The 113,490-nt window shown below is 71.0% G+C and carries 102 protein-coding genes, 1 tRNA gene and 3 pseudogenes (2 of these 106 only partly in view); 41 read left to right on the top strand and 65 right to left on the bottom strand.

What is annotated here, in order from left to right:
- Positions 1-1,248 carry the 5' portion of an aspartate aminotransferase family protein gene (locus tag OG206_RS17675; protein WP_327117153.1) on the bottom strand. It extends 126 nt beyond the left edge of the window, so only the first 1,248 of its 1,374 coding nucleotides appear in the window; the start codon lies at positions 1,246-1,248; its stop codon lies beyond the left edge, outside the window.
- A 177-nt stretch (positions 1,249-1,425) separates the two neighbouring features.
- Between OG206_RS17675 and OG206_RS17670 the strand changes: the two genes are divergently transcribed.
- From OG206_RS17670 to OG206_RS17660, 3 genes are all read left to right on the top strand, one after another.
- Complete coding sequence (locus OG206_RS17670) at positions 1,426-2,037, top strand: DJ-1/PfpI family protein (RefSeq protein ID WP_327117151.1); 612 nt, start codon at positions 1,426-1,428, stop codon at positions 2,035-2,037.
- Complete coding sequence (locus tag OG206_RS17665) at positions 2,034-2,519, top strand: MarR family winged helix-turn-helix transcriptional regulator (protein ID WP_327117149.1); 486 nt, start codon at positions 2,034-2,036, stop codon at positions 2,517-2,519. The genes OG206_RS17670 and OG206_RS17665 overlap by 4 nt, the downstream gene beginning before the upstream one ends.
- 76 nt (positions 2,520-2,595) lie before the next feature.
- A complete protein-coding gene (locus OG206_RS17660) occupies positions 2,596-4,410 on the top strand; it encodes a serine/threonine-protein kinase (protein ID WP_327117147.1) in 1,815 nt (604 codons plus the stop codon).
- A gap of 33 nt (positions 4,411-4,443) precedes the next feature.
- Here the strand turns inward: OG206_RS17660 and OG206_RS17655 are convergent, their stop codons facing one another.
- Positions 4,444-5,904 carry a helix-turn-helix domain-containing protein gene (locus OG206_RS17655; protein WP_327122307.1) on the bottom strand — a complete coding sequence of 487 codons (1,461 nt, stop codon included), beginning with the start codon at positions 5,902-5,904 and terminating at the stop codon, positions 4,444-4,446.
- Positions 5,905-6,288: 384 nt separating this feature from the next.
- Between OG206_RS17655 and dnaN the strand changes: the two genes are divergently transcribed.
- On the top strand, positions 6,289-7,407 hold the full coding sequence (gene dnaN / locus OG206_RS17650; protein WP_327117145.1) for a DNA polymerase III subunit beta: 1,119 nt from the start codon (positions 6,289-6,291) through the stop codon (positions 7,405-7,407).
- A gap of 104 nt (positions 7,408-7,511) precedes the next feature.
- Here dnaN and OG206_RS17645 read toward each other — a convergent pair whose 3' ends face one another.
- The 3 genes from OG206_RS17645 to OG206_RS17635 form a co-directional block, all read right to left on the bottom strand.
- Positions 7,512-8,018, bottom strand: a complete 507-nt coding sequence (locus OG206_RS17645; RefSeq protein ID WP_327117143.1) for a hypothetical protein — start codon at positions 8,016-8,018, stop codon at positions 7,512-7,514.
- A 97-nt stretch (positions 8,019-8,115) separates the two neighbouring features.
- Positions 8,116-9,000, bottom strand: coding sequence for a glycoside hydrolase family 19 protein (locus OG206_RS17640; protein WP_327117141.1), 885 nt, complete (start codon positions 8,998-9,000; stop codon positions 8,116-8,118).
- A gap of 313 nt (positions 9,001-9,313) precedes the next feature.
- Positions 9,314-10,597 carry an adenylosuccinate synthase gene (locus OG206_RS17635; protein ID WP_327117139.1) on the bottom strand — a complete coding sequence of 428 codons (1,284 nt, stop codon included), beginning with the start codon at positions 10,595-10,597 and terminating at the stop codon, positions 9,314-9,316.
- Between the two features lie 186 nt (positions 10,598-10,783).
- Between OG206_RS17635 and OG206_RS17630 the strand changes: the two genes are divergently transcribed.
- Positions 10,784-11,617, top strand: a complete 834-nt coding sequence (locus OG206_RS17630) for a diacylglycerol kinase (protein WP_327117137.1) — start codon at positions 10,784-10,786, stop codon at positions 11,615-11,617.
- 112 nt (positions 11,618-11,729) lie between these two features.
- On the opposite strand, the gene OG206_RS17625 is transcribed toward OG206_RS17630, so the two are convergent.
- The 16 genes from OG206_RS17625 to OG206_RS17550 all read right to left on the bottom strand — a co-directional run bounded on the left by OG206_RS17625 (position 11,730) and on the right by OG206_RS17550 (position 28,011).
- Positions 11,730-12,935: a cytochrome P450 gene (locus tag OG206_RS17625; protein ID WP_327117135.1), complete on the bottom strand. Its 1,206-nt coding sequence runs from the start codon at positions 12,933-12,935 to the stop codon at positions 11,730-11,732.
- A 9-nt stretch (positions 12,936-12,944) separates the two neighbouring features.
- Complete coding sequence (locus OG206_RS17620; protein ID WP_327117133.1) at positions 12,945-13,613, bottom strand: response regulator transcription factor; 669 nt, start codon at positions 13,611-13,613, stop codon at positions 12,945-12,947.
- Positions 13,610-14,929 carry a histidine kinase gene (locus OG206_RS17615; RefSeq protein ID WP_327117131.1) on the bottom strand — a complete coding sequence of 440 codons (1,320 nt, stop codon included), beginning with the start codon at positions 14,927-14,929 and terminating at the stop codon, positions 13,610-13,612. Before OG206_RS17615 ends, OG206_RS17620 begins: the two co-directional genes overlap by 4 nt.
- A 74-nt stretch (positions 14,930-15,003) precedes the next feature.
- Positions 15,004-15,879, bottom strand: coding sequence for an alpha/beta hydrolase family protein (locus OG206_RS17610; RefSeq protein ID WP_327117129.1), 876 nt, complete (start codon positions 15,877-15,879; stop codon positions 15,004-15,006).
- A gap of 115 nt (positions 15,880-15,994) precedes the next feature.
- Positions 15,995-17,182 carry a kynureninase gene (gene kynU / locus OG206_RS17605; RefSeq protein ID WP_327117127.1) on the bottom strand — a complete coding sequence of 396 codons (1,188 nt, stop codon included), beginning with the start codon at positions 17,180-17,182 and terminating at the stop codon, positions 15,995-15,997.
- A complete protein-coding gene (locus OG206_RS17600) occupies positions 17,175-18,023 on the bottom strand; it encodes a tryptophan 2,3-dioxygenase family protein (protein WP_327117125.1) in 849 nt (282 codons plus the stop codon). Before OG206_RS17600 ends, kynU begins: the two co-directional genes overlap by 8 nt.
- A 155-nt stretch (positions 18,024-18,178) precedes the next feature.
- On the bottom strand, positions 18,179-18,592 hold the full coding sequence (locus OG206_RS17595; protein WP_327117123.1) for a DUF3151 domain-containing protein: 414 nt from the start codon (positions 18,590-18,592) through the stop codon (positions 18,179-18,181).
- 3 nt (positions 18,593-18,595) lie between these two features.
- Positions 18,596-20,086, bottom strand: a complete 1,491-nt coding sequence (locus OG206_RS17590) for an MFS transporter (RefSeq protein WP_327117121.1) — start codon at positions 20,084-20,086, stop codon at positions 18,596-18,598.
- Positions 20,087-20,238: 152 nt separating this feature from the next.
- Complete coding sequence (locus tag OG206_RS17585) at positions 20,239-21,453, bottom strand: MalY/PatB family protein (protein ID WP_327117119.1); 1,215 nt, start codon at positions 21,451-21,453, stop codon at positions 20,239-20,241.
- Positions 21,454-21,510: 57 nt separating this feature from the next.
- Positions 21,511-22,542: a class II fructose-bisphosphate aldolase gene (fbaA, locus tag OG206_RS17580; RefSeq protein WP_327117117.1), complete on the bottom strand. Its 1,032-nt coding sequence runs from the start codon at positions 22,540-22,542 to the stop codon at positions 21,511-21,513.
- Between the two features lie 166 nt (positions 22,543-22,708).
- Positions 22,709-23,248: an orotate phosphoribosyltransferase gene (gene pyrE / locus OG206_RS17575; protein WP_327117115.1), complete on the bottom strand. Its 540-nt coding sequence runs from the start codon at positions 23,246-23,248 to the stop codon at positions 22,709-22,711.
- Between the two features lie 30 nt (positions 23,249-23,278).
- Positions 23,279-24,073 carry an aldose epimerase family protein gene (locus OG206_RS17570; protein ID WP_327117113.1) on the bottom strand — a complete coding sequence of 265 codons (795 nt, stop codon included), beginning with the start codon at positions 24,071-24,073 and terminating at the stop codon, positions 23,279-23,281.
- 98 nt (positions 24,074-24,171) lie between these two features.
- A complete protein-coding gene (locus tag OG206_RS17565; RefSeq protein ID WP_327117111.1) occupies positions 24,172-25,065 on the bottom strand; it encodes an SRPBCC family protein in 894 nt (297 codons plus the stop codon).
- Positions 25,066-25,150: 85 nt separating this feature from the next.
- Entirely contained in the window at positions 25,151-26,749 is a 1,599-nt protein-coding gene (locus OG206_RS17560; RefSeq protein WP_327117109.1) for a polyamine aminopropyltransferase, read from the bottom strand.
- Between the two features lie 128 nt (positions 26,750-26,877).
- Entirely contained in the window at positions 26,878-27,399 is a 522-nt protein-coding gene (locus OG206_RS17555) for a DUF2617 family protein (protein WP_327117107.1), read from the bottom strand.
- Between the two features lie 303 nt (positions 27,400-27,702).
- Complete coding sequence (locus OG206_RS17550; RefSeq protein WP_327117105.1) at positions 27,703-28,011, bottom strand: hypothetical protein; 309 nt, start codon at positions 28,009-28,011, stop codon at positions 27,703-27,705.
- 126 nt (positions 28,012-28,137) lie between these two features.
- Here OG206_RS17550 and OG206_RS17545 point away from each other — a divergent pair, with 126 nt between their 5' ends.
- Positions 28,138-29,316: a pyridoxal phosphate-dependent aminotransferase gene (locus OG206_RS17545; protein WP_327117103.1), complete on the top strand. Its 1,179-nt coding sequence runs from the start codon at positions 28,138-28,140 to the stop codon at positions 29,314-29,316.
- 73 nt (positions 29,317-29,389) lie between these two features.
- On the opposite strand, the gene OG206_RS17540 is transcribed toward OG206_RS17545, so the two are convergent.
- The 3 genes from OG206_RS17540 to clpB form a co-directional block, all read right to left on the bottom strand.
- On the bottom strand, positions 29,390-29,941 hold the full coding sequence (locus OG206_RS17540) for a YbjN domain-containing protein (RefSeq protein ID WP_327117101.1): 552 nt from the start codon (positions 29,939-29,941) through the stop codon (positions 29,390-29,392).
- A 70-nt stretch (positions 29,942-30,011) separates the two neighbouring features.
- Positions 30,012-31,196 carry an MFS transporter gene (locus OG206_RS17535; protein ID WP_327117099.1) on the bottom strand — a complete coding sequence of 395 codons (1,185 nt, stop codon included), beginning with the start codon at positions 31,194-31,196 and terminating at the stop codon, positions 30,012-30,014.
- A gap of 422 nt (positions 31,197-31,618) precedes the next feature.
- Positions 31,619-34,219 carry an ATP-dependent chaperone ClpB gene (gene clpB / locus OG206_RS17530; RefSeq protein WP_327117097.1) on the bottom strand — a complete coding sequence of 867 codons (2,601 nt, stop codon included), beginning with the start codon at positions 34,217-34,219 and terminating at the stop codon, positions 31,619-31,621.
- Between the two features lie 132 nt (positions 34,220-34,351).
- Here clpB and OG206_RS17525 point away from each other — a divergent pair, with 132 nt between their 5' ends.
- Positions 34,352-34,753, top strand: coding sequence for a pyridoxamine 5'-phosphate oxidase family protein (locus tag OG206_RS17525; RefSeq protein ID WP_327117095.1), 402 nt, complete (start codon positions 34,352-34,354; stop codon positions 34,751-34,753).
- A gap of 132 nt (positions 34,754-34,885) precedes the next feature.
- Here OG206_RS17525 and OG206_RS17520 read toward each other — a convergent pair whose 3' ends face one another.
- Both OG206_RS17520 and OG206_RS17515 read right to left on the bottom strand, forming a co-directional pair.
- Positions 34,886-35,206 (bottom strand): (2Fe-2S)-binding protein, encoded by a 321-nt coding sequence (locus tag OG206_RS17520; protein WP_327117093.1) that lies wholly within the window; start codon positions 35,204-35,206, stop codon positions 34,886-34,888.
- Positions 35,203-35,508, bottom strand: a complete 306-nt coding sequence (locus tag OG206_RS17515; protein WP_327117091.1) for a 5'-nucleotidase — start codon at positions 35,506-35,508, stop codon at positions 35,203-35,205. The genes OG206_RS17520 and OG206_RS17515 overlap by 4 nt, the downstream gene beginning before the upstream one ends.
- A gap of 140 nt (positions 35,509-35,648) precedes the next feature.
- On the opposite strand from OG206_RS17515, the gene OG206_RS17510 reads away from it, so the two are divergent.
- Positions 35,649-36,632 carry a helix-turn-helix transcriptional regulator gene (locus tag OG206_RS17510; protein ID WP_327117089.1) on the top strand — a complete coding sequence of 328 codons (984 nt, stop codon included), beginning with the start codon at positions 35,649-35,651 and terminating at the stop codon, positions 36,630-36,632.
- 129 nt (positions 36,633-36,761) lie between these two features.
- Here the strand turns inward: OG206_RS17510 and OG206_RS17505 are convergent, their stop codons facing one another.
- The 4 genes from OG206_RS17505 to dnaK all read right to left on the bottom strand — a co-directional run bounded on the left by OG206_RS17505 (position 36,762) and on the right by dnaK (position 41,009).
- Positions 36,762-37,208, bottom strand: a complete 447-nt coding sequence (locus OG206_RS17505) for a heat shock protein transcriptional repressor HspR (RefSeq protein ID WP_327117087.1) — start codon at positions 37,206-37,208, stop codon at positions 36,762-36,764.
- Between the two features lies 1 nt (position 37,209).
- Positions 37,210-38,400 carry a molecular chaperone DnaJ gene (gene dnaJ, locus OG206_RS17500; RefSeq protein ID WP_327117085.1) on the bottom strand — a complete coding sequence of 397 codons (1,191 nt, stop codon included), beginning with the start codon at positions 38,398-38,400 and terminating at the stop codon, positions 37,210-37,212.
- Between the two features lie 93 nt (positions 38,401-38,493).
- Positions 38,494-39,144 (bottom strand): nucleotide exchange factor GrpE, encoded by a 651-nt coding sequence (gene grpE / locus OG206_RS17495; protein WP_327117083.1) that lies wholly within the window; start codon positions 39,142-39,144, stop codon positions 38,494-38,496.
- Entirely contained in the window at positions 39,141-41,009 is a 1,869-nt protein-coding gene (gene dnaK / locus OG206_RS17490) for a molecular chaperone DnaK (protein ID WP_327117081.1), read from the bottom strand. The genes grpE and dnaK overlap by 4 nt, the downstream gene beginning before the upstream one ends.
- A 317-nt stretch (positions 41,010-41,326) precedes the next feature.
- Here dnaK and OG206_RS17485 point away from each other — a divergent pair, with 317 nt between their 5' ends.
- From OG206_RS17485 to OG206_RS17475, 3 genes are all read left to right on the top strand, one after another.
- The gene (locus tag OG206_RS17485) at positions 41,327-41,998 is read left to right on the top strand and encodes a sugar transferase (protein ID WP_327117079.1); all 672 of its coding nucleotides are present in this window, start codon (positions 41,327-41,329) and stop codon (positions 41,996-41,998) included.
- 92 nt (positions 41,999-42,090) lie between these two features.
- Positions 42,091-44,358, top strand: coding sequence for a (Fe-S)-binding protein (locus OG206_RS17480; RefSeq protein ID WP_327117077.1), 2,268 nt, complete (start codon positions 42,091-42,093; stop codon positions 44,356-44,358).
- 220 nt (positions 44,359-44,578) lie between these two features.
- Complete coding sequence (locus OG206_RS17475; protein ID WP_327117075.1) at positions 44,579-45,517, top strand: Yip1 family protein; 939 nt, start codon at positions 44,579-44,581, stop codon at positions 45,515-45,517.
- Between the two features lie 98 nt (positions 45,518-45,615).
- Here the strand turns inward: OG206_RS17475 and OG206_RS17470 are convergent, their stop codons facing one another.
- Together OG206_RS17470 and dcd are read right to left on the bottom strand one after the other, a co-directional pair.
- On the bottom strand, positions 45,616-46,116 hold the full coding sequence (locus OG206_RS17470; protein WP_327117073.1) for a phosphoribosyltransferase: 501 nt from the start codon (positions 46,114-46,116) through the stop codon (positions 45,616-45,618).
- A 6-nt stretch (positions 46,117-46,122) separates the two neighbouring features.
- Positions 46,123-46,698, bottom strand: a complete 576-nt coding sequence (gene dcd / locus OG206_RS17465) for a dCTP deaminase (RefSeq protein ID WP_327117071.1) — start codon at positions 46,696-46,698, stop codon at positions 46,123-46,125.
- Between the two features lie 486 nt (positions 46,699-47,184).
- On the opposite strand from dcd, the gene OG206_RS17460 reads away from it, so the two are divergent.
- A tRNA-Gly gene (locus OG206_RS17460) sits at positions 47,185-47,255 on the top strand.
- Positions 47,256-47,869: 614 nt separating this feature from the next.
- On the opposite strand, the gene OG206_RS17455 is transcribed toward OG206_RS17460, so the two are convergent.
- From OG206_RS17455 to OG206_RS17435, 5 genes are all read right to left on the bottom strand, one after another.
- Complete coding sequence (locus OG206_RS17455; protein ID WP_442805855.1) at positions 47,870-48,724, bottom strand: helix-turn-helix domain-containing protein; 855 nt, start codon at positions 48,722-48,724, stop codon at positions 47,870-47,872.
- 253 nt (positions 48,725-48,977) lie between these two features.
- Positions 48,978-49,373, bottom strand: a complete 396-nt coding sequence (locus OG206_RS17450) for a thiol-disulfide oxidoreductase DCC family protein (protein WP_327117067.1) — start codon at positions 49,371-49,373, stop codon at positions 48,978-48,980.
- A gap of 308 nt (positions 49,374-49,681) precedes the next feature.
- Positions 49,682-50,905, bottom strand: a complete 1,224-nt coding sequence (locus OG206_RS17445; protein ID WP_327117065.1) for an HTTM domain-containing protein — start codon at positions 50,903-50,905, stop codon at positions 49,682-49,684.
- The gene (locus OG206_RS17440; protein ID WP_327117063.1) at positions 50,895-51,677 is read right to left on the bottom strand and encodes a DUF5819 family protein; all 783 of its coding nucleotides are present in this window, start codon (positions 51,675-51,677) and stop codon (positions 50,895-50,897) included. Before OG206_RS17440 ends, OG206_RS17445 begins: the two co-directional genes overlap by 11 nt.
- A 118-nt stretch (positions 51,678-51,795) precedes the next feature.
- On the bottom strand, positions 51,796-53,169 hold the full coding sequence (locus tag OG206_RS17435; RefSeq protein ID WP_327117061.1) for an ice-binding family protein: 1,374 nt from the start codon (positions 53,167-53,169) through the stop codon (positions 51,796-51,798).
- Positions 53,170-53,807: 638 nt separating this feature from the next.
- On the opposite strand from OG206_RS17435, the gene OG206_RS17430 reads away from it, so the two are divergent.
- Positions 53,808-54,962, top strand: coding sequence for a PP2C family protein-serine/threonine phosphatase (locus tag OG206_RS17430; protein WP_442805854.1), 1,155 nt, complete (start codon positions 53,808-53,810; stop codon positions 54,960-54,962).
- A 105-nt stretch (positions 54,963-55,067) separates the two neighbouring features.
- Here OG206_RS17430 and OG206_RS17425 read toward each other — a convergent pair whose 3' ends face one another.
- Positions 55,068-55,415, bottom strand: a complete 348-nt coding sequence (locus OG206_RS17425) for a MerR family transcriptional regulator (RefSeq protein WP_327117057.1) — start codon at positions 55,413-55,415, stop codon at positions 55,068-55,070.
- Between the two features lie 1,006 nt (positions 55,416-56,421).
- On the opposite strand from OG206_RS17425, the gene OG206_RS17420 reads away from it, so the two are divergent.
- On the top strand, positions 56,422-56,637 hold the full coding sequence (locus OG206_RS17420) for a DUF6243 family protein (protein WP_327117055.1): 216 nt from the start codon (positions 56,422-56,424) through the stop codon (positions 56,635-56,637).
- 123 nt (positions 56,638-56,760) lie between these two features.
- On the opposite strand, the gene OG206_RS17415 is transcribed toward OG206_RS17420, so the two are convergent.
- The 7 genes from OG206_RS17415 to OG206_RS17385 form a co-directional block, all read right to left on the bottom strand.
- Entirely contained in the window at positions 56,761-57,387 is a 627-nt protein-coding gene (locus OG206_RS17415; protein ID WP_327117053.1) for a hypothetical protein, read from the bottom strand.
- 122 nt (positions 57,388-57,509) lie between these two features.
- Entirely contained in the window at positions 57,510-59,918 is a 2,409-nt protein-coding gene (locus OG206_RS17410) for a PA14 domain-containing protein (protein ID WP_327117051.1), read from the bottom strand.
- Positions 59,919-60,113: 195 nt separating this feature from the next.
- Positions 60,114-60,878, bottom strand: coding sequence for a polysaccharide deacetylase family protein (locus OG206_RS17405; RefSeq protein ID WP_327117049.1), 765 nt, complete (start codon positions 60,876-60,878; stop codon positions 60,114-60,116).
- 281 nt (positions 60,879-61,159) lie between these two features.
- Positions 61,160-61,546, bottom strand: coding sequence for a hypothetical protein (locus OG206_RS17400; RefSeq protein ID WP_327117047.1), 387 nt, complete (start codon positions 61,544-61,546; stop codon positions 61,160-61,162).
- A 343-nt stretch (positions 61,547-61,889) separates the two neighbouring features.
- Positions 61,890-62,489, bottom strand: a complete 600-nt coding sequence (locus tag OG206_RS17395; protein ID WP_327117045.1) for a hypothetical protein — start codon at positions 62,487-62,489, stop codon at positions 61,890-61,892.
- A 567-nt stretch (positions 62,490-63,056) separates the two neighbouring features.
- A complete protein-coding gene (locus OG206_RS17390) occupies positions 63,057-63,863 on the bottom strand; it encodes a hypothetical protein (RefSeq protein WP_327117043.1) in 807 nt (268 codons plus the stop codon).
- Positions 63,864-64,034: 171 nt separating this feature from the next.
- Positions 64,035-65,612, bottom strand: a complete 1,578-nt coding sequence (locus tag OG206_RS17385; RefSeq protein WP_327117041.1) for a cryptochrome/photolyase family protein — start codon at positions 65,610-65,612, stop codon at positions 64,035-64,037.
- Positions 65,613-65,939: 327 nt separating this feature from the next.
- Between OG206_RS17385 and OG206_RS17380 the strand changes: the two genes are divergently transcribed.
- The 5 genes and pseudogenes from OG206_RS17380 (at position 65,940) to OG206_RS17365 (ending at position 71,968) form a co-directional block, all read left to right on the top strand.
- The gene (locus tag OG206_RS17380) at positions 65,940-66,275 is read left to right on the top strand and encodes a trypco2 family protein (RefSeq protein ID WP_327117039.1); all 336 of its coding nucleotides are present in this window, start codon (positions 65,940-65,942) and stop codon (positions 66,273-66,275) included.
- A complete protein-coding gene (locus OG206_RS17375) occupies positions 66,265-69,219 on the top strand; it encodes a trypsin-like peptidase domain-containing protein (RefSeq protein ID WP_327117037.1) in 2,955 nt (984 codons plus the stop codon). Before OG206_RS17380 ends, OG206_RS17375 begins: the two co-directional genes overlap by 11 nt.
- A 323-nt stretch (positions 69,220-69,542) precedes the next feature.
- Positions 69,543-70,142, top strand: a pseudogene (locus OG206_RS32620) (ATP-binding cassette domain-containing protein); the annotation flags it as partial.
- 135 nt (positions 70,143-70,277) lie between these two features.
- Positions 70,278-71,019, top strand: a pseudogene (locus OG206_RS32615) (ATP-binding cassette domain-containing protein); the annotation flags it as partial.
- 265 nt (positions 71,020-71,284) lie between these two features.
- Positions 71,285-71,968 (top strand): class E sortase, encoded by a 684-nt coding sequence (locus OG206_RS17365; RefSeq protein WP_327117033.1) that lies wholly within the window; start codon positions 71,285-71,287, stop codon positions 71,966-71,968.
- Here the strand turns inward: OG206_RS17365 and OG206_RS17360 are convergent.
- On the bottom strand, positions 71,963-74,392 hold the full coding sequence (locus OG206_RS17360; protein ID WP_327117031.1) for a glycoside hydrolase family 65 protein: 2,430 nt from the start codon (positions 74,390-74,392) through the stop codon (positions 71,963-71,965). The genes OG206_RS17365 and OG206_RS17360 overlap by 6 nt on opposite strands.
- Positions 74,392-74,535, bottom strand: a complete 144-nt coding sequence (locus OG206_RS17355; protein ID WP_327117029.1) for a hypothetical protein — start codon at positions 74,533-74,535, stop codon at positions 74,392-74,394. The genes OG206_RS17360 and OG206_RS17355 overlap by 1 nt, the downstream gene beginning before the upstream one ends.
- 129 nt (positions 74,536-74,664) lie before the next feature.
- On the opposite strand from OG206_RS17355, the gene OG206_RS17350 reads away from it, so the two are divergent.
- Entirely contained in the window at positions 74,665-74,889 is a 225-nt protein-coding gene (locus OG206_RS17350; RefSeq protein WP_327117027.1) for a hypothetical protein, read from the top strand.
- Between the two features lie 194 nt (positions 74,890-75,083).
- Here the strand turns inward: OG206_RS17350 and OG206_RS17345 are convergent, their stop codons facing one another.
- Positions 75,084-75,911 (bottom strand): transglycosylase family protein, encoded by an 828-nt coding sequence (locus OG206_RS17345; RefSeq protein WP_327117025.1) that lies wholly within the window; start codon positions 75,909-75,911, stop codon positions 75,084-75,086.
- A 125-nt stretch (positions 75,912-76,036) separates the two neighbouring features.
- Here OG206_RS17345 and OG206_RS17340 point away from each other — a divergent pair, with 125 nt between their 5' ends.
- Positions 76,037-76,402, top strand: coding sequence for a PH domain-containing protein (locus OG206_RS17340; RefSeq protein ID WP_327117023.1), 366 nt, complete (start codon positions 76,037-76,039; stop codon positions 76,400-76,402).
- Positions 76,403-76,416: 14 nt separating this feature from the next.
- Here the strand turns inward: OG206_RS17340 and OG206_RS17335 are convergent, their stop codons facing one another.
- Positions 76,417-77,157 carry a peptidoglycan recognition protein family protein gene (locus tag OG206_RS17335; RefSeq protein WP_327117021.1) on the bottom strand — a complete coding sequence of 247 codons (741 nt, stop codon included), beginning with the start codon at positions 77,155-77,157 and terminating at the stop codon, positions 76,417-76,419.
- A 92-nt stretch (positions 77,158-77,249) separates the two neighbouring features.
- Positions 77,250-77,894, bottom strand: a complete 645-nt coding sequence (locus OG206_RS17330; RefSeq protein ID WP_327117019.1) for a ScbR family autoregulator-binding transcription factor — start codon at positions 77,892-77,894, stop codon at positions 77,250-77,252.
- 105 nt (positions 77,895-77,999) lie between these two features.
- On the opposite strand from OG206_RS17330, the gene OG206_RS17325 reads away from it, so the two are divergent.
- On the top strand, positions 78,000-78,914 hold the full coding sequence (locus OG206_RS17325; RefSeq protein ID WP_327117017.1) for a ScbA/BarX family gamma-butyrolactone biosynthesis protein: 915 nt from the start codon (positions 78,000-78,002) through the stop codon (positions 78,912-78,914).
- A gap of 18 nt (positions 78,915-78,932) precedes the next feature.
- On the opposite strand, the gene OG206_RS17320 is transcribed toward OG206_RS17325, so the two are convergent.
- Positions 78,933-79,697 carry an SDR family NAD(P)-dependent oxidoreductase gene (locus tag OG206_RS17320; protein ID WP_327117015.1) on the bottom strand — a complete coding sequence of 255 codons (765 nt, stop codon included), beginning with the start codon at positions 79,695-79,697 and terminating at the stop codon, positions 78,933-78,935.
- A gap of 280 nt (positions 79,698-79,977) precedes the next feature.
- Between OG206_RS17320 and OG206_RS17315 the strand changes: the two genes are divergently transcribed.
- Positions 79,978-80,886, top strand: coding sequence for a quinone oxidoreductase family protein (locus OG206_RS17315; protein WP_327117013.1), 909 nt, complete (start codon positions 79,978-79,980; stop codon positions 80,884-80,886).
- Between the two features lie 312 nt (positions 80,887-81,198).
- Here OG206_RS17315 and OG206_RS17310 read toward each other — a convergent pair whose 3' ends face one another.
- From OG206_RS17310 to OG206_RS17295, 4 genes are all read right to left on the bottom strand, one after another.
- A complete protein-coding gene (locus OG206_RS17310) occupies positions 81,199-81,507 on the bottom strand; it encodes an SCO5918 family protein (protein ID WP_327117011.1) in 309 nt (102 codons plus the stop codon).
- 59 nt (positions 81,508-81,566) lie between these two features.
- A complete protein-coding gene (locus OG206_RS17305; RefSeq protein ID WP_327117009.1) occupies positions 81,567-83,138 on the bottom strand; it encodes a DEAD/DEAH box helicase in 1,572 nt (523 codons plus the stop codon).
- Between the two features lie 300 nt (positions 83,139-83,438).
- Entirely contained in the window at positions 83,439-83,642 is a 204-nt protein-coding gene (locus tag OG206_RS17300) for a cold-shock protein (protein WP_327117007.1), read from the bottom strand.
- 305 nt (positions 83,643-83,947) lie between these two features.
- The gene (locus OG206_RS17295) at positions 83,948-84,292 is read right to left on the bottom strand and encodes a MerR family transcriptional regulator (protein ID WP_327117005.1); all 345 of its coding nucleotides are present in this window, start codon (positions 84,290-84,292) and stop codon (positions 83,948-83,950) included.
- A gap of 463 nt (positions 84,293-84,755) precedes the next feature.
- Here OG206_RS17295 and OG206_RS17290 point away from each other — a divergent pair, with 463 nt between their 5' ends.
- Positions 84,756-84,971, top strand: a complete 216-nt coding sequence (locus OG206_RS17290) for a hypothetical protein (RefSeq protein WP_327117003.1) — start codon at positions 84,756-84,758, stop codon at positions 84,969-84,971.
- A 56-nt stretch (positions 84,972-85,027) separates the two neighbouring features.
- Here OG206_RS17290 and OG206_RS17285 read toward each other — a convergent pair whose 3' ends face one another.
- The 3 genes from OG206_RS17285 to OG206_RS17275 all read right to left on the bottom strand — a co-directional run bounded on the left by OG206_RS17285 (position 85,028) and on the right by OG206_RS17275 (position 88,069).
- Positions 85,028-85,486, bottom strand: coding sequence for a YunG family protein (locus tag OG206_RS17285; protein WP_327117001.1), 459 nt, complete (start codon positions 85,484-85,486; stop codon positions 85,028-85,030).
- A 68-nt stretch (positions 85,487-85,554) separates the two neighbouring features.
- Complete coding sequence (locus OG206_RS17280) at positions 85,555-87,270, bottom strand: SpoIIE family protein phosphatase (protein WP_327116999.1); 1,716 nt, start codon at positions 87,268-87,270, stop codon at positions 85,555-85,557.
- Between the two features lie 55 nt (positions 87,271-87,325).
- Positions 87,326-88,069, bottom strand: coding sequence for an alpha/beta hydrolase (locus OG206_RS17275; protein ID WP_327116997.1), 744 nt, complete (start codon positions 88,067-88,069; stop codon positions 87,326-87,328).
- Positions 88,070-88,229: 160 nt separating this feature from the next.
- Between OG206_RS17275 and OG206_RS17270 the strand changes: the two genes are divergently transcribed.
- From OG206_RS17270 to OG206_RS17245, 6 genes are all read left to right on the top strand, one after another.
- Complete coding sequence (locus tag OG206_RS17270) at positions 88,230-88,715, top strand: peroxiredoxin (protein WP_327116995.1); 486 nt, start codon at positions 88,230-88,232, stop codon at positions 88,713-88,715.
- Between the two features lie 105 nt (positions 88,716-88,820).
- Complete coding sequence (locus OG206_RS17265; RefSeq protein ID WP_327116993.1) at positions 88,821-89,342, top strand: hypothetical protein; 522 nt, start codon at positions 88,821-88,823, stop codon at positions 89,340-89,342.
- An 83-nt stretch (positions 89,343-89,425) separates the two neighbouring features.
- The gene (locus OG206_RS17260) at positions 89,426-90,865 is read left to right on the top strand and encodes a flotillin family protein (protein WP_327116991.1); all 1,440 of its coding nucleotides are present in this window, start codon (positions 89,426-89,428) and stop codon (positions 90,863-90,865) included.
- Between the two features lie 356 nt (positions 90,866-91,221).
- Positions 91,222-91,692 carry a cation:proton antiporter regulatory subunit gene (locus tag OG206_RS17255; protein WP_327116989.1) on the top strand — a complete coding sequence of 157 codons (471 nt, stop codon included), beginning with the start codon at positions 91,222-91,224 and terminating at the stop codon, positions 91,690-91,692.
- A 2-nt stretch (positions 91,693-91,694) separates the two neighbouring features.
- Positions 91,695-92,942 (top strand): cation:proton antiporter, encoded by a 1,248-nt coding sequence (locus tag OG206_RS17250; RefSeq protein ID WP_327116987.1) that lies wholly within the window; start codon positions 91,695-91,697, stop codon positions 92,940-92,942.
- A 223-nt stretch (positions 92,943-93,165) separates the two neighbouring features.
- Positions 93,166-93,621 carry a tellurite resistance TerB family protein gene (locus OG206_RS17245; RefSeq protein WP_327116985.1) on the top strand — a complete coding sequence of 152 codons (456 nt, stop codon included), beginning with the start codon at positions 93,166-93,168 and terminating at the stop codon, positions 93,619-93,621.
- A 95-nt stretch (positions 93,622-93,716) separates the two neighbouring features.
- Here OG206_RS17245 and OG206_RS17240 read toward each other — a convergent pair whose 3' ends face one another.
- Entirely contained in the window at positions 93,717-94,790 is a 1,074-nt protein-coding gene (locus OG206_RS17240) for a PucR family transcriptional regulator (protein WP_327116983.1), read from the bottom strand.
- A gap of 306 nt (positions 94,791-95,096) precedes the next feature.
- On the opposite strand from OG206_RS17240, the gene OG206_RS17235 reads away from it, so the two are divergent.
- Both OG206_RS17235 and OG206_RS17230 read left to right on the top strand, forming a co-directional pair.
- On the top strand, positions 95,097-95,735 hold the full coding sequence (locus OG206_RS17235) for a hypothetical protein (protein WP_327116981.1): 639 nt from the start codon (positions 95,097-95,099) through the stop codon (positions 95,733-95,735).
- A 73-nt stretch (positions 95,736-95,808) separates the two neighbouring features.
- Positions 95,809-97,797: an NAD-binding protein gene (locus OG206_RS17230; RefSeq protein ID WP_327116979.1), complete on the top strand. Its 1,989-nt coding sequence runs from the start codon at positions 95,809-95,811 to the stop codon at positions 97,795-97,797.
- Between the two features lie 94 nt (positions 97,798-97,891).
- Here the strand turns inward: OG206_RS17230 and trpS are convergent, their stop codons facing one another.
- A complete protein-coding gene (trpS, locus tag OG206_RS17225) occupies positions 97,892-98,950 on the bottom strand; it encodes a tryptophan--tRNA ligase (RefSeq protein WP_327116977.1) in 1,059 nt (352 codons plus the stop codon).
- A 322-nt stretch (positions 98,951-99,272) separates the two neighbouring features.
- Here trpS and OG206_RS17220 point away from each other — a divergent pair, with 322 nt between their 5' ends.
- The 3 genes from OG206_RS17220 to OG206_RS17210 all read left to right on the top strand — a co-directional run bounded on the left by OG206_RS17220 (position 99,273) and on the right by OG206_RS17210 (position 101,552).
- Complete coding sequence (locus OG206_RS17220; protein ID WP_327116975.1) at positions 99,273-100,373, top strand: LLM class flavin-dependent oxidoreductase; 1,101 nt, start codon at positions 99,273-99,275, stop codon at positions 100,371-100,373.
- A gap of 5 nt (positions 100,374-100,378) precedes the next feature.
- A complete protein-coding gene (locus OG206_RS17215; protein WP_327116973.1) occupies positions 100,379-101,038 on the top strand; it encodes an FMN reductase in 660 nt (219 codons plus the stop codon).
- Between the two features lie 91 nt (positions 101,039-101,129).
- Positions 101,130-101,552, top strand: a complete 423-nt coding sequence (locus OG206_RS17210) for a universal stress protein (protein ID WP_327122306.1) — start codon at positions 101,130-101,132, stop codon at positions 101,550-101,552.
- Between the two features lie 108 nt (positions 101,553-101,660).
- Here OG206_RS17210 and OG206_RS17205 read toward each other — a convergent pair whose 3' ends face one another.
- On the bottom strand, positions 101,661-102,071 hold the full coding sequence (locus OG206_RS17205) for a hypothetical protein (RefSeq protein ID WP_327116971.1): 411 nt from the start codon (positions 102,069-102,071) through the stop codon (positions 101,661-101,663).
- A 127-nt stretch (positions 102,072-102,198) separates the two neighbouring features.
- Between OG206_RS17205 and OG206_RS17200 the strand changes: the two genes are divergently transcribed.
- The 3 genes from OG206_RS17200 to OG206_RS17190 all read left to right on the top strand — a co-directional run bounded on the left by OG206_RS17200 (position 102,199) and on the right by OG206_RS17190 (position 104,488).
- Positions 102,199-103,068 (top strand): hypothetical protein, encoded by an 870-nt coding sequence (locus OG206_RS17200; RefSeq protein ID WP_327122305.1) that lies wholly within the window; start codon positions 102,199-102,201, stop codon positions 103,066-103,068.
- A 156-nt stretch (positions 103,069-103,224) separates the two neighbouring features.
- Positions 103,225-104,166 carry an NADP-dependent oxidoreductase gene (locus OG206_RS17195; protein ID WP_327116969.1) on the top strand — a complete coding sequence of 314 codons (942 nt, stop codon included), beginning with the start codon at positions 103,225-103,227 and terminating at the stop codon, positions 104,164-104,166.
- Between the two features lie 76 nt (positions 104,167-104,242).
- The gene (locus OG206_RS17190) at positions 104,243-104,488 is read left to right on the top strand and encodes a DUF2630 family protein (RefSeq protein WP_327116967.1); all 246 of its coding nucleotides are present in this window, start codon (positions 104,243-104,245) and stop codon (positions 104,486-104,488) included.
- A 48-nt stretch (positions 104,489-104,536) separates the two neighbouring features.
- Here the strand turns inward: OG206_RS17190 and OG206_RS17185 are convergent, their stop codons facing one another.
- The gene (locus OG206_RS17185; RefSeq protein ID WP_327116965.1) at positions 104,537-104,965 is read right to left on the bottom strand and encodes an RNA-binding S4 domain-containing protein; all 429 of its coding nucleotides are present in this window, start codon (positions 104,963-104,965) and stop codon (positions 104,537-104,539) included.
- Between the two features lie 17 nt (positions 104,966-104,982).
- Positions 104,983-105,491: pseudogene (locus tag OG206_RS17180) on the bottom strand (alkaline phosphatase PhoX); the annotation flags it as partial.
- A gap of 363 nt (positions 105,492-105,854) precedes the next feature.
- Here OG206_RS17180 and OG206_RS17175 point away from each other — a divergent pair.
- Together OG206_RS17175 and metG are read left to right on the top strand one after the other, a co-directional pair.
- Complete coding sequence (locus OG206_RS17175) at positions 105,855-107,459, top strand: VWA domain-containing protein (protein ID WP_327116963.1); 1,605 nt, start codon at positions 105,855-105,857, stop codon at positions 107,457-107,459.
- 159 nt (positions 107,460-107,618) lie between these two features.
- Positions 107,619-109,223 carry a methionine--tRNA ligase gene (metG, locus tag OG206_RS17170; RefSeq protein ID WP_327116961.1) on the top strand — a complete coding sequence of 535 codons (1,605 nt, stop codon included), beginning with the start codon at positions 107,619-107,621 and terminating at the stop codon, positions 109,221-109,223.
- Positions 109,224-109,317: 94 nt separating this feature from the next.
- On the opposite strand, the gene OG206_RS17165 is transcribed toward metG, so the two are convergent.
- Together OG206_RS17165 and aspS are read right to left on the bottom strand one after the other, a co-directional pair.
- On the bottom strand, positions 109,318-110,070 hold the full coding sequence (locus OG206_RS17165) for a hypothetical protein (RefSeq protein ID WP_327116959.1): 753 nt from the start codon (positions 110,068-110,070) through the stop codon (positions 109,318-109,320).
- 260 nt (positions 110,071-110,330) lie between these two features.
- The gene (aspS, locus tag OG206_RS17160; RefSeq protein ID WP_327116957.1) at positions 110,331-112,166 is read right to left on the bottom strand and encodes an aspartate--tRNA ligase; all 1,836 of its coding nucleotides are present in this window, start codon (positions 112,164-112,166) and stop codon (positions 110,331-110,333) included.
- A 185-nt stretch (positions 112,167-112,351) separates the two neighbouring features.
- Between aspS and OG206_RS17155 the strand changes: the two genes are divergently transcribed.
- A protein-coding gene (locus OG206_RS17155; RefSeq protein ID WP_327116955.1) for an ATP-binding SpoIIE family protein phosphatase crosses the window boundary here: on the top strand, positions 112,352-113,490 show its 5' portion. It continues 979 nt past the right edge of the window; 1,139 of the gene's 2,118 nt are visible here — the first part of the coding sequence; it begins with the start codon at positions 112,352-112,354; the stop codon falls past the right edge of the window.

The raw sequence follows: 113,490 nt of genomic DNA, 5'->3' as shown, positions 1-113,490 counted from the left end.
GAGGCCGCTCTTCCGGCAGGCCGCGCCGAAGGCCGCCATCGGGGCGTTCGCCTCGCCGGTGGCGTTGTACAGGACGAGGGGTTCGCGGGTCTCCTGATCGCGGACCAGCTCCAGGGCCCAGAAGGCCCCGAGCCCGCGGACCTCGCCGACCGACGGGTGGCGCTCGGCGATTTCCCGCAGTCCGGGGCCCAGCACGTGCTCGCCCAGGTGCGCGGCGTTCTCGACGATCCTCTCCTCCTCCATGACCTTGATCGTGGCGACCGCCGCGGCGCAGGCCAGCGGGTGGCCGGAGTAGGTGAGTCCGCCGGGGTACGGACGGGTCTCGAAGGTGGCGGCGATCTCGGCGTTGATGGCGACCCCGCCGAGGGGTACGTATCCGGAGTTGACGCCCTTCGCGAAGGTCATCAGGTCCGGTACGACGTCGTAGTGGTCGGCGGCGAACCACTGCCCGGTGCGCCCGAAGCCGGCCATCACCTCGTCCAGGACGAAGACGATCCCGTAGCGGTCGCAGATCTCACGGACGCCCGCGAGATAGCCGGGGGGCGGGGCCATGATGCCCGCCGTGCCCGGAATCGTCTCCAGGATCACCGCCGCGACAGTCGCCGGACCCTCGAAGGCCAGGGTGTCCTCGAGGTGCTGGAGCGCGCGGGCGCACTCCTCGGCCTCGGTCTGCGCGTGGAACGGGGACCGGTAGAGGAACGGCGCCCAGAAGCGGACGACGCCCGCCGAGCCGCTGTCGGAGGCCCAGCGGCGCGGGTCGCCGGTGAGGTTGATCGCGGTGGCGGTGGCGCCGTGGTACGAGCGGTAGGCGGAGAGCACCTTCGGGCGCCCGGTGTGCACGCGGGCCATGCGGACGGCGTTCTCGACGGCCTCCGCGCCTCCGTTGGTGAAGAAGATCTTGTCCAGGTCACCGGGGGTGTGCCCGGCGATCAGACGGGCTGCTTCCGAGCGCGCCTCGACGGCGAACGCCGGCGCGAACGTGACGAGCTTCCCGGCCTGCTCCTGGATCGCGGCGACGACCGTGGGGTGCTGGTAGCCGATGTTGGTGAAGACGAGGCCGCTGGAGAAGTCGAGGTAGCGGTTGCCTTCGTAGTCCCAGAAGTACGCCCCCTCGGCACCGGCGACGGCGAGCGGATCGATCAGTCCCTGGGCGGACCAGGAGTGGAACACGTGCGCGCGGTCGGCGGCTTTCACGGCCGCGCCCGCTGCGGGGTCGGCGTACGGGGCGCGAGGGGCATCGGGGCTCATGCCGCGAGCGTAGGCGGTCGTGGCCACCGTCATCCATGACCACTCTGTACGGCATGGGCGGCCGGGTTCGGCAGGGTGTCGCGTTCCCGGGGCGCGCCGGACGCTCAATTGACAGAATGCTGTCATCATGACAGCCTTCTGTCATAGCGGTCTTCCGTCCAGCCACCGGAGGTCACCATGACCGGCACGACCGTCCACCTCGCCGTCTACGACACGTTCGCCGACTGGGAGCCGGGTTTCGCCACGGCCCACCTCACCCGGCACGGCCACACCGTGAGGACGGTCGGCCTCACCGCCGAACCCGTCACCACCATGGGCGGGCTGCGCGTCCAGCCGGACCTCGCGCTCCGCGAGCTGAGCCCCGAGGACAGCGGACTCCTCGTCCTCACCGGCGCGTCGCTCTGGGACACCGGCGAGACGCTGGCCCCCTTCGCCGGGGCGGCACGCACCTTCCTGGACGCGGGTGTGCCCGTGGCCGCCATCTGCGGGGCGACCGCGGGACTCGCCCGCGAGGGCCTGCTCGACGACCGGCCCCACACGAGCGCCGTGCCCTTCTACCTCGCGGCCACCGGGTACGCGGGCGGCGCGCACTACGTGGACACCGACGCGGTGACGGACCCGGCCAGTGCCTCACGCGGCGCCCTGGTCACGGCCGGACCGACCGAACCGGTCGCCTTCGCCCGGGAGATCCTGGGCCTCCTCGGGGTGTACGGGCCGGAAAAACTCGACGCCTTCCACCGGCTCTTCCACGACTCGGACCCGAGCGCGTACGAGGTACTCGAGGGATGAGCGGGAACAACGGCGAGAATCCTGACCGGTTCAGCCGGACGGCGATCGGGGTGTTCCGGCTCAACGGCAGGTTCCTGGCCGTCGCCGAGGAACTGGCCGGGCCGGCCGGACTCACCGCGGCCCGCTGGCAGGTACTCGGCGCGGTCCTGACGGAGCCGCTCCCCGTGTCGGGCATCGCCCGGTCGATGGGCATCACCCGTCAGAGCGTTCAGCGGATCGCCGACCTGCTGGTGGACCAGGGTCTCGCCGAGTACGTCGCGAATCCCGCTCACCGGCGCGCCAAGCTGCTCCGCCCGACGGCTGCCGGGCGGGCGGCGGTGAGCCGGATCGGTCCCGGCCACGCCGAGTTCGCGGCGCGGCTGGCCGAGGAGCTCGGTGAGGAGGAGTTCGCGCGGACCGCGGCGACGCTGGAACGCCTGTCCGAGGCGATGGACGTCCTGGCCTCCCGGCCCGTGGAGCCGCCGGAGCCCTCCGCGGAGTGACGGCGGTGAGCGGGGGTGCGTGCGCCGCTATTCTCGACCGCGGTCCGCCATGACCGTACGGGGGAGGAAGCGCACCATGGAGAAGCTGGGACCGGGCGATCCGCAACGCATCGGCACCTACCGCCTGTTGCGCCGTCTCGGCTCCGGCGGGATGGGCCAGGTGTTCCTGGCCCGCTCGGACCGGGGACGTACCGTCGCGATCAAACTGGTCCGCCCCGAACTCGCCGCACAGCAGCAGTTCCGCGACCGTTTCCGCGCCGAGGTGCAGGCCGCGCGTCGCGTCGGCGGCGCCTGGACCGCGCCGGTCCTGGACGCCGGGGTGGACGCCGCCGTGCCGTGGCTCGCGACCGGGTACGTCGCGGGCCCCTCGCTGCACCGCATCGTCTCGGGGCGTCCCGGTACGGCGGTGTCCGACTCGGGGGCCTACGGCCCGCTGCCCGAACGCTCCGTCCGCGCCCTCGGTGCCGGACTCGCCGGGGCGCTCCAGGACATCCACGCCGCCGGGCTCATCCACCGCGACCTGAAACCGTCCAACGTCCTGATGACGATCGACGGGCCCCGGGTCATCGACTTCGGCATCGCCCGGGCCCTGGAGACGACGGCGGAGGGCGGCCTCACCCGCACGGGCGCGATGATCGGTTCGCCGGGATTCATGGCGCCCGAGCAGGTGCGGGGCGAGCGGCTGACGACGGCGTGCGACGTGTTCTGCCTCGGCTCCGTACTCGCGTACGCGGCGACCGGCAGGCTGCCCTTCGGCTCCTCGGACGACGGGGCGCACGCCCTGATGTTCCGGATCGCGCAGGAGGACCCGGACCTCACCGGCGTACCGGAGGAGCTGCTCGGCATCATCCAGGAATGCCTGGCCAAGGATCCCTCCGCCCGGCCCTCGACGGACGCGGTCCTGGAACACATGGGTGACACGGATACGGCGGAGCCGTGGCTCCCCGGTGCGCTGATCGCCCAACTCGGCCGGCACGCGGTGGGGTTGCTGGACTCCGAGGACCCGGAGGAGGACGAGGTCCCGCCCCCGCCGGGCGACCCGGCCACGGCTCCGGGAGGCCCCGGACCGTCGCCGGCACCCTCCGCCGGTCCCGGGCAGCCTCCCCCGGCCCCCGGCCCGCTCCCGCCCGCGCACCCGCGGCCGCCGGGCGGCGCGCCGGGGCTCCCCACACTGGTCGGCCCTCCGGGCCACCGGCCGGCCCCGCCACCGGGACCCTCGTACGGCTACCCCCGGCAGCCCTCCCAGGGCCACGGGCACGGCCGGCCGCATCTGCCGTACGCCGCGCCTCCGGCCCACCTCGCCCCGGCCGTGCCGGAGCGCCGCCGCGGAGCGGGTCCCGTCCTGGCGCTCGGCGCGGTCGCGGTGCTCGTCGCCGCGGGCGTGGGCTGGGGCGTCTACACCTTCATGCGGGGCCTCGGCGACGGCGACGCCGAGGCATCGCCCACCGGCACGGTGTCCTCGTCCGGTTCGGTGTCGGGGTCCGGCGGAACCTCCTCGTCCGGCTCCTCCGCGGACGGCAAGGACGCGGACGGCGGCATCCCCTCCGGATATCTCGGCACCTGGACCAGGACCATCGGCAGCGGCGCGGGCTCGTCCACCCGTCGGCTCGTCATCCGGCAGGGCAAGGCCGGCGACACCGTGCTGTCGCTCACCGCCGAGGGTCCGCTCGGCGGTGGCGGCTCCTACCACTGCGTTTTCCAGGCGGAGTTGGAGAGCGAGCCGACACCTGGCTCACCGGTGCGCATCGGGCCCTCCGAGGTCACGTCCGGAAGGCCGGTCTCGTCCTGCACCCCGGGCAGGCCGACCGTCCTGACGCTGCTGCCCGACGGCTCGCTGCGCCGGGAGATCACGGACACCGGCGAGAGCCTGACGTACACGAAGGGGAGTTGAGGCGGGCTGTCGCCCGGATCTGCGGGGACGGGCTCAGGCCGCCAGGTCGACGGCCCGGAACGCGAGCCACAGGTCGTAACGCGCGCTCGGCGTCCGGAGCAGTGATCTGTGGAGCAGGGCTTCGAGCCGGTTGAGGCGCTTGCGCGTGCCGGGCACGGAGATGCCCAGTTCGGATGCGGAGAGGCGCAGTTGGGTCTCGCAGCGCAGCCACGTCCGGAGCGTCTCCTCCCCCATGGGCCCGGCCTGTCCGAGCAGCCGCAGCTGCGCGGCTGCCCAGTCACGGACGCCCGGGATGCGCAGGACCGTGTCGAGGTCCTCCGGGGCTTCTTCGCGGTCGCCACCCCTGGGGCGGTACGGCGTGGGGGTGGCCCGGATGCGCAGGGCGAGGTCGACCGCGGCCTGGTCCGCGACCCGGTTCAGGTCCACTCCGAGGACGTCACCGATCAGCTTCAGCCGCGCGGCCAGGGTGTTGCGGTGGATCTTCAGGTGGTGGGTGGCGTGGGACGAGAACGCCAGCCAGGACGCGACGGTCGCGGCCAGTTCCTGGCTCCCCGGGTCCTGCGGGCGGCGCGGCCGGTGGGTGAGCAGCGGCGCGAGCAGGGCGTCGGCCCAGCGCGCCCCGACCGCGCCGACGAGCAGCGCGGGTTCCTGTCCCGCACCGAACCGGGCGTGCCGGCCGGGTGTCCCACGGGCGACGGCGAGGGCGTGGAACGCCTGCTGGTAGGCGGTCGCCGTGTCGGCGAGCCGTACCGAGTCGCTGACGCCGACGACGCAGTCGTCCACGAGCCCGGCCACCGCCAGGTCGAGCGTGCGGGCGCCCTCGGGTCCCCCCGGACCGTCCTCCTCGCCGGCCGGCATGATCAGGATCAGGTGGCGGGCGTACGCCGGGCAGCGCACGATCCACGACCGGCCGCCCGATGCCTCGGTGCAGATCCTGGCCACCTCGTCCCGCTGACCGCCGGAGCACTCCACGACGCAGACGCGTACCGGATCGGGGAGCTTCGGCAGCAGCGCCCCCGCCACTTGGCGGGCTATGGACAGCTGTCCCGTCATCAGGAGGTGCAGCACGGCCTCACGCCCCCGGGACTCCGCCAGGTCCACCCGGCGCCGTTTGCGTTCGACGCTCTCCGACGCCCACGACAGGGCCATGGGCATCACCGCGTCGGCCAGCAGCGTGGACAGACCGGGAAGGAGCGGTTTCGGTGCGAGCAGGGCCAGGACCGCCCCGCGGTCGCCGGACGCCCCTGCCAGAGGGAGCAGCAGTGCGGTGCTCCCGTCGGTGTCGAGCGAGTACGAGCCTGCGCGCCGCGCCGTCATCTCCCGCGCCGCGCGCGAGGCCAGCCCGGTCGCCTCGTGTCCGGACCACCGCGTGTTACCGGCCACGGCCCGCAGGACCGTGCCGTCGGGGTCGAGGATCCCGGCCCAGCCCTCGGCCCTCAGGGCGAGCCTGCGCAACAGCTCCACCGACCCGCCGGTGCGCGCCAGCCGGTACATCAGCAGTACGTCGTCGGCCCGTTCGAGCGTGCCCACGTGTCCCCCGTTCGTTGTCCGAAACGTTCGTACCCCGAAACCGGAGTGCAGAGTACCGGGACGGCTGTGCGGCTTGATACCCGTTCCCGGCCACACGGTGCGATGTGAACCTCCCGGGCCCGGGGCCCGCCCGCCTAGAGTCCCGAGGGTGTTCCGGGGCGCTCGGAGGACGTCGGGGGACGTCGGAGCGCTCCGGGCCGGGGGGTCGGAGGGCGTCGGGGGGCGTCCGGACGACACGGCGGCAGCGGCTCACGGGGGTGGTCGCTGTCGTCGGCCTGCGGCGACTGTCAGTGGTGCCTCCTAGCGTGGTTCTCGACCGTGGAGTACGCCGGACGAGAGGCACCTGCCGTGGAGTTCCGCATCGAACGTGGCGCGTTGACCGAAGCCGTGTCCCGGGCCGCCCGGGTGCTGCCCGCCCGGTCCCCCGTGCCTGTGCTCGGAGGTCTGCTCCTCGACGCCGGTGCGGACGGACTCAGCGTCTCCGGGCTGGACTTCGAGGCGTCCGCCCGCGTCGAGGCGGTCGCGGACACGCTCCGGGCCGGCAAGGTGCTCGTCATGGGGCGACGGCTCCTCGACATCTGCAAGGTGCTCCCCGAGGGCTCGGTCGAGTGCGCCCTCGAGGGTTCGCGCTTCACGGTCGCCGGGGGTGGTTCACGCTTCGGCCTCTCCGTCCTGCCGCTCGACGACTACCCGGCCCTCCCTCCCCTGCCCGAGGTGCGAGGCACCGTCGACGCCGAGGAGTTCGCCTCGGCGGTCGGCCATGTGGCGGTGGCCGCCGGCCGGGACGACACTCTGCCGACCCTGACCGGGATCAGACTCGGGCTCGACGGGTCCACGATGACCCTCGCGGCGACGGACCGGTACCGCTTCGCGGTGCGCACCCTGCCGTTCGGGGCGAAGGCGCCGGACGTCACGGCCGATGTCGTGGTGTCGGCCCGCCGGCTGACCGAGATCGCCCGCTCGCTCGGCGGCGCCGGCCAGGTCAGTGTGGCCGTCGACGCGGGATCGGCCGGCTTCGAGTACGCGGGGACCCGGACCACGGTACGTCTTCTGGACGGCAGACTCCCGCGCCACGAGGAGCTGTTCGCACTGTCGGACCCCGCTGTGGCCGTGCTTGACCGGGACCGGCTGGTGGATGCCGTCAGACGGGTCTCCGTGGTCGCGGACGGCGGCAGCCCTCTGCAGATGGTCTTCACCTCGGGACCGGACGGCTCGGTGCTCCTGCAGGCCGGCTTCGAGGACGACGTGGCGTCGCAGCGGGTGCCCGCGACGGTGGAGGGCGCCGCCGACATGACGGTCGCCTTCAACCCCTCGTACCTCCTGGACGCGCTGTCGTCCTTCGGCGGCGCGACGGTCCGGATGCGGCTGATGGGACCGGGCCGGCGAGCCATGATCACCGGTGGGGAGGACACCGGGACCCCCACGCACCAGCACCTGCTCATGTCGGTCAAGCCCGCGACGCTCTGAGCCGGCCCGGTTCGCCAGGTACCGGGACGGCGACTCGGCCCCTCCGTCGCGGTCGTCCGCCCCCGTCCGACACAGCCCGGTGCGGACGGCTCCGCGTCCCGGGCTCATGCGGGGAGCGCCTCCACCTCCCCGACGGCGGCCAGGAGCCAGATGGGGAACTCCGGGTCGGCCTGGCCCACAGCCAGACCGAGCCACCGTGTGCTTCCGGGGACGCGCCAGACCTGCATGCTGCCCGCCAGGTTGCAGAGCTGGCCCATCGGCTCCGGGGCGGGTCCGGTGCCGGTGCCGTCCTCGTCGCGCGGGTCGTCGTCGAGGAAGGGCCACAGTTCGACCGTCTCCGGCTCCCCCCACCGCTCGCTCAGGGCGGTGGCCAGGACGCTGAAGTCGGCTTCGATCTCCTGCTCCGCCGGTTCGACGAGTTCCGGGGACCTGTCGTCCCAGAAGTCCCGGCTCGCCCGCAGGATCAGCAGGTGATGGCCGGGGCCGCTGCTGCGCACGCCGCTGTCCTCGCTCTCCTCCCCTGCCGGGTAGGGGCGGGCGAGCAGGTCGTCGATCAGTGCGATGCGGGGCCCGGTGCCGGTGGGCGGGGTGTCGGCGCTGTCCGTGTCCATGGTGCGTGATCCTGCCAACCGCCCTTCCCGGAAAGCGAATCGGGGGCGCACCCGGCGGCTGCCGGACGCGCCCCCGTTCCCCGGTGTGGGGCCGGGCTCAGCAGCTCAGGTTCGAGCCGGGGGTGGTGCCGAGGATCTGGGTGAACGCCTTGTACTTGTCGACGCGGCTCTGCACCTGGGCGGGGTTGCCGCCGTTGCACTCGATGCTGCCGTTGATGGACCGGATGGTCTCACCGAAGCCGGCGCCGTTGACCATGGCGTTGTGCGGTGTCATCGTGCCGGGGCCGGACTGCGTGTTCCAGTACCAGAGGCCGGTCTTCCAGGCCACGGAGGCGTTCTGCTCGACCTGCCACGGGTTGCCGAGCAGGTCGATGCCGAGGGCGTCACCGGCGGCCTTGTAGTTGAAGTTCCAGCTGAGCTGGATCGGGCCGCGGCCGTAGTACGCGGCCTGGCCGGCCGGGCAGCCGTAGGACTGGCTGGTGTCGCAGTAGTGCGGGTAGTTGGCCGTGTTCTGCTCCACGATGTGCACCAGGCCACCGGTCTCGTGACTCACGTTGGCGAGGAACGCGGCCGCTTCCTGCTTCTTGACCGTGTCGCTGCCGGTGTTGGCGAAGCCCGGGTAGGCGCTCAGGGCCGCGGTGAGGCCGCTGTAGGTGTAGAAGGAGTTCCGGCCCGGGAACATCTGGTTGAACTGGGCCTCGCTGACGACGAAGCCCGAAGGCTGGCCCGGGTCCGTTCCGCCGTTTCCACAACTGCCCTGGTCGGCCCAGACGTCGGCGGTGCCGGGGCGTTCGTTCTGCGTCCACCACTTCGCGGACCAGTTGTGTCCGTTGTACGAGGCGGAGCCGCCGCCCCAGTAGACGGCGGAGGCGTTCCAGGCCGGGGCGCAGGCAGCGGCGGCGGCCGTGGTGGCGGGAAGAATGACGAGCGTGGCGATGACCGCGCCCAGCGCGGCGATCAGGCTCATGACACGTTTGAACACGTGATCACTCCTTCGGCGCGGCGCTCGCGCCGAGCGTGCGCCGCCATGGGGGGTTGCAGCCACTCAAGCGCCGATGGTCTGGACCTGTCAAGGTCTAGACCAGAACTCGCCCTTCCGGTTTGTACTCCCCAACTCCGTTCTCGGACAGCCTTGTTGCACACCGAGCGAATTCCACTGGAACGACGGATCGCGGTCGATCGCGGACGACGGCGGCCGGCCCCTCCTCGCAGAAGGGCCGGCCGCCGTCGCTTCGTTCCCGTCGCCGCCCGGCCGGATCACGCCGTGCGCACGCGTCCGGGCCCGGACGCGAGTCCTAGATGAAGGAGTTGATCTCGATGGTCTCGGTCCGGCCGGGGCCGACGCCGATCGCGGAGATCGGGGCGCCGGACATGTCCTCCAGCGCCTTGACGTACGCCTGCGCGTTCTTCGGCAGGTCGGAGAAGGTCTTGGCCTTGGTGATGTCCTCGGACCAGCCCGGGAGGTTCTCGTAGATCGGCTTCGCGTGGTGGAAGTCGGTCTGGTTGTACGGGAGTTCCTCGACGCGCTTGCCGTCGATCTCGTACGCCACGCACACCGGGATCTGCTCCCAGCCGGTCAGCACGTCCAGCTTGGTGAGGAAGAAGTCGGTGAGCCCGTTGACCCGGGTCGCGTACCGCGCGATCGGGGCGTCGAACCATCCGCAGCGCCGGTCACGGCCGGTGGTGACACCGCGCTCGCCACCGATCCTGCGCAGCGCCTCGCCGTCCTCGTCGAGAAGTTCCGTCGGGAAGGGGCCGGCACCGACGCGGGTGGTGTAGGCCTTGAGGATGCCGATGACCCGGGTGATCTTCGTCGGGCCGACGCCGGCACCGGTGCAGGCGCCGCCCGCGGTCGGGTTCGACGAGGTGACGAAGGGATACGTGCCGTGGTCGACGTCCAGCAGGGTGCCCTGGCCGCCCTCGAAGAGCACGACCTTGCCCTCGTCGATGGCGTCGTTCAGGATCAGCGTCGTGTCGGCGACGTACGGCTTGATCTGCTCCGCGTACTGGAGCATCTCCTCCACGATCTTGCCGGCCTCGATCGCGCGCCGGTTGAAGACCTTGGCGAGCAGCTGGTTCTTCTGCTCCAGCGCGGCCTCGACCTTCTGCTCCAGGATCGACTCGTCGTAGAGGTCCTGGACGCGGATGCCGACACGGTTGATCTTGTCGGCGTACGTCGGGCCGATACCGCGCCCCGTCGTGCCGATCTTCCGCTTGCCGAGGAAGCGTTCCGTCACCTTGTCGACGGTCACGTTGTACGGAGTGATCAAATGAGCGTTGCCGCTGATCAGGAGCTTCGACGTGTCGACGCCACGCTCGTTCAGGCCGCTCAGCTCGGAGAGCAGGACCGCCGGGTCGACGACGACACCGTTACCGATGACCGGGGTACAACCCGGCGACAGGATTCCGGAGGGGAGGAGATGCAGTGCGTACTTCTGGTCGCCTACGACAACCGTGTGGCCGGCGTTGTTGCCGCCCTGGTAGCGCACCACATAGTCAACGGATCCACCGAGGAGGTCGGTGGCCTTCCCCTTGCCCTCGTCACCCCACTGAGCACCGAGCAGCACAAGTGCGGGCACAGGCGTACACCCCTTCCGGGCGGGGCATGTCCAAGGTCAGGGGGCGTACGTAAAGGTCGTACCTGCCGCACGACGATGTGCGGCAAAGCCTGAGCCGTCGAACCGGGTGCCCCGGAATAGACGAAGCCCCTGGCGCAATAGCGCAAGGGGCTCTTGCACCAAGATGCTACCCGAGGAAGGACCGAGGTGTCGGCTGCAGAGCCCCCCGGCGACGGCGACCACCAGCTACTCGTGCTCATCGACCCCCTTGCCCGCCGCTACGACGGCGAATCCGTGCGCATCGCGAAGGACGTGCTGAGCGCCGGCGCGCACACCAGGATCTGCCTCCCGGACAGCCCGGACGAGTTCGCCCGGGCCCTGTCCAGGCGTGGCGCCAGACGGCCGGTGGTCGTCGGCGACGACCACGCACTGCTGCGGGCCGTGTCCCAGCTCCACCGGGAGCGGGAGCTCTCCGACGGGGCCCTCTCCCTCGTCCCGGTCGGCGCCGCGCACACGCTGGAGCTCGCGCACGCGCTGGGCGTGCCCCGCGGCGCGGTCGCGGCAGCCCGCGCGGTCCTCGACGGGACGGTCCGCAGACTGGACCTCCTGGTCGACGACAGCGACGGTGTCGTCCTGGGCGACCTGCGCATCCCGGCCGTGAGCCCCGCACCGGACGCGCCCCACACCATGTGGGACACCTGTCGCACGCTGATGGCCGCCCTGGTCCGCCCGGCGCCGCCCTCCCCCTCCTCGCCGCCCCGCGCGCACCGGCTCCGCGTCGAGGCGGACGGTGTCCTGCTGAACGACCTGGACCGGCCGGTCGAGGGCGTCTCCGTGACCACCCAGGGCGACGGCGGGCTGGCGGACGTGGTGATCCACACGACCTCGGGCGAGACCGTCACCGCCGAGGCCAAGGCGGTGACGGTCGCCGGCCCCGACTTCCGCTACCGCGCGGACATACAGGCCGCGGGCCCGGTCAGGACCCGGACCTGGACGGTGCGCGCGGGGGCCTGGGGGCTGGTGCTTCCCACGAACGGCTGACCGACGGCCCAACCACGCGTCAGGGCTTCTCCGTCCTGCGGACTGCCTTCCTGCTGCTCGTGGGGTGCCTGAGCACGGCCCCGGCCCCCCACGGCGCTCCGGGACCGCCCGCTCAGACCTCGACCAGCAGCTCCTTCAGCCCCCGGATCACATATCCCGGCTTCCACTCGGGCTCCGCCACCAGCCGCATGGCAGGGGCCCGGCGCAGGAGCTCGCCGAAGGAGGCCGCCATTTCGAGGCGGGCCAGCGGGGCGCCCAGGCAGTAGTGGATGCCCGCGCCGAACGAGATGTGCGGGTTGTCCTCGCGGGACAGGTCCAGCGTCTCCGCGTCGCCGAAGCGCTCCGGGTCCCGGTTGGCCGACGCGAAGAGCAGCGCGACCTGCGACCCGCGCGGGATGACGGTGCCGTCGATCTCGATGTCGTCCAGGACCCAGCGCGCGAACATGGGCACCGGGGTGTCGTAGCGCAGCAACTCCTCCACGGCGGTCGGCAGCAGGTTGTGGTCGGCGCGGAGGGAGGCCAGCTGCTCCGGGTGCCGGAAGAGCATCCACCACCCGTTGGCGGTGGCGTTGACCGTGGCCTCGTGGCCGGCGTTGAGCAGCAGCACGCAGGTGGAGATGATCTCCTGCTCGGTGAGCCGGTCCTCGTCGTCGTGGGCGGCGATGAGCGCGGTGATCAGGTCCGTGCCCGGGTCCGCACGCCGCGCGGTGATCAACTCCCGCAGATACGCGGAGAACTCGGCCGAAGCCCGCACGGCGGCCTGCGCCGTCTCCTCCGGCGGATTCAGCTCGAACATCCCGCAGATCGCCGCCGACCAGGGCCGCAGCAGGCCCCGGTCCGACTCCGGCACCCCGAGCATCTCGGCGATGACGGCGACCGGCAGCGGTTCGGCGACCTCGCCGAGGAGGTCACCGCCGCCGGCGGTCACGAAGTCCCCGACCAGTCCGGCGGCCAGCCGTTCCACGGTCGGGGCGAGCGTCTCGACCGTGCGGGGCGTGAAGGCCTTGGCGACGAGCCGCCGGATCCGGGTGTGGTCCGGGGCCTCCAGGTCGAGGATCCCGTTCCCGTTGAGTGTGTGGAACGGCTCGTGAGCGGCCGGCGGCGCGGTGACACCGAACTCGTCGTGGCTGAAGCGGTGCAGGTAGGTCCGCCCCAGCCGCCGGTCGCGCAGCAGCCCGGAGACGTCGGAGTAGTGCGGGACGAGCCACTGCCCGGTCGGCTCGAAGTAGTGCGCCCGGCCGGTGGCACGCAGCGCGGCGTAGGCGGGGTACGGGTCGGCGACGAACGCCGGGGACCAGGGGTCGAAGGACACGTGCATGGGGCGACGCTATCCGGGGGTGACCAGCCGCGCCTCGTACGCGAACACGGCCGCCTGGGTCCGGTCCCGCAGCCCCAGCTTCACCAGGATGCGGCTGACGTGCGTCTTGATGGTCGACTCGGCGACGACGAGGTGCGAGGCGATCTCCAGGTTCGACAGCCCCTGGGCGATCAGCACGAGCACCTCCGTCTCCCGTTCGGTGAGGTCCCCGATCCGGGCCATGGCGGGAGGTCTCGGCGCCTCCGCGATCTTCGAGAACTCGTTGATCAGCCGTCTCGTGACGGTCGGAGCGAGGAGCGCCTCTCCGGACGCCACCACCCGTACGCCGTCGGCGAGTTGCCGTGCCGAGGCGTCCTTCAGCAGGAAGCCCGAGGCTCCGGCGCGCAGTGCCTGGTAGACGTACTCGTCGAGGTCGAACGTGGTCAGGACGAGCACCTTGGCGTCCGCGTCGGCGGCGACGATCTCGCGGGTCGCCTCGATGCCGTTGAGCTCCGGCATGCGGATGTCCATCAGCACGACGTCGGGCCGGAGCGCCGCGACCTGGGAGACCGCCTGCCGGCCGTCCACGGCCTCACCGACGACCTCGATGCCGGGCATCGCGTTGAGGAGCACGGAGAAGCCCTCGCGGACCATCATCTGGTCGTCGACGATCAGTACCCGGATGGGCGAGGCGTTCATGCCACCTCACCGGACCCGACGCGCTCGCGCTCCACCGGCACGGGGAGGAACACGGCGACCTCGTAGCCGCCGTCCTCCGTCGCTCCCGCCGTCATCTCGCCGTTCAGCATCGCCACCCGCTCCCGCATCCCCGTGATCCCGTGCCCGGCCCCCGGCGACGGCTTGACCAGTCCTCGCGCCGGGCCGTTGACGACCCGCACGCCCAGCCCGCCGAGGACGTAACCGATCTCGACCTTCGCCGCGGCGCCGGGAGCGTGCCGGAGCGTGTTGCTCAACGCCTCCTGGACGATCCGGTAGGCCGACAGCTCGACCCCCTGCGGCAGCTCCCGCACGGCGCCGGTGACCGTCTTCTCGGTCTCCAGTCCGGTCTCGCGGACGTTGTCCAGCAGCCGGTCGATCTCGGCGAGGGTGGGCTGAGGGGCGTCCGGCGCCTCGTAGTCCTCCGCCCGTACGACCCCGAGGACACGGCGCAGCTCGGTGAGCGCGGCGACGGCGTTCTCCCGGATCGTGACGAACGCCTGCTCCAGTTCGGGCGGCGGATTCTCCACCCGGTACGGGGCCGCCTCGGCCTGGATCGCGACGACGGACATGTGGTGCGCGACGACGTCGTGCAGCTCACGGGCGATGGTCGTGCGCTCCTCGAGTAGCGTGCGCCGGTCGCGTTCGACGGCGGTGACGGTGCGCTGCACGGTGACCTCGCGCTGCGCCTCGAGGCGGGTCTGCACGACGGTCACGACGAGCAGGGCGAGCGCGGACGTGAAGGCCATGCCGCCATTGGTGGAGGAGGGGTTCCAGGGGCCGATGGTCTCCATGAAGGAGCCGGTGAAGAGGGTGATCACCCACATCCAGGCCGCCGTACGCGGCCTGGTACGCGCGGCGACGACGATCAGGACGCCGAGGTGGCACGCGAAGGCGTTCGGCGACCACGGCCAGTTCCCGCTGCCGACCACGGCCATCACCGGGGCCGACGCGATCGACACCCAGAACGCGAGAACGGGGCGGACCAGCGTCATCAGCAGCGTGGCGGCGGGCAGGAACGCGGTGATGGCGGTCGCGATCCCGAAGGGCGAGTAGGTGTTCGTCTCGAAGACCCCGACCAGCAGCGAGATCAGCGCGACCGCCCCGACCACCGCGTGCGGCGTCCAGACCGCCCGCTCCCGGATCGCCTTCGGAAGCCGCCGGATCACCGGGCCGCCGGTGCCCAGCGGTTCCAGCGGCCGGTAGTCGAACACGTTGTGGAACAGGTCCTGCCGCAGGCCGCCTATCGCCCCTGCGGCCAGCCGGAACTCCGGGCTTCGTGTCTTGGTGTCGGTCACACGTCCAAGGTAGGCGTACGCCTTGCCCGCGGTCGTCAGCAGTGATGCGGATCCCTGGCCGTCCGTCGCAAGTACTACCAGGCCAACTGGGCGATCTCCTCGGCCACCACGGCGCAGGCGTCCGCCGCCGGGTCGATCAGCGGGAAGTGCCCGACACCGTCGAGCAGCGTCAGCCCCACCACCTCGCCCGCCTTCGCCGCGGCGTCCACGAACGCGTCGCTGACGGCCGCCGGGACGGTGGTGTCCTCCACCCCCTGGACGACGGTCGTCGCGATGCCGGTCGGCAGCAGCAGGGCGGGGTCGACGTGGGCGCTCCGCGTCTCGAAGTCCTCCCCGTCCCCCAGGAGCTGGTGCAGCGCGCCTGAGCAGATGTCCAGCTCCACCGCACTCGCGAAGTCGGCGATCGGCGCCAGCGCCACCACGCCGCGGTACGGGGGCGAGACCGGCAGCCGCCACGGCGAACCGTCCGGAAGAACGTGCCGGGCGGCGGCCCACAGCGCCAGGTGCCCGCCCGCCGAGTGTCCGGTGACGACGGTCCTGCGCACATCGGCCTGCGGAAGCTCCCGGGCCGTCAGGGCCGGCAGCGCGTCCATCGCGGCGGCCACGTCGTCGAAGGTCTCGGGCCAGCGTCCCGCCACGGGTCCGTCCCCGCCCTGCCGGGGGATCCCGCCGCCGCGCCGGTACTCGACGCTGGCCACCGCGAAGCCGCGCCGGGCAAGGAAGTCCGCGAAGGGCGACACGTGCTGCCGGTCGTACGGGGCGCGGTACGCCCCGCCGTGCAGCACGACGACGAGCGGTGCGCCGTCCCGGCCGTCGCGCGGGGCGAAGAAGTCGATCACCTGGTCCGGATGACTGCCGTAGGCCGCGGTCCGGTCGGGGGCGACCGCCGGATGCCCGAAGGCCGACTCGGCCTCGGCGGCGTCCCGTTCACGCGCGGCAGAATCCGACATGATGCTCCAACCGTCCTACGCCTGTGCCCAACTGGACTGACCTGCGGGGACGGTACCAGTACGGGGGCCCGCCGCAGCACCGTCCCTGATCCCGGTCCGGCGCTGCGGCGGACGCTCAGACCGCCAGCACCTCGGCGAGGATCCGCGCCGCCCGCTCCGCTTCCGCGAAACCGACGTACAGCGGGGTGAAGCCGAAGCGCAGGACGTCCGGGCGGCGGAGGTCGCCGACCACTCCGCGCTCGATGAGCACCCGCATCACCGCCTCGGCGTCGTCACACCGGAGCGACACCTGGCTGCCGCGCTCCGCGTGGGCCTCGGGGGTGGCCGAGGTGACCCTGCCCTCGGGGACGTACGCGGCGACGCACTCCAGGAAGAAGTCCGTCAGCGCCAGGGACTTGGCCCGGACGGACTCCACCGTGACGCCGTCCCACACCTCCAGCGACGCCTCCAGTGCCAGCATCGACAGGATGTCCGGGGTGCCGACGCGGCCCCGCACGGAACCGTCGGCGGGCTCGTAGCCGGCGGTCATCGCGAACGGGTCGGCGTGCGAGGTCCAACCGGGCAACGGCGAGTCGAAGGCCGCCTGGTGGCGTTCGGCGACGTACAGGAAGGCCGGCGCACCGGGCCCGCCGTTCAGGTACTTGTACGTACAGCCGACGGCCAGGTCCACGCCGTGCACGTCGAGTCCGACGGGCAGGGCGCCCGCGCTGTGGCACAGGTCCCAGACGGCGAGCGCACCCGCGTCGTGGACCGCGGCGGTCAGACCGGGCAGGTCGTGGAGCCTGCCCGTGCGGTAGTCGACGTGGTTCAGCAGGACGACCGCGGTACGGGGTCCCAGCGCCTCTCGTACGTCGGCCGGGGCGACCGGCACGATGCGGTGGCCCGTCAGCCGGGCCGCCGACTCGGCGATGTACCCGTCCGAGGGGAACGTCGTGGCGTCGACGAGGATCTCGTCACGGCCGTCGGAGGCCATGCGGCTCGCGGCGACGACGGCCTTGAAGACGTTCACGCTGGTCGAGTCACCCACCACGACCTGCCCGGCGGCGGCACCGACCAGCGGGGCGATCCGGTCGCCGATCCGTTCCGGCGCGGTCCACCAGCCGCTCTCCGTCCAGGAACGGATGCGCAGGGAGCCCCACTCGCGGGTGATGACGTCCTGTACCCGCCCGGGCACGTGACGGGGCAGCGCGCCCAGCGAGTTGCCGTCGAGGTAGACGGTGTCGTCGAGGACGAAGAGCTCGCGCAGGGGAGCCAGGGCGTCGGCGGCGTCGAGCGCTTCGGCGCGCTCCTTGAAGTCAGACATGGCTGCGGGCCGTCCAGAGCTCGGGGAACACGTTCTTCGTCGCCCGCTTCTCCAGCCAGGCGACCCCTGCCGAGCCGCCGGTCCCGGTCTTCGAGCCCATGGCCCGCCGGGTGGCGGTGAGGTGGTCGTTCCGCCAGCGCCAGACCAGCTCGCCGACGTCGGTCAGGACCTCGCCGAGCCGCACGAGCTCGTCGTTCTGGTCGGGATTGGCGTAGATCTCCGCCCAGGCGGCCTCGACCGCGGCGGAGGGCTCGTACTTCTGTGAGAGGTCGCGTTCGAGCACCGACCGCGGTACCGCGTAACCACGCCTGGCGAGCAGGGCGAGCGTCTCGTCGTACAGGCCAGGCTGGTGGAGCGCCTTCTCCAGCTCCGCGTGGACACGGGGCGCGCCCCGGTGCGGCACGAGCATCGACGCGGACTTGTCGCCGAGCAGGAACTCCATCCGGCGGTACATCGCCGACTGGAAGCCGGATCCCTCGCCGAGCGAGCCGCGGTAGGAGTTGAACTGGGCAGGCGTGAGGCCCGCCAGCGGCTTCCAGGAGGCGTTCAGCGCCTCCAGTTCCCGCAGTGAGCGCTTCAGCGCGTCGCGGGCGACCGGTATGCGGTCCTCGCGCAGGGCGTGCGCCGCGGTCTCCCACTCATGGACGATGACCGTGAACCACAGTTCCATGACCTGGGTGGTGACCAGGAAGACCATCTCGCCGGGATCGTCCGAGCGGAGGTGCTGGAGATGGGTCAGGACATCCGCCTGGACATAGTCCTCATACGGAGTCGTTCCCTCGAAGTCCAGGTGCGGAGTGTCCGCGCCGGTGGCTTCGGGGTCGGGGTGAACCGTCGACATTTCTGTCTCCTCGACACGAGCTTCCGGGTAGCGGTCCGCCCCTTCCTCGCAGGTGGTGGAGCTCCGGTCCCCTCCACAGCATCCTAACGGCCTTCCGCGGCACGTGCCCGGGCCCCGGCGGGCAGCGGCCCGCCGGGGCCCGGGATCGGGGAGCCTCAGCTCAGGATGTCGGCCGCGGTCTGCGACGAGTCCCGCAGGAACGTCGAGCAGCGCTCGTACTCGTCCTGCTCACCGATCGCCTGCGCGGCGCGCGCGAGGGCGTGCAGGGCCCGCAGGAAGCCGCGGTTCGGCTCGTGCTCGAAGGGGACGGGGCCGTGCCCCTTCCAGCCCGCCCTGCGCAGCGCGTCGAGGCCGCGGTGGTAACCGGTGCGGGCGTACGCGTAGGACTCGACGACCCGGCCGCCCTCGAACGCCTCGTCGGCGAGCTGCGCCCAGGCCAGCGACGACTTGGGGTACTTGGCGGCGACGTCGGCGGGTGCCGCGCCGCCCGCGAGCAGCTCGCGCGGCTCCGGGTCGTCGGGCAGATGGGTCGGGGCGGGGCCCCCGAGCAGGTTCTCGTGGATCGACATGGGTCAAGTGTGCCTGGATTCCGGTTCCGGCTCCAAGGGCGGGGCCACGACGCCGCAGTGCATCGTGCACGCCGGCTGCTGCTCGGGCCCGGGCTTCGCGACCTTCCGCAGCGACCACCAGGCGATCGCCGCGCCCACCGCGAGCAGCCCCGCACAGATCGGCATAGCCCGCCGGAACGTGGAGGCGAACTCCCCGGCATCCCGGTACGCCTCCGGGCCCATCCCCGCCAGCAACGGCAGCGCGGCCACGGCGAGGAGCCCCGCGGCCCGCGCGGCAGCGTTGTTGACCCCGCTGGCGAGACCGGCCCGTCCGGTGTCCACGGCGGCCAGGACGCTGGCGGTGAGAGGCGCCACGAGGGAGACGAGGCCGACGCCCAGCACCAGCACGGCGGGCAGGACGTCCAGCGGGTACGAGGCGCCGGGTCCGACCCGCAGCATCAGGAGCATTCCGGCGGCCGCCAGCAAGGAACCGACGGTGAGCGGGATCCGGGGGCCGATGCGCCGGCCGATCTCGCCGGAGGACGCCGAGAAGAGCAGCATCAGCACCGTCGTGGGCAGGAGTGCGGCCCCCGCTCCGAGCGCCGAGTAGCCGGCCACCACCTGGAGCTGGATGGCCGACAGGAAGAAGAACCCGCCGAGGGCCGCGTACACACAGACCGTGACGATGTTGACGGACGTGAACTGCCGGGACGCGAAGATCGACGGCGGAACCATGGGGTCGGCGAGGTGCCGCTCGACGCGGACGAACGCCGCCGCCAGGACCACACCGCCGACCGCCGCTCCGATGACCGGGGCGGACGCGCCCCGCCCCGGGATCTCGATCAGCGCGTAGGTGATCAGGGCGAGCGCGAGGGCGGCCAGCGCGGCCCCGAGCACGTCGAACCGGCCGTGTGCGCGCGGGTCCCGGGACTCCGGTACGTGCCGCATCGCGACGGGCACGCAGACGGCGGCGATCGGCAGGTTGATCAGGAAGATCCAGCGCCACCCCGGTCCGTCCACCAGCCACCCGCCGAGGAACGGCCCGACCGCCGCCCCGACCCCGCCGAGCCCGGACCAGAGGCCCACGGCACGGGCCCGGTCGTCGGGGTGGAAACTCGCCTGGATGATCGCCAGCGACCCCGGCGTCAGCAGCGCGCCGCCGACGCCCTGCAGTGCCCGCGCGAGGATCAGCATCGCCGCGTTCGGCGCGATCCCGCACAGCAGCGAGGCGAGTGCGAACCAGATCACCCCGATGACGAACACCCGCCGCCGCCCGAACCGGTCCCCGAGCGCGCCCCCGAGCAGGATCAGCCCGGCGAGGGTGAGCGTGTAGGCGTTGACGGTCCACTGCAGGCCGGCCAGATCGGCGCCCAGGTCCTCGCCGATGTGCGGCAGGGCCACGTTCACGACCGTGGAGTCGAGCAGCGCCATGCTCGAACCGAGCACGGTGGTCAGGACGACCCACCGCCCCACGGGCGAGGCAACCCGGATCCCGTCGGCGTCCGCATCAGTCATGGCAGCAGCATCGCGGCTCCCACCCCCCGAGAGCCACCGCGACACCGCCAGGCGCCCGCCCGTCCCGGGCGGAGCCCGATCATGCGGTCCCTCCGCCGCCGGAGGAGCGGGGCCCGGTCACCCATGCCTTCGGACACCGGGGGATCCCCGGTTCACCGCACCGCCCCGATCCCCCGCACCAGCGCCGACACCCCCGCCTCGACCTTGCTCCGGGCGCATCCCACGTTCAGGCGCAGGAATCCCGGCGCCCCGTACACCGCGCCCGGCATGATCGCGACCTTCTCCCGCTCGATCAGCACCCGTTGCAGCGCCTCGTCGTCCACGCCCAGCGGGCGCAGATCGATCCACGCGAGATAGCCCGCCTGCGGGGGTTCCCACGCCAGTTCGGGGAACGCCGAGTTCAGCCGTTCCGCGACCAGGGCGAGGTTTTCCGCGACGTACGCGCGAACCGCGTCCAGCCAGTCCGCCCCCTGCCGGTACGCCGCGATGTGGGCCGTCAGCGCCAGCACCGCCGGGGAGGCGAGACCCTCGCCCGTCTCCATGCGGCGCAGATACTCGGCCCGGTCGGCGGGGTCGCCGATCAGGCCGTACGAACCGGTCAGCGCCGGAAAGTTGAAGGACTTCGACGCGGACGTGATGACCGCCCACCGGCCGGGGACCTCACCGGCACCCTCTGCCTCGAAGTCGTCCGCGACGCGTGAGTACGGCACGTGAACACGCCCCCCGTGCACGAAGTCCGCGTGGATCTCGTCGCTGATGACCGCCACCCCGTGCCGCCGGGCCAGCACCGTCATCTCGCGCAGCTCCGCCTCCGTCCACACCCGCCCCGTCGGGTTGTGGGGCGAACAGAGCACCAGGACCCTGGCGTCCGCCCGCGCCAGTTCACGCTCCAGGGCGTCCACGTCCCCCACCGGCACCCCCCGCAGCTCACGACCGAGCCCGGTGATCGCCTTGCGGAAGCCGTCGTACGTCGGCGTGTGGACGACCACACCGTCGCCCTCGGCCGTCCACATCTGGAGCAGCTGCGAGAACTGGCTGAGCACGGACGGGCCGTAGACCAGCCGGCCGGTGTCGATCTCGGCGCCGTACCGGGTCGCGTACCAGTGCGCGACGGCCGACCGGAAGTCGTCCTGCTGCCACGTGGTGTAACCGAGAACCCCGTGGTCGAGGCGCGCGCGCAACGCCGCCAGCACCTCGGGCGCGGTCTCGAAGTCCATGTCGGAGATGGTGAACGGCAGCAGCCCGTCCACCCCGAACCGCTCGGCGACCCCGTCCCACTGGACGCACCAGGTGCCCCGGCGGTCGATGACGGTGTCGAAGTCGTAGCGCACAGGCGTGCTCACAGGGGGTCTCCATCCTTCGGACATGGGGCGGGCCCGGCCCCCCGAAGGGTGACCGGGCCCGCCCGTACGTCCAAGACGTACTTACTTCAGCTTGGTGCCGGCGGAACGCAGGTGGGAGCAGGCTTCCGTGACGCGCACGGCCATGCCCGCCTCGGCGGACTTGCCCCAGCTGCGCGGGTCGTAGACCTTCTTGTTGCCGACCTCGCCGTCGACCTTCAGCACGCCGTCGTAGTTGCGGAACATGTGGTCCACGATCGGGCGGGTGAAGGCGTACTGGGTGTCGGTGTCGAGGTTCATCTTCACGACGCCGTTCTCCAGCGCGGTGGCGATCTCCTCGGCCGTGGAGCCCGACCCGCCGTGGAAGACGAAGTCGAACGGCTGGCTTCCGGCGGGCTTGCCGTACGTGGAGGAGACACCCTCCTGCAGGTCCTTGAGGAGCTCGGGACGCAGGACGACGTTGCCCGGCTTGTAGACGCCGTGGACGTTGCCGAAGGACGCGGCCAGCAGGTAGCGGCCCTTCTCGCCCAGGCCGAGGGCCTCGGCAGTACGCAGCGCGTCGTCGACGGTCGTGTACAGCTCGTCGTTGATCTCGTGCGTGACGCCGTCCTCCTCGCCACCGGTCGGGGTGATCTCGACCTCGAGGATGATCTTGGCGGCGGCGGCCTTGGCCAGCAGCTCCTGGCCGATGGCCAGGTTGTCGGCGAGGGTCTCGGCCGAGCCGTCCCACATGTGGGACTGGAACAGCGGGTTCAGACCCTTGGCGACCCGCTCGGCGGAGACGTCGAGCAGCGGCCGCACGTACCCGTCCAGCTTGTCCTTGGGGCAGTGGTCGGTGTGCAGCGCGACGGTGATGTCGTACTTGGCAGCGACGATGTGCGCGAACTCGGCGAGGGCCACCGCGCCCGTCACCATGTCCTTGTTGTACTGACCGCCCAGGAATTCGGCACCACCGGTGGAGATCTGGACGATGCCGTCGCTCTCCGCCTCCGCGAAGCCGCGCAGTGCAGCGTGCAGGGTCTGGGTCGACGTCACATTGATGGCCGGGTAGGCGAACTTGCCTGCCTTCGCCCGGTCGAGCATCTCGGCGTAGACCTCGGGGGTTGCGATGGGCATCTGTCCGCTCCTTGGGATGTGCGGGTGTGCGGTGCTTGGTCCCTGACCTGGGGGCGACGTCATCGTCGCCCCCATCTTCCCAGACTCTCGCTCCGGCTCCACCCTGCCCGTCGGACAGGGCGCCCTGTTTCACGTGAAACAGGGCGCCCGGCGACGAAACAGCAGGTCAGGACAGGTCGAGGTCCGCCACCGAGTAGACGCTGACATACGGCAGACCGGCCTCGGCGATCGCCGGAGCGGCACCCCGCTCCACGATCGTGGCCACGGCCACGACCTCGCCGCCGGCCTCACGGACCGCCTCGACGGCGGTGAGCGGCGAGCCGCCGGTCGTCGAGGTGTCCTCGACGACCAGGCAGCGGCGGCCCTTGACGTCCGTGCCCTCGATCCGGCGCTGCATCCCGTGGGCCTTCTGCGCCTTGCGGACGACGAAGGCGTCCAGGCGCTCGCCGCGCGCCGCCGAGGCGTGCAGCATCGAGGTGGCGACCGGGTCGGCTCCCAGCGTCAGCCCGCCGACGCAGTCGTAGTCGAGTTCGGCGGTGGCGTCGAGCATCATCCGGCCGACCAGCGGCGCGGCCGTGCCGTCCAGAGTGATCCGGCGCAGGTCGATGTACCAGTCGGCTTCCAGCCCCGAGGAGAGGGTCACCTTGCCGTGTACCACGGCCTTGTCCTTGATCTGCTGGAGCAGCTCAGCGCGTACGTCAGTCATGTCAACGAGGGTAAGCGCTGCCGTCCGCGCTCAGAGCCGGACCCAGTTCCAGGTGGTCGTGATCTCCAGCGGCTCGATCGGAGTGACCAGCCGGGGGGCCGTGTTCAGCCCGTTCGGCGGCCCGGACTGCGGCTCCACGCAGACCGCCTCGGCCTGCTCGTCGTAGATCACCACCCACTCGTCCCGGCTCCTGACCGTCAGCTCCAGCTGTTCGGGCCAGGTGAGCTTCACGTCGACCCCGTCGGGCATTCCGAAGCAGTCGTCCCAGGGGCCGGGCCGGGGATCGATCCGGCGCCCGGTCGGCAGGTGGTCGTCGCCGCGCTCCTCCTGCCAGGCGGCGTCGAAGTCGACCCGCACGTCCTGGCCCCCGGTGTTCCTGCGGAACCAGGGGTGCCACCCGGCCTGGGCGGGGAACGAGTCCCCGTAGGTCTCGATGCCGAGGCTCAGCGTCAGCGAGTCCTCGGTCAGCTCGAAGGTCTGCGTCACCCTGCCCCGGTACGGCCACGGGTCGGCCAGATCGTAGAAGAACGCCGCTTCCGACTCGTTCTGGCGGGCGGGCTTCCACGCCGTGTCACGCCCCGTGCCGTGAATGGCGTGCGGTGGGGAGTTCAGCGGCAGCTGGTGAAGCTCACCGCCGCTGCGGAACAGGCCGTTCCCGGTGCGGCCGCACCACGGCACCATGGGGAAGCAGCCGTACCGCTCGCCCTGGCGCAGCAGTTCGGTGCCTCCGATCCGCAGGCTGCTGATCCGGCAGCCATGGACGGGGTCGACGGTCAACTCGGCGTCGCCGGCGGTCAGCCGGACGTTCTTCCCAACATCGCTCACGCCACGACACTACTGGCGTCGCCCGCCGTCAGCGTCTTCGGACCGGATCAGGGCCACAGGGTGCGGCGAACGGGCCGGGCGCGGGGCGGAGGCCAGGTCTACGGCCTGCGCCGCCGCAACGCCCTTCCCACCACCACCGCCGAGGCGATCGCGAGCGCGGCCGCAGGTGCCGCCCAGCGCAGCGTGATGCCGACGACTCCCGCCTCGGGCGAGGGCACCGGGGCGTACCGGCCGCGCGGCGGGGCGTGGTCGACCTCCTCGGTACTGCGGCCGATCATGGTGCGGCGGGCGTGTGCGGCCTCGGCGGGCGGCTCGTCGGGCACGGTGAACTCCAGTTCCGCGGAGGGGTCGAGCGACGGTGGTGGCACGGGCGTGTCGAACAGGGACTCGCCGTCGAGGGACGGCGGTTCCGGGGACGATGCCCCAGGGCCCTCCTTGGGCGACGACTCGGAAGCGGACGGCTCGTCGGACGACTGCTCGTCCGGCGACGGCGAGGCGGACTGCCCCTCGTCCGATGCGTCGGCCGGGCCGCCGGCCTCCGGCGCACCGTTCCGCACGGCCAGGGTCTCCGTCACCAGTTGCTGTGTGAAGCGGTCCAGCAGCCGCTGCGCTGCCGCGACCGCACCCGCCTCGTCCAGCTCCACGATGCGGCCGTCACCGCTCGCGCTTCCGGAGTAGGTGACGGTCGTGCCGCCGGCCGTCTCCGCGAGGGCGATGGTCAGGGCCAGCTCGGCGGAGCCCGCTCCCCGGGCCTCCACGCCCTTTCCCGTCACGGAGAAGGTGTCTCCGCCGTCGGAGGACCGCACGGTCAGGCCCCCGCGATAGGTGATGGTGTGGCCCCCGGCACGGAACTTCAGCCGTCCCGCCAGCGGTCCCGCCGCCGCGTCGGCATCCTGCTGGAGTCCCGGCACGCAACGCGCGACGCGGGCGGCATCGGCCAGCGTCCGCCGAAGGGACGCGACCGGAACCGGAACGAACACCTCATGCTCCATACCACCCGAGCCTACTCAGCCCCGGCCGTCCCGTCAGCGCTTCCCTGCCCCGTGCACCGTGCGGTAACGCATCGCCACACCGTGCTCACGGCTCCTCCCAATACCGCGGGTGCACCAGCGTCGACGGCTGTTCCGGACCCCGCCGGGCGCACTGCGCCGACCGCCCGGCCGCCGCCAGCTCGCGCGCCCCCAGCGTCCTCAGCGCCGGCGCCCCTGGATCGAGGCCGAGCGCTTCCACGCCGTGGGCCGACGCCAGCACGAAGCCCCAGTCCCTGGGGGCCTGCGCACCGCCCGCGGCCCGGTCCGGCCCCGCCGCGAGGTCCGCGGCACGCCCCTCCACGCGGTAGGGCCGGGTCGTCAGGCCGCCCGCCCGCACCGACGCCTCCACCGTCCGGAACGTCGAGGGCCTCCGGCCCACCGGCCCCGTGTGCACGACCAGGCGCCCGCCCGGTTCCAGGGCCTCCGCGACCAGCCCGTAGAACTCCGCCGAGTAGAGCTTCGTGCTGGCGGTGATCCCCGGGGCGGGGAGATCCGAGATCACGACGTCGTAGCGCTTGTGCGTGGCCCGCAGCCAGGTGAACGCGTCGCCGGTGACCGCCGTGAGCCTGGGGTCCTCGAACGCGTGCTCGTTCAGCCCGGCGAGTGCGGGGTCCGTACGGGCCAACCGGGTGACGGCCGGATCCGGATCGACCACCGCGACGGACGCCACGTCCGGGTACCGCAGCACCTCCCGGGCGGCGAGCCCGTCCCCTCCGCCCAGGATCAGCACCCGGTGGTGGGGCCCGTTCATCGCCGGGTGCACGAGCGCCTCGTGGTAGCGCCGGTCGTCGCGCGAGCTGACCCGCAGCCGGCCGTCGAGATAGAGATCCAGCGAGCCGCGGCCCACGCCGGTGAGGACGACCTCCTGGACCCCCGTCCGTACGGCGATCCGCACCTCGCCCCCGTACACCGCACGCCGCGCCGCCCTTTCGAAGTCGTCGGCCATGACCGTCGCCGTGGCGAGCAGGGCGATCACGACGACGTTGGCGACGACGAGCAGCCGGCGGGACCGGGCGCCGAGGTCGTGCCGGAAGACCCACAGCACCAGCGCACCGCCCGCCGCCGCGTTGACCGCTCCGGTGAACAGCGCCCCGGTGAGCTGCCCCATCATCGGGAGCAGCAGGAAGGGGAAGGCGAGTCCGCCGACCAGCGCGCCCACGTAGTCGGCGGCGAAGAGGTCCGCGACGGCTCCGCCCGCGTCCTGCCGGTCGACCCGCTGGATCAGGGTCATCAGCAGCGGGATCTCCGCACCGATGAGGATCCCGATCGCGAGCGAGAAACCCACCAGGGCGTAGCGGGACTCCCCGAGCCAGGCGAAGGAAGCGTAGAGGACCATCGCCGAACTGCCGCCGACCAGCGCGAGTGCCGCCTCGATCAGCCCGAACCCGACGGCGGCGCGGGTGCGTAAACGTTTCGCGAGGAGCGAGCCGATGCCCATGGCGAACACCATCACCGAGAGCACGACGGATGCCTGGGTGACCGAGTCGCCGATCAGGTACGAGGCCAGCGCGACCAGTTCCAGCTCGTACACCAAGCCGCAGGCGGCGCAGACGAACACCACGGCCAGCACGAGGAACCGCCCGGTCCTCGGCCGTACGGGAATCCGCGGCGCACCGCTGCGCAGTGGCGTCTGCTGGTCGATCATGAAACGAACGCTACGTGACGGAAAGGTCGCCGCTTGTCACCCACACGGGTGCAAGTGACGCACGTCCGGCACGCTTCGCACAGGCCCGCGCACCCCCTCCACGAAACGGGCGCCTCGCTCCGCGCCCCTCACGAAACGGACGCCCCGACCCGCGCCCCCACCCGCGTCCGGGTCACCACGAGCTGACCCTCCTGCGGATAGGCGTGCCAGGTCCGCCAGTGCACCTGCCCCCGCGTCCGCTGCGCGAGCATCGCGGTGAACGCGTACGGGCTGCCGGGGAACGTCCCCGCCAGGCCGTGCGGATGATCGGCGACCAGCGCGAGCAACTCCTGCGCGCGCCCCGCGAACGAGCCCTCGGAGAGCGTCTCGACGCGCGCCGCGAACTCGTACTCCCAGTCCCCCATGCGCTCGGCGACCCCCAGCGGCAGGGGCGCGCTGCTGCCCGGCAGACAGGCCACCGTCTCGGAACAGGTGCGCTGCCCCTCCTCCAGCAGCACCTGGTGGGAGGCGCCGAGAAGCCTCATCTGCACTTTCGCGCCCCCCAGTTCGAGGTTCAGCACGGCGAGGGCGGGCAGCGGCTCCCTGCCGAGCGTCCAGGCCAGATCGGCGGCGCGGGTGTCGGAGTAGGCGGTCTGGAGGCTGGTGAGCATGGATCGGCTCCGCAAAACACACAGGGACACGTGGACAGGGGTACCCCGGTGCGGTGCACGTGGGGGGAGGGGAAGCCCGGCCCGACTCGGGTCCGATGGCTGAATGTTCTCTACATCGATGCAATCACGAAGTACGTCGCGCTCACAGCGCTTTTACCCAACTTGCCGTGGTTTCCATCCCTCAGGGGGCAGCACGGTTCACGTGTTCCCCGCACCCCAACCAAAAGATGCCCAGCGGGAGTTCACCCGCCGGGCACCTCGGCTCACCCGCCCCGTCCCCCGTCCGGGGCCGGCGGGGCCGTCTCAGTTGCCGCCGCCCCCGCAGCCACCACCACCGCCCCCGCAGCCACCGCCCCCGCCCCCGCCGCAGGAGTGCCCTCCTCCTCCGCAGGAGTGCCCTCCGGAGTGGCTGCCGCACGAGTGGCCGCTGCTGCTGTCCCCGGCCCACCAGCTGCCGTAGGACCCGCCGTCGCCGCCGGCCCCGGAACCCTTCCGGCCCTTACGCCCGGCACGGCCCGCCGGCGGCTTCTTCCGGCCACCCGACCCGGAGGCGAGGGCGACGATCCCCACCACCACGATCACCAGGAACACGATGAAGACGAACAACTCCACCGACCTCACATCCTTCTGTCCCCCGAAGCGAGGTCCCCGCTTCTTCACTGGCCGGTGGATTCCCGTACGCCGCGCGCGCCAAAGCAGACTTGAGCAACTCCAGAGCTTCGGCACAGGATGGCGTCCATGACACAGGGACGACCGCTGCTCAACCGCCGCCTCGCCGAGTTCGGTACGACGATCTTCGCCGAGATGTCGGCGCTGGCCGTGCGGACCGGATCGATCAATCTCGGCCAGGGCTTCCCCGACACCGACGGCCCCGAAGCGGTCCGCGAGGCCGCGGTCCGGGCGGTACGCACCGGACACGGCAACCAGTACCCACCGGGCCTCGGCGTCCCCGAACTGCGGAACGCGGTCGCTGAGCACCAGCGGCGGCACTACGGGCTGGCGTACGACCCCGACAGCGAGGTCCTGGTCACCACGGGCGCCACCGAGGCCGTGGCCGCCTCGCTGCTGGCTCTCCTGGAGCCGGGCGACGAGGTCATCGCCCTGGAGCCGTACTACGACTCGTACGCGGCCTGCATCGCCATGGCGGGCGGGACCCGCGTCCCCGTCACGCTCCGGCCCCACGAGGGCGCCTACCGGCTCGACCTCGAGGAGCTCCGGGCCGCCGTGACACCCCGCACGCGGCTGATCCTGCTCAACACCCCGCACAATCCCACCGGGACCGTCCTCACCCGCGAGGAACTGGCCGCCGTCGCCGGTCTCGCCTGCGAGCGGGACCTCCTCGTGGTCACCGACGAGGTGTACGAGCACCTCGTCTTCGAGGGTGAGCACATCCCCCTCGCGTCGTTCCCCGGCATGCGCGAGCGCACCGTGACCGTCAGCAGCGCGGGCAAGACGTTCTCGCTGACCGGCTGGAAGGTCGGCTGGATCACCGCGAGCCCGGAGCTGGTCGCCGCTGTGCGCTCCGCCAAGCAGTTCCTGACCTTCGTCTCCGGCGGCCCGTTCCAGTACGCCGTCGCGGAGGCCCTGCGGCTGCCCGACAGCTACTTCGACGGGCTCCGCGAGGATCTGCGCGCCAAACGGGACCTTCTGAGCGCCGGCCTCGCCGAAGCCGGCTTCGAGGTCTACAAGCCCGCCGGGACCTACTTCGTCACCACCGACATCCGCCCGCTCGGCGAGAGCGACGGCTTCGCCTTCTGCCGGGCCCTGCCCGAGCGGTGCGGGGTCGTGGCCGTCCCGAACGCCGTCTTCTACGACCACCGCGAGCAGGGGGCGCACTTCGTGCGCTTCGCGTTCTGCAAGCGCACGGAGGTCCTGGAGGACGCCGTGTCCCGGCTCAAGGGCCTCAGGGCGTCCTGACGGGAACGGCAAAGGCCCGGCCCGGGGTGGCGGCCACGCGGCCACACCCCGGTCCGGGCCTCCACCGCGGGGATCAGGCCTCCGTGGGCTCTCCGCCCTCGGCCTCGTCCTTCTTCTCGGCGGGCTCGAGGCCCAGGTGCTCGACGAGCCACTTGTCGAACTCGATCGAGGCCCGCACCCAGCTGACCGTCGAGGAGACGAAGTGCTCCAGGCTGACGCCGGTGCCGATGAGCATCTGCGCCTCACCGATCAGCCGCACGGAGCCGGCGACGCCCTCCTCGCCCTCGTGGGCGTGGGTATAGACCTTGGGCCACAGGGTGCGGCGGTTCCAGTCGTCGATCGCGTCGAGGAGCACGGGACGCTGGTCCAGAGCGTGCGGACGGTCGTAGAACGTCCGCACCGAGAAGACCTGCTGCTCCTCCTCGCCGCGGAACATGAAGTACGTGCGGAACTCTTCCCACGGCGCGGCGAGGTCACCCTCGTCGTCGACGACGTACTTCAGCTCCATCTGCTCGAGAAGCTGCTTGACGAGGTCCTGGTCCGGAATCACCGGGCCCTCGGGTCCTGACGCCTGCGGTTCGGGCTGGCCCCCGAAGTTGGGGATCGAGGACGGGTCGATAGACATCGCTGGGTACTCCTGTGGATCGCACGTGTTTGCGTGCCTTCGACCCTAGCCGCGATCGAGGCCTGTAGTCCTACGCGCTCAGGGGAATCGTCCCCGCGCTCGCCTGCCTGGCGCGCGCCCACGCGACCGCGACCACGACCGCGCAGGCCGTTCCGACGAGCCCCGCCCCGCCGATGGTCCTGGCCGAGGACCCGGACAGCTCCGTCACCAGGCCCCCGGCGGCGACGCCGATCCCCTGCATGGCGGTCAGCCCCGACCTGGCCAGTCCGAGCGCCTGACCGCGCTGGTCGGCCGGGGTCAGCATCACGAAGGTCGCCCCCGCGGTGATCTGGTACGCCGAGCAGATGCCCGACACCAGCAGCACCAGCAGGGCGACCGCCACGCCGGGGCCGGCCCAGTAGACGAGCAGCGGGAGATTCGCCCCCACGGCGAGCGGCCCGAGCAGCCGCCGGCGGCGCTCCGCTCCCACGGCCGCCCGCCCCAGCAGCGCGGCGCCCAGGACCATGCCCGCGGGGTGCGCGGCGAGCAGGAGCCCCACCGACGCGGCGCTCCCGCCGGCCTCCTCGGCGAACGGTGCGGCAAGACCCTCCGGGAGCACGATGAATCCCGCGAGCCAGCCGAGCGCGACCAGCGACCGAAGCCGCGGGTCCGACCAGATCAGGGCCGCCGCGCTGCGCACCTGGATGTGCATCCGCTTCGGCCGCGCGCCGGCGTCCGCGTCCACCGGCCGCGCCGTGACGCCCAGCCGGATCAGGACGGCCGAGATCAGGAACGTGGCCGCGTTCAGGCCCAGCGAGAGGTGACTGCCCAGCCACACGACCAGCACGCCGCCCGCGGCGAAGCCGACCAGCTGCCCGGCCTGGTGGGTGATCACGATGACCCGCTGCCCGCGTTCGTAGAGGCGCTCGCCGAGCACGGCCGGCATCAGGGCGCCCTGCGAGGCTCCGAACGGGGCCTCGCAGAGCTGCGCCAGCACCAGCAGCCCGGCCAGCAGCGGCAACGGCGTACCGGGCAGGGCCATCAGGCCGACGAGGGCGGCGCGCACCAGGTCGCAGCCGACCATGACCGTGCGCCGGGGGAACCGGTCCGCCAGACCGGTCAGGAGCACCCCGGACAGCAGGGCGGGCAGGGTCGTGAGGGCGTAGGTCGCCGCCGTCCAGCCGGCCGACTCGGTGCGTTCGAAGACCAGCAGCGACAGCGCGACCCGCGCCAGCTGGTCGCCCAGGACCGATTGGGCATATGCCGCCCACAGCAAACGAAATTCGCTGAGGCGAATGAGACTGCCACTTCCGAAATCCTTCGACTCCGCACCGATATCGCCAGGTATCCGCTCCGTCATGCGCGTACCTTACCGTTCCCAGAATTCGAAACCGCCCTGCCCGACAACGGGGAAAAGGGTCCGGAGTGCCCCGATATCGCGCCGGACTCGGCGCGTCGCTCTCATCGGATCCCTGTTGCGATCGAGGGTGACAATATGTATCGGCGGGGTACAAAAAGTGGTGCCCCCGAAGGGGGCCGCCCATCATTCGGCCACGAAAAGTAAAATTTCGGCTCGATTTCATGGGCGACCCCGGGGAAGACACATGCCCGATGCACGCATAAATGCGGACGGGGCCGCACACACGCGTGTCCCCGGCCGGGGCGTGAAGTCCGCCGGCCGGGGACACGAAGCGCGGTCTAGAGGGTCTTCGCCGCGGTCGCGGCTCCCACGATCAGGCCGTCGCCCGCCCGGTCCACCCGGACCGTGTCGCCGTCCTTGACCTCGCCCGCGAGGATCTCCTTCGCGAGCCGGTCGCCGATCGCCGTCTGGATGAGACGGCGCAGCGGCCGGGCACCGTACGCCGGGTCGTTGCCCTCCTCGGCCAGCCAGGCCAGGGCGTCCGGGGAGACGTCGAGATCGATCCGGCGGTCCGCCAGCCGGGCGGCGAGCCGGGCCACCTGGAGGCCCGCGATGTGCGCCAGTTCGTCGCCGGACAGCGCGGAGAAGACGACCAGGTCGTCGAGCCGGTTGAGGAACTCCGGCTTGAACGAGGCCCGCACCACCTCCAGGACCCGGGCCTCCTTCTCCTCGGGCCCGACCGACGGGTCGACCAGGAACTGGCTGCCGAGGTTGGACGTCAGGATCAGGATGGTGTTGCGGAAGTCCACCGTCCGGCCCTGGCCGTCGGTGAGCCGTCCGTCGTCGAGCACCTGGAGCAGGATGTCGAAGACCTCGGGATGGGCCTTCTCGACCTCGTCCAGCAGGACGACGCTGTACGGACGGCGGCGGACCGCCTCCGTGAGCTGGCCGCCCTCCTCGTAGCCCACGTAGCCGGGCGGGGCACCGACGAGCCTGGCGACGCTGTGCTTCTCGCTGTACTCGCTCATGTCGATGCGGATCATGGCCCGCTCGTCGTCGAACAGGAAGTCCGCGAGCGCCTTGGCCAGCTCCGTCTTGCCGACACCGGTCGGACCGAGGAAGAGGAAGGAACCGGTGGGCCGGTCGGGGTCGGCGATCCCCGCGCGCGTGCGGCGCACCGCGTCCGACACGGAGCGGACGGCCTCGGTCTGGCCGATGAGGCGCCTGCCCAGCTCGGACTCCATGCGCAGCAGCTTCTGGGTCTCGCCCTCCAGGAGACGCCCGGCAGGGATGCCCGTCCAGGCACCGACCACGTCGGCGATGTCGTCCGGGCCGACCTCCTCCTTGACCATGGTGTCGACGGCGGCCTCCTGCTCGGCCTCGTCGGCTTCCGCCAGCTCCCGCTCCAGGCCGGGGATCTCCCCGTACAGCAGCTTGGAGGCGGTGTCGAAGTCGCCGTCGCGCTGGGCGCGCTCGGCCTGGCCACGCAGTTCGTCGAGGCGCTCCTTGAGCTCACCCACGCGGTTGAGGCCCTGCTTCTCCTTCTCCCAGCGGGCCGTGAGACCGCGCAGCTCCTCCTCCTTGTCGGCGAGGTCGCGGCGGATCTTCTCGAGGCGCTGCTTGGAGCCCTGGTCGCTCTCGTTCTTGAGAGCCAGCTCCTCCATGTGCAGACGGTCGACGGACCGCTGGAGCTCGTCGATCTCCAGGGGTGAGGAGTCGATCTCCATGCGGAGCCGCGACGCCGCCTCGTCGACCAGGTCGATGGCCTTGTCGGGCAGGAAGCGGGACGTGATGTAGCGGTCGGAGAGCGTCGCCGCGGCCACCAGCGAGGAGTCGGCGATCTGGACCTTGTGGTGCGCCTCGTAGCGCCCCTTGAGGCCGCGCAGGATGGCGATGGTGTCCTCGACGGACGGTTCGGCCACCAGGACCTGCTGGAAGCGGCGCTCCAGCGCGGGGTCCTTCTCGATGCGCTCGCGGTACTCGTCCAGCGTGGTGGCACCGACCATGCGGAGCTCACCGCGGGCGAGCATCGGCTTGAGCATGTTGCCGGCGTCCATCGCGGAGTCGCCCCCGGCGCCCGCGCCGACGACGGTGTGCAGCTCGTCGATGAAGGTGATGACCTGGCCGTCGCTCTCCTTGATCTCGGAGAGGACGGTCTTGAGGCGTTCCTCGAACTCACCGCGGTACTTGGCGCCGGCGACCATCGCGCCGAGGTCCAGCGAGACGAGCCGCTTGTTCCTCAGGGACTCGGGGACGTCACCCTTGACGATGCGCTGGGCGAGGCCCTCGACGACGGCCGTCTTGCCGACGCCGGGCTCGCCGATGAGCACCGGGTTGTTCTTCGTACGGCGGGAAAGCACCTGTACGACGCGGCGGATCTCCTGGTCCCGGCCGATGACCGGGTCGAGCTTGCCCTCGCGTGCCGCGGCCGTGAAGTCGGTGCCGAACTTCTCCAGTGCCTTGTACTGCCCCTCGGGGTCGGGAGTGGTCACCCGGCGCCCTCCCCTGCTCTTCTCGAATGCGTCCAGCAGCTTCTTCGCGCCGGCACCCTGTCCGTCGAGGATCTCACCGGCGCGGCCGCCCTTCGCCGCGACGGCGATCAGCAGGTGCTCGGTCGAGAGGTAGTCGTCGCCGAGTTCCTTGGCGCGCTGGTCGGCGTCGGCGAGGACGGCGAGCAGCTCGCGGCTCGGCTGCGGCGGGGCGACGGTCGACCCGGTGACACTCGGCAGCGCGCCGAGGAGCCGCTCGGTCTCGGCGCGCACGGTCGCCTGGTCGGCCTCGACGGAGGCCAGCAGGTCGGTGATGTTCGCGTTGTCCTCGCCCGCGAGCAGCGCCAGCAGCAGATGCCCGGGGGTCAGATCGGCGTGGCCGTCCTTGACGGCCCTGCTCGTGGCGGCGTTGAGGGCGTCGCGGCTCTTGTTGGTCAGCTCGGCGTCCACGGGCGTCGTCTCCTCCTCGTGATGGTCCTGCGCTATGACTCGAACAACGGGTACAAAGTTGAGTCTATTCCACTCAAGCCTGAGGATGCGCCCTGCCCGGGCCCGAATCCCCGATGTCTCTAGGCTGACCCCATGCCTGACGTACGCAACCCCGGCCCCGAGTACCTCGCCTTCTGGCGGGAGCGCCACGTGTGCACCCTGACCACGCTCCGCCCGGACGGCACGCCGCATGTGGTGCCGGTCGGCGTGACGTACGACCCGGAGACCCGGATCGCCCGCGTCATCACCGGCGGGAACACCAGGAAGGCCGCCAACGTCCTCGCCGCCGGCCCGGGGGGTGCACGGGTGGCGGTCTGCCAGATCCAGGGACGCCGCTGGGCGACGCTGGAGGGCACCGCGGTGGTCCGTACGGACCCCGAGGAGGTGCAGGACGCCGTGCGGCGCTACGCGGAGCGGTACGAGCGCACCCCGAGGCACAACCCCGAGCGCGTCGTCATCGAGATCGCCGTGGACAGGGCGCTCGGAAAGGGCTGAAGAATTCAGCCCGCTTTCCGCATTCCGTCCGCCATGATTCCGGACAGCACAACGGCGCCATCGTGTTCAGGTCACGATGGCGCCGTTGTGTGGGGGAAGTGCCGGAACGATTTGGAACGACGGGGGAATCGTTCAGGCACTGCGGGGGGTGGCGGAAATGGTCTCTGGTTCGAACAGCTCATGGTCCCGCTGATCAAGATTGACGAAAATCATGCCGTACCGCACGGCGCAGCGAACGGGCTGTGGAGCACCGCGCGGCCGGCGGAGACAGCGATAGGCGCGGATTTCGTCGTCCGCCTCCATCACCACGACGACCGGTTCTCCGAACAGGGTGACCATCAACGAATCGCCCGGGCGGGTAAGTGCCGTGAGCAGATCGATGAAATGCCACCCTGAGCGGTACGCCGTAGCCATCTCCCGCCGGAAGGTTCGGTCGTCCGGAGGCGTGGTCATGCGCCTGCCGCACCCGTCGGAGTGCTCCAGCTGATCTCACCCGGGGCCGCAGCGGGCGTACCCCAGCTGATCTCACCGGGCGCGCCTGCCGCTTGCACGGACCAGCTGATCTCGCCGGGCGCGCCGGCCGGCATGCCCCAGCTGATCTCGCCGGGCGCCGACCCCGCCTGTACGGACCAGCTGATCTCACCCGGCGCCGCCGCCCGCTCCGACCAACTGATCTCGCCGGTTCCTGCCGCCCCGCCCGCCACGCCAAGGCCCAGGGCCGCGACGAAAGCGGCGGCAAGCACCGAGCGAAGCATTCGCTTATCCATAGTCGGCTTCGTCCTCACTTGTGGATTCCTCTCCCCCGCATCCACGACGATGTCTTACCAGGACCCCACAACGCCACGGGGACGATGCATCATGTTCCTGCATGTTCAGGAACATGGGGGGTGGAGATATGACCACAAGCAGCACAATAGGGATACATCCTCACGGGGTCACCGACCTGTGCGAGGAGGGAAAGCGCCTCTACGCCAGCGCCCTGCGTTCCGGCCGGATTTCGCGCGCCGAGGTCCACCCCGCCCCCTGCCTGATGGACTTCGCGCTCCTGCACCCCGACCCGGACGACACGACGTGGCTCAGGCCCGTCCCTCCCTCCGCCGCTCTGGCCCAGCGCCTGCACCCCCTGGAACGGGAGATCAAGGAACGCCGGCGGCGCTCCGTCGAGCTCGCGGAGTCCTTCGAACCGTTCATGGACATCAGCGCCCAGGACCCGCCGACCACCCACGCCATCACGGTGCTGGAGGGCGGCAACCGGATCAACGCGGCGCTCGACCTCGCGACCGCCGAATGCCGTACGGAGGTGCTCACCGTCCAGCCGGGCGGTGACCGGGGCGAGGACCGCCTCAGCGAGGGCCTGGAGCGCGCCCTGACGGTCGTCAACCGCGGCGTCAGCATGCGCACGCTGTACCAGCACACCGTCCGGCACAGTCAGGGCACCCTCGCGTACGCCGCCCGCCTGGCCCAGGACAAGGTGGAGATCCGCACCCTGGAGGAACTCATCGAGCGCCTCCTCGTCTTCGACCGGACCGTGGCCTTCATACCCGCGCAGAACGACGACCAGGTCGCACTCGAACTCCGTCACCCCGGGCTCGTCAACTACCTGGTCAAGGTCTTCGAACAGCTGTGGAGCCGCGCGTCCCCGCTGCTCGGGGAGGCCGGGTACGACCCACCGACCAAGGGCATCAGCGGTGTGCAGCGCTCCATAGCCCAACTCCTCGTCGAGGGACACGTGGACGACTCGATCGCCCGCCGCCTCGGCATGAACGTGCGCACCTGCCGGGCCCACGTCGCCAAGCTGTCCGCGACGCTCGGCAGCACAAGCCGCGCCCAGCTCGGCTACCTGATCGCACGGTCGGGACTCCTGGACCAGGACTCCTGACGGCGCGCCCGCCCCGTCACCCGCCCGATCCGGGTCCACGACGCGTCACGGGCGCCCTGGCGCCACGCGAAAGGGGCCCGCCCGGAGGAGTCCGAGGACTCCTCCGGGCGGGCCCCGTCATGGCCTCGCTCAGTCCTTCGGCCGCTTGGGCCGCCACACCACCAGGGCACCGCTCTGCTGCACGTCCTGGTACGGCACGAGGTCGCGCCGGTAGGAGGCGTGCACCTGGGCCTCGCGCTGCTGCATGGCCACGGCCGCCCCGTCCACCGCCGCCGAGAGCTCGGCGACGCGCTGCTGGAGCGCGGCGACCTGGTTCTCCAGCTCGATGATGCGCTTGATGCCGGCGAGGTTGATGCCCTCGTCCTGCGACAACTGCTGCACGGTCCGGAGCAGTTCGATGTCGCGGGCCGAATAGCGCCGCCCGCGCCCGGCCGTGCGGTCGGGAGAGACCAGACCCAGACGGTCGTACTGGCGCAGCGTCTGCGGGTGCAGGCCCGAGAGCTGAGCCGCGATCGAGATCACGTACACCGGTGATTCGTCGGTCAGCTGGTACGGATTACGTCGACGACCGTCCATCTCAAGCTCCCTTCGCAGCCTGGAACAGCTCCGCCCGCGGGTCCTCCCCCGCGGTCGCCTTCCGGTACGCCTCCAGCGCGTCCCGCGCCTCGGTGCCGAGCTCCGTGGGCACGGACACCTCGACGGTGACCAGGAGGTCGCCACGGGTGCCGTCCTTGCGCACGGCGCCCTTGCCACGGGCCCGCATGGTACGCCCGTTCGGCGTGCCGGCCGGGAGTTTCAGGGTGACCGGGGGCCCGCCGAGGGTGGGCACCTTCACCTCGCCGCCGAGCGCCGCCTCCGGGTAGGTGACGGGCACGGTGATCGTGAGGTTGTCGCCCCTGCGGCCGAACACCGGGTGGGCGTCGACGTGGACGACGACGTACAGGTCACCGGCCGGGCCGCCGCGCTCGCCCGGGCTGCCCTTGCCGCGCAGCCGGATCCGCTGGCCGTCCAGCACGCCCGCGGGGATGCGGACCTGCATCGTGCGGGCGGACTTGGCCCGGCCGCTGCCCTTGCAGACGTCGCAGGGGTCCTGGGCGATGAGGCCCCGGCCCTTGCAGTCCACGCAGGGATCGGTGAGCGAGAACCCGCCGCCCGTCCCGCGCGACACCTGACCGGTGCCGACACAGGTGGGGCAGACCCTCGGGGTGCCGTTCTTGTCGCCGGTGCCCGAGCATGCCTTGCAGGGGGCCTGGCTGGACATCCGCAGTGGGACCGTGGCCCCGTCGACCGCCTCGGTGAAGCTCAGCGTCACCTCGGACTCGATGTCCTGTCCCCGGCGCGGCTGGACACGCGTGCCCCCGCCGCCCCGGTTGAACAGCCCGCCGAAGACGTCGCCCAGGCCGCCGCCGCCACCGAACCCGCCGGCTCCGGGACCCGCCTGTCCGCCACCCGGCGCGCCTCCGAAGAGGTCGCCCAGGTCGAAGTTGAAATTGCCGCCCGCGCCGCCGGGCCCGGCCCGGAAGCCTCCGTTGCCGAAGAGGGCGCGCGCCTCGTCGTACTCCTTGCGCTTCTTCGGGTCGCCGAGGACGTCGTTCGCCTCGGAGATCTGCTTGAAGCGCTCCTCCGCCTTGGCGTCACCCTTGTTGGCGTCGGGGTGGAACTCGCGCGCCAGCTTCCGGTACGCCTTCTTCACCTCGGCGTCGGTGGCGTCCTTCGGGACGCCGAGGACCTTGTAGTAGTCCTTCTCGACGAAGTCCTTCGTGCTCATCGACGTCCCTCCTTCCGGACGACAGGCCGTGCGGCCGGCCCCTTGGCCGGCCGCACGCCTCGTCGGTGTTCACCGCAGTGGTCGGACTCGATGTCAGACCTCTTCGGTGCCACCGCTCTCCTCGTCGTCTGCCTTCTCTTCCTTCGCCGCCCCGGGCGTGGCGCCCGGCTGCGGTTCGGCCACGGCCACCCGCGCGGGGCGGATGGTGCGCTCCCCGATGCGGTACCCGGGCTGCAGGATCGCCACGCAGGTCGTCTCGGTGACGTCCGGCGCGTACGAGTGCATCAGGGCCTCGTGGATCGTCGGGTCGAAGGGCTCGCCCTCCTTGCCGAACTGCTGGAGGCCCAGCTTCGCGACGACCGTCTCCAGGGATTCGGCCACCGACTTGAAGCCGCCCACGAGCTCGCCGTGCTCGCGGGCCCGGCCGACGTCGTCGAGGACGGGAAGCAGCTCGCTCAGAAGGCCCGCGACCGCGACCTCCTTGACCTGCACCCGGTCGCGCTCGACGCGGCGACGGTAGTTCTGGTACTCGGCCTGCAGCCGCTGGAGGTCGCCCGTGCGCTCGTTGAGCGCGGTACGCACCTGGTCCAGCTGGGCCGTCAGGGCCGCTGTCTGCTGTACGTCCCCGGCCGGGGCCGCCGCCTCCTCCTCGGAGGGGGAGGCGGCCTTCGGCTCGGCGTCGTCGGCACTGGCGCCGGAGGGGACGTCAGGCTTCTCGTCGAAGCCCGGAGTCTCCTCGGTCACACCGCACCGCCCTTGTTGTCCTTCTCGTCGTCCACGATCTCGGCGTCGACGACGTCGTCGTCGGCGCGGCCCTGGCCGTCGCCCGGTGCCTCGGCACCCGGCGTCGCACCCTCGGACTGGGTGTTGGCGTACATCGCCTGGCCCAGCTTCTGGGAGACGGCCGCGACCTTCTCGGTGGCGGTGCGGATCTCGGCTGTGTTGTCGCCCTCGCCGGACTCGCCCTTGAGCTTCTCCTTCAGCTCGGTGAGCGCGGTCTCCACCTCGGCCTTGACGTCACCGGGGACCTTGTCCTCGTTGTCCTTGAGGAACTTCTCCGTCTGGTAGACGAGCTGCTCGCCCTGGTTGCGGGACTCGGCTGCCTCACGGCGGCGGTGGTCCTCGTCGGCGTACTGCTCGGCCTCTTCGCGCATCCGGTTGACCTCGTCCTTCGGCAGCGAGGAGCCACCGGTGACGGTCATCTTCTGCTCCTTGCCGGTGCCGAGGTCCTTGGCGGCGACGTGCATGATGCCGTTGGCGTCGATGTCGAACGCGACCTCGATCTGCGGCACACCGCGCGGGGCCGGCGGCAGGCCGGTGAGCTCGAACATCCCGAGCTTCTTGTTGTACGCCGCGATCTCGCGCTCGCCCTGGTAGACCTGGATCTGCACGGACGGCTGGTTGTCCTCGGCCGTCGTGAAGATCTCGGAGCGCTTGGTCGGGATCGTGGTGTTGCGCTCGATGAGCTTGGTCATGATCCCTCCCTTGGTCTCGATGCCGAGGGACAGCGGGGTGACGTCGAGGAGCAGGACGTCCTTGACCTCGCCCTTGAGGACACCGGCCTGGAGCGAGGCGCCGATGGCGACGACCTCGTCCGGGTTCACACCCTTGTTGGCGTCCTGGCCGCCCGTGAGCTCCTTGACGAGCTCGGCGACGGCCGGCATACGGGTCGAGCCACCGACGAGAACGACGTGGTCGATCTCGGAGAGCTGGATGCCCGCGTCCTTGATGACGTTGTGGAACGGGTTCTTGCAGCGGTCCAGGAGGTCCGCGGTCAGCTGCTGGAACTGCGAGCGCGTGAGCTTCTCGTCCAGGTGCAGCGGGCCCTCGGCGGACGCCGTGATGTAGGGCAGGTTGATCGTGGTCTCGGTCGAGGACGACAGCTCGATCTTCGCCTTCTCCGCGGCCTCGCGGAGACGCTGGAGAGCCATCTTGTCCTTGGACAGGTCCACGCCGTGCCCGTTGGCGAACTGCTTCACCAGGTAGTCGACGACCCGCTGGTCCCAGTCGTCGCCACCGAGGTGGTTGTCACCGTTGGTGGCCTTCACCTCGACGACGCCGTCACCGATCTCCAGGAGGGACACGTCGAAGGTGCCGCCACCGAGGTCGAAGACGAGGATCGTCTGGTCGTCCTTGTCCAGGCCGTACGCCAGCGCGGCGGCGGTCGGCTCGTTGACGATGCGCAGGACGTTCAGGCCCGCGATCTCGCCGGCCTCCTTCGTCGCCTGACGCTCCGAGTCGTTGAAGTAGGCCGGGACGGTGATGACCGCGTCCGCGACCTTCTCACCCAGGTACGCCTCGGCGTCGCGCTTCAGCTTCTGCAGGATGAAGGCGCTCATCTGCTGCGGGTTGAAGCTCTTGCCGTCGAGGTCGATCTTCCAGTCCGTGCCCATGTGGCGCTTGACCGAACGGATCGTCCTGTCGACGTTGGTGACCGCCTGGCGCTTGGCCACCTCGCCGACGAGCACTTCGCCGTTCTTCGCGAAGGCGACGACGGACGGCGTGGTCCTGGCGCCTTCGGCGTTGGTGATGACGGTGGGCTCGCCGCCTTCCAGAACGCTGACGACGGAGTTAGTCGTGCCCAGGTCGATGCCGACCGCACGTGCCATTTCAATTCCTCCAACTGACTACTTGAGTGGATCTGACTCAAGGATGCATGACACCCACCGCGGAGTCAAAGGACCTGAGCGACTTACGCTCAACTTATGTGCTCATAGACCACCTGAACTGGCGTTTTTATCGAGATCCAACACGCAGGGGCCGCTCCGGCGCGCCCACCGGCCGCGATCCTCCCCGACGAATCCGCGACACCCGGGATGCGGCCCACGCCACAACAACCCCTGCCACCATCGCACCGTGGGATCGTTCTGTCACAAAATGCAGCGAGACGGTCATAACGGCGCGTCACCGATCCCGGGCAGGTGCAATGCGGAACGCGAAGCAGACTGCGGCACGAAGGACACGGCACCTCGCGACCTCGGCGCCGGTGCGGGCGGCGCGCCACACCGCCGGGCAGGCGACCGCCGCACTCGCCGCCCTGACCGTCAAGCGGGCGCTGGACCTGTTGCTCGGCTCGACCCTGCTGCTCCTCGCCACCCCAGCCCTCGCGGTCGCCGCCGCCGGTCTCGCCCTCCGCCGGCGCGGCGGCCCCGTAGGCGTGGTGCGACGCGAGACCAGGGTGGGCCTGGGGGGCCGCCTCTTCGAGCTGCGCTCACTGAGCACCCGCCGGTGCCGTTTCGACCTGCTGTCCCGGCTGCCCCACGTCGTACGGGGAGAGCTCTCCATGGTGGGCCCGGCGCCCCTCACCCCGGACCAGGCCGCACTCCTCGGAGCCGCGGCGTCGCGCTGGCGGCACACCGTGCGGCCCGGCCTGACCGGCCTGGCGCAGGTGCGCGCCCGGTCCGGAATGCCCTGGGACGAACCCGCCCTCCTGGACGCGCACTACACGGAGCATCATGGAGCGGGGCTCGACCTGGCGATCCTGGCGCAATCCGTCCGCATCCCCCTGCGCACGGGCCTGAGTGCTCTGAGGCTGCCGGGAAAGGCTCACCTGAGCGACACAGATCACCGCCTGCCCGGCTACAGCGTGGCGGAATAAGTGGATAGTGTCAGCACAGACTGATTAAGTTACTGCTTAGTAATCACTTGTACGCGCTGGATCCCACCCTCGCAGGCCCGAGGAGCCCCCAAATGCAACTCGCCGCGATCATCGTGTCGCTGGTGCTGACCGTCGTCGGCGTTGCGCTCATCGTCCGAGCCGTCGCGCAGATCTACCGGTTCGTCCGTCTCGGACAGCCGGTACCGGCAGGCAGCCGCACCGACGATCCCAAGCAGCGCACGATCACCCTGGTCAAGGAATTCCTCGGCCACACCCGGATGAACCGGTGGGGAATCGTCGGTTTCGCCCACTGGTTCGTCGCGATCGGCTTCCTGACACTGCCGCCGACGCTGCTCCAGGCGTACGGACAGCTCTTCCAGGCCGACTGGGTGCTGCCGATCATCGGCGACTGGCTGCCGTTCGAGCTCTACATCGAGTTCATCGGCATCATGACCGTCCTCGGCATCGTCACCCTGATGGCGATCCGGCTGCTGAACCTGCCCTCCCGGGCCGGCCGCAAGTCCCGCTTCGCCGGCTCCAAGGCCTGGCAGGCGTACTTCGTCGAGTACGTCATCCTCGTCATCGGCCTGGCGATCCTCACCCTGCGCGGCCTCGAAGGCGCGATCCACCACGTCGAGGGCTACGAGGCCGCGTACTTCGTCTCGTATCCGCTCGTCCTCGCCTTCAAGGGCCTGGCGCTCGGCACCCTCCAGAACCTCATCTACTTCACCGCGATGGTGAAGATCGGCGTCTCGCTGATCTGGATGATCACGGTCTCGCTCAACACCAACATGGGTGTGGCCTGGCACCGCTTCCTCGGTTTCCCGAACATCTGGTTCAAGCGGAACGCCGACGGCGCGGTCGCGCTCGGCGCCCTGCAGCCGATGACCAGCGGCGGCAAGGAGATCGACTGGGAGGACCCGGGCGAGGACGACACCTTCGGTGTCTCCCAGGTCGAGCAGTTCTCCTGGAAGGGCATCCTCGACTTCTCCACGTGCACCGAGTGCGGTCGCTGCCAGTCGCAGTGCCCCGCCTGGAACACCGGCAAGCCGCTGTCCCCGAAGCTCCTGATCATGTCCCTGCGTGACCACGCGCACGCCAAGGCCCCGTACCTGCTGGCGGGCGGCGGCAAGGACATGGAGGGCAACGAGAAGGCCTCCGCCGAGGCCCTGAAGGACGTCCCCGCGTCGGCCCTCGCCGAGGCCGAGCGCCCCCTCGTCGGGACGCTGGAGGAGAACGGCGTCATCGACCCGGACGTGCTCTGGTCCTGCACCACCTGCGGTGCGTGCGTGGAGCAGTGCCCGGTCGACATCGAGCACATCGACCACATCGTCGACATGCGCCGCTACCAGGTGATGATCGAGTCCGCGTTCCCGTCCGAGGCGGGCACGATGCTCAAGAACCTGGAGAAGAAGGGCAACCCCTGGGGGCTCGCCAAGAAGCAGCGCGTCGAGTGGACCAAGGAGGTCGACTTCGAGGTCCCGATCGTGGGCAAGGACGTCGAGGACCTCGGCGAGGTCGACTACCTCTACTGGGTCGGCTGCGCGGGCGCCCTCGAGGACCGCGCCAAGAAGACCACGAAGGCCTTCGCGGAGCTCCTCCACATCGCGGGCGTCAAGTTCGCGATCATGGGCGGCGACGAGAAGTGCACCGGTGACTCCGCCCGCCGCCTCGGCAACGAGCCGCTGTTCCAGCAGCTCGGCCAGGAGAACGTCGCGATGCTGAACATGGCGTTCGGTGAGGATGACGAGGACGACTCGACGAAGAAGGCCAAGTCCGCGAAGAAGATCGTCGCGACCTGCCCGCACTGCTTCAACACGATCGCGAACGAGTACCCGCAACTCGGCGGAGAGTACGAGGTCATCCACCACACGCAGCTGCTCCAGCACCTGGTGGACGAGGGCAAGCTGATCCCGGTGACGCCGGTCGAGGGTCTGATCACGTACCACGACCCCTGCTACCTGGGCCGTCACAACAAGATCTACACGCCCCCGCGCGAGATCATCGCGAAGGTGCCGGGTCTGCGGAACGAGGAGATGCACCGGCACAAGGAGCGCGGCTTCTGCTGCGGCGCCGGTGGTGCCCGGATGTGGATGGAGGAGCGGATCGGCAAGCGCATCAACAACGAGCGCGTCGACGAAGCCCTCTCCCTCAACCCGGACATCGTCTCCACGGCCTGCCCGTTCTGCCTCGTCATGCTGACCGACTCGGTCAACGGCAAGAAGAACGACGGCCAGGCGAAGGAGTCGATCCAGGTGGTCGACGTCTCTCAGCTGCTGCTGGAGTCGGTGAAGACCCCTGCCGACCCGGCGGACGAGCCGGAGACGGCCGACCGTCCGGAGCCGGAGCCGGTGAAGTAGCCGGCGCTCACCTGCCGCACGGAAGCGGCCGGACCTGCCTCGGGGGCAGGATCGGCCGCTTCCGTGCGTCCGGGGCCTTCCGCATCGGTGCCTCCGGGACCGTCCCGGGTGGGGCTGACCCCCCGGGGACCCCTTAGGGGATGTCACAGCTAGGCCGCAAAGGCGCCCCTGTTCCCCCGGCCCACACACCGCACCCACATGGACCAGGTACGTTCGATGTGTGGCTGGATTCAGGATCGGACGCGGCCGGGACAACCGCACACCGCAACAACACCCGCAGCAGCAACAGCCGTACGGCGCGCAGGCACCATCGCCGCCCTACGGCCGTCAGTCGTGGCCCCCGGCAGGTGGCGGCGGCGCATCGCGCGGCGGCCCCCAGGGCGGCCCGTACGGCGGCGGGCACGGCGGCAACGGACACGGGGGTGGTCACGGGCAGGGAGGCGGGCGCGGCGGCGGGCACGGCGAACCGGAGTACTTCGGCGACCCGTACCAGCAGCCCGCGCAGCACGACCCGTACGCCAACGCACCTGGACACACCCAGGCGTTCAGCATCGACGAGGACGCGTACGGCGACGGGAACACCTACCAGGCCGGCCAGGCCCCCGCACAGCCCTCGGGCCCGCGGCTCCCCTGGAAGCAACTGCTGAGCGGCATCGTGATGCGCCCCGGGCCGACGTTCTGGCAGATGCGCGACTACCCCGTCTGGGGCCCCGCGATCGTCGTCACGTTCGTCTACGGACTGCTCGCGCTCTTCGGCTTCGACCAGGCCCGCGACGAGGCGATCCACGCGGAGGTCTCCACGGCCGCCCCGTACGTCATCTTCACCGGCATCGGCTTCGTCGTCGGTGGCCTGGTCCTCGGCGCGGTCACCCACACTCTGGCCCGTCAGCTCGGCGGCACCGGCTCCTGGCAGCCCACCGTGGGCCTGTCGATGCTCATCATGTCGATCACGGACGCACCCCGCCTGGTGTTCGCCCTCTTCCTGGGCGGCGAGAACTCCCTGGTCCAGATCCTCGGATGGGTCACCTGGCTGGCCGCCGGAGCACTGTTCACCTCCATGGTGAGCAAGTCGCACGACCTGCCCTGGCCGAAGGCACTCGGCGCCTCCGCGATCCAGCTGGTCGCCCTGCTGTCGATCATCAAGCTCGGCACGATCTGACGCACGCGGCACGATGTGACAGGCGGACGAGAAAAGGGCTCCCGGTGCCAGGCACCGGGAGCCCTTTTCCGCTCTGCCCTTCCGTTCCCGCTGATGCTCTACGAGTCGAGAATCTGCCCTTCACGACGCACGACGGGCTTTTCCACGCTCCACGGGAAGTTGATCCACTGATCGGTCTTCTTCCACACGTATTCGCACTTCACGAGCGACTGCGACTTCTCGTAGATGACCGCGCTGCGCACCTCGGCGACATGGTCCACGCAGAAGTCGCGGACGAGCTTCAGCGTCTTGCCGGTGTCGGCGACGTCGTCGGCGATCAGGACCTTCTTGCGCGTGAAGTCGATCGCGTTCGGGACGGGTGCCAGCATGACGGGCATTTCCAGGGTGGTGCCCACGCCGGTGTAGAACTCGACGTTCACCAGGTGGATGTTCTTGCAGTCCAGGGCATACGCCAGACCACCCGCGACGAATACGCCGCCGCGCGCGATGCTCAGCACGACGTCCGGTTCGTAGCCGTCGTCGGCGACCGCCTGGGCCAGCTCGCGCACGGCGGTCCCGAAGGCCTCGTACGTCAGATTCTCCCGCGCCTCACCAGCCATGCCGTATCACACCTGAGTCCGATGGAAATTCATGAAGGAACGCGAGGCCGTCGGCCCGCGCTGGCCCTGATAACGCGATCCGTACCGCTCGGATCCGTACGGGAACTCGGAGGAGGACGTCAGCCGGAACATGCACAGCTGCCCGATCTTCATTCCCGGCCAGAGCTTTATCGGCAACGTCGCGAGATTCGACAGCTCCAGCGTCACGTGACCCGAGAAACCGGGGTCGATGAAACCGGCGGTCGAATGCGTCACCAGCCCGAGCCGCCCGAGCGAACTCTTCCCCTCCAGCCGCGACGCGAGGTCGTCGGGAAGGGAGATGACCTCGTACGTCGAGGCCAGGACGAACTCCCCCGGATGGAGAATGAACGGCTCGTCGCCCTCGGGCTCGACCTGACGGGTCAGGTCGACCTGCTCGACGGAGGGATCGATATGCGGATAGCGGTGGTTCTCGAACACCCGGAAGTAACGGTCAAGCCGCACATCGATGCTCGAGGGCTGCACCATCGAAGCGTCGAACGGGTCAATGCGAACCCGCCCGGCATCGATCTCGGCCCGGAGGTCCTTATCTGAGAGAAGCACGGTCCGAGGATACGCAGAACGCGCGGGCCCGCCCCAACCGGACCGCCCCGCGCGCCTGCCCCACCTATGTCCCGGTTCCGCCTGCCGCCACTACCGCCGCTCGAACGACACAGGCACCACTTGCCGCAACCGAGCGCAGCGCGGGCAGCGGATGAGCCGCCCGGGGCCGATCCGGTCGGGCCCGAGCTGCTGCATCGGGAACGACGAGGTAGCGAAAACATGCCCTTCGGCACAGCGGACGACGGTGCGCTCCATCGACTCCATCAAGTCCCTTCCCCAACACGCCATGGACGAGACCGCCACATTAGGGGATGAACAGGACGCCACTCCACGCGGCACTCCGACCGCTCACGCTACGCCCTCAACTCCGGCCGCGCGCAACCGCATCCACACCCCGGGACAACACGCAGGCCCCGCGGCGAACACGCCGGGGGCCTGGGATGGGGTACAGTATGGGCGTTGCACTGCCGATGATCGGCGCGCTTCGCGGGTGTAGTTTAATGGTAGAACATGAGCTTCCCAAGCTCAGAGCGCGAGTTCGATTCTCGTCACCCGCTCTTCCACGAACCCCCAGGTCATCGGCCTGGGGGTTCGTCGTTGTCTAGACCTCTAGGGGCCGCCGTGCCCTCCGTATGCCCCAACTCCCATATATGCCCTGTGATTGGCGCCACACCATCCCGATGGAACGTTCCTCCGCAAGTGCAATGGCAGGCTCAACGCACGACTGAGAGTTGCGGCCTCCGGGAGGCGGCTGCACTACGGGCACCACCGCGCCCGCCCTCCTGAGCCAAGACCACCAAGCCGAAGATCAAGTCACTGAGGTCCGCTGCTCGCAGGTCGAGATCACGAGCGATGCGGCACCTCCGGGGAGGGTCGTGTCGACCGCATGGCGGCTGACCCTGGAAGGCTCGCCAACGATCAGGTTGGGCAACGCCGGGTAGCAGGTCACCACTCTGGAAACAGACCCGCTCTCCGCACGCCTGATCGTCACCGACCCTGCCGGCCGTGAAGATGAGGGAACCGACTACGCCTTCCTCGTCCGCGGTCTTCACACTGTTGGCAACGCCAAATGCCTGACCATCGCCGACACCGAGGTGATTCTGAACCACACTCGGCCACTCGACAGCCGGCCGCCGTTACCCGGTGCCCGCGCCCGACGGCGCAGCGGCACTCAGCCACGTGTGCCGTCGTAGCTCCCGATGAGGCCGGAGATGAAGTGCCGGGTGTTGTCGGTGCTGAGCGCCCGAGCCCGCAGGTGGGCGTGGATGACCTCGTAATGCTCCAGGTCGGATCGTTTTTCCAGGTAGAGGTCGCTGGTTGATCCTTCGAGGTAGACCACGCCCGCCTCGGGGCTGTCCGCGAAACTCAGGGTCGAGAACTGTCCTACGGCACCGGGGAGGGCACCCGCACTGTAGGGGAGGACCTGCACAGTGATGTGCGGCTCGGCGCTCAGTGCGTTCAGGTGCTCCAGTTGTTCGCGCATGAGGCCGGGGCTGCCCACGACTCGACGTAGCGTTGATTCATCGAGGATGACGCACAGGCGCAGCGGGTCGGCGTGGTCGTAGATCCGGTGCTGGCGGCGCAGTCGCACCTTCAGGCGGTTGGATGCCTGCTCGACGGTGATCAGCGGGATCGTTTCCTCGATGACTGCCTGGGCGTAGCCGGGGGTCTGCAGCAGATCGGGGATGACCATGGGCGCGAAGGAGCGGATGGAGTGTGCGTCGGTCTCCAGGCCGATGTAGATGCTGTAGGGGATGTCGCCGTAGGCATTCCACCAGCCCTGTTGTGCGGATTCTTTCGCCATCCGCATCAAGGAGTCGAGTATCTGCTGGTCTGTAACGCCGTAGAGCGCGCACAGGTCGCGGACATCGCGGGGGCTGATGGCGCAGTGGCCGTTCTCCATGCGGCTGATCTTCGGCTGGGAGATCAGGAGGCGCTGGGCGACCTGCCCGCCGGTCAGTCCGCATTCGATGCGTAGTCGACGGAGCTCGGCTCCCAGGCGGCGCTTCCTGACGGTGGGGCTCATCCTCGAAACCACGGGTAGTGCATCTCCGGGCGTAATGGGCGCACTGCTGCTCTACAGGCTGCCAAGATCAAGTCTTGAGCGCATTGTGCATCGCTGTGCCGAGGTGGTGACACAAGCGCGTGGAGGGATCCACCCATACGGCGTAACATCAGGTGACTCTGTGTGATGACCGAGAGGGATGCCGGTCCTCGGTCAGCGACTGCCACGGCTTCCACCGCCCACCGGAAACCGCGGTGTCAACAGGTGCAACAGATCAACCCAGGCGGTGATCGGCCGTCAACGCGCAGGTCGGTGAGCCGCCGGGCATCCGGTCACGGTGGGTGGCGATGACTCGGTAGATGCGGTGGGCGATCCAGCGCACCGGTGGCAACGTGAGCAGCCCGCCGGGCCAGGCCCAGATGCCGCCCGCACGCAGCAGGAGTTTGGCGACGGCCTGTGCGCCGCCGTACACCGTGCCTGTCGGCAAGATGTACAGGAGTTCGTGCTGGGCTCTCCGCCGGGTGACGCCGAGGGCGTCGAGGTCGGTGAATTGCCAGGGTGTGACAGTGCACTTGGGCCTGAGGCGGCGCATGAGGTAGCTCACCGAGGTGGTGCAGAAAGCGCAGTCACCGTCGTAGACCAGCACGGAGAGTACGGATTGCGGAGGCATCGGCCCATCCTGTCTGAGTGAACTTCCCTGTGCGGGGGAGTGATCCAGCGTGTACGCCCACCTGGGGAGCAATGGTCGGCGCCAGTTGCGCGTCGGGCGCGATGCGATCGAGATGCGGCGTGTCTACGGGACGCGGGACGCGCCGTGGGGCCCGACGGGCCCCGGCCCTCCTGCCCGCAGGGAGGAGGGCCACGACCATCGAGCCCTGTCGAATCGCGGTGCCCTCTTGCCGGTCCGTGGTGGCACCGGCAGTTCTACATCCGTGCGTCGGTCGGGTGGTTGCCGTACGACAGGGCGGTGCCGGGGGCTCAACGCGGGTCGGGAACCAGCTTGTCCTTGCCGGCTGAGGCCGGGCGCTCCTGACCTGGGGTGGTCTGCCGGCCCGAGGTGGGTGAGCCACTTCTGAACTGTGGAGGTACGGACCGGGAGTCGGGCCCTTCTGAGGGGCTGGACCGTCTCAGGCCGGCTCGCGTGGCCATGCGCCGGGCGCAGCGGGCCAGGAACATGTAGAAGCGGTCCGGGAGGAACGCCGCGTCGGCCACGATCATGGCCCCGGAGAACAGGGGGAGTCCCATGAGGACCGCGATGCCGATGTGCATGCCCAGCAGCATGGCGAGCACGGGGTACTTCAGCCTGCCGAAGAGCACGAAGGGGAAGGCGACCTGGAGGAGCACGGTGACGTAGCTGGCGACCGCGATCACGGTCGGGTACTGGTCCACGAGATGCGAGAGCGCGGGCCAGGGCTGGAAGAGTTCGAGGTTCAGCACGTAGTGGATGGCGGTCCCCCCTCCCCAGGAGGGGCCCTGCACCTTGTACAGGCCGGCCGCTCCGTACAGGAGACAGACCTGGGCTGCGATGACGAAGAGTCCGCAGTTGTGTACGACGGTCGTCAGCGTGACCCGTGCGTCGGTGAGTTGCTGCAGCCAGAAGGTCTTCACAGGCGGCGGTGTCGTGCCCGCTCGTACGACGGCCCGCCGGTTTCTGCGCGCGTCGAGGGACCAGCGCCGACCGCATGCGGTGAGGACGAGGTAGAGGGCCATCAGCAGGATCAGATTGTCGCCCCCGTCCGTCATGAAGATCGCTCTCGCGTGGAAGGAGACCACCACGACGGCGAACAGGACGGACATGATGCGGGTCCGCCAGCCCAGCGTGAAGAGGACGGACGTCGCTACGGCCGCCGCGTAGCACAGCTCGAAGTAGGTGCGGCTGCCGGACAACGTCAGGATGCTGTTCCAGCCCGACTGCTCGAAGAGCTGCTGTGCCAGCTCGGATGTCCACGGCGAGGCGGGGCCCCAGATCTCGCTCCGGTGCGGGAACTCACGCAGGAGGAAGGCGAGGTACAGCAGCCCGTAACCGATGCGCAGTACCGCGGCCGCGTACAGGGACACCGGGCGGCCGGTCACCAGAGCCCACAACGTGCCGGTGCGGTCACTCAGCCACCGGACGACACCGATGTCCGTGGCCGTCTGTCCCGGCGGCCCGTCGGAGGGCACGGCCTGGGACGGGAACGGGGTGATCTGCTCAGATCCCATGTGGGGTCACCTTCCACCAGGGCAGAAGCCGGTTCTCGACCGGTACGGGCGGACGCTTCGAAGCCGCCGTGCCGGGAGCCGCGATGGGCAGTGTCAGGACACGAAGCTGGATGAACTCGAACGGATCGCTGTTGTGGTGCGCGAAACGGTCAGCGGCGATGTTGCGCAGGTACTGCTGCAACATCACGGCCCGTTCCGAGTTCGCCGCGTCGTCGCCACCGTGCAGTTCGACGTAGGTCGTCCACGCCCGGCGCAACAGGTTCTGCGTCGTGTGGCTCGGGAACACGTTGTGCTCGACTGCCGAAGAATCCACTGCGGCCAGGTCGAACCAGTCGCTCACCCGGACCGATCCGTCCGGGGCGGTGTGCGACGTCCTCGCCAGGATCTGCCGGTTGGCGGAGTCCGGATCAGGGGCGAACAGCCGCCAGTTCTGCTCGAACAGGGGGTACACCCACGCGTTCACCTGCGGGCTGTACCGCTTCGATACAGGATTCGCGGGTGCCACATGGAGGAAAACCATGATGACGTGGGTCAGCGCTGTCACCAGACACATGAGCACCACGGTAAACAGGCCCTTGTTCAGGGCACGGGCAGCTTTCTCCCGCTTCGGTGACGCGCCCTCCCCCTTGATACAGGCGCCCGGCACGCCGGACTCGGGCTGTTGCGCTTCTTCCGTGTCCACTGCTTGCATTCGGCCGGACACCGCCCACCCAGTTCTTCTCATGCCAACTCTCGCATTTAATGCCGCTGTCGCGAATACCACTGACGGCATGCGACAGAAAGAGGAATCTGCCGCATGCCGTCGAGCTGTCATCCAGTCATTCGATGCCCGCGGTCAGTCCGAGACCTGGCCCCCGTGAGCCTCGGAACCGCCGCGTCAGGCCCGCGACCTAGCCCGCGTGACCTTCGGGGCCACCCTGCTCGTCGGGCTTGTCCCCGTAGCCGTGGTGCTCACCGTGCTTGTCGTCGCCGCCGCGGCCGGGCTTGCCCTCGGGACCGTGCCCGGGCTTGCCCTCGGGACCGTGCCCGGGCTTGCCCTCGGGACCGTGGTCGGGTCGACCCTCGTGTCCCTTGTCCGGTCCACCCTCGTGACCGTGACCCGGACCGCCGTTGCCCGGTCCACCGTGGCCGGGGCCACCGTGACCCGGACCGCCGTTGCCCGGACCGCCGTGGCCGGGGCCGCCCGGCCCTCCGCCGTTACCGCCGGTGTCGTTCCCCGCGGTGTTGTTGCCGGTCGTGTTGCCCGCGGTGTTACCGCCGGTCGTGTTGCCCGCGGTGTTACCACTGGTCGTGTTGCCCGCGACGTTCCCCGAGGTGTTGCCGGAGATGTTCCCGGACGTACCGCCGGTCACCTGGCCGGCGACCAGACCCCCGGTCGAAACGCCTCCGAGGACACCGCCGACCACGCCTGTCGTCGCACCGCCGGTCGTCACGCCACCCAGCACCCCACCGAGCACACCGGTCGTGGTTCCAGTGGTGGTACCGGTGGTGGTGCCGGTCGTCGTTCCGCCCGTGGTCGTGGTCGAGCACGTGCCGGGGAAGATCCGGTTGTCGTCGAGCGTCACCGCACCGTTGCGGGCCAGCGCACGGCCCTGGATGTTCGTCCCCGTGGTCACACTGATCGAGGTCAGAGCCATGATCGTGCCGACGAACGTGGAGGTGGTACCCAGCGTGGCCGAACTGCCGATCTGCCAGTACACGTTGCAGGCGGACGCGCCGTTCGTCAGAAGCACGCGACTGGAGGACGCCGTGGTGAGGGCCTCGGGAATCTGGAACACCCAGACCGCGTTCGGGTTCCCCCCGGCATCCAGAATCAGGTCACCGGTGAGTCCCACACCCGACACCGCGGTGTACACACCCGGCAGCAGCGTGTCGCCGTTCCCGATACCGGCCGCGAGCGCGAAGTCCGTAGCCTGGCCGGCCGCGTTGTTGTAAGCCACGACAAGATCGCTCTTGGCCTGCAGCGCCGCGGCGTCCGCGGAATGCACCGCACCGAGCACCTGCCCGGGCGGGAACCCGGTGATAGCCGTCCCCGGGCTCACCCCGAGATCCTGGCTGATGACCGAGGGCCCCGTGTTCGTGACCCTTTCACCCGCCAGAACGGAGTACGAGGCAGCCGTGCCCAACGGCACGGGAGTCGCGATGGCCAGCGCCTGCGTCGGTGTCACGGCGACCATGACACCGGCAACGGTCGCGGCAAGCCCCGAGGCAAGCCAGCCGGAGAGGGCTCGGCGGGAAGCCGGCTTAGGGATCTTCAACTTCATCGAGAGGCCATTTCCTGTCGGAGAGTCGTGGTCCACGGCGCACCCGGCCCAGCCAAACGTCCGAGCAGCCGTCACGTTTCCGCCGAATATTGCGCAGCAATTTTCCGCACCCCGGACACGACGCCAGAAATGCGAGCGAAAACGACACCCCAATAAAGTGACAATCAGAGATGGGGAAAGTGTTGACCATAAGCCTATTCACTCCGGTGCACGTCTTTCCTTAACTCACATGACGCAAGGTTTCAGTCGCGCCCGTGACCAGACCCCGTCCCGGATGCTCTCCTGCCGCCGTCCAGGTGAGATCAATGAATCGCTGCCACACGGGCGCGGCACGCCAGCGACCTCATCTCCCGCACAGACTCGACACATTCGACATCCCGTCCCGCCGTCGCCGCCGTTGTCACCCGGCAGATCGCCGTCGGGTCGGTCGGACGCGGCACGCGGTCCGGTCAACACCGTTCCCACTTCACAATCCCCCGCCGCTGCGGGCAGTCGGCCGGAGTGGACCGGCAGGACGGGCTGGACGGCGGGACGAAGGGCCTGGCGGATATCGCGCAGCGTAAGAGAAGGGGCACGTACTGTCATGCCGCGAGCAGGAGAGTCCGCGGTTCCAGGAGGCTGATGTGACACGTGATCGAATGAGACTGGCAGAGGTGCTGGCGGCGGCGGAGGACGCAGCTCCGGCGGACTCCATCGACGTCGTGGCGCGCAATTTGCGAGACCGGTTCGGCGCCCGGTACGTGTCGTTCCTGTTCGTCGACGTCGTCGGTCGGCGCCTCCTGCGGGTGAACGACACCGCGGCTGAGTCACAGGAGCGCCGCGCCGAACAAGTACCCCTCGCCGACAGCGGCCTCTACGACGAGGTCCTGCGCGCCCAGCGGCTGGTGCAGGCTCCGGAAGGGGAACAGGGGCGGCGGGTGCTCGCACCGGTCACCAACCGCGGCGACACCATCGGCGTCCTGGAGCTGTTCCTCGATCACGTCACGCAGGACGTGCTGGAACAGGTCGAGGCGGCTGCGCACGCGTTGGCGTACATCGTCGTCACCGACCGTCGCTTCACCGACCTCTACCACTGGGGCAATCGCACCACCTCGGTCAGCCTGGCCGCGGAAATCCAGCGCCAACTCCTACCGTCGGCCGCCTCCCTGGAAGCCACCGCTTTCACCCTCGCCGGCGCGCTGGTCCCGGCCTCCGACATCGCAGGCGACACCTACGACTACAGCCTGGACAACGACACCCTTCATATGTCCGTCACCGACGCCATGGGCCACGACGTCAACGCCGCACTCACCGCCACCCTCCTGGTCAACGCGTCCCGCGGCGCCCGCCGCGCCGGAACCGACCTCGCCGAACAGGCCCGCCAGATCCACCAGGCCCTCCTCGACCACGGGCAACCCGCCTTCGCCACCGGACAACTGCTACGCATCGCCCTGGACGGGACCAGCACCAAGTTCGTCAACGCCGGCCACCCCCAGCCGTTGCGGCTGCGCGACGGCACAGTCGACCAACTGCCCCTTGCGGCGGACATGCCCTTCGGTATCACCTTGCAGGGCGCCTATCAGGTGCAAGACCTCGATCTGCGCCCCGGTGACCGCCTCGTGCTCCACACCGACGGGATGCAGGAGCGCGAGGCGAAGACCGTGGATCTCCCCGGCCTCATCCGTGCCACAGCCACCGAGCACCCGCGAGAGGCCGTGCGTGCTCTGGTCGCCGCGGTCGCCGATGCCTACGACGACCACCCCCCGGAAGACGACGCCACCGTCCTGTGCCTGGACTGGCACGGCCCCCAGTAGCGAGGCCACGCGAAACCGCGAGCCGCCGTCTCGCCCGCCCGCGCAGCTCGGAGGACGCTCCAGCACGCAGGGGCGGGCCACCAGCTCCTGCGTGGAGCCCGCCGGTCAGCCGTCTTCGGCCGCGGTCGCGGGCTTCGCCGATTCAGCGGTACGGCGGTACTCGGCGTTGATGCGCTGGGCTTCCTCGAGCTGGTCTTCGAGGATGACGATGCGGCAGGCGGCCTCGATGGGGGTGCCCCCGTCGACGAGTTCGCGGGCGCGGGCGGCGATGCGCAGTTGGTAGCGGGAGTAGCGGCGGTGGCCGCCCGCGGAGCGCAGTGGGGTGATGAGGCGGGCTTCGCCGATGGCGCGGAGGAAGCCTTGGGTGGTGCCGAGCATGTCGGCGGCCCTGCCCATGGTGTAGGCGGGGTAGTCGTCGTCGTCGAGACGTCCGAAGGAGTCGTCTGCTGTCATTGCACCTCTCTCGTGGAACGCGTGGAGGGGCCTTGGTGCCGTACGGCACCAAGGCCCCGAAGGAACTGCTACACCATCTGCCGGCCCTGTGACTGCGCCGGCCTTCTGTTTCCGCGTGCCCGACTCGAATGCTGTGGTCGGGGGTGCGGGGATCGCGGTTGCTTGACCGGAGACCACCTCACTATCGATGTCCTGCGGTACCCGGGCTCAAGGCTTCCGCCCGGGCGATCCTGATGGCGCCTGATTCCTCCGTTCTTCCCTCTGGGTCACTCACTTGCCTACTGCTGGTACTGCGGTACTGCTCGCGGCGGCCCCTCATCACTGCGGGCCACCCGGTCCGGTTGTCAGTCCCGTCGCCGACCTACACGAAACACTGGCTTCGCGACTCCACCACCGGCCCGTCCTGCGCATGCAACTGCGGGTCATTCCGCCCAGCAGTTCGTCCCTGCTGGGCCCTGCTGTCCTTCTGGTTACGAGAGAAACCATAGACACACCACAGCCCAATGTCTACTCCCCCCAGCACAGACTTTGCAGTGTTCGGGTGAGAGGTAACCTCCCGCAGATGTGCGGGAAAGAGGCCGGCCAAGGTGACCGAGGGACGGTCGGGCACCTGCGACAAGGCAACGACCGCCCGGCTATCGCCTCGGTGTGTGCCGGGCGCGCGGTTCAGTGCACATGCCGTCGCCGTGCTCGCGGCCACCGACCACGCCCACGGCGGCCCCGTCACGTCCATCCCGACCTGTCCCGGCAGGCGGCGAGCACCGGCGGGTGCGGAGATCCCCGGAAGGAACCGGCGGACAGAGCGCCCGTCGGCCAGGAGCCCGGCCGACGAGCGAAGGCCTGGCGTGCGGGCCCGGCGGAACCGGGTAACGTCTTCGACGTGTTCTTCCAGGCGCCGATTCTCGAGTGAGAGCGTGATGGGCCCCTGCTGACGTCCCTTGACGTCGCCACGCCCGTCATCCACCGACGGATCCGTAGATCACTTCACATCATTCCGGGAGAACCCGTGACCGACAGCAAGAACATCAACAACCCCGTGGGCATGGGCGGCGGCCAGCGCAAGAAGCTGTCCCGCGCCGAGCGGCAGAACAACGGTCCGCACCGCAACCTCGACCGCCAGAATGCCGCCGACCAGAGGGCGGAGCTCGTGCGCAAGATGCGCGAGAAGACGGGCGCGGCCGGGGGCGCCGAGCAGGCGGGCGACGACACCGAGCAGAGCTGACACGACGCCGCCGCGAAGGGGCACGGCACAGGGGCACGGGGCAGGGCCCGGACTGCGGCGCGCGGTCCGGGCCCTGCTGTCGTACCGGGGCTCAGCGCTCGTACCGCGCGGGGCCGGTTCCGCTCAGCCGACGACGTGAACGAACGTCCCCTTCGCAGCGAAATCCCACAGCGCCGTCCCGTCCGCGACACTCTCGCGAATCGCGCCGGTCTTCACCGTGCTGTCGGGTGCGGGAGAAGCCCCGTCAACCGCGTGGGAGAAGGCTGATCGCGCCCCGAAGTAGACCGCGTGCTGGATACGTACACCGTCGCTGCCCGTGCCCTCCGCGCGGCGGAAGGTCACCGCATGCTTCCCCTCCGCCGGGGGCACATTGCCCGGCCACACCGTAAAGGTACGGGCGGTGGACTCGCGCTCGGAGACCAGCCACACCCTTTTCTGGGAGAGCGAGTACACGACCCGGCGCCCGGTTCCGGAATTGTCGGGAACGGGGTAGGTCCTGGGCTTCGTGGCGGAAGGGCGGGGCTTCGGAGTCGGCTTCGAATCGGCACTCGCTGTGCCCTGTGCGGGAATGTTCCGGGAAGCCTGCACCGACAGAAAGGAAATCGTGGCGAGGGCGGCCGCCAGCAGAACGACGATCCAGACACCGGAGGACATCCTGCGGGTCGCCATCAGAATGCTCCTCCATGTCACGCCCTGCCCCATACGCGCAGCGTTCGCGATCATCAGCTTATCGGAGCCCCAGAACTGCACTCGCTGCCATCACGGTGACTCGCGGCCTGCTCAAGTGGCGGGGGCGCAGAGCGGGCCCGGAGCGCAGCGCGCCCTCGGCCTTCGGCACCGCTCCGCGCCCGGTCCCCGCGTCCCACGTCCCGTCAGAGCCAGGAGTCCCAGATCCCGTATGCCGTCGACCGGGTCACGACCTCGGCGCCCGAGGCGTCCAGGCGCACGACACGGTAGTAGTACAGGCCGAGCCGGTCCTCGTGCACCGTGGTGTCCATGTGGAACGCGGCACCGCCCGTCGCACCCTCGGCCAGGGTGACGTAAGCGGCCGTGACCGGGTCCCAGCGCTCCACGCGGTAGCTCGCGAACCGGGAGCAGTCCCCGAGGCCGGAGCTCTCGGAGCAGCCGACATACAGCTCCGGGTACTGGTCCTCACGGACGTCCGTCTCGGTCCAGCCCGGGGGCCGGGTGTCGGGCAGGGTGACCGAGACCTCGGAAGGGTGGAGGACGTCGAGCGGGTTGTCGTCGTGCTGGAGCCGGTCGTCCGTGGCGGCCACCTTGTAGACGTGGGTGGCGCCGTCGGGGACCGTCGGGCAGAGGATCTCGGTCGCGGCCAGGGAGCTGCCCCTCCAGCAGTTCTCCTTCCAGACCGTCTCGCCGCTGTCCGGGTCCGTGACGCCCTGCCAGACGTGGTAGCCGCGGATGTCGGCGTCGGCGGGCGGCGTCCAGGTCAGCCGGACCCCGAGCGCGACGCGTTCCGCGGTCAGGTTCTGCACCGGGGCGGGACGTTCGGTGTCCGGGGTGGTCTGCGTGGCGGCCGGGCCCGGCTGTGAGACGTGTCCGTACCGGTCGGTCGTCACGACCCGGTACTCGTACGTCGTCTCCGACTCGCCCTGGACGTCCCAGCAGCTGCCGTCGACCTGCTTCCGGGCGGAGAGCGGGGCGTCGCCGCCCGTCCAGGTCCACTGGGTCTTCGGGTCCTCCAGCGGCTCGTCCCACGGGGTGAACGGCTTGCACTTGTCCACGACGCGGGTCTCGCCGGTCGCGGTGTCGGTCCGGAGGATCTTGTACGAGGGGAGGGGCGTTTCGTCGACGGTCCACGGGTCGACGCTGCTCCACGTGACCATCACGCCCTCGTCGAACCTGCCGGCGTCGGTCCGGAACGCGGCGATGGCCTCCGGGCGGTCGGCCATCTTCAGCGTGATCTCGGCCGGCGCGGCGGCGTTGCCCTTGGCGTCGACCGAGCGCACCGCGTACCGGTAGCTGTCGGCGACGGCGACCGACTGGCGGGGCACCACGTCCGTCTGCGTGGTGGTGCTCGCGGCCAGGGCGTCGACGTAGCCGCCGGTCGCCGGGTCGTACTGGACGACCTGGTACGAAGCGGCTCCGGTCACGGGCGACCACACCAGATGCGGAACACCCGACCGGTAGTCCACGCGGGCCTGCTCGACCGCGGGCGGCGGGGTCCGGTCGGAGGTGGTGAACGTCGTGGCGGCGGAGTACGCCGACCAGTTCCCGGCGGCGTCCCTGGCCCGGCCTCGGTAGGTGACCTTGCTGCCGTCGGCCGGGTAGCCGGTGTCGCAGACCGCACCTTCGGCACCGGAGTAGATCGTGCTCCACCGGTTCTGGACTGCGTCGAGCCTCTGCATCTCGTACACGACGATGTCGGCGGCGTTCGCGGCGGTGGTGACCAGTTCCGGGGCGGCGTAGGGCTGGTTGCCCGGGCACGCGTCCCATTCGAGGAACGGCGCGGCGGGCGGCGTTCTGTCGACGGTGGTGACGGGCTGGTCGGCGCTGCCGCCCGAGGCGTTGCCCGCCTTGTCGACCGCACGAACCTCGTAGTAGTAGACGGCCCCGGTCTTCGGCAGGGTGCTGTCGGTGTACGACGTCCCGGTGGTCGTGGCGAGCTGCTTGCTGCCGTACGACGCGCCCTTCAACCGCCGGTAGACCCGGTAGTTCGCGAGGTCCATCTCCTTGTTCCTGGACCAGGTGAGCTTGCCGGCGCCGGTGGCGGTGTCGCGGGTGACGGCCACGCCCGTCGGGGTGAGCGGCTTGACCTTGTCGACCGCGGCGGAGGTACGCGGGGTGTAGCCGAATGCGACGTTCGCGGTGCCCGTCCAGTTGACGAAGTCGATGCGGAGCGTATGCCTGCCGCTGGGGACGGTCACGTCGACCGTCTTCCTGACGGTCGCGGACACGTTCTTCCACAGGTCGACCTTGCGTACGTTGTCGACGTAGACCCTTATGCCGTCCTGCGCGGACGCCGTGAAGGTGAACGGGCCGCCCGAGCCGAAGTCACGCGCAACCGACCAGCGCACTCCGAAGTTGTTGGACGGTACGCCGGAGACGGGTGCGCCCGTGCCCCAGTTCTGGTCGATCGCGGAGTCGCAGTCCGTCTTCTTCGGCGCGCCTGCGAACGCCGTGTTCGCGAAGAACTGCCGTGTGAAGGCGGGAGAGGCGCAGCTCGCCACCGCTGAGGCGGATGTGGCGGTGGCGTAGAGCAGTCCGCCTGCCGTGGCCAGAACCAGGGCGGTGGCGGTGGTGCGTCCGGCTGGGTTCATCGGGTCCTTCAGGGGTGTGCGGCGACAGATGACGATCAGGCGTCGCCGAACAGGACCCGCGGAAGCACCGATTGGTTGTACGAGCCGGGGTGGCCGGCTCTCGAGGGTTTCTCGTGGCCGTCGGCCGGGGGCAGCGGAGCTGTTCCGCCGGCCGTGATCCTGCCGGTCGTCCGGCGGCGGTGCGGGTGGCCCCTCTCACCTCACCGGGAAGCCGAAGGCGTACCCCTGCTCCCTGAGCCAGGGCAGTACCTCGCGCAGAGCGTCCAGTGTCTGGGACCGGTCGCCTCCCGCGTCGTGGAAGAGGATCGTCGGGCCGTCGGCGATCTCCCTCTTGACGGTGGCGACCATGGTGTCCGAGCCGGGACGTTCGAAGTCCTTGGTGTCGACGTTCCAGCCCAGGGGCCGCATCCCGTGCGATGCCGCGAGCTGCCGGCTGTACGGGGTGAAGGCGCCGCCCGGGGCTCGGTAGTACTGGGGCCGTACGCCACCGGACGCCTTGATGATCATGCGTTCGGCGTCCAGGATCTGCTGGGACTGGTACGCCTCGGACTTGGTGTCCATGGCGGTGTCGTGCGAGACCGTGTGGTTGCACAGCCGGTGCCCGCCCGCCACGACCGCCTTGACGAGGCCCGGGTACGCCTGGGCCTGCGTGCCGACCATGCAGAACGTGGCCTTCACGCCGTTGTCCTTCAGCAGTTGCAGCACCTGAGGTGTCCAGGCCGGGTCCGGCCCGTCGTCGATGGTGATGTTGACACCCTGCGGGCCGCGGTCCGAGGCGTGCGCGATGTCCACCGCCACCTCGGCCACCCGGGTGTCCGGCGCGGAGTCACGCGCCTGCGGCCGCTCTCCGACCTGTTCGGCCTGCGCGGTCCACACCGAGGCGGCAGCGGCAAGCACGGTCACCCCGAGTGCCGCCGCGAGAAGCCTGCTGTTCCATCCCCTCTCCTTGTGCCGTGCCATGTCCCCGCCCCTTTGCCGTCTCCGCCGATGCCGTGCACCCATGAAGACATACGAAGGCCGGGACAGGCTCCCTCTGTTACCGGTCCCGGACGATTCCACAGGAGGCCGGCGACAAACACAGGGATTCCGCGACAGACGCGGGGCGTGAGGGGCGCGATGGGGTCCGACCTGCGGCTGAGGGCCGGGCGGGGGCGGCGGACGTCGCGCGGCCCCGGTTCGCTGTGCCCGCCTCGCCCGCCGTGCCCCCACCGGCCGCGCGTCCCGGGGGACTCGAACGTGCGTTACCTCAGGGCGTGCGCCGCGGCCTGTGCGAGGGTGCTCGCCGCCTCGGACCGCTCCGCCTTGGTCGACTTCTTGTCCGCCAGCACCTTGGCAGCGGCCGTGAGGACCTTCTTGCCGGGCCGGCGCGGTGTGGTCTGGGCCAGGGCACTGGCCGCAGCGCTCTTCTCGGCCTTCGACCGCTTCTTGGCCCGCACCGTCCTTCCCGCGTCGGAGGCCGGTCCGGACGTGGTCGTCTTCGCCTCGGCCTTGCCCGCCTTGCCGGACGTCTGCGACAGTGCGCTCGCAGCGGCCCTTCTGCTGCTCTTCGACGCTCCGCCCTTGGCGGCCCGGCCTGCCGCCGAGGCGGCCTTCGGGCGCGTGGTGCCGGATGCCTTCGTCTTCGCCATGGTTCTCTCCATGCTCGTCCGTAGGTGCGTTCGTCCCCCTCGGGTACCCGAACTTCCCTGCATGGAACGGCTGGAGGCGGGATTACCGGCCCTGATCGCCGCGACGCCCCGGTACGGTCGCCGTCCTCGCGACAGCCTGCGGAGTCGCGCCGCTCGCGCGGGGCCCGGTGCACCCGGCCGGAGAGCCTCTGCCCGGCCGGCCCGGCCATGCAGAACGCCCGGCCGGGGGATCCCGGCCGGGCGCGTCCGGCTCTGCCTCACAACAGCCGCTCAGTGGGCGGAGGTTCCGGCCCCACTTCGGGGCGCCTCGCGCCTCCGATGTGACCCCGCGGCTGCCGGCAGGTCAGATCGTCGGCGTGTCGTCGACGATCTCCTGGTGCGGTTCGATGATGAACTTCCATCCCTCGCTGGGCTCCAGGAAGCGCACGCGGGTCGGGTAGATGTCCAGGGCGCGGCGGTCGCGGTTCTGGCTGCTGTTGTTCTTCCGTCCCCGGGCCGGCTCCTCGTACAGGTCGACCTTGACGTCCGGGACCGCGACGGCTTCCTCGCTCCAGCGCTGGACGACCCCCGCGCCGAACGCGTCCCGCGCGGCGGAGTAGAGCGAGTCCAGCGATTCCTTGGTCCCGTTCGGCACGAAGAGGGCGAGGTTGAGAAGGACGCCGGCGCTCTGCAGGACCTCGATCTCCTGCCCCGCCTTGTCGGCGATCCAGATGCCGGCCTCTTCGGCGTTGTCCGGGAGGACGTGAATCGTTTCGCCGAAGACCGTCCTCGCGACGAAGGAGCCGCCCTCGAAATTCTTACCCGGCTCCGTAAGGAAAGCCGGGGCGTAGCAGTCGAGAGGAAGGCCTTCCGTCCCCGCCGAGACGAAGATGCCATCCTGCAGGCCCAGGCCCGAAATCTCCTCGGCCGTCAGACGCCGAGCCGTAACCTTCTCGGTATTCACGCCGTTCCCCTTTTAATTGTGACGTCCGGTGAATGCATTAATACTCTACCACGAAAAGGATCACTCCCTTCCCATTACGGGAACCCCGGCACCCACGACGCCTCCGGCCGATGACGCGAGTAAATCCCGGCAGGAGGCGCATCCGACAACCCCCCTGCACCAGCCGCGAGTCGGAGCTCTCGCGGGCAGGTACGGCGACACCCAGAAAATGGCGTCCACACCCTTCGGTAACTTTCTGCAACAGGATGCCGACATCACCCCCGATCTCCCCTGCACGAGCCGTCCGCAGTCAGGAAGGAATTGCGGATGACGGGTTCATCCCACTGGACCGGACGGCAGTAAAGGGAGCTTTCCACGGGGCCCCGGGCAATGATCGGCAATAGAATCCGAATGCGGGGGATTTTCCCCTTCGGCGGCACATTGTCGAATTTGCACCATCGCTCGGACGCCGGCTTAACCGAGTGCCACCACATTCTCATTCACCCATTACTCCGTCACGTCCGAACGGGCACGCAGAGGTGCCGACGGCGAGCCCGTGAGCCCTTTCCCTGCCGTCCGCCTCAGCCGTCAGTGGCAGTCGAAGCGCCAGTCCCACGGAAGCCCCGGGCACTGGCGGCAACGGAAGAGGTAGACGCCACCGCAGTCGCCCAGCTGAACATCGCCGGTGATGGTCAGAAGGTGCTCCATGCGGCGACCGCACTCGCAGTCCGGCCAGTGAGGGGGCTGGGTCCAGGCGGGCCACCCTCCCACCTTCGTGCCGATGAGGTTGGAGTCGGGTGGCCACGTGGAGCCGTCCGTCGCCGCCCGCAGACGAGGTTCCCAGGAGTCCCGCAGGCCCTCGGGTACGTCGAGCCAGGTCGGGCAGTCGGACGCGGCGATCGGGGACAGCGTGGAGGGCTCGGGCATGTGGTCCTCGTCGTACTCGCCCTCGTTCACTCCGGGCGCGTCGGAGAGCAGCCCGCCGGCCACGACGTCCGCCTCGCTGCGCCAGTACAGCCGCGGCACCACCGGACCGGGATCCTGCTCGTGTATCAGTGCGCACCAGACCAGTTGAAGCAGATCCTTGCCCTCCGGGAAGTCCAGTCCCGGCACATCCCGGGCGAACAGCTGGAGGATCGGCACCATCGGTACCGCGCCCGGGTCGATCTCGGACGTGTTGCGCGGGCCGGCGCCGTACGTCCAGTGGCCTTCCTGTGCGCAGTACGGCCACGGCTCGTCCACCGGCCACAACAGCCGGCCGCCCAGCGAGCTCTCCCCCGCGCCGGGGTCGCCGGGCTCCGGGTCGAGGAGCACGGCGTCCCTCGCGAGGGCCGCGTACTCCGGTATCAGGGTGCGCAGATCCTTCGCGGGCAGCTCCGGCAGGACTCCGGACATGACCCCTCCCTCAAGGCGTGGTGTCGACGGGCGTCGCGGGCACGCTAGTACGCGCCACCGACAACTCCCCGCCCCGACGGATCTCATGGCCCTTGGCGCGTGCGGCGGCGGTACCGGCGGCGCCGTGCCGCGATCGGACCGGTCTGGAGTCCGGTGCTTCTGACGCCCTGGTCACGGCGGTGCCGCGCCGCGCTCCTTCGCCTTGGTGAGGAGTTCGTCCAGGTCCTTCAGACGGTCGAGGCCCTTCACCGCTCGGGCGGTGCGGTGGTTGGAGGAGAGGCGGGTGCGATGGCGGTCCATGAAGGCCCAGTAGCCGGTGGTGTAGGGGCAGGCCCGGTCGCCCGTGCGCTCGGTGGGGCGGTAGGCGCAGGGGCCGCAGAGGTCACTCATCCTGTGGATGTAGGCCCCGCCGGAGGTGTACGGCTTGGTCGTCATCAGGCCGCCGTCGGCGTACTGGGACATGCCCACGACGTTGGGCAGCATCACCCAGTCGTATCCGTCGACGAAGCAGCGGTGGAACCAGTCCGTGACCGCGGCCGGATCCCAGCCGTCCTGCAGTGCACGGCTGCCCAGCACCATCAGCCGGGGGATGTGGTGGGTCCAGCCGGTGTCCCGCACCTGGGCGAGCACCGTGGAGAGGCAGTTGGCCGTGACCGCGTCGGCGTCGAGCTCCAGGAACCAGTCGGGGAGCGGGGCGGTGTGGCGCAGGGCGTTGCGGGCGCGGTAGTCCTCGCCGAAGTGCCAGTAGAGGTGCCATACGTACTCGCGCCAGCCGGAGATCTGCCGTACGAACCCCTCCACGCTGTTCAGGGGCGCGTCGCCGCTCCGGTAGGCCCGCTCGGCGCGTTCGACGCATTCGGCGGGGTCGAGGAGGCCGAGGTTGAGCGGTGCGGACAGCAGGCTGTGGCTCATCACCGGGTCGGCGGCGAGCATGGCGTCCTCGTAGCGGCCGAAGTCCTCCAGCCGGTGGGTGACGAAGTGGCGGAGCGCCGACATCGCCTCGCGCCGGGTGGCGGGGAAGCGGCGCGGGCCGTCCCGGCCGACGAAGCTGACGTCCTCGTCGCGCTCCCACCGGTCGAGGTCGCGGCGGACCTCCTCGTCGATGTCGTCCTCGCGGGCCTGCCAGGGGCCGCGGACGTCCAGGGTCTCCCGTCCGCGGGGCGGCGCCTCGCGGTTGTCGTGGTCGAGGTTCCATGTTCCGCCCGCCGGTTCGCCGCCGTCCATCAGCAGGTCGTGGCGCTCCCGTACCCAGCGGTAGAAGCCTTCCAGCCGCAGGCTCCGGCCTCCGCTGCGGCCCGCCCATTCCTCGAAGTCGCCCTGAGCCACCAGGAAGCCCTTCGCCGGCAGGATCTCGACGTCGTCGTAGCCGCCGAGGAAGGCGAGCGCCGCGCGGGAGGTGGGGTGGCAGACGGTCAGCCGGCCGCCGGGGACCCGCTCCGCCGTGCCGTCGGTGTCCTTGCCGCGGGTGGCACGCGATCGCCGGGGCGCACCGAGCCCCACCGCCTGCTCCAGCCCCTCGGCGTACGTCTCCGCCCGGATGTAGGTGACCCGGTCACCGAGTTCGGCGGCTCTGTGGCGCATGGCCGACAGGACGAGATGGGCCTTGGCGCGGTGGAAACGGCGTCGGCGCAGCACCGAGCGCGCCTCGATCATGACCACGGGAGCCCGGTCGTCGGGGCCGCCGTGGCGGGGGTCGAGGAAGTGCGGGCCGAGCTGGTCGCCGAAGATCCAGTGGGGGCGTGGTGCCATGGGTCCGCCTCTCACGGCCGGGGTCCGCCGTACGGGCAGGCCGCCGGATGACGGCCGGGCGGGATGCAGGTGCGGGCAGCCGCGCCGGGCTCCGGGCCCACGGCCCGGCGGTGCTCTCGCCGGGGCTCTCCGCCCGGCCGATGCTGCCAGGGTCCGGCTGCCGGACACGGCCGACACTCCGCCGCCGTGCCGTGCGCTCGACCGCCCCGACGTGGCGGCCGTCCCTGCGCCGTCGGTGTCCTCGCCGCGCCGGTCCTCCGTCTCGGCTGGACGCGCCCCGGGGCCCGTGCGTGATGATGTGGGCCTGTACGACGGGTAGTTGACGTCATGGAGCGGTGGGGGGATCTGCTGGTGGACGATGCGGTCGAGTTGGCGGACATGATCGCGCAGCTACGGGACGAGCTGAGCCGCGCCATGGCGGACGGGGAGGGCTCCGGTCTGCGGTTCAAGGCGGAGCGGGTGGAGCTGGAGCTGACGGTGGGGGTGGAGAGGAGCCGGGAGCCGGGAGTGAAGGTGCGGTTCTGGGTCTTCGACGCGAGTGCGGCGGCCAAGCGCACGTCCGCGGTCACCCAGCGCCTCACCCTCACGCTGCAGCCGGTCCTCGCGGACGCGCCGGACCGGACGGCGCTGATCTCCGGCGACGAGCTGCTCGGTGAGGACTGAGGTGGCGGCCGGCGGTCTGGACCCGCACCGGATCGCCGAGATCATCGTCACGACGGCTGCGGGTGGCCGTCGCGGTTCCGGTTACCGCGTGGGTGACACGGCGGTACTGACCGCGTTCCACGTGGTGGACGGTGCCACCGGAGTACGGGTGCGCTTCGACGCGGACCGGCCGGGGCAGTGGGCGGCGACCGCCGTGGTGTCCTGGGCGGACAGCGGGACCGATGTCGCGGTGCTGACCTTCCGTCCCGAGCCGGGGATCGCCGCGGTGGCACCCGCCCTGTTCGGGCGCATCGGCGACGACACGCATGCCGTCGTCGCGGTGCACGCGGCCGGGTTCCCGTTGTGGAAACGGCGGCGCGGCGCCGACGGGAGGCAGTTCCGGGAACTCCACCAGGCGGACGGGACGGTGGCGGCGCTGTCCAACCTGCGCACCGGCACCCTGGAGATCACCGTGCAGACCGCGGCCGCCGACCCCGATCCCGAGGTGTCGCCGTGGTCGGGCATGTCGGGCGCCGCCGTGTGGGCCGGTGCCCGCATCGTCGGAGTGGTCGCCGAACACCACCGTCACGAAGGCGCGGGCCGGCTCACGGCTGCCCGTATCGATCACACCCTGGGCCGTGTGTCCGAGGAGCGGCGAGCAGCCCTGAGCGCCCTGCTGGCGATCACCGGGGCGGCCGAACTGCCCTCGGCGGGGACGGGCGGCGGCGGTTCGACGGGTTCCCGGGTGATCGGGCTGCCGGTCACGCACGGCCTCGAACTCTTCAAGGACCGTGTGGAGGTACGGGACGCCATCGGCCGCCACCTCTCGGACCCGGCCGTCCGCGTGGTGACCGTCACCGGCCGGCGGGGCATGGGCAAGAGCTCCGTGGCGGCCAAGGTGATGGACATGCTGGAGCAGGGCGAGTGGCCCGGCCAGGTACGGGCCCCGCTGCCGCGCGGGCTGGTCAATCTCAGTACGCGTACGTCCGGGATCTCGCTGGAGCGCGTCTACTTCGACTGCGCCGAGGTGCTGGGCGGCGGGACGAGGGAGCGGCTGCTGCAGGTCTGGGCGAGCGACCGGACCGCCCAGGAGAAGATCGGTGAGCTGTTCGCGGCGATGCGGAGTGAACTGTTCGTCATCCTGATGGACAACCTCGACGACCGGCTTCAGGACGACGGCAGGCTCGACGAGGGGGACGAGCTGGCGGTCTTCCTCGACTGCCTCTTCCGGGCCCGCTCCACTCCCCGGCTGCTGGTCACCTCGCAGATACCTCTGCGGCTCGCACCGGAGCTGCGCCGGTTCGCGGCCGACATCGAACTGTCCGACGGCCTGCCGCCCGTCGAGTCCGTGGCGCTCCTGCGAGAACTCGACCAGGACGGCAGCATCGGGGTGGCCGCGCTGTCCGACGAGGAGCTGCTGAGGGCGGCGGTCCATGTGCACGGGGTTCCGCGCGCGCTGGAGCTGCTCGTGGGCGTGATGGCGGACGACATGCTGGCACTGCCGACCCTCCAGGAGGTGCTGGAGGACTTCGCGCTGCGCGGCGATGTGGTGGCCGGCCTGGCCGAGGACCGGTACCAGCGACTGGGGCCGGAAGCCCGCACCGTGCTGAACGTCCTCGCCGTGCTGCGGACGCCCGTGTCCCGGGAAGCCGTCGAATGGATCGTGGCGGGCCTCGACCCCGGTCTCGCCGTCGCCCCGGTCCTGTCCGGTCTGCTGCGCACGCGGATGCTGTCGGTGAACCGGGCCGGCCGCACCTTCGCCCTGCACCCGATGGACGCCGACCTGGCATACGGCGCCATGCCCCGGGAAGGGGCACTGGGGCGGCAGGCCGTGGAGCGGCGGGCGGCGGACTGGTACACGAGGACGGCCCCTGGACGGGCGGACTGGCACGGCCTGGACGACATCCGGCTCCACCGGCGCGCGTTCGACCACCTGGTACGCGCCGGAGACTTCGACGAGGCCGGTCTGCTGCTCGGCACGATCGGTGAGTGGATGGTCTGGCACGGGTCGGTGCTGGCCGCCCTGTCGATGCATCTGACTCTGGAGGAACAGTTGACCGACGACCGGGCCCGTCTCGCCCATCTCATCAGCTTCGGCCACGCCAGGCTGACGGCGGGGCCGCTGGCCGACGCCGCCGACGTGTTCGCCGAGGCCGCCGGCCTGGCCGAGCGCCTCGGTGACCGGCAGGCCCTGCAGCGGGCGCTGTTCGGTCTCGGGGACGCCTACCGTCAGCTGGGCCGGCTCGAGGACGCCATGGAGCCGCTGAGACGCGCCGGTGATCTCGCGCACGAGAACGGCGACGCCGAGTCGGAGGTACACGTCCTGCTCGACCTGAGCCTCGCCCACAGCACCCTGGGCGACGGCAAGGCGGCCCTAGCGTTCGCCGACCGGCTGCACGAGATCGCGCGCGCTTCGGGTGACCTCTTCACCGAAGCGCGTTCCTGGAACGCCCGCTTCACCGCCCTGCTCGCGATGGGCCGCTGGGAGGAGACCGTGGCGGCCGGCGACAAGGCGGTGCTGGCCTACCGGGACGCCGGCATCCAGGAGGCGACGGACTACGCGCTGAACGCCAAGGGGGTGTCCCTGCTCGCCCTGGGGCGCACCGCGGAGGCGCTGGAGGCACTGGAGGCCGCGCTCGCCGCGGCGTCGCGGATGGAGAGCCCGCGCACCGAGGGCGTCTGCCTCTACAACACCGCGTGGGTCCACTGGGCCGATGCCCGTCACGCCGTTGCCGCCGAGGCCGCCGAGCGTGCGGCCACCTCCCTGGAGCTCGCCGGCGCGGTGGAGGCAGTGGCGGCACGGGCGCTCGCCGAGGCGGCAGCCGCACTGGCGGGGCCGGTGCCGGATGCGCGTGCGGCGGCCGACGCGCTGGTCCGCGCCGCCGAGGGCGCCGGACGCAATGTCGAGATGGTCCGGCCGGCATGGCTCGTCGCGGAGGCGGAACGCCTGCGCGGACCGGCCTGAGGCACCCGGGCCGGGACGGGGGCGGGGCCGGTTTCGCCTCCGTCCCACCCCGCGCCAGGTGTACAGTTTTTGAGTCCTGTCGTCTCCGATAGAGGTGGACGTTGCGCATCTGAGGTCCGCGAACATCGCGCGGTGCGGCCCCTGCCGTAGCCCGTCACGCCTGCGTCGGCTTTCTGCCGCCCGTGACCCCCGCGTGGAGCGACCTCGGTGCATGAGCCGTCCCGGTACGTCCCAGGGACCGCACAGCCCCCTCTTCCGGCCGGTCGCCGCGTGTTGCTCGCATACGAATCCCCCGTTCACATGCTTGCGACTGCGAGGATCACATGTCCCAGCCCACCGCCCCCGCCGCGTCCCTCAGCACCTCCGCCCTGTCCTTCCGGTGGCCGGACGGCACCGAGGTCTTCGACGGGCTCTCCCTCGGCATCGGCCGGGGCCGCACCGGTCTCGTCGGGGCCAACGGCTCCGGCAAGTCCACCCTCCTGCGGCTGCTGGCAGGGCGGCTGCACCCCGCCGCGGGGTCCGTGACCGTGAACGGGCGCCTGGCCTACCTGCCGCAGAACCTGACCCTCGACACGGAGCTGCGCGTCGAAGCGGCCCTGGGCATCGCACAGCGGCGTGCGGCGCTGCGCGCGATCGAGGCCGGCGACGTCGCCGGCCGGCACTTCGAGACGCTCGGCGACGACTGGGACGTCGAGGAACGCGCTCTGGCGACCCTGGGGTCGCTCGGTCTCGGCGACATCGGTCTCGACCGCACCGTCGGGCAGCTGTCGGGCGGTGAGACGGTGCTGCTCCGGCTGGCCGCGCTGCTGCTGGAGCGCCCCGACGTCCTGCTGCTCGACGAGCCGACCAACAACCTCGACGTGTTCGCGCGCCGCCGACTGTACGAGGCCGTCGAGTCCTGGCGAGCGGGTGTGCTCGTGGTGGTCAGCCACGACCGTGACCTGCTGGAACGCGTCGACCGCATCGCCGACCTGCGCGCCGGTTCGGTGACCTGGTACGGCGGCGGCTGGTCCGCCTACGAGGAGGCGCTGGCCACGCAGCAGGAGGCGGCCGGGCGCATGGTGCGCGCCGCGGAGTCCGACGTACGCCGTCAGAAGCGCGAGCTGGAGGAGGCACAGACCAAGATCGCCCGGCGTCAGCGGCACAACAAGAAGATGGACGCACAGCGGCGTGCGCCGAAGATCGTCGCGGGCGGGCACAAACGGTCCTCCCAGGAGGCGGCGGGCAAGCTCCGCGGCCTGCACGAGGACCGGCTCCAGGAGGCGAGGGGCCGGCTCGACACCGCGTCCGAGGCGATCCGCGACGACGACGAGATCAGGGTGCGGCTCCCCCGCACCGCCGTGCCCTCCGGTCGCACGGTCCTGAGCGTGCGGGGGCTGCGCCCCCGCTTCGGCAGCCTGCGCGACGGCGGTTTCGAGGTCCGGGGGCCGGAGCGCATCGCGCTCATCGGGCGCAACGGCGCGGGCAAGACGACCTTGCTGCGTACCCTCGCCGGGGAGCTGGCGCCGCTCGCCGGCGAGGCCAGGACGTTCGTACCGCTGCGCTTCCTGCCGCAGCGGCTGGACGTGCTGGACGACGCGCTCGGGGTCGCCGCGAACGTGGCCCGCATGGCGCCGGGGATCACCGACAACGAGATCCGCTCGCAGCTCGCGCGCTTCCTCTTCAAGGGGGCGCGCGCCGAGCAGCCCGCGGGCACCCTCTCCGGCGGCGAGCGGTTCCGTGCCGCGCTCGCCGCGACGATGCTCGCCGCACCGGCCCCGCAACTGCTGATGCTGGACGAACCCACCAACAACCTCGACCTGGCGAGCGTACGGCAGCTGACGGGCGCGCTCGACGCCTACGAGGGCGCACTCCTGATCGCCGGGCACGACCTGGCGTTCCTGGAGTCCGCCGGGATCACCCGGTGGCTGTTCGTGGGCGAGGAACTCACCGAGCTGGGCGCCGACGAGGTGCGTGCGCTGCTCGGCGCACCCGACGCGATCGGGTGACCGGTGGTGTACTGGAGGGGGCGGGCGCTCCACCGGCCCGCACCCTCCAGAACACCCGCTACCGATCCGGACCCGCCATGCACCGAACCCACGGAATCCGCAGAGCCTCCCGGGCCGTCGCCGGCGCCGCCGTCCTCGTTCTCGCCGCCGGCGGCGTGGCAGCGGCGGGCGGGCAGCCCGAAGCCAGGCCGGTGGCCTCGGCGGCAGCGGGCGCGACCGCCGGGCCGCCGGAGGACCGGACCGATCCCCGGACCGCGACCGCCGAGCTCACCATCCCGGCGATCGGTGTGACGGACCTGCGTGTGGTCCCGTACGAGGGCACGACGGACGACGCGCCGGGAACCCGCGTCCAGGACCGGGGTGTGGCCGCCAGTCCGTACGGCGTGGACGGCGGCGTCGGGCCGGGCGAGGTCGGGAACTACCTCGTGACGGCCCACCGGCTCTCCGCCGGAGGCCCGCTCCACGACCTGCCGGACCTGGACAAGGGCGACAAGGTCCTGGTCGAGGAGGGCGGCACGGTGTACGAGTACCGGATCACCGGGAGCCGGCTCACGTCCTTCCGCTCCGCGCACTCGCTCGCCGAACAGCGCGCCGAGGTGCCGGGGAAGCCGGGCGAGAAGCCGACGCGGGCGATGATCACCCTCTCGACCTGCGCGACTCCGGAGGACGACGCGGCGGGCAACTACTGGCGCGACGCCCAGCACAATCCGGAGCACCGCATCGACAAGGTCGGCGTCCTGGTGTCCTCCCGGCCGTCATGAACCGCCGGGCAGATCGGCGGGCAGTTCCAGCCAGCGTGAGGTGCCCGGATCGATGACGTAGGCGCTGCCGTCCAGCCTCACCCGCACCCCAGGCCGTTCCGAGTCGGGTACGGCGATCCGCAGCCGCTCGGCCCGCAGGCGCAGGTCGACGTCCCAGTGCCGGCGGAACCGGAGCCGCATCCGGAACTTCGAGAGCTGGGGCAGTGTGGCCGGCGCCAGCCACAGGGCGTCGTCCCTGGTCTCCAGGCCCGTCATCCCCCGCTGGACGAAGTCGAGCGTGCCGGCCATCGCCCCGAGGTGGATGCCCTCCTCGGTCGTACCGCCCTGGATGTCCGCCACGTCGCCGATCAGCGCCTCCTCGCAGTAGCGCCACGCCTCGTCGTGGTTGACCCGAGCCAGCACCCAGGCGTGGACGAGGGAGCTGAGGGTGGATCCGTGGCTCGTGCGCCCCGCGTAGTAGTCGACGGTCTTCAGCCAGGTCGCGTCGTCGAGTTCGTGGCCGAGCCGCCGGAACAGAGAGGTCAGTTCCCTGGGTGAGAAGAGGTAGCCGAGCATCAGCACATCCGCCTGCTTGGACGCCTGGTAGCGGTTGACGGTGTCACCCTCCGCCTCCAGGATGCGGTCGAGCCGGCGGATGTCCCCGTAGCGCTGCCGGTAGCCCTGCCAGTCCAGCTCGGCCAGGTTTCCGTACCCGGCGAACTGGCTGATGACACCGTCGTGGTGGGGCACATGGAGCCTGCGGGACACGTCCTCCCAGCGGTCCAGCTCGTCGGGGTCGAGCCGGATGACGTCGAGGAGCTGTCCGCGACTGGTCGCGGGCAGCTCGTGGAAGATCTCCCCGGCCCGCGCCAGCACCCAGGACGCCGTCACGTTCGTGTACGTGTTGTCGTCCAGGCCCGCGGACTCGGCGTCCGGGTAGGCGTCGTGGTACTCGTCGGGCCCGACGACACCCCGGATGCGGTACCGGCCGAGAGAGTCGTCCCAGTCGGCGCTGTCCGCCCAGAAGCGGGCGATCTGCAGTATCAGCTCGGCGCCCTTGGAGTAGAGGTAGTCCGTGTCGCCGGTCGCCTGGCAGTACTGCCACACGTTGTACGCGACGGCCGAGCCGACGTGGTGCTGCAGACGCGAACGGTCCTCCAGCCAGCGCCCGGAGCGGGGGTTGAGATGCACCTCCTGGGTCTCCTCACGCCCCTCGTCGGCGCTCTGCCACGGAAACATCGCCCCTCTCCTGCCGGCCGCGCCGGCCGCCGCGCACGCCGCGGGGAGCCTCCGGTGCCGGTAGTCGAGGAGACCCCGCGAGACCTCCGGCAGATGCAGGTTCAGGAACGGCAGGACGAAGAGCTCGTCCCAGAAGACGTGTCCCCGGTAGGCCTCCCCGTGCAGCCCGCGCGCCGGCACCCCGACATCGAGCTCCGCGGTGTGCGGCGAGAGGGTCTGCAGCACATGGAAGAGGTGCAGCCGCAGGATCCGCCCCGGTTCTCCCCGTACTTCGAGCTTGACCTGCTGCCACAGGTCCGCCCAGGCCCGCCGGTGGGAGGCCAGCAGCCCCTCGTACGCCGGCGCGTCACCCACCGCGGTCACCGCGGCGCGCAGCGGGCTGCCGATCGCGGGGTCGCGGGAGGTGTACAGGGCCACCGTCTTGTCGACGACCGCGTCCGCTTCCGGGGTCAGGGGAAGCAGCAGCGTCTGGTGGACGGCGCGTGGCTGCTGCAGCGGCTCCGCCCGGTGGTCACCGTTACGTTCGGGGCCGCAGGAGGCCACGGTGCGGGCGGCGAGCGCGATGCCGATGTCCGACTCCACGGTCCGGCAGCGCAGCCACACCATGGAGTCCGGCTCGGTGCCCGTCTCCCAGCCCGTGAGGTGGCGGTCGGCCAGTTGCCGGTAGCGGGCGACGCCGCTGTTGCGGATGTCGCCGTCGATCCCCGCCTCCACCTCCAGCTCGCCCGACCAGCCCTCGGCCGCGAACACCGTGTGCAGCGCGGCGAGATGGGGGTCGCCCATGTGCACCAGACGCTCCTGCGTCACCGTCAGCCGACGGCCCCGGGTGTCCTCGTAGACGGACCTGCGGGTCAGCATCCCGCCACGCAGGTCGAGCGCCTGGCGGTGCTCCGCCAGGTACACGTGGTCCGGGGTCAGCCAGGGGCCCGGCCGGGCCCCCTCCGGGTGGATGCGGTAGCGCAGCGGCAGCCAGTTGGGGAGGTTGACCATGTCCTCGTTCTCGACCTGCCGGCCCTGGACGGACGAGGTCAGCCGGTTGTAGCAGCCCGCGACGTACGTACCCGGGTAGTGCGACCGGGCGGCCGGGGTCTCCGGCGCGGCCCCCCGGGTGGCGAAGTAGCCGTTGCCCAGGGTGCACAGGGCCTCGCGCAGACGCTCCTTCTCCGGGTCGTAGCCCTCGTACTCCCACATCCAGCCCCGCGCCATCAGCCCTCCCCCGCGGTCACGAGGTCACCCGTCCCGGTGTCCGTCCGGTCCGCCCCCACGGCGTCGAAGACCATGCCGTCCGTGCCGGGTACCACGGCGTGGACGGAGAGCAGGACGGCGGCCGGTGACGGAGCACGTGCCATGACCGGTGCCCTTTCGTCGAGGCTTCGCTCTCGTGGGACAGCGCCAGGTTTCACCCGGGCGCCTCTGGCACCACCGGGTAAAAAGTCGCAAAAGTTTCGATTTGTACGCATCGGGATTACCGTACATATATGGCCAGAACCGAGCGTCAGACCGGTCGGCAGGCGGAGTACGCGTGTCCGGCCTGCAAGCAGCCCGTCGAGACCGTGATCGAGCGGCGCAAGACCCTCGGGATCTTCGTTCCCCGCTGGGGTCCGGGACCGTGCCACAACGCCGACTGCCACAGACACACGGCGGAGGCCGGGCCGGGGGAGACGTCGGGGAGTGCGCGGGGCTCGCACGCGGTGGGTCGCTGAGTCGGCCTGGCGGACCGGCCGGCGGACCTGCCGGATGGCGCCGTGAGTACGGGGCGGTTCGGCGGGCGGAGTCCGGGAAGTGCCGTGTGCGGTGAGCTGTTCATCGTGTGGATACCTGCACCTCGGTTGGCGGAGGACCACCGTGACGACGCCGTCGTCGCGGCCGGGAGGCGGAGCACCGTGAGTGCGACGGGTCAGGCGTTCAGGCGCAGATGCTGACCGGGGAAGATCAGGTGCGGGCCCTGGTCCAGGACGTCGCGGTTCATCTCGTACAGCGCGTGCCAGCCACCGGACACGTCCGCGCGCTCGGCGATCGAGGAGAGGCAGTCACCGGGCTCGACGACGTAGGACTCGGAGTCGGCGAGGTCTTCGGAGTGGTACTTCGCGGCGGTGCCGCTTCCCGATGACGGGGAGCCGGCGGAGCTGTGGTTCGTGCCCGCGTGCGAGGAGCCGGCGGCGCTGCCGCTCACGCCGCTGTTCCCGTGGTGTGAGGAACCGCCGGAGGAATTGCTCGAACTGCCGCTCGACTGACGCTGCGGGGCGGTCTGTGCGCTGTCACCGCGGTCGGAGCCGCCCGACGACGAGGAGCTCGACGAGCCGTTAGCGCCGAGTCGTCCGCAGGTGGGCCAGGCGCCCATCCCCTGCGAGCGGGCGACGCGCTCACCGACCGCGATCTGCTCGGACTTGGTGGCGAGGTCGGCGCGCGGCGCGTACTGGCCGCCGCCGTAGGCCCGCCAGGTGGAGGGGGCGAACTGCAGGCCGCCGTGGTAGCCGTTGCCGGTGTTGGTGTTCCAGCGGCCGCTGCTCTCGCACTTCGCGATGCGGTCCCAGTCCGTACCCGCCGTGACGGTCGGCGCGATGACGGCCCGGGCGGGGGCGGCTTGCGCCGGAGCCGCCTGGACGGGGGTCTTGGCGGGGGCGTCCGCCGCGCTGCGGCCGGCCAGGCCCAGCACGCTCAGGAGGACCAGCAGAAGGGCGAGCACCGATTCGACGGGCCGCTTGGCGAGGGGTGATGCCGGCATGACGGTATTCCTCCGCTGTGCTCCGGAACGTGTACAAGGGCACGAACAGATAAGCCGCCGATATTCTTTTCCTCTGGTTCCGACGCGTTCGGCGTCGGAACTTTCACTCGGGTGGAGGCCCTTCCATGGCACTGTTCGGCAACGCTCACACCGTCGACATCGAGGCGGCACAGAGCGACTACGCGCGGCTTCTGGGGCAGGACGAGCAGGTACACGCCGCGTATCTGCTGATCCGTGACACGATCCTGTTCACCGACCGCAGGCTCGTCCTCATCGACAAGCAGGGGATAACGGGCAAGAAGGTGGAGTACCACTCGATCCCGTACCGGAGCATCTCGCACTTCTCGGTGGAGACGGCCGGGACGTTCGAGCTCGACGCCGAGCTGTCGATCTGGCTCTCGGGCAACGCGACCCCGATCCAGAAGACCTTCACCAAGGGCGTCGACATCTACGAGGTGCAGGCGGTGCTCACCCAGTTCGTCGCCCGGTAACCGGCGGGCCCGGTCTACGACCCCGGCTTCGGTTCCCGAAGCCGGGCCATCTCCGCACGGACAGCTGGTAGTTGACCGTAGAGCGCTTCACCGGGGCAATCCGTCCGATAGGTGTCCCGGTGACCCGAAACGGCATGGAGGTAGACCTCCTCACCGCGGTCGTACAGGCTGTCGTCGTTCGTCGAGACCATCCGCACGTGACCCTGCGGATCGATGCTCCGGCTCAGCTTCCACGCACCGACCTTCGCGATCCCCTCGATGAGGGCCTTCGGCACCGGCACGCCGGGGCCGAAGGTGCCCAGGGCCGCGATGCCCACACTGTGCGCGTTGAATCCGGTGGCGTGGGCACCGCGCACGGAGCGCCCCACACCCCCGGCCCGGCCCTCGTAGATCGTCCCGCAGCGGTCCACGACGAAGTTGTAGCCGATGTCGTCCCAGCCCTCGCCCCGGACGTGCGCCTCCTCCATCGCCCGCAGCATCGCGGGGGCGTCGGCACAGTCGTAGCCGTTGGGGTGCCCGGTGTGGTGGACGAAGACCGCCTTCACCGAGCCGGTGTAGACCGCGTGCTCCTTCACCAGGTCCTCGTCCGCGTGCCACTGCGCCCTCGTGACGATCGCGGGCCGCGGGGCCCCCGCCGGGGCGGCCGGCTTCGCCGTGGTCCGCTCGGGCGCGACGAGCCGCACCGGCGCGTCCCTGAGAACCAGGAAGGCCAGCGGGACGGCCATGGCGCCCACGACTGTTCGGCGAAGCCACATAGGGCCACCATGCGGGCTGACCAGCCACTTCGCAGGAACGCGCACCCGATCGGGTGACGCGCCGCCGCCCGGGCCGCAGCCGCGTGGGGCGGTCAGGAGACGGCGACCGCCCGGCTCTCCTCGATGATGCGTTCCGCGCGGTGCGGGGAGGTGTCCAGCCTGGCCAGTACGCCCGGAACGGCGTTGTTCGGAAGGATCAGCTCGAGCAGTGCGGAGATCTCGGCGACCAGGTCCGGCGGCTCGGCCATCGACTCGGTCACCAGCTGGACGCCCGTCCACGCGCCGACGAAGAGGCGGGAGGTGGCGACGGGGTCCACGTGCGGGAGGAGCTCCCCCCGCTCCTTGGCCTCGCTGAGTATCTCCGTGCCCAGGGCGATCCAGTCGGGCCAGCGGGTACCGAAGAGGCCACGTGCGCGGGGGTCGACCGACAGCCGGATCGAGGCGCTGAGCAGGGGTTCTCTGGGCAGCCGGTAGGCCAGCAGAAGGGCCGTGTCCACCCATTCCTGCAGCTTGAACGTCTGCGGGGTGACCCCGTCGGCGGTCACGGCCTCCTCGAGAACGCCCCGGGCGAGCTCCTCCTTCGATGTGAAGTGGAAGTAGAGCGCGCCGCGCGTGAGGCCGGCCCGATCGAGGATCGAGGCGATGGTGGCAGCGTCGTAACCGTGCTCGTCGAAGACCTCGGCGGCCGCCTCGAGGAAGATTCTGCGCGTGCGGATCGCCCGTTGCTGTCGTGCCAACTCGCGCTCCTCTTGACCTTGCCTGACGACTGTTCAAAAAGTACCGGTGGACCGGTATCATATCAGCGCTGGTACGCCAACTTTGCGCCATGTACGGGGGGAACCGTGCCGGACATACCTGTTGTCCCGTATACGCCGGAGGGTGCAGCGGGGGCCTGGCACGGGGTTTCGAAGGAATACGTGCATCTCGTCCGTGAGGACGGGGTCTTTCTCACCGGCTGGCAGCGTCTGAAGGATGGCGAATTCTCGCTCACCGCGAGATGGCCGGAGCCCCCGGACGGACGTCCCTACGACCCTCGCGTACTCACCCAGACCATCCGCCAGAGCGGTCTCGTCGTCGCGCACGCGTCCTACGGGGTGCCGCTCGCCTGCCAAACACTGCTGCATTACTTCGACTTCACCGTCGCCCCGGGTTTCCGCACCACTCCCGGAGACTCCTCTCCACTCGCTGTCGGGATAACCGTCACCGACCCCAGGAAGAGGGGGCGCAGTGTCAGTTCACTCGGCATGGAGGTCCGCCTCCTCCAGGACGACAGGATGGTGGCTCGGGCGGAATCCGAGTTCGGATGGATATCCCCGGCCGCCTACCGCAGGCTCCGCGGACACCACCTCACCGACGGGTGGAACGAGTGGACGCTGCCCGCGCCGGTCGACCCCCGCACCGTCGGACGGGCCGGCCGCGCCGACGTGGTCCTTGCGCCGGGCGACGGCTCCCATCGTTGGCAGCTGCGCAACGACGCGGACAACGTCCTGCTGTACGACCACCCGGTCGACCATGTGCCGGGGCTCGTCCTGATGGAGGCCGCGAGCCAGGCGGCGCACGCCGCCCTCCACCCGAGGCACTTCGAACCGACCACCGTCACCAGCGCGTTCGAGCAGTACGCCGAGTTCGACCGCCCCTGCTGGGTCGACGCCGAGGTGGTCCCCTCGGCCGCCCCCGGAGAGATTTCGGTCCTGGTCACCGCGACCCAGTCCGGGCAGTCGGTGTTCCGGGGACGGCTGAGCGGTCCCTGCGGCTGACAACCGCCGGGCGGGGACTCACTGGTTGATGAAGCCGCCGTCCACCGGCATGACCGTGCCCGTGAGGAAGGGGCACCGGTCGCTGAGCATCCACGCCACGGCGTTGGCGATCTCCTCGGGCTCGGCCGTACGCCCCTGCGGCGTACGGCTGTTGACCATCTCCTCCAGGCCGGGGTTGCGCCCGAACCAGTCGGCGGTGATCTCGCTGCGGGTGGTGCCGGGCGCAACGGCGTTGACCCTGATGCCCTGTTGTGCGTACTCGTCCGCCGCGGCCCGGGTCAGTCCGACGACCGCGTGCTTGGCGGCTATGTAGGGGGCGGCGGCGGGGATGGCCACCAGGCCGCCGACGCTGCTGTTGTTCACGATGGAACAGCCGCCCGCGTTCGGCAGCATGGCCGCTATCTCGGCGCGCAGGCTGTTCCAGACGCCGCGGACGTTCACGTCCATCACCGCGTCGTAGACGTCATCGCCCATGAGGTGCAGGGGGGTTCGGTCACCGCCGAGGCCGGCGTTGTTGAAGGCCGAGTCCAGGCGCCCGTACGTGTCGACCGCGAAGCCGACGGCCCTGGCCGCGTCCTCGGCGACCGTGACATCACAGACCACGTAGGAGGCTTGTGCACCCTTGTCCTTCAGTTCGTCGACTATCGCGGCCAGTCGGTCCTCCCGGCGCGCGGCCAGGACAACCGTCGCACCTTCCTGGGAGAACACGCGTGCCGCCGCCGCTCCGATACCGCTGCTCGCCCCGGTGATCAGGACGACTCTGCCGTTGAGTAGATCGCTCATGCGCGCAGTCTGGCAGGCCGGCGGGGTCGCGGCCATGCCCTGCGCCGTCCCGCCCCGCCGTCGGCGCGGACCGGCCGCGCATCGCCGGTCCGGCGCGTGCGGCATCCCTGTGAGGCATGTGCCGGCCCCCTGCGGCCCTCGTGCCGTACGGTCGGAACCTGGCGGCATTTCAACCATAAACAAACCGCTTGTCCCGTTTTCTGCGTCCCGCCGGACGGCACTCCGCCACCGGTCACGGGCAACCCGCCACCGCTGACCGGCACCCGCGATAGCGTGCGGCATGCTCGCTATCCAGTTCGACCGCTTCGGCGGCCCCGACGTGCTCAGCCCCGTGGAACTGGCCTCGCCGGTCCCGGGCCCCGGCGAGGTACTCCTCACCGTCGAGGCAGCCGGCGTCAACTTCGCGGACACCCACCAGGCGGACGGCTCCTACCTCGACGCGAGCGCGCTGCCGTTCGTGCCCGGCAGCGAGGTCGTGGGCCGCACACCGGACGGACGGCGGGTGCTGGCCCGCGTGTCGCGCGGATACGCGGAGCAGGTGACCGCCGAGGAGTCCGGGCTGCTGGACATCCCCGAGGACCTCGACGCCGCCGCCGCACTCGCCCTCATGGTCCAGGGACTCACCGCCTGGCACCTGCTCAGGTCCGCCGCACGGATCCGCCCCGGCGAGAGCGTCGTGGTGCACTCCGCGGCCGGCGGGGTCGGCAGCCTGGCCGTCCAGCTGGCCAGGGAGTTCGGGGCGGGCCGGGTACTCGCCCAGGTCTCCGCCCCGGCCAAGGAACGCCTCGTGCTGGGACTGGGCGCCGACGCGGTGACCGGCTACCCGCTCGCGGAGAAGGCGGACATCATCCTGGACGCGGTCGGCGGGGAGCTCTTCGACCGCGCCCTGGGCTCCCTCGCGTCCTTCGGCCGCCTGGTGACGTACGGCAGCGCTGCCCGTACGGGCTTCACCCCGGTCGACCCGGCCCTGCTCGGCCGCCTCAACGCCTCCGTCGTCGGCTTCTGGCTGCGTCCGACGCTGATGCTTCCGGGGATGGTCACCGGGCCGCTCGAAGAGCTCTTCGCCCTGGCCGCCGCGGGCCGGCTGAGGCCCGTGACCGGTGGCAGCTACCCGCTCGCCGAGGCCCGGCGCGCCCACGAGGACCTGCTGGCCCGCAGGACGACGGGCAAGCTGATCCTGACGCCCTGAAAAGACCCCGCCCGGTCTCCGGGAGCCGCGCCGGGGTCCCCGGAGGACCCTCAGCCCGTCACGTGCGTCCGGCCGAGGGCCGTGGCGTACCCCCAGGTCGCCCGCCGGCGGTCGTCGGCCCGGACGCCCCGAGGCGATCAGTGCCACCCGCGGACCCGCTGCGCGAGTGGCCGTGGGTCTCGTCGCCGTGGGCCGTGGCGGCCGGGACTGTGACAAACGTTCCCGCCCCGGCCGGCAGGACGGTCTCCGGAACGCACCGCACCCCCGGCCCGGGGAGGGCGCGGGGGTGCGGACGGGCCGGTTCGGCCGGGCTCAGACGTCGCCGGGGTTGCCGAGCAGGGCCGACGCGTTCTCCAGCGGCGTGAGGGGCACCGCGGGTGCGGGCACCTCAGCGGGGCGGCAGGTGAAGCCGAGGCGCGACAGCGCCCTGGTCACCTCCGCCGCGCTGAAGTCGCGGCGGTCCTGCCGCGTGATGATCTCGCCCACCTGCTTGACCGGGTAGACGCGACGGGCGATGACCACCGCGTCACCGGTGACGGGCTCGGGCTTGACGCCCTTCATCGAGGCCTCGACCTCGTGCTTGAACAGATCGAAGGGGAAGCGGGCGATGACACAGCGCATGGTGCCTCAACAAGGTCGGGGAGAATGCCGGAACGGGTCGGCCGGGCGGCCGTCCGTGACTACGCGGCCTTGTTGGACCGGCGCTGTGCCGCCGCGGCACGCGCCTGCGGCGTAGCCGTGTTGGCGTTGGAACGGCGGCCCTGTCCGGGGCGCGCGCCGCGCCGGCTCCGGGGACCGGAACCGCCGCCCTTGCGCTCCGTCACCGGCGAGGTGATCACGACGGGGACGCCCGAGGGCGCCTGGGCTCCGGTGATGCGGCTGAGCTCGGCCTCGCCCGAGCGGACCTGGGCGATCTGCGGGGTGATGCCGGCGTCGGCCATCAGGCGGGTCATCTCACGGCGCTGGTTGGGCAGCACCAGCGTGACGACGCTGCCCGACTCCCCGGCGCGCGCGGTACGGCCGCCGCGGTGCAGGTAGTCCTTGTGGTCACTCGGCGGGTCGACGTTGACCACGAGGTCCAGGTTGTCGACGTGGATGCCGCGGGCCGCGACGTTCGTGGCGACCAGCACGGTGACGTGACCGGTCTTGAACCGGTCCAGGGTGCGGGTGCGCTGCGGCTGAGACTTGCCGCCGTGCAGCGCGGCGGCACGCACACCGCTGTTCAGCAGGTGGTCGGTGAGCTTGTCCACGGCGTGCTTGGTGTCGAGGAACATGATCACCCGGCCCTCGCGGGCGGCGATCTCGGTCGTCGTCGCGTACTTGTCCGCGCCCTGGACGTAGAGCACGTGGTGCTCCATCGTCGTCACCGCACCGGCCGCCGGGTCCACGGAGTGGACGACCGGGTCGTGCAGGTAGCGGCGGACCAGCAGGTCGACGTTGCGGTCGAGGGTGGCCGAGAACAGCATGCGCTGGCCGTCAGGGCCGACCTGGTCGAGCAGCTCGGTGACCTGGGGCATGAAGCCCATGTCGGCCATCTGGTCGGCCTCGTCGAGGACGGTGATCGCGACCCGGTCGAGCTTGCAGTCGCCGCGCTCGATGAGGTCCTTCAGCCGGCCCGGGGTGGCGACCACGACTTCGGCGCCGCCGCGCAGCGCGCTGGCCTGGCGGCCGATCGACATGCCGCCGACGACCGTCGCCAGCCGGAGCTTGAGGGACCGGGCGTACGGCGTCAGGGCGTCGGTGACCTGCTGGGCCAGCTCACGGGTCGGGACGAGCACCAGGGCCAGCGGCCGGCGGGCGTCGGCGCGGTTGCCGGCGGTCCGGGCGAGCAGGGCCAGACCGAAGGCGAGCGTCTTGCCCGACCCCGTACGTCCACGGCCCAGGACGTCCCGGCCGGCGAGCGAGTTCGGCAGGGTGGCGCCCTGGATGGGGAACGGCACGGACACGCCCTCGGCGGCCAGTGCCGCCAGCAGGGGCTCCGGCATGTCGAGGTCCCCGAAGGTCTCGGCAGCCGGCAGTGCGGGGGTGATGGTCACCGGCAGGGCGAATTCACCCGTGACGGCGGAGGAGCGGCGGCCGTAGCCACCGGAACGCTTCGGCGCGCCGGAGCGGCCCTGGTAGCCGCCGGGGGCGCCCTGCCTGCCGGAACCCGCCGAGCGGAATCCGTTCGCGGTACGGCTGCCGCCCGAGGACCCGCCGGAGCGTGTCCGCGAGAATCGGTCGTCTGTGCGAGATGTGCGATCGCGGTTCAATGCAGAACCTTTCCCTCGAATGGCACGTATCGAGGGATTCTTTCCGGGCGGCTGCAGCCATGTACGGCGCCAAGAATCGCAAGAACGAGCCGATGAAATATCGAATAACGAAGTGCGCCCGCAGGATGAACCAGCTGGAATCGGCACTCCATATGACTGCAGATAACCGGTGTGCAAGATGTGCGCAACACCCGGAATTACCTCGCGGCCGCGACGACGGTGGTCACGGCCGGAAAAACACAACGAGCTGGGGCCCGCACCCCAAGGTGCGGGCCCCAGCTGCGCCGTACGCCCGAGTGATCAGGCGGGGGTGATGTTCTCGGCCTGCGGGCCCTTCTGGCCCTGCGTGACGTCGAAGTTCACCTTCTGGCCTTCCTGCAGCTCACGGAAGCCGGAGGAGGCGATGTTCGAGTAGTGGGCGAAGACGTCCGCGCCGCCACCCTCCTGCTCGATGAAGCCGAAGCCCTTTTCCGAGTTGAACCACTTCACGGTGCCAGTAGCCATGTCATATCTCCTTCGGGGCGTTGCCCGAGGGCCCACACTGTGCGGACCCTACGTCGCCGCAAATGATTGCCCCGTCCGGAAGAGACCGGAAATACAAAAGCGCACCCGCCGGAGTGAAAACGGCGAGAGCACTTGAAGTTTTGGGAACCACAACTGCAACTGAGATCAACAGTAGCACGATTCGGGCACAAGCGAGCTGTACGCCATATCACTGCCGCGGCTTTCCACCGCACACGACATAAACCCTCACCGGTCTTTGCGCGTATTTCTGTGCCCACCGAAACAGATATGTGCGGGTGCGCCGGTCAGGAATCGGCGCCACCGCTGCCGGCAGCGGGCCTCCGCAGCGCCTCGTTGAGGCGCAGGGCCTCCTCGAGCTGGTCCTCCAGGATGACGATGCGGCACGCCGCGTCGATGGGCGTACCGCCGTCGACCAGCTCGCGGGCCCGCGCCGCGATCCTGAGCTGGTAGCGCGAGTAGCGGCGGTGGCCGCCCTCGGAGCGCAGGGGCGTGATCAGCCGGGCCTCACCGATGGCGCGAAGGAAACCCGGGGTCGCGCCGATCATCTCCGCGGCCCTCCCCATGGTGTACGCGGGGTAGTCGTCGTCATCGAGACGGTCCGTTGCCTGGGACGGGGACTCCGGGGGCATCTGTACCTCTTCTGCTGTGCACCGGGCTCTCGATACAGCCTGGCCGCACAGGAAAGCCTAGGCACACGAATAGGTCATGTCTATTGCCGCCGGAGCAGGTTTCCTCCGCTCGTGCGGCACCCGGTGCCGCACGAGCACCCGCGGGGCACGCTCCTGGGGCCTGCGAGCGACCCAATATCGCTGACCGACCGGTCAGTTGTCCGCCGACCCGCAAACGGTCATACTGCACGGGTAGCCCTTCACGCATCCCCCGTCGTGAAGGGCTACTTCACGTGCCCCCACGACGTCGGCGCACCCCGTCCCCGTCGGCGGTGACGCCCCTCCCCCGGTCGTGAACGTGCGCCGTCCCGCGCGTGACGGTCCGCACCGCCGGGACGGGGGGGCGCCCCCGATTGCGGGCCCGCCTCCCACCCGGTTACGTGGACGGGGGGGCCGTGCAGTGATGCCACCGGGAGGCACGCAAATGCGCAGGAAACCCACGAACTCCAAGGCCGGTCTGATCCTCAGCCTGGGCAGCAGCGCGTTCGCCGTCATCCGCTCCGTCAAACAGATCCGCAGGACGCGGGGCGGCCAGGACAGGCTGACGACGGCGAACACCGTGGCGGGGCTGCTGCCCCTGGTCACATCCGCCCTGCTCATCCTGCGCCGGCTGCGCGGACGCTCCCGGCAGCAGGCCTGACCGAGCCCCCCGGGGCCGCGCCACCGCGGCCCCGGCCGAAGCCGGCGGCCCAGCCCTCACGACCGTCCGAAGCGGAAGCGGCCGTCCTTGCCCCGCCGCCCTCGGACCACCGGGGCCGGCACCTCTCCACGTGTCCGCACCCCGAGACGCCCCAGCACCCGGTCGCGCAGCAGCTCGTACTCCGCGCGCAGGCGCACGATCTCGTCCGGCCGCTCGATCACCACGCCGCCGGAGACGATCTCGTGCGCCTCGAACTGCTCCCGGGTCAGGTCGACCTCGACACCCATGCCCAGGCGGTTCCACCAGTGGAAGTCCACGCGCTCGCCGTCCACCCTGACCTCGCCCCGGATCAGCTCGCCCCCCAGGAGGTCGTGCAGCACCAGGGCGGTGACGCCGCACTGGTCCCGCGCGGGATTCGCGGCGTTCCAGCGCGGCCGGTACTCGGGCGTGGTGGTGTCCGCGCCCCAGCTTGCGCGTACGGCGGCCTCGATGTCGGCGATGAGCAGCGGTTCCATGCGGGGGATCCTCGCATCCGCCACCGACAGCGCCCGGCGCGGCGCAGGACGCGGCGGGCGACGGGCGTTCAGTGGCCCCGGCTCCGTGAGACGAGCACGGCGATGTCGTCCTCCGCCGCGTCCGCGAAACGGTCCACGACCTCGTCCAGCAGGTCTTCGAGCCGCCCGCTCACCGGCATCGTGAGCCGGGACAGCCGCTGGATCGAGACGTCGATGTCCTCGCCCCGGCGTTCCACGAGACCGTCGGTGTACATGAACAGCACCGTCCCCGGACCACACGGCATGACCGCGGTCCTGTACCCGCCCATGCCCGTGCCCAGCGGCGGCCCCACGGGCACCCGCGCCACGCGCGCCCGGGGCTCGCCGGGGTCGATGAAGACGGGCGGCGGATGTCCGGCGCTGGCCACTTGGCAGATGCCCCGCCGCCGGTCGACGACCACCACCAGGCAGGTCGCCGCCCGGTCCAGGCCCGACTGCTCGACCGCCTTGTCGAGCCGTTCGAGAATGCGGTGGGGCGGCTGGTCGTCGTCGGCCATGATCCGCAGCATCGAGCGGTAGTTGCTCATGGCGACAGCGGCCTCCACGCCATGGCCCATCACGTCGCCCATCACCTTGAGGTGGCGTCCCCCCTGCAACGGGATGGCGTCGTACCAGTCTCCGCCCACCACCGCGCCGGCCCCCGCGGGCAGGTAGAGGGAGGCGATCTCGATGCCGTGGCCCGGCCCCCGCGGCTCGGACAGCAGGGACCGCTGGAGCTCCCGGGCGACGTGGTGCTCGTGCGTGTAGCGGTACGCGTGGTCGACGTCCACGGCCGCGCGGCCGGCCAGGGTCCTGGCGACGACGACGTCCAGCCCTTCGGTGAAGGGCGGCGAATCCCCGGCACGCAGGAGGCTGAGCGCCCCCAGCGGGCGTCCGCGCGCCGTCAGCGGTACGACGACCGCGGAGTGGAGACCGATGGCCCGGTAGGCGGCGAACCGCTCCGGGGTGAGCAGCGAGCGGATGAGCTGCTCGTCGCCGGCCAGGTCCTCGATGACCGGCTGGTCGGCCGCCAGACACCGGGGCACCGCGGTGCCCTCCTGATACTCGACGTCCTCCCCCGCTCCGCCGAAACGGTCGACCAGGCCGACGAGTTCGGGAACGGCGGCCACGCCGGCCCGCCGCAGCCTCAGCACCCCGGGCGGCGGCTCGCGCCGCGGGTGCCCGTCCTCCACGGGAATCGTCTCGACCACGGCGACGTCGGCCATGACCGGCACCACGAACTCGGCGAGTTCCTGGCAGGTCGCCTCCACGTCGAGCGTCGTACCGATGCTGACGGCTGCGGTGTCCAGAAGTGTCAGATAGCTCCGTGCGCGCTCCAGTTCCTCGTGCTGGGTACTGGTGGCCGTGATCTCCTGCGCGACGGCGACCAGGCCCAGGACGCGCCCGTCCTCTTCGAGGCGGTGGCAGGCGACCCGCCAGTACCTGCGCTGCACGACGGAGTCCGCCCAGGTCCGCCCGCTGGTGGTGAACTCACGGGGTCGTCCGTCGGCCAGCACCTGGCTCATGAGGTCGGTCCGCCCGTCGACCTCGGGGAGGACCTCGGCCAGGGTTCTGCCGAGGTGCGCGGCAGCCGGCACACCGTTCACCTGTTCGAGTGCCGCGTTCACGTAGACGTAGCGGAGCCCGGTGTCGAACACCGCGACCCCGGCCTGGCTGCCGCCGACGAGTCCTGCCAGCGCTGTCGCGTCGAAGGGCGGCGGGTCGGCGTGCGCTTCGGCCTGCAACGGAGCCTCCAGACGGATCATGGCCCGGCGGTTGCGGAGCCGTCGGCCCCCACGGGCGGTCCGGCACCCGGCTCCCTCATCGTCTGCCGCCGCGCGCCGCCCCGCATCTCCGTGAGAGCGTCGCACCGGCGTCGAGCCGGTCCAGCGACAGCGTCCCCTCCGACGCGGCGGCTCCGGGAGGCAGCTCCAGGGCCGCCTCGACCCGCTCCGGTACCGGGGCCATGCCCAGCAGACCGGTCACGAGCAGTCCGGCGAGGTGGTGCCAGGCCGGGGCGCGGCGGATCATCGCGTGGTCGCTGCCGGGGATCGTCACCAGGCAGGTACGGGCGCCCGCGCGGCGGGCCCTCAGCGTGAGGGACTGGGACGCCAGGGGGCTGGTCACCCGGTCCCGGGTGCTGTGCAGCAGGACGACGTCCCGCCCCGCCAGCTGTGTCACCGGGTCGCCCGGCGGGCACCAGGGGGCGAGGCCGACCACCGAGCGGACCAGGGGGTGGCCGGCCGCGTGCAGGGCGGCGCGGGCGCCCATCGAGTGACCGAGGAGGACGACCGGGATGTCACCCGCCTCGCGCCGGAGGTCGTCCAGGACGCGCACCGCGTCGTGCAGGGGGTCCTTCCGGGCGCCGTTCCAGCCCCGGTGCGTGTAGCGCACGCGCTGCACCCGCACCCCGGAGTCACCGCGGACCGCGTGGGACACGGCGCGCGATATCGGCAGCATGCGCAGGCCGGGCAGGTTCAGAGCCCCCGGCGCGGGAGCCGCCAGGCCGGTCTCGTAGCCGCCGTGGAGGATGAGCACCGCTGCCGACGGCGGTCGTTCGGCCACACGCGCCTCCAGATCGGGGTGCGGGGCCGGTGCCCCGCGTTCTCCCTGTATTCGGTGCCGGACGGCCTGCGGATGGGTCGGACGTGTCGCTGCGCGGGAAGTGCCGTTCACTGTACGAGGCATGGACCCCTTCCCGTACGCGAACCGAGGAGGCGCCGACATGGCGTCAGGACCCCGAACCGGCCAGCAGGCACCCGACTTCACCCTCCCGGGCGGTGTGCTCACCGACGACACCTTCACCCGGTCCGACTACTCGCTCTCCGCCGCCCGCGGCCGGGCCGTCGTGCTCGCCTTCTACCCCGGCGACAACACGGCCGTCTGCACGAAGCAGCTCTGCTCCTACTCCTCGGGCCTCGAGACCTTCGAGGGCCTCGACGCGGAGGTCTGGGGAATCAGTCCACAGGGTGTGGACAGTCATGAGCACTTCGCCCGCGGCCACGGGCTGCGCATGCCGCTGCTGGCCGACGAGGCACGGGAGACCGCCCGGGCGTACGGAGTCGCGGCGCCCGGCATCGGCGTACGCCGTTCCGTCTTCCTGATCGGCCCGGACGGGGTGCTGAGGTGGAAGCACGTCGCCCTGCTCGGTGCCACGTTCCAGTCGCTGGACACGCTCGCCGGGCAGCTTTCCGGCATCGCAACTCCCTGAAAACTGCCGGACTCCGGCAGTACCACGGCGGGGTCCGGCATGGGACCATTCAGGCAGTTCGACGGGAACGTTTCGGGGGAACAGCGACACCGGGGGAGTGATCGCGTGACCATTTTTCTCGGTCTCGGCATTGCGGGAATCGCGCTTCTGACCCTGTCCCTGATCTTCGACGGGATCCTCGAAGGGCTCCTCGGTGATGCCCTGGGCGGCCTGCTCAACGGCTTCTTCGACGGCCTGCTCTCGCTGCCCGTCATCGCCGGATTCCTCTCGATGCTCGGCTTCGGCGGTGCGATCGTGCTCGGCACCACGGGTGCCGGGATTCCCGTGGCTCTCGCGGCGGGCGCCGGTGCCGGCCTCGTCGCCGCCTGGCTGACCTGGAAGTTCAGCCAGGCCCTGATGAGGGATCAGACCACCGCCACACCACGGGGCGCCGATCTCATCGGCACCTCGGGATCGGTGGTCACGCCGATCCCCGCCGACGGCTACGGCGAGGTGCTGCTGCGACTCGCGGGCCAGACCGTCAAGTTCTCCGCGAAGAGCGCCGTGCCGGTCGAACGCGGCGCCGAGATCTGGGTGGAGGCCATGCTCTCCACCACCTCGGTCACCGTGCGCCCCGTCGAGCGCTGACACCACCGAGCGAGCCCGCCAGTCCGGAACTCGCACAACCGAACACACTGCCGTCCCGTCGGGACGCAGGGGGGACACCTTTCATGAGTCCAGTAGTGATCGCCATCATCGGCATCGTCGTACTTGTCGTGCTCCTGGCCCTCGCCGTGATCACCCGGTACAAGGTCGCGGGCCCCAGCCAGGCCTTCATCATCACCGGGCGGCGTGGCAAGAAGTCCACCGATCCGGTGACCGGCCGCACCAGCATCGACAACAGCGGCCAGAAGGTCGTCGTGGGCGGCGGGGTCTTCGTCGTGCCGTTCGTCCAGCAGAAGTTCACGCTCGACCTCTCCAGCCGGCACATCCCCGTCGCCGTGCGGGGGGCCGTCACCCTGCGAGGCGTGAAGTCCAACCTCGAAGGCGTCGCGATCGTCAAGGTCGGCGGCAGCGAGGACGCGATCCGGGCCGCGGCCCAGCGCTTCCTCCAGCAGCAGAACGGCATCGTCGGCTTCACCCAGGAGGTGCTGTCCGGCGCGCTGCGGGCCATCGTCGGCCGGATGTCCGTCGAGGACATCATCCGCGACCGTGCCGCGTTCGCGGGACAGGTCGCCGAGGAGGCCGAGGCCAGCCTCTCCGGCCAGGGCCTGATCCTGGACGCCTTCCAGATCCAGGACATCACCACGGAGGGTTCCTACCTGGAGGACCTCGGCCGCCCGGAGGCCGCGCGCGCCAAGCAGGAGGCCGACATCGCCGAGGCCATCGCCCGGCGGGCGTCCGAGCAGGCCCGGCTGAAGGCCGCCGAGGAGATCGCCATCGCCGAGCGGACGTTCTACCTGAAGCAGGCCGAGATCAAGGCCGAGACCGAGGCCGCCGCGGCCAAGGCCAACGCCGCGGGTCCGCTCGCCGAGGCCGCCCGCCAGCAGGAGGTGCTCGCCGAGCAGGAGAAGGTCGCCGAGCGGCAGGCGGCCCTGACCGACCGCGAGCTCGACACCAAGGTCCGCAAGCCCGCCGACGCCGCCCGCTACCGCGCGGAGCAGGAGGCGGAGGCCCGTCGCATCGCCCAGGTCAAGGAGGCCGAGGCCGACGCGGAGCGGTCCCGTCTGACCGGCCAGGGCGAGAAGCTGCACCGCTCGGCACTCGCCGACGCCGTGCGCATCGAGGGCGAGTCCGAGGCCGCCGCCATCGCGGCGAAGGGCGCCGCCGAGGCCGAGGCCATGCAGAAGAAGGCGGACGCCTTCAAACAGTACGGTGACGCGGCCGTCCTGCAGATGCTGGTCGAGGTACTCCCGCAGGTCGTCGCCAAGGCGGCGGAGCCGCTGAGCGCGATCGACAAGATGACCGTCATCTCGACGGACGGCGCCAGTCAGCTGTCCCGCACGGTCACCGACAACGTCGCGCAGGGGATCGAGCTCCTCAACTCCACCACGGGTGTGGACCTGGGCGCGCTGCTGAAGAACCTTCAGGCCAAGACGGCCGGCACCGCCCCGTCGGCCGCGGTCCCCTCCTCCTCGGCCAACGGCGAGAAGATCGAGATCAAGGACTGACACCGTCAGGGCCGGCCGCGGTACCGCCCGGGTACCGCGGCCGGCCCTGACGCGGGCCGCCGCGGTACGGGACGAGAGAGCCCGGCAGATGCCCCCGCCCTCGCCCGTTCGTCGATGCCGCACGCCGGGGTGAGCGTCCCCTCCGCGTACCTGAGCTGCTCGTCGACGGGCAGCCCGGAGTCGAAGCCCTCGAAGCGGCCATGGCGGACGATGACGAGGCCGCACCCACGGCGCCGCCGTGTCCGGGCCCCCCTTCCGCGCCCGACAACCGGAGACCGCCCCCGGTTAGGGTAATGAGCAGCTAAAGAGATGATCAAAAGCGTGCCCTGCCGCCGCGCGCTCCTCGGGAGGAAGCCATGGGAACCCACCGCACATCGCTGCCAGGAGTCGGCGTCCAGTACGACTACACGACGGAGTCTGGGCAGCACATCTCGGTCGTCGTGCATCACGACGGACGCCGGTTCCTCGGGTTCTACGAGCAGGACGACCCCGATTCGTGCGTGCTCTCCGTGCCCCTGACCACGGCCGAGGCCACCGGACTCGCCCACCTCATCGACGCGGCGCCGATCGACGCCGTGCGGACGGAGGGCATCGACCTGGTCACCGAGCACATCCCGCTCGGAACCCGTTCGCCGTACGGCGGGCGGCTGCTCGGGGACACCCGGGCCCGGACGAGGACCGGGGCGTCGATCGTGGCCGTCCTGCGGACGCACAGCGCGCACCCGTCGCCCGGACCGGACTTCCGGCTGGCCATCGGGGACACGCTCGTCGTCGTCGGAACGCGTGAGGGCGTGGACACGCTCTCCGAGATCATTGCGGAGGGCTGACCGTGCACGACACGACCGCACTGCTGGTGGAGCTCGGCTCCGTCATCCTGGGACTCGGCATCATCGGAAGGTTCGCCGGGCGGATAGGACTCTCGCCGATCCCGCTCTACCTGCTCGCCGGACTCGCGTTCGGAGAAGGCGGCCTGCTGCCGCTCGGCGCGAGCGAGGAGTTCACCGCCATCGGGGCGGAGATCGGCGTCATCCTGCTCCTGCTGCTCCTCGGGCTCGAGTACAGCGCCTCGGAACTCGTCACCAGCCTCAAGACGCAGTACCCCTCCGGAGTCGTCGACTTCGTGCTCAACGCGACGCCCGGTGCGATCGCCGGCCTGATGCTCGGGTGGGGCCCCGTCGGCGCGGTCGCGCTGGCCGGGGTCACCTGGATCTCGTCGTCGGGCGTGATCGCCAAGGTGATGACCGACATGGGGCGGCTCGGCAACCGCGAGACGCCCGTCATCCTCGGGGTCCTCGTCATCGAGGACCTCGCCATGGCCGTCTATCTGCCACTGCTCACCGCGATGCTGGCGGGCGTCGGCCTCGCGGGCGGCAGTATCGCGCTGCTGATCGCGCTCGGGACCGTCGGGTTCGTGCTGTACCTCGCGCTGCGCCACGGCAGGCTGATCAGCCGGGCGGTGTCCTCCGACAATCCGGAGATGCTGCTGCTGGTCGTGCTCGGACTCACCGTCCTGGTCGCCGGTGTGGCACAACAGCTCCAGGTGTCGGCGGCGGTCGGAGCGTTCCTGGTCGGCATCGCCCTGTCGGGCGAGGTCGCCGAGGGCGCGCGCAAGCTGCTGACGCCGCTGCGGGACCTGTTCGCCGCCGTCTTCTTCGTGTTCTTCGGCCTGTCGACCGATCCGGCGGAGATCCCGCCCGTGCTGCTCCCGGCGGCGCTGCTGGCGATCGTCACGGTCTTCACGAAGATCGGCACGGGCTGGTACGCGTCCCGGCGGGCGGGGATCGGTCCGCGCGGCCGGTGGCGCGCGGGCGGCACGCTGGTCGCACGCGGGGAGTTCTCGATCGTCATCGCCGGTCTGGCCGTGGCGACGGAGCCGCGGATCGGGCCCATCGCGACGGCGTACGTCCTGATCCTGGTGATCGCCGGGCCGCTCACCGCCCGGTGGACGGAACCGGTCGCGTCCAGGCTGCAGGCGGCGCTGGCCGGCAAGCGGAAGAAGCCGGCCGGGACGCGCGACGAGCCGATGCCGTCGCACGACGACCTGACGCCTGAGCACGCGGGGCGCGACTCCGACTGAGGGCGCCCGGCGGGCCGGCCGAATCGGTCCTGCCCGGCTGTTCACGGCCCCGGGGCGCCCGCCCCGGGGCCGTCGGCGTCGTACGGCGACGGCGAGTGCCCCTCCGGTGGCCGGTTCCCGTCCCGGCAGCCACGGTGCCGCGGACCGCCACCCACGCGACTTCTACACAGTTGTAGAGTTCGACTGGTTCCGCATCACAGGCAACGCTACGTATGGAGACGTCATGGCCCTTTGGGATCGGATCAAGGAATCCGCGTCGACGATGCAGACGCAGCTGGAGGCGAAGAAGAACGACCTCAAGAGCGGGGCGTTCCGGGACGCGAGCATGGCCATGTGCGCCCTCGTGGCGGCGGCCGACGGCTCCATCGACCCGTCCGAGCGGCAGCGCGTCGCCTCGCTGATCGCCGGCAACGACGTGCTGCGGAACTTCCCCGCGGACGACCTGCAGCGCCGGTTCAACGACTACGTGGACAAGCTGACAGCGGACTTCGCCTTCGGCAAGGTCAGCGTCCTCCAGGAGATCGGCAAGGCCAGGAAGAAGCCCGCCGAGGCCCGCGCCGTCATCCAGATCGGCATCGTCATCGGCGGCGCCGACGGTGACTTCGACAAGTCCGAGCAGGCCGTCGTCCGGGAGGCGTGCTTCGCGCTCGACCTGCCGCCGCACGAGTTCGACCTGTAGAACCCCGCCCACGGCGTGCGGCCCGGATTCACGGGCCGTACGCACCAGCACCTCGCACGCTTCGCGGTCCGGGGCCGTAGAGCCGGTGCCGCGCGTCACAGCTCCCTCGCCGGCCAGTCCAGCAGCCGGGCACCGATCACCGCCGTCTGCAGCTTGTAGCGGTGCATCGGGTCGGCGGGATCCGATCCGGTCAACTGGTGTATCCGCTCCAGCCGGTAGGTCAGGGCGCGCACGCTCAGCGAAAGGCGCCGCGCCGTCTCCGCCGCGACACAGCCCGCGTCGAAGTAGACGGACAGCGTCCGCAGCAGCGGTTCCGCACCGCCCCTCGCCTTCCTCAGCGGACCCAGCTCGCTGCGCACGAGATCGGCCATCGCCTGCCGGTCCCGGGTCAGCACCGGATAGACCAACAGGTCACTCGCGTACAGCACCGGGTCGTCGAGGGCCATCCGCTTCGCCAGGTCGAGGACGTCGAGCGCCTCGTCGTAGGAGTGGACGACCCCGCCGGGACCGCGGTGCGGGCGGCCCACCGCGACCTGACCGCCGTCGGTCGCGGCATGCGCCTGCTTCGCGAAGTACCGCAGCACGTCCGGCTGACTGCCGGGGGCTATGCAGACCATGCGCCCGTCCTTCGTGGTGGCCAGGATCTTCCGGCCGCCGAAACGTCCGAGCAGAGCCGCCTCCACCCGGCGCGGCACGGCGTCCGACTCGGTGTACGCCTCCGGGCCCGCGGCCACCGCCACGGCGTGGGCCCGCGAGAGACGAAGCCCGAACCGGGTGGCCCGCTCGGCGAGCCGTCCCAGGTCACTGCGCCCGTACAGCAGGTCGTCGATGAACTCCCGCCGCGCCGCCTCCTCGCGCCGCACGGTAAGTCGCTGCGCCCGCTCGAAGCCCTCCGCGAAGGCATCCACGGCCTGTTCCACGGCGGCCAGCACGGCGTCGGTGGCGACCGGACCGGCCCCCGGGCCGGCGAGCGGCCAGGCCGTGCGGGTCTCCGCGAGATGGAGACGCACCAGGGCGCGCAACTGGTGCCCCGCCTCTGCGGCTTCCCGGCCGAGCGCGCGCCGGTTCTCCAGCTCGTCACGCGTGAGCCGGCGGCCGGTGTCCGCCACCTCGGACAGGATCCGGGTGTAGTCCTCCAGGAACTCCTCGGGGATCTCGGGCTCCGCCACGGCTCTCTCCTCATCACGTCACTCACACGGTTCATCCCACCCAACGCACGCCGGGCGGTGCCGGTGCCCGGCAGGGGGACCCGGCGAAGCCTGCCGGAACACGGCAATGCGCCGGACGGCCCCGGCTGACACGATCGGTTCAGCAACACACGGGGGAAACAACGGGGGATCACGGGGGACCACGGGGGAAGAAACCGGTTGCTGCGGGGCCGCGTGCGGCGTCGCAGCACCGGCGCCCCGACGTCCCGTCCGCCGCCCGGCCCCTGGACCGTAGAGCCGCGCACGGCGTCGCAGGGGGTGGGCCCGATGACCGATCTCGTTTCCGCAGCAATCACCTTCCCAGCCGTGCTCTTCGGCGCCGCCCTGGTGGTCGCCGTCTGCTTCTGGCTGCTCGTGCTTGCCGGAGCGGCCGGGCACGACTCCTTCGACACCGACCTCGACGCCGAAGCCGTCGGATTCGCCGGGGTGCCGGTCGCCGTGTCGGTGTCGCTGTTCGTCGTCATCTCCTGGTTCACCGGCCTCGCCGGGTCGGTCCTGGTCCTGCGCGGAGGCACCACCGGCACGCCGCGGGCCGCTCTCCACCTCGCCGTACTCGCGGGTGCGCTGCTGATCGCGTGGGGCGCGGTACGCCTGCTCGTACGCTTCTTCCGCCGGTGCTTCCCGGCGGAACCTCCTTCCTCGCGGCAGCACTTCGTGGGCCGGGTCTGCACGATCCGCACGGTTTCCGCCGGCTCCGGCTTCGGGCAGGCGGAGGTAGCGGCGGCCGACGGATCGACCGCGATCGTGCGGGTACGCCGGCCGGTGGGGCGCTCCGCGCCCGCCGCCGTGTTCACCTCCGGCAGTACGGGACTCCTCCACTCCTACGACGCCGAGGGCGGGTTCTTCTGGGTCTTGCCGCACGACGCGGCGTTCACCCCGCGCCCTCTGCCGCGCAGGGCCGCCTGACCCGCCGCCCCGCCCTCCGGGTCCATCACACGAAGATCACCGACCCGCCCGACCGAACCGGAGGGAGCACGGCATGCTGGGTTCCGTGTCACCACTTCCGCAGCAGCCCCAACGCCCCCACGTCACCGGCCACATGGTCGTCTGTGGCGACGACGCCCTCGCCAGGCGGCTCGCCGTCGAGCTGCGCTACGTGTACGGCGAGCGGGTCACCCTCCTGCTCCCGCCGGGTCGCGACATCAGCCGGCCGGAGCTGCCGCTGACCCAACGCGCCCGTGCGAGCGCCCTGTTCGGGCGGATGTCGGCGGCCATGAACCGCAACGGGGCGGCCGGAGGGGGCGACACCAACGCCGGGGTCGAGGCCGTCCGCATCATCGAGGCGCACGAACCCTCCGACGAGGTACTGGAGGAGGCGGGTGCCGACCGGGCGGCCGCGCTCGCGCTCGTCTACGACGACGACGAGCTCAACATCCGCGCCGCCCTGACGGCCCGCCGTCTCAATCCACGTCTGCGGCTCGTCATCCGGCTGTACAACCGCAAGCTCGGACAGCACCTGGAAACCCTTCTCGACCAGGCCGCCGCCGTCTCCATGCCGGGCCTCGACCATGCGGCGCTCGACGCCTCCACCACCGTCCTGTCCGACGCCGACACGGCCGCCCCCGCGCTGGCCGCCACCGCGCTGACCGGCAGCAGCAAGGTCATCCAGGCCGAGGGGCTGCTGCTGCGCGCGGTCGAGCGCACGCCGCCCCGGCACGGCGAACTCGCCGACCCGGGGCTGTGCACCCTCGCGCTGCTGTCCTCCACCAGCCAGGACCCGGCGGGCGCCGAGGGCTCCGACAGCAGCGGCGACGAAGGGCCGCAGCTCCTGCCCGACCGGGCGACGGTGCACGCGGCCACCGGCCGGGGCACGATCGTCCTGGAGGCCATCAGCCAGGCGGACCCCGACCGTGCACCCACCCGGATGGGCGGGAGGGGCGCCCCGCTCGGCCAGGTCTTCTCGCGAAGGCTGCGCTGGTCGGCGCTGGGCGTCGCGGCGGCGGTCGTCGGCCTCGCCGTGGCGTCGGTGATCACCACCGGCGACAGCCCGCTGCACGCCGCCTACCTCACGATGCTCGACCTGCTGGCCATGGGCGACCCCGCCGTGGAGGACGGCGACCCCGCGTCCCGCCAGGTCATCCAGCTGCTGTCCGGGACGGCCGGTCTCCTGCTGCTGCCCCTGCTGGTCGCCGCCGTCCTGGAGGCGTTCGGCTCGCTGCGCACCGCGTCTGCGCTGCGCCGCCCGCCGCGCGGTCTGTCGGGCCACGTGGTCCTGCTGGGCCTCGGCAAGATCGGTACGAGGGTGCTCGTGCGGCTGCGCGAGCTGGACATACCCGTCGTCGTGGTGGAGGAGGACCCGGAGGCCCGGGGCATCCCGCTGGCCCGCAGCCTGCACGTCCCGACGGTCCTGGGCGATGTCACCCAGGAGGGCGTCCTGGAGGCCGCCAAGATCCGCCGGGCCCGCGCCCTGCTCGCCCTGACCAGCGTCGACACGACGAACCTCGAGGCCGCGCTGTACGCCCGGTCGGTGAAGCCCGATCTGCGGGTGGCACTGCGCCTGTTCGACGACGAGTTCGCGACCGCCGTCTACCGCACCCTGCGCACGGCGCACCCGCACGCCCTGACCCGCTCCCGCTCGGTGTCCCACCTGGCTGCCCCGGCGTTCGCGGTGGCGATGATGGGCCGCCAGATCCTGGGGGCGGTGCCGGTCGAGCGGAAGGTGCTGCTGTTCGCGGCCCTGGAGGTGGCGGGCCACCCGCAGCTGGAGGGCCGGACGGTCGACCAGGCGTTCCGGGCAGGTGCGTGGCGGGTCCTGGCCCTGGACGCGACCCCGCCGGGCGACCGCCTCCCGGACCTGGCCGCCGTGCCGCCGTTCGACCCGCTCGCGCCGGGGCAGGCGCCCTCCGGCCTGGTCTGGGACCTGCACCCCGGGTATGTGCTGCGGGCACAGGACCGGGTGGTGATCGCGGCGACGCGTCGCGGTCTGGCCGAACTGCTGCGCAGGCAGCGGTCGATGATCCGGCGGTGAGGTCCGGCGGCGGCCCGCCGCCGGACATGGTGGGTCCCCGCCCGCCGTCGAGCGGTGCGGGGTCCCGTGTGCCGCCCCGTGAGGTGCCGGGTGTTCAGCCCGGTGTGCCCATGGCCTCGCGCACCTCGCTCAGGGTCGCGTCCGCCACGGCGTTCGCCTTCTCGTTGCCCGCGCGGAGCACCGCTCGTACGTACCCCATGTCCTGGGCGTACGCGGCCCGTCGGGCCCGGATCGGGGCCATGCGGGTGTTGACGGCCTCCGTCACGGTCCGTTTGAGCGCGGCCGAGCCGCCGTTCCCGATCTCCTCGGCGACGTCGTACGGGTCGCGGTCGAGGCAGAGCGCGGCCAGCAGCACCAGGCTCGACACCCCGGGCCGTCTCTCCGGCTCGTACGTGATGCGGCGTTCTGCGTCGGTGGTGGCGCCCTTGATCAGCCGGGCGGTCTCGTCGGCGCCCGCGCTCAGGGTGAGTGAGTTGCCACGGCTCTTGCTCATCTTGGTGGCGTCGGTGCCGAGCAGCAGTGGCGCGGCGGAGAGCAGCGCGTCGGGTTCGGGGAAGACGTGGCCGTACCGCTCGTTGAAGCGCCGGGCGATCGTGCGGGTGATCTCCAGGTGCGGCAGCTGGTCCTGTCCGACGGGCACGAGGTTGCCCTTGCAGAAGAGGATGTCGGCGGCCTGGTGCACCGGGTAGGTGTACATGAGCCCGCTGACGGCGGCCTGCCTGGAGTGCGCGATCTCGTCCTTCACGGTGGGGTTGCGGCCGAGCTCCGCGACGGAGACGAGGGAGAGGAACGGCAGCATCAGCTGGTTGAGGGCCGGGACTGCGCCGTGGTTGAAGACCGTGCTGCGGGCGGGGTCGATGCCGATGGCGAGGTAGTCCAGGAGCAGTCCCTCGACGTGCTCGGTGAGCCGCTCGGCGACGTCCCGGTCGGTGAGGACCTGGTAGTCGGCGACGAGGACGAAGACGTCCACGCCGAGGTCCTGGAGCCGTACCCGGTTCTGGAGGGTGCCGAAGTAGTGCCCGAGGTGCAGGGACCCGGTGGGCCGGTCCCCGGTGAGCACGCGGAACGCGCCGGGGTCCTGTGCGATCCGCTGCTCCAGCTCCGCGCTGCGGCGCGCGGCCGGGCCGGCCGGCAGGCCTGTGGTGATGGTCATGGGGGTTCTCCTCGCTGGTGGTGTACGCGTGGAGGACGGCCCGTCGCGGAGCGGTGGGGCAGCAGGAAGGGCCGTCCGTGTGTCGAACGGCCCTGGTTCCGTGCTGGTGGAGGCGGCCGCTCCTAGGAGGAGCGCCACCAGGTGCGGCACGGTACGGCGGTCATGGTCCGACTGTAGCCCGGCCCGGCGGAATCCTGCTCCGTCCGGCGGTGCGACCGCCTTTCCGGCCCGCCGGGCCCGGAATAGAGAAAGGGGGGTGTCCCGTTGTAGGGTGTGTTCACATAGTTCAACGTTCAACCAAAATCACTTGGAGGCGGGCGCCATGCAGTTCGGGATCTTCACCGTCGGGGACGTCACCACCGACCCCACGACCGGTACGACACCGAGCGAGAACGAGCGGATCAAGGCGACCCTGGCGATCGCGCTCAAGGCCGAGGAGGTGGGCCTGGACGTCTTCGCGACGGGCGAGCACCACAACCCGCCCTTCGTCCCGTCCTCGCCGACCACCACGCTCGGCTACATCGCCGCCCGCACCGAGAAGCTGATCCTCTCCACGTCCACCACCCTGATCACCACCAACGACCCGGTGAAGATCGCGGAGGACTACGCCACGCTCCAGCACCTGGCCGACGGCCGCGTCGACCTGATGATGGGCCGCGGCAACACCGGACCGGTCTACCCCTGGTTCGGCAAGGACATCCGGCAGGGCATCCCGCTCGCGATCGAGAACTACGCCCTCCTGCACAAGCTGTGGCGCGAGGACGTCGTCGACTGGGAAGGGAAGTTCCGCACCCCGCTGCAGTCCTTCACCTCGACCCCGCGCCCCCTGGACGGCGTCCCGCCGTTCGTCTGGCACGGCTCCATCCGCTCTCCGGAGATCGCCGAGCAGGCCGCCTACTACGGCGACGGCTTCTTCCACAACAACATCTTCTGGCCCATGGAGCACACCAGGAAGATGGTCGACCTCTACCGGCGCCGGTACGCCCACTACGGGCACGGCACCGCCGAGCAGGCCATCGTGGGCCTCGGCGGCCAGGTGTTCATGCGGAAGAACTCGCAGGACGCGGTGCGGGAGTTCCGCCCGTACTTCGACAACGCGCCGGTCTACGGCCACGGGCCCTCCCTGGAGGACTTCACCCAGCAGACACCGCTGACCGTCGGCTCCCCGCAGGAGGTCATCGAGCGCACCCTGTCCTTCCGCGAGGACGTCGGCGACTACCAGCGCCAGCTGTTCCTCATGGACCACGCGGGACTGCCGCTGAAGACGGTCCTGGAGCAGCTCGACATCCTGGGCGAGGAGGTCGTGCCCGTGCTGCGCAAGGAGTTCGCCCGCCTGCGCCCGGCCGGCGTGCCGGACGCCCCCGTCCACCCCGCGGTCGCCGCCGCACGCGCCGCAGCCACCGCCGACCCGAAGGAGCTCTGAGGAACGTGCTCGCCACCGCCCCCCTGAAGATCGTCGCCGTCACGGCCGGGCTCAGCAGCCCCTCGTCCACCCGGCTGCTGGCCGACCGGCTCGCGGAGGCCGCCCGCGAGCACCTCGCGGGCGGACAGGACCGGCGGGTCGAGGTCCAGGTCGTCGAGCTGCGCGATCTCGCCGTCGACATCGCCAACCACCTGGTCACCGGCTTCCCGCCGCCGGACCTGAAGGCGGCGCTGGACGCGGTGACCGGGGCGGACGGCCTGATCGCCGTGTCGCCGGTGTTCACCGCCTCGTACAGCGGGCTGTTCAAGTCCTTCTTCGACCTGGTCGAGAACACCGCGCTGACCGGCAAGCCCGTGGTGATCGCGGCGACCGGCGGGACGCCCCGGCACTCACTGGTCCTGGAGCACGCGATGCGCCCGCTCTTCGCCTATCTGCGGGCCGTCGTCCTGCCGACATCCGTGTACGCGGCCTCGGAGGACTGGGGATCGCAGGGCGACGAGTACACCGAGGGCCTGCCGTCACGGATCCGGCGCGCGGGTGGCGAACTGGCCTCCGCCGTTACGGGGCGCACCGTCTCGGGCGCCTCACGGGAGCTGACGCTCGACGACGGGGAGGACGCCGTCGTGCCGTTCGAGCAACAGCTCGCGGCGCTGCGGACCGGCTGACACCGCCACCGGGTCCGCCACGACCCCCGGCGGGAGGTTTGACTAGAGTCATTGCGGAATGCCGGAAATGTTCGATCAGTGGGAGGCAGACATGGGCAGGATCGTCGTGGGGGTGGACGGATCGGACGCGTCGCTCAAGGCACTGCGCTGGGCGGTGCGCCAGGGCGAGCTGACCGGCGACACGGTCGAGGCGGTGAACAGCTGGGAGTACCCCGCGACCAGCTGGGCGTCCATGATGCCGGGCATGCCGGAGGACTTCGATCCGCAGGCGGTCGCGACCGCCGCCCTCGACGAGGCGTTGAAGGAGGCCCTCGGCTCCGAGGGCGCGGCGGCGATCGAGAGGATCGTCGTGATCGGCAACCCGGCCCAGTCGCTGCTGGACCGCTCCGAGGGCGCGAACCTGCTCGTGGTCGGGGCCCGCGGCTACAGCGGGTTCAAGGCGACGCTGCTCGGTTCGGTCAGCCTCCACGTCACCCAGCACGCCTCCTGTCCGGTCACGGTCGTCCACGACTGACCCCCGGGCGGGCCACGGCCACGGCGGACGTTCCGGGGCCGCGGACGGCGCACGAGAACGGCCGCCGGACATGGTCCGGCGGCCGTGCGTTCCCGCTCTCGCCCCAGGTCATTCCTCGTGCGTGTACAGGATGTAGAACATGGTGAGGAACGTGCCCGCGCCGACCACCAGCCCGAGCCCGCTCGACGAGAAGACGCTGTTGCCGTTGAGGCTGAAGAGGTAACCGATCGCGCCCCCGGCCAGCACCGCGTACCCAGCGGCCCACAGCTCGCGCGGAAGTGCCCGCCGGATCATGACGAAGGCGTAGCAGAGCACGGCGTAGGCGACCCCGGAGACGACGCCGAGCACGATCTGACCGTCGGTGGTCGTCCCGCCGTCCCGCTTGATGAAGAAGGCCCAGAAGCCGAGGATCACGCCCAGCGACACCGGCACCGCCCAGGCGAGCGGGCTGTGCCCCTCACGCGCCGGGCTGCGGGCATGCTGTCGGCGGCGGGTCGGCATCGTCGCGTGTGTGGCCATGGCGCACAGCTCCTTACCTCGCCCCCGTCCCGGTGTTCCTCCAGCGCACACCCGGAGCCGCCGGGCGGCAACTCGAACGGCCCACGGCCCGGGGCGTCCCGTCGCCGGACGGGATTGGCTGGTGACTGTGCGGACCTACCTCTCAGCGGCCCTGTCGGCGGTGCTCCTCGTCCTGCTCACCCTGCTCGTCCCGGTGAGTGCCTTCTCGGCCTGGGTCGACCTGGAGCTCGACGACACCGACCGCTATCTCGCCGCCGTCTCCCCGCTGGCCACCGACCCGGACGTACAGGCCACCGTGGCCGCACTCGTCACGGACGAGGCGATGAAGAGCATCGACGCGGGGCCGCTGCAGGACACCGTCGAGGACTTCCTGCACGAGGCCGCCCTGTCGTTCACCACGACCCCGGCGTTCCGGCGGGCGTGGGACAGCGCGAACCGGACGGCGCACCGGGCCGTGAGCGCCGCGCTGCACGGTGACGACGGGCAGGCGGTGACCATCGACCTCGCCCCGGTGATCGGCGAGGTCAAGCAGCAGCTCGTCACCGACGGGGTGCCCTTCGCCGACAGCATCCCGGTCAGGGAGACCTCGATCACCGTGCTGTCCGCCGACCGGGCCGACGAGCTGCGGTCCTCGTTCCAGTGGCTGCGGTACTGCAGCGTCTGGCCCGCCGTCGGGACGGTGGTGCTGCTCGTCGTGGTGCTGGGCCTCACGCTCGTCCGGGGCGGTGCACGGGCCGCCCTCACGACGGCGGCCGTGGCCGGGGGCGGGCTCCTGCTCGGTGCCGTCCTGCTGCGCATCGCCGTCGCCGTGGCACGGGCGAGGGTCCTGGATCAGGTCCCCGGCACCGACAGGGACGCCGCTGCCTCGGTGTACGACGCGCTGACCGCCTCGCTGCGGACGACGGTGTGGACCGTGCTCGGGGTGGGAGCGGTCATGGTGGCCGGCGGACTGGCCGGAAGGATCGTCGCGGCCCGCCGGCGGCAGGGCGCGGCGTGAGCGGCGAGGGCGCCGAGACGGTGGCGAGGTCCGTGGCGGGCGGGCGCGGCCCCGCACGGCGGCCGATCCGGCGCTCCGGCCCCGACGTGCGCGGGTCCGTGGGCCGGGCGAGAGTGGGAATCGTGAGAGCAGGGGGGCGACTGAGAGGTCTGCCGTATGCGAGCCATCGCTGTCAGCGCGTTCCGTGCGGAGCCCTGTCTCGTCGAGGTGCCGAAGCCTGACCCTGAGGCGGGCGAAGTGCGGGTGAAGGTCGAGTACGCGGCGCTCAACCCGCTCGACTGGCAGACCGCGGACGGCGCCCTCGACGGGACCGCCCCGCACGTCTTCCCGCTCGTCCTGGGAACGGACTTCGCGGGCCGGGTGGACATGATCGGTGGCGGCTGGAACCGCTTCCGGGTCGGCGACCCGGTCTTCGGGCGCGTGACGGCACCGCCGGTCGGGCTCAGCGGTGCGTACGGCGAGTACCTCTGCGTCCACCAGGACTCCCCGGTCACGCTGGTACCGCGCGACATGCCGCTCAGGACCGCGGCGGCCCTGCCGTCCGCCGGGGCGACCGCCGCGCAGATCGTGTCGAGCACCGCCGTACGGAGCGGCCTGAGCCTGCTGGTCATCGGAGCCGCCGGTGGCGTCGGGAGCTTCCTGACCCAGTTGGCGGCCGCGCGCGGCATCGGGGTCGTCGCGGCGGTGAGGGGGGACGAGCGGCGGCGGATGGCCGCCCTGGGCGCCACCACCTCCGTCGACACGGCCAACGGCACCGAGGCGCTCGAAACGGCGGTACGCGAGCTGTATCCCGGTGGTGTCGACGCACTCGTCGACCTCGTGTCCACCGACCCGGCCTCCTTCGGCCGCCACGCCGCCCTGCTGCGCGAGGGGGGAGTCGCCGTCACCACCCGCGGCGTCGCCGCGCCGGCCGGCGTCGCCTGGGCCGACTTCCGGCTCGCCGTCACCTCCGGGCTCCTCGACGAACTGGCCGCGCTGGTGGCACACGGGCAGCTGGAGGTCCCCGTCGACATGGAACTCCCCCTGGAGAAGGCACCGCAGGCGCTCGTCCAGAACCGCGCGGGCGGAGCGCGCGGGAAGACCGTGTTCGCGATCTGACGAGGCCGGACGGCATCGTCGGACCACGTCCGCCCACGACCACGTCATCCGACAGGAAACGGACCGGGAGAGGCTCATGGCCGACCAGGACATCTTCGACAACATCGACGGGCTGATCAGCGAGGAGCGGGCCCTGCGCACGCGCTCGACCGCCGATCTGGGCCTCTCCGCGGAGGAGCGGTCACGGCTGCGCGAGGTGGAGGTGCAGCTGGACCAGTGCTGGGACCTGCTGCGGCAGCGGCGGGCGCTCAGCGAGTTCGGCGAGGACCCGTCGCAGGCGCGGGTGCGCCCCGCCGACGAGGTGGAGGGCTACCAGGGCTAGGGTCCGGCCGGGGCGACCGCGTGCCGGGGCTTCCACCCCGGCGGCGCCTCAGCTCCTGCCGGGACGGGCGTCCTGGTCCGGGTCGGGGCCGCGCCCCTGGAGGCGCTCCATCTCACGGCGGTCCCGCTTGGTCGGCCGGCCCGTGCCGCGGTCGCGCACCGGCACCTGCAGCGCGATCTCGCGCGGCGGCGGGGGCGGGCTGTTGTCGACGAAGCACTCCGCGGCCACCGGCGGGCCCACGCGCTTCCTGACGATCCTGGACACGACGACGACCCGGTCCCGGCCCGCGTGCCGCAGCCGTACCTCGTCACCCGCGCGCACCGTCGTGGCAGGCTTCGCGCGCTCGCCGTTGACCCGCACGTGGCCCGCGCGGCAGGCGGCGGCGGCCTGCGACCGCGTCTTCGTCAGCCGTACCGCCCAGATCCAGGCATCGACCCGGACACTTCCCTCCGCCTGCGGCGCCTCACCGGAAACCATGCACCCGACTCTAATCCGGTGAGGCGCCGCTCACGAGGCTCCGGCTCCTCCTGGACGACGACCACGGAGAGTCCGTGCGCGGCCCAGGCGATCTCGAGCTGCTCACGGGTCGGGTTGGCCGGATCGTATCCACGGAACATCAGGATCTCGTCCGTGTACTCGTGGTGGGCGACCAGCGCCTGGCGGCCGACGCCCGCCCGGGGGCGGGAGCAGGGAGAGGAAGTCGTTGTCGCAACCGAACCGGCCCGCCTGCGCCTTCGCCGACTGCGTGTCGGGGCCGAAGGCGGGCGCTCCGCGCAGGATCGGTGGCAGGCCCGGCGAGGGCCGCGGTGCCGGCGGCGGCGGCCACGGTCACCACGGCGGCTGCGCGCATCACCGAGCGGCGCGAGAGGACACCGGCGATGACGTCACCGGCGTACTCGTTGTCACTGGTGTTCGGTACGTCCTGGAAGCAGGCGTCCCCGCAGCGGTAGCGGCAGGTCGGCGCAGAGCGCCCACCCGGGTGCGAGCCGATGAGGCAGCAGATCGCGCACGTTCTCCGTCCCTCCGCCCCTCCGTCTGTATGTCGTGCGTGACGCCAGGTCCGCAGCCATGCGGTACGCGGGGCGGGTGGTGAACGAAGCATGAAGTCCGGGACACCGCTGCGCTTCCGGACCGCGCGCCGCCCAACTCGTGGTGCGGCCGTGAGGTTCCCGGGGAGCTTCCGTGTGTCCACCGGGGCCCTTTCGGGGCCCGGCCACGGCTCGGACGGCGCGCTGTTGACACGGAGGCGGGCCGCGCCACCGAACGGCCGGATCCGGCCGCTAACCTTACGTATCCGCCCTGGCCAGGGATCAATTCCCGCAGTACGGACATTTATCGCACCCAACTCATGCGAAAGGCCTCGCCCATGGGCATTCGGAGCTTGCTGCGCAAGGTGTTCGGCCGGACGGAGCAGGACGAGCCGGCCACGGCCACCGTCCCTCCCCAGGCCGAGCGCACCCAGCCCACGGAGCCGGAGACCGGCACTCCGGCGGCCGAGCCCGCGAAGGCCTCGGTACCGGCCCCCGCGTCCCCTCCCCCGGCCGAGCACGACGACGGCCGGGCCTCGGACCTGGTGGCAGCGGCCTTCGACAACGCGTCCGTGCCGCCGGCCCCCGTGCCCCGGGTCCCGGCCCAGGGATCCGCCCCCGAGGCGGAGCCGGCCACGGAGTCCCACGACACCGGGCGGGCCGAGGACACGGTGCCGGAGGAGCCGGAGACGGTGGCCCCGGTGGCCCCGGTGGTCGCGGCCGACCCGGAGCGGGGAGTCGTGGCCCCGATCCTGATCGACATGGACCCGGAGCCTGAGGCGAAGCCCGAGGCCGCGCCTCGTGAGGTCCCGGCCGTGACGGCCGAGGCTCCTGAGGCTGACACCGACGAGCCCGCCGCGCAGGCGGAGGCCGTGCAGGTGGACGAGTCGTCGGTCGCGAAGCCGGAGAACCCCGTCGCGGAGGCGGCCGCCGCGCCCGAGCCCGAGGCCGCTCCCGTCGCCGAGCCTCTCGTGGCACCCGCGCCGGTCGTGGACACCGCGCCCGAGCCCCTGCCGGAGGCCGAGGCCGGGATCCCGGCGGCGCCGGAGCCGGTGGCAGCCGCACCCGTCGCCGCCCCCGAGCCCGTGGCGGAACCCGCACCCCTGGCCGAGCCCGCGCCGCTCGCCGAGCCCGCGCCTCCGGTGACACCGGCGCCGGTCGCCCCCGTCGCCCCCGTCACCCCTGCCGCGCCCGTCACACCCGTCACGCCCGTCACGCCCGTCACGCCCGCCGCCAAGGCGGTCCCCGCCGGCAAGCCCGCCGTCACCCTCGCCCGGGTCAAGACGGCCGCCCCCGAGCTCGTCGCCCCGTACAAGGCGGCGCAGGCCGCGCTCAAGGCGCACGGGCTGACCGGACTCCGGGCCACCGTCTACCTGGTGCTCGACCGGTCCGGGTCGATGCGGCCGTTCTACAAGGACGGCAGCGCCCAGCACCTCGGCGACCGCGCCCTCGCACTCGCCGCGCACCTGGACCCGAACGCCACCGTGCCCGTCGTGTTCTTCTCGACCGACATCGACGGCACCGGGGCGATCGACCTCACCGCGCACGAGGGCCGGATCGACGAGCTGCACGCGGGTCTCGGCCGCCTGGGCCGGACGAACTACCACCGGGCCGTCGAGGAGATCGTCACGCACTACGAGAAGTCCGAGGCCACCGGCCCCGCTCTGGTGATCTTCCAGACGGACGGCGCGCCGGACGCCAGGCAGGCCGCCAAGCAGGCGCTGACCGACGCGGCACGGCTGCCGCTGTTCTTCCAGTTCGTCGCGTTCGGTGACGAGGACGCGAAGGGCTTCGACTTCCTGCGCAGGCTGGACCTCCCGAACGCCGGCTTCCTCCACGCGGGCCCCGCTCCGCGCGAGGTCCCCGATGCGGCCTTCTACCGGGACGCGCTCGCCGGGCTGCCCGCCTGGTCCGCCGCCCGCGGGGTCGTCGCGGAAGGCTGATCCGCCGGCCTCCGTGCGGTCACGGCGGTACCCGCCCCCGGGCCGGGTACCGCCGTGGCCGTGGCGCCGCGGTCCGGAGCGGCCCGCGGCTCGGCCGGGAGGCCGGGGCTGCCGCAATCGATGTGAGTGGATCTCCCACGGACCGTTAGGATTTCGACCATGGCGGCCACTGGATCCGAGAAGCAGGGGGCGACGGCGTACTACGTCTCGACCCCCATCTACTACGTCAACGACGCTCCTCACCTGGGCCACGCCTACACGACCGTCGCAGGCGACGTGCTCACCCGCTGGCACCGCCAGCGCGGCGAGAAGGTGTGGTACCTCACCGGCACGGACGAGCACGGTCAGAAGATCATGCGCACGGCCGAAGCGAACAACGTCACCCCCCAGGCCTGGTGCGACAAGCTCGTCGAGGAGGCATGGAAGCCCCTCTGGGAGCACCTGAACATCGCGAACGACGACTTCATCCGCACGACGGAGAAGCGGCACACGGACCGTGTGCAGGAGTTCGTGCAGGACCTGTACGACAAGGACCAGATCTACAAGGGCGGGTACGAAGGCCCGTACTGCGTGGGCTGCGAGGAGTACAAGCTCCCCGGGGACCTGATCGAGGCCGAGGACGGCACGAAGCTGTGCCCGATCCACAAGAAGCCGGTGGAGCTCCTCAAGGAGGAGAACTACTTCTTCAAGCTGAGCGAGTACGGCCCGAAGCTCATGGAGTTCTACGCGGCCAACCCGGACTTCATCCAGCCCGAGTCGGCCCGCAACGAGATCGTGAACTTCGTCAAGCAGGGTCTCCAGGACCTGTCGATCTCGCGTTCCACCTTCGACTGGGGCGTCCCGGTGCCGTGGGACCCGAAGCACGTCATCTACGTGTGGATCGACGCGCTGCTGAACTACGCGACGGCCGTCGGCTACGGCGCCAACCAGGACAAGTTCGACGGCACCTTCCCGGCGAACGTCCACCTGATCGGCAAGGACATCCTCCGGTTCCACTCGGTGATCTGGCCGGCCATGCTGATGGCGCAGGGCCTGCCGCTGCCGGGCAAGGTCGTCGCCAACGGCTGGCTGATGGTCGGCGGCGAGAAGATGTCCAAGTCGAACCTGACGGGCATCAAGCCGCAGGACCTGACCTCCCACTTCGGTGTGGACGCCTACCGCTGGTACTTCCTGCGCGCCATCGCGTACGGCAGCGACGGCTCGTTCTCCTGGGAGGACTTCAGCGCCCGCTACACCTCCGAGCTCGCCAACGACTACGGCAACCTCGCCTCGCGCGTCGCGGCCATGGTCGGCAAGTACTTCGGCGGCGCGCTGCCGGAGGCCACGACGCCCGGTGACGCGGAGTCGGCGGTCCAGGAGGGTCTGGCCCGGGCCGTCACCGCGGCGGACCTGAAGATCGGCGAGGAGCTGGACTTCCAGGGCGGCATCCTCGCGGTCTTCGACTTCGTGAAGCAGGTCAACGGCTACATCACCGAGCAGGAGCCCTGGAAGGTCGCCAAGGACACGTCGCCGGAGGGCCAGGCCCGCCTCGCGACCATCCTGTACACGGCCGCCGAGTCGCTGCGCGGTGTCGCGGTCCTGCTGAACGCCGTCATGCCGGACACCTCGCAGAAGCTGTGGGAGTCCCTGGGTGCCGAGGCGTCCTTGGGCGCCCTGGCCGGGCAGCGGGTGCAGGACGCCGGCCGCTGGGGACAGCTGCCCGCCGGCGCGACGGTCACCAAGGGCGCGGTGCTGTTCCCGCGTCTGGAGGAGAAGCCCGCGTAACACCGCGTACGCATCGCTTTCCCGTGCCACGAAGGAGCCCGGGACCCGTGGAACGGGTCCCGGGCTCCTTCGCACGCTCCGGCGGGTCCTTCCCTCACCTCGCCAGTGACGCGGCGTCCCCCATCACGATCACGGGGGACTTCACGGGGTCCAGGGTGAGGAGCAGCTCCCGCATCCGGTCCTCGGTGAGCGAGACACAGGCCTGGGTGGGGCCCCCGTGGTCCACGTGGACCCAGATGCCGCCGCCCCTGTCCTCGCCGAGGGGCCGGTCGCGGTCCAGCGGGGACGTGCCCGGGGTGCGGTTGTAGTCGATGGCGACGACGTAGTCGAAGGAGCCCTCCAGCGGCTCGCCCAGAAAGCCCTCGCCGCCCACCGCGAAGCCGGGCTCCTCGTCGTACGGCAGCAGGGTGCCCGGATCGGGCAGCCGGCCGCCCGCGTCGGTGAGACCGAAGACCCCGACCGGCGAGCGGAGGTCGTTGGCGAGGTGGTGATCCGTCCAGCCCTCCATGCCGTTGTGCGCGGGCCAGGGTCCCGCGATCGGTCTCCAGCCGCGTGCGGGGTCGTCGCGGCTGTAGAGCACGGCCGTGGAGCGGTTGGAGTCGGGCCCGAGGCCGGTCACGACGAGGGCCTGCCGGGACGTGTCCGGGATCCGGTCCCGGGTCTCGGGTCCGGTCCCCGGGATGTCAGCCGGGGGCATGAGGGGCTCCACGGCAAGGGGCACGTCCGCGGCCCGCGGACCGGCCGCGGCCTTGGGCTCCGGGGTGGTCCGCACCGCGCCGGCCGAGCAGCCGATGACGAGCAGGAAGAGGAGGACGAGCAGGACGTACGGGCGGCGCGCGACGGACACGGTGCGGGGCTCCTCGGTGGCGGGGCGGACGAGCGCTTCCGGGTGCCAGTCCTCGCCGGGCCCGCAGGCGCCGAATCCGAACCGGGACGCTCCGGATGTACCCGGTCCGTGGACCCGGGGCCCGGGAAGTTCCCCACCCTCACCCGTACGCAGGAAGGGAGCCCGGAACCCCGGCGCTCCGAAACGGCCCGGCGGACGGAAAAGCCCCCGGCCGGTGGCCGGGGGCTGTTTCACGTGGAACCGAAGCGGAACCGAGGCGCCTACTTCGCGCCGGTGTCCCTCGCGACCGAGTCCTTGGCGTCGGAGGCCGGTGCCGCCTTGGCTTCGCCCTTCGCCGACGCGACGGGCTTGCGGAGCTGGATGTTCAGCTCGCGCAGGCGCGTCTCGTCCAGCTCGCTCGGCGCGCCCATCATCAGGTCCTGGGCGTTGCCGTTCAACGGGAAGGCGATCGTCTCGCGGATGTTGGGCTCGTCGGCCAGCAGCATCACGATGCGGTCGACACCCGGGGCGATGCCACCGTGCGGCGGGGCACCGAGGCGGAAGGCGCGGAGCATGCCCGCGAACTCCCTCTCGACAGTCTCCGCCTCGTAGCCGGCGATCGCGAAGGCCTTCAGCATGACCTCGGGCTCGTGGTTACGGATGGCGCCGGAGGACAGCTCGATGCCGTTGCAGACGATGTCGTACTGCCACGCCAGGATGTCGAGCGGGTCCTTCTCCTCCAGGTCCTTCATGCCGCCCTGGGGCATGGAGAACGGGTTGTGCGAGAAGTCGATCTTCCCGGTGTCCTCGTCCTTCTCGTACATCGGGAAGTCGACGATCCAGCAGAAGCGGAAGACGTTCTCCTCGAAGAGGCCGGCGCGCTTGGCGGCCTCGACGCGGACGACGGACATGATCTTGGAGACCTCGTCGAACTCGCCCGCGCCGAAGAAGACCGCGTGACCGGGCACGAGGGACAGACGCTCGGTGAGGGTCTTGATGTCCGCCTCGGTGAGGAACTTGGCGATCGGGCCCGCCAGCGTGCCGTCCTCACCGACGCGGACCCAGGCGAGGCCCTTGGCGCCGTGCTCGACCGCGTAGGCGCCGAGGCCGTCGAAGAACTTACGGGACTGGCCCGCGGTGTCCGGCACCGGAAGGGCGCGGACGTGCTTGCCGGCGAAGGCCTTGAACTCCGAGTCGGCGAAGATGTCCGAGATGTCGACGAGTTCCAGCTGGGCACGCAGGTCCGGCTTGTCGTTGCCGTACTTCAGCATCGACTCGCGGAACGGGATGCGCGGGAACGGCGAGGTCACATGGCGGCCGTTGCCGAACTCCTCGAAGAGCTCGGTCATGAGCTTCTCGATCGGCTGGAAGACGTCCTCCTGCTCGACGAACGACATCTCGACGTCGAGCTGGTAGAACTCGCCCGGCGAGCGGTCGGCGCGGGCGTCCTCGTCGCGGAAGCACGGCGCGATCTGGAAGTAGCGGTCGAAGCCGGAGATCATCAGCAGCTGCTTGAACTGCTGCGGGGCCTGCGGGAGCGCGTAGAACTTGCCCGGGTTCAGGCGGGAGGGCACCACGAAGTCACGGGCGCCCTCGGGGGAGGTCGCGGCGAGAATCGGGGTCGCCATCTCGTTGAATCCGAGGGCCACCATCTTGGAACGGATGGAAGCGATCACGGACGAGCGCAGCATGATGTTGCGGTGCATGCGCTCACGGCGCAGGTCGAGGAAGCGGTACTCCAGGCGCCGTTCCTCGTTGACCCCGTCCTCGGCGTTGATCGTGAAGGGCAGCGGGGCGGCCTCGCCCAGCACCTCGACCTCGGTGACCTCGATCTCGATCTCGCCGGTCGAGAGCTCCGGGTTCACGTTGTCGGCGCCGCGCGCGGAGACCTTGCCGTCGATCCGGACGACGGTCTCCTTGGTGAGCTTCGCCAGTGCGTCGTTGCCGGCGGTGCCCGGGCGGGCGACGAGCTGCACGAGACCGTAGTGGTCGCGCAGATCGATGAAGAGGATGCCGCCCAGGTCTCGGCGATTGTGCAGCCAGCCGCTCAGCCGGACGTCGGTGCCGACGTCAGAGGCGCGGAGCTCGCCGCAGGTGTGGGACCTGTACCGATGCATCGTCGTTCATCCAGTCTTCGCGGTCGGGGTGGATTGACACCCCAGGCTACCGCCCGTAGGCGCACCACTTCATTGGCATTGACGCCGCATCGTCCTCCGGGACGCGCGTACGAACGTCCAGGGGGTGTTGCCGGGCGGCCGTCCCTCGGTGGCGTCCACGGAGAACATCTTCCTAAAGTGGGGCAATGCGTACCGAGGAGATCCTGGCTGCGATCGGGACGGGTCTGTGGAGCTGGGACAGCTCCTCGGGCACGGTCTCGCTCGACGCCGAGGCAGCCCGGTTGCTCGGACTGCCTGCCGAGCCCGTGGTACGCCCCGGCGAGGAGGTGCGCCCCCGCTTCCACCCCGCCGACTGGGAGGAGATCGACGGGGTGGTGAACTTCGCGATCTCCGAGGACACCGTCGCCGAGGCCCGCATGCGCATCGTGGACGAGAACGGCAGGGTCGTACGGACGGTGCGCACCCGGTCCAAGCCGGTGCCGGTCGACTCTCCCGGCAGCCACACGTACGTGCTGATGGGCATCCTCCAGGAGATCGCGCAGCCTCCGGAGACCATCGCCTCGCACACCCCGCTCACCGGCGACTGGCGCCGCTCCCGCGAGGCGTTCCTGCTGGACGCGGGCCGGGCGCTGGCCGAGGCGGGGTCCACGGCGGAGGTGCTGCGGGTGGCCGGTTCGCTCTCCATGCCCGGCTTCTCCCCGGACGGGCTCGCCGTCTTCGGCGTCTCCGGCGACCACTTGACGGTCGTCGGCCACCACGGGCACAACGTCGGCGACGAGAAGCCGTTCATCGACATGCCCCTGGAGACGGACTACCCGGCGGCCGAGGTCGTACGGACCGGGCAGGCGATCTACCTGTCGTCCCCCGAGGAGTACCGGAAGCGGTTCCCGGCCACCTGGCCGCTGGCCCGCGACTTCGGACGCCGTTCGTGGGCCTTCCTGCCGCTGGTCTCGTCGGGGCACACCACGGGGGCGTGGATGGCCGGGTTCCGGCACAACGTGGCCTTCTCGCCGGACGAGCGCTCGGTGCTGACCACGGTGGCCAGGATGCTCGCCCAGGCCCTGACGCGCGCCGGTGCCGCCGAGACCGAGCGGGAGCTCTCACTGGGCCTTCAGAAGGCGATGATGCCCTCTCTCGGTCCGGGCGTCGACGGCATGACGCTCGCGGCGCGCTACGTCCCCACGGGAGGCGGTCTCCAGGTCGGCGGCGACTGGTACGACGTGATCGCGCTCCCGAACGGCCGTATCGCGCTCGTCATCGGGGACGTCCAGGGCCATGACGTCCGCGCTGCGGGTCTGATGGGCCAGCTGCGGATCGCCCTGCG

The sequence above is a fragment of the Streptomyces sp. NBC_01341 genome, assembly GCF_035946055.1.
In the GTDB taxonomy this organism is placed as follows: Bacteria; Actinomycetota; Actinomycetes; order Streptomycetales; family Streptomycetaceae; genus Streptomyces.
Note: the sequence above shows the minus strand (reverse complement) of the source record. Positions and strands in the feature narration are given on the sequence as shown.

Bases quoted from the DNA above. Each gene is read 5' to 3' on its own strand.
- fbaA (WP_327117117.1), bottom strand. From the start codon at position 22,542: ATGCCCATCGCAACCCCCGAGGTCTACGCCGAGATGCTCGACCGGGCG.
- OG206_RS17645 (WP_327117143.1), bottom strand. From the start codon at position 8,018: ATGGACACGGACAGCGCCGACACCCCGCCCACCGGCACCGGGCCCCGC.
- OG206_RS17400 (WP_327117047.1), bottom strand. From the start codon at position 61,546: ATGGCGAAGACGAAGGCATCCGGCACCACGCGCCCGAAGGCCGCCTCG.
- OG206_RS17610 (WP_327117129.1), bottom strand. From the start codon at position 15,879: ATGTCGGATTCTGCCGCGCGTGAACGGGACGCCGCCGAGGCCGAGTCG.
- OG206_RS17230 (WP_327116979.1), top strand. From the start codon at position 95,809: ATGCTGGGTTCCGTGTCACCACTTCCGCAGCAGCCCCAACGCCCCCAC.
- OG206_RS17280 (WP_327116999.1), bottom strand. From the start codon at position 87,270: ATGATCCGTCTGGAGGCTCCGTTGCAGGCCGAAGCGCACGCCGACCCG.
- OG206_RS17660 (WP_327117147.1), top strand. From the start codon at position 2,596: ATGGAGAAGCTGGGACCGGGCGATCCGCAACGCATCGGCACCTACCGC.
- OG206_RS17175 (WP_327116963.1), top strand. From the start codon at position 105,855: ATGGGCATTCGGAGCTTGCTGCGCAAGGTGTTCGGCCGGACGGAGCAG.
- OG206_RS17515 (WP_327117091.1), bottom strand. From the start codon at position 35,508: ATGCTTCGCTCGGTGCTTGCCGCCGCTTTCGTCGCGGCCCTGGGCCTT.
- OG206_RS17450 (WP_327117067.1), bottom strand. From the start codon at position 49,373: ATGCCTCCGCAATCCGTACTCTCCGTGCTGGTCTACGACGGTGACTGC.
- OG206_RS17315 (WP_327117013.1), top strand. From the start codon at position 79,978: ATGCTCGCTATCCAGTTCGACCGCTTCGGCGGCCCCGACGTGCTCAGC.
- OG206_RS17260 (WP_327116991.1), top strand. From the start codon at position 89,426: ATGAGTCCAGTAGTGATCGCCATCATCGGCATCGTCGTACTTGTCGTG.
- OG206_RS17655 (WP_327122307.1), bottom strand. From the start codon at position 5,904: ATGTACCGGCTGGCGCGCACCGGCGGGTCGGTGGAGCTGTTGCGCAGG.
- OG206_RS17410 (WP_327117051.1), bottom strand. From the start codon at position 59,918: ATGAACCCAGCCGGACGCACCACCGCCACCGCCCTGGTTCTGGCCACG.
- trpS (WP_327116977.1), bottom strand. From the start codon at position 98,950: ATGACCATCACCACAGGCCTGCCGGCCGGCCCGGCCGCGCGCCGCAGC.
- pyrE (WP_327117115.1), bottom strand. From the start codon at position 23,248: ATGACTGACGTACGCGCTGAGCTGCTCCAGCAGATCAAGGACAAGGCC.
- dnaK (WP_327117081.1), bottom strand. From the start codon at position 41,009: ATGGCACGTGCGGTCGGCATCGACCTGGGCACGACTAACTCCGTCGTC.
- OG206_RS17350 (WP_327117027.1), top strand. From the start codon at position 74,665: ATGGCCAGAACCGAGCGTCAGACCGGTCGGCAGGCGGAGTACGCGTGT.
- OG206_RS17405 (WP_327117049.1), bottom strand. From the start codon at position 60,878: ATGGCACGGCACAAGGAGAGGGGATGGAACAGCAGGCTTCTCGCGGCG.
- OG206_RS17290 (WP_327117003.1), top strand. From the start codon at position 84,756: ATGCGCAGGAAACCCACGAACTCCAAGGCCGGTCTGATCCTCAGCCTG.
- OG206_RS17220 (WP_327116975.1), top strand. From the start codon at position 99,273: ATGCAGTTCGGGATCTTCACCGTCGGGGACGTCACCACCGACCCCACG.
- OG206_RS17340 (WP_327117023.1), top strand. From the start codon at position 76,037: ATGGCACTGTTCGGCAACGCTCACACCGTCGACATCGAGGCGGCACAG.
- OG206_RS17670 (WP_327117151.1), top strand. From the start codon at position 1,426: ATGACCGGCACGACCGTCCACCTCGCCGTCTACGACACGTTCGCCGAC.
- OG206_RS17455 (WP_442805855.1), bottom strand. From the start codon at position 48,724: ATGAGCCCCACCGTCAGGAAGCGCCGCCTGGGAGCCGAGCTCCGTCGA.
- kynU (WP_327117127.1), bottom strand. From the start codon at position 17,182: ATGTCTGACTTCAAGGAGCGCGCCGAAGCGCTCGACGCCGCCGACGCC.
- dnaJ (WP_327117085.1), bottom strand. From the start codon at position 38,400: ATGAGCACGAAGGACTTCGTCGAGAAGGACTACTACAAGGTCCTCGGC.
- OG206_RS17565 (WP_327117111.1), bottom strand. From the start codon at position 25,065: ATGGAGCATGAGGTGTTCGTTCCGGTTCCGGTCGCGTCCCTTCGGCGG.
- OG206_RS17620 (WP_327117133.1), bottom strand. From the start codon at position 13,613: ATGAACGCCTCGCCCATCCGGGTACTGATCGTCGACGACCAGATGATG.
- OG206_RS17310 (WP_327117011.1), bottom strand. From the start codon at position 81,507: ATGCGCTGTGTCATCGCCCGCTTCCCCTTCGATCTGTTCAAGCACGAG.
- OG206_RS17185 (WP_327116965.1), bottom strand. From the start codon at position 104,965: ATGGTTTCCGGTGAGGCGCCGCAGGCGGAGGGAAGTGTCCGGGTCGAT.
- OG206_RS17540 (WP_327117101.1), bottom strand. From the start codon at position 29,941: ATGTCTATCGACCCGTCCTCGATCCCCAACTTCGGGGGCCAGCCCGAA.
- OG206_RS17210 (WP_327122306.1), top strand. From the start codon at position 101,130: ATGGGCAGGATCGTCGTGGGGGTGGACGGATCGGACGCGTCGCTCAAG.
- OG206_RS17435 (WP_327117061.1), bottom strand. From the start codon at position 53,169: ATGAAGTTGAAGATCCCTAAGCCGGCTTCCCGCCGAGCCCTCTCCGGC.
- metG (WP_327116961.1), top strand. From the start codon at position 107,619: ATGGCGGCCACTGGATCCGAGAAGCAGGGGGCGACGGCGTACTACGTC.
- OG206_RS17380 (WP_327117039.1), top strand. From the start codon at position 65,940: ATGGAGCGGTGGGGGGATCTGCTGGTGGACGATGCGGTCGAGTTGGCG.
- OG206_RS17470 (WP_327117073.1), bottom strand. From the start codon at position 46,116: ATGGCTGGTGAGGCGCGGGAGAATCTGACGTACGAGGCCTTCGGGACC.
- OG206_RS17525 (WP_327117095.1), top strand. From the start codon at position 34,352: ATGCCTGACGTACGCAACCCCGGCCCCGAGTACCTCGCCTTCTGGCGG.
- OG206_RS17255 (WP_327116989.1), top strand. From the start codon at position 91,222: ATGGGAACCCACCGCACATCGCTGCCAGGAGTCGGCGTCCAGTACGAC.
- OG206_RS17285 (WP_327117001.1), bottom strand. From the start codon at position 85,486: ATGGAACCGCTGCTCATCGCCGACATCGAGGCCGCCGTACGCGCAAGC.
- OG206_RS17545 (WP_327117103.1), top strand. From the start codon at position 28,138: ATGACACAGGGACGACCGCTGCTCAACCGCCGCCTCGCCGAGTTCGGT.
- OG206_RS17355 (WP_327117029.1), bottom strand. From the start codon at position 74,535: ATGGCACGTGCTCCGTCACCGGCCGCCGTCCTGCTCTCCGTCCACGCC.
- aspS (WP_327116957.1), bottom strand. From the start codon at position 112,166: ATGCATCGGTACAGGTCCCACACCTGCGGCGAGCTCCGCGCCTCTGAC.
- OG206_RS17195 (WP_327116969.1), top strand. From the start codon at position 103,225: ATGCGAGCCATCGCTGTCAGCGCGTTCCGTGCGGAGCCCTGTCTCGTC.
- OG206_RS17425 (WP_327117057.1), bottom strand. From the start codon at position 55,415: ATGACAGCAGACGACTCCTTCGGACGTCTCGACGACGACGACTACCCC.
- OG206_RS17365 (WP_327117033.1), top strand. From the start codon at position 71,285: ATGCACCGAACCCACGGAATCCGCAGAGCCTCCCGGGCCGTCGCCGGC.
- OG206_RS17270 (WP_327116995.1), top strand. From the start codon at position 88,230: ATGGCGTCAGGACCCCGAACCGGCCAGCAGGCACCCGACTTCACCCTC.
- OG206_RS17320 (WP_327117015.1), bottom strand. From the start codon at position 79,697: ATGAGCGATCTACTCAACGGCAGAGTCGTCCTGATCACCGGGGCGAGC.
- OG206_RS17665 (WP_327117149.1), top strand. From the start codon at position 2,034: ATGAGCGGGAACAACGGCGAGAATCCTGACCGGTTCAGCCGGACGGCG.
- OG206_RS17190 (WP_327116967.1), top strand. From the start codon at position 104,243: ATGGCCGACCAGGACATCTTCGACAACATCGACGGGCTGATCAGCGAG.
- OG206_RS17205 (WP_327116971.1), bottom strand. From the start codon at position 102,071: ATGGCCACACACGCGACGATGCCGACCCGCCGCCGACAGCATGCCCGC.
- OG206_RS17440 (WP_327117063.1), bottom strand. From the start codon at position 51,677: ATGCCGTCAGTGGTATTCGCGACAGCGGCATTAAATGCGAGAGTTGGC.
- OG206_RS17300 (WP_327117007.1), bottom strand. From the start codon at position 83,642: ATGGCTACTGGCACCGTGAAGTGGTTCAACTCGGAAAAGGGCTTCGGC.
- OG206_RS17600 (WP_327117125.1), bottom strand. From the start codon at position 18,023: ATGTCGACGGTTCACCCCGACCCCGAAGCCACCGGCGCGGACACTCCG.
- OG206_RS17430 (WP_442805854.1), top strand. From the start codon at position 53,808: ATGAGACTGGCAGAGGTGCTGGCGGCGGCGGAGGACGCAGCTCCGGCG.
- OG206_RS17445 (WP_327117065.1), bottom strand. From the start codon at position 50,905: ATGGGATCTGAGCAGATCACCCCGTTCCCGTCCCAGGCCGTGCCCTCC.
- OG206_RS17360 (WP_327117031.1), bottom strand. From the start codon at position 74,392: ATGGCGCGGGGCTGGATGTGGGAGTACGAGGGCTACGACCCGGAGAAG.
- OG206_RS17585 (WP_327117119.1), bottom strand. From the start codon at position 21,453: ATGTCCGAAGGATGGAGACCCCCTGTGAGCACGCCTGTGCGCTACGAC.
- OG206_RS17485 (WP_327117079.1), top strand. From the start codon at position 41,327: ATGCGGAACGCGAAGCAGACTGCGGCACGAAGGACACGGCACCTCGCG.
- OG206_RS17385 (WP_327117041.1), bottom strand. From the start codon at position 65,612: ATGGCACCACGCCCCCACTGGATCTTCGGCGACCAGCTCGGCCCGCAC.
- OG206_RS17335 (WP_327117021.1), bottom strand. From the start codon at position 77,157: ATGTGGCTTCGCCGAACAGTCGTGGGCGCCATGGCCGTCCCGCTGGCC.
- OG206_RS17245 (WP_327116985.1), top strand. From the start codon at position 93,166: ATGGCCCTTTGGGATCGGATCAAGGAATCCGCGTCGACGATGCAGACG.
- OG206_RS17520 (WP_327117093.1), bottom strand. From the start codon at position 35,206: ATGACCACGCCTCCGGACGACCGAACCTTCCGGCGGGAGATGGCTACG.
- OG206_RS17555 (WP_327117107.1), bottom strand. From the start codon at position 27,399: ATGCTCACCAGCCTCCAGACCGCCTACTCCGACACCCGCGCCGCCGAT.
- OG206_RS17235 (WP_327116981.1), top strand. From the start codon at position 95,097: ATGACCGATCTCGTTTCCGCAGCAATCACCTTCCCAGCCGTGCTCTTC.
- OG206_RS17295 (WP_327117005.1), bottom strand. From the start codon at position 84,292: ATGCCCCCGGAGTCCCCGTCCCAGGCAACGGACCGTCTCGATGACGAC.
- OG206_RS17345 (WP_327117025.1), bottom strand. From the start codon at position 75,911: ATGCCGGCATCACCCCTCGCCAAGCGGCCCGTCGAATCGGTGCTCGCC.
- OG206_RS17505 (WP_327117087.1), bottom strand. From the start codon at position 37,208: ATGGACGGTCGTCGACGTAATCCGTACCAGCTGACCGACGAATCACCG.
- OG206_RS17590 (WP_327117121.1), bottom strand. From the start codon at position 20,086: ATGACTGATGCGGACGCCGACGGGATCCGGGTTGCCTCGCCCGTGGGG.
- OG206_RS17560 (WP_327117109.1), bottom strand. From the start codon at position 26,749: ATGATCGACCAGCAGACGCCACTGCGCAGCGGTGCGCCGCGGATTCCC.
- OG206_RS17480 (WP_327117077.1), top strand. From the start codon at position 42,091: ATGCAACTCGCCGCGATCATCGTGTCGCTGGTGCTGACCGTCGTCGGC.
- OG206_RS17625 (WP_327117135.1), bottom strand. From the start codon at position 12,935: ATGCACGTGTCCTTCGACCCCTGGTCCCCGGCGTTCGTCGCCGACCCG.
- OG206_RS17595 (WP_327117123.1), bottom strand. From the start codon at position 18,592: ATGTCGATCCACGAGAACCTGCTCGGGGGCCCCGCCCCGACCCATCTG.
- OG206_RS17390 (WP_327117043.1), bottom strand. From the start codon at position 63,863: ATGTCCGGAGTCCTGCCGGAGCTGCCCGCGAAGGATCTGCGCACCCTG.
- OG206_RS17510 (WP_327117089.1), top strand. From the start codon at position 35,649: ATGACCACAAGCAGCACAATAGGGATACATCCTCACGGGGTCACCGAC.